Origin of the sequence: Salipiger sp. D13 (assembly GCF_003703915.1) — a bacterium.
Taxonomy (GTDB): Bacteria; Pseudomonadota; Alphaproteobacteria; order Rhodobacterales; family Rhodobacteraceae; genus Salipiger; species Salipiger profundus.
Genome location: NZ_RAPJ01000008.1, coordinates 1 through 114,632 on the forward strand (window position 1 = coordinate 1; position 114,632 = coordinate 114,632).

102 protein-coding genes (1 of these 102 running past the window's edge) are annotated in these 114,632 nt (G+C 68.2%); 40 read left to right on the forward strand and 62 right to left on the reverse strand.

From position 1 onward, the window contains the following. Positions 1-91 precede the first annotated feature (91 nt). The 4 genes from dapE (at position 92) to D6860_RS17910 (ending at position 6,652) form a co-directional block, all read left to right on the forward strand. Positions 92-1,240, forward strand: a complete 1,149-nt coding sequence (gene dapE, locus D6860_RS17895; RefSeq protein WP_076622818.1) for a succinyl-diaminopimelate desuccinylase — start codon at positions 92-94, stop codon at positions 1,238-1,240. 136 nt (positions 1,241-1,376) lie between these two features. Then, complete coding sequence (locus D6860_RS17900) at positions 1,377-2,777, forward strand: dihydrolipoyl dehydrogenase (RefSeq protein ID WP_076622819.1); 1,401 nt, start codon at positions 1,377-1,379, stop codon at positions 2,775-2,777. A gap of 157 nt (positions 2,778-2,934) precedes the next feature. Beyond that, complete coding sequence (gene rnr, locus D6860_RS17905) at positions 2,935-5,247, forward strand: ribonuclease R (RefSeq protein WP_076622820.1); 2,313 nt, start codon at positions 2,935-2,937, stop codon at positions 5,245-5,247. Positions 5,248-5,374: 127 nt separating this feature from the next. Next, the gene (locus D6860_RS17910; protein ID WP_017467220.1) at positions 5,375-6,652 is read left to right on the forward strand and encodes a lytic murein transglycosylase; all 1,278 of its coding nucleotides are present in this window, start codon (positions 5,375-5,377) and stop codon (positions 6,650-6,652) included. A gap of 230 nt (positions 6,653-6,882) precedes the next feature. On the opposite strand, the gene D6860_RS17915 is transcribed toward D6860_RS17910, so the two are convergent. From D6860_RS17915 to D6860_RS17940, 6 genes are all read right to left on the reverse strand, one after another. Continuing rightward, entirely contained in the window at positions 6,883-7,365 is a 483-nt protein-coding gene (locus D6860_RS17915; protein WP_076625286.1) for an RNA pyrophosphohydrolase, read from the reverse strand. A gap of 95 nt (positions 7,366-7,460) precedes the next feature. Then, positions 7,461-8,804: a S41 family peptidase gene (locus D6860_RS17920; protein ID WP_076625287.1), complete on the reverse strand. Its 1,344-nt coding sequence runs from the start codon at positions 8,802-8,804 to the stop codon at positions 7,461-7,463. A 7-nt stretch (positions 8,805-8,811) separates the two neighbouring features. Further along, positions 8,812-9,936 carry a murein hydrolase activator EnvC family protein gene (locus tag D6860_RS17925; protein ID WP_076622821.1) on the reverse strand — a complete coding sequence of 375 codons (1,125 nt, stop codon included), beginning with the start codon at positions 9,934-9,936 and terminating at the stop codon, positions 8,812-8,814. Continuing rightward, positions 9,933-11,453 carry a 2,3-bisphosphoglycerate-independent phosphoglycerate mutase gene (gene gpmI, locus D6860_RS17930; RefSeq protein ID WP_076622822.1) on the reverse strand — a complete coding sequence of 507 codons (1,521 nt, stop codon included), beginning with the start codon at positions 11,451-11,453 and terminating at the stop codon, positions 9,933-9,935. Before gpmI ends, D6860_RS17925 begins: the two co-directional genes overlap by 4 nt. A gap of 257 nt (positions 11,454-11,710) precedes the next feature. Next, positions 11,711-15,043 carry a carbamoyl-phosphate synthase large subunit gene (carB, locus tag D6860_RS17935; RefSeq protein ID WP_076622823.1) on the reverse strand — a complete coding sequence of 1,111 codons (3,333 nt, stop codon included), beginning with the start codon at positions 15,041-15,043 and terminating at the stop codon, positions 11,711-11,713. Positions 15,044-15,286: 243 nt separating this feature from the next. Then, on the reverse strand, positions 15,287-16,519 hold the full coding sequence (locus D6860_RS17940) for an SAM-dependent methyltransferase (RefSeq protein WP_076622824.1): 1,233 nt from the start codon (positions 16,517-16,519) through the stop codon (positions 15,287-15,289). A gap of 183 nt (positions 16,520-16,702) precedes the next feature. Between D6860_RS17940 and aspS the strand changes: the two genes are divergently transcribed. Beyond that, on the forward strand, positions 16,703-18,484 hold the full coding sequence (gene aspS / locus D6860_RS17945; protein WP_076622825.1) for an aspartate--tRNA ligase: 1,782 nt from the start codon (positions 16,703-16,705) through the stop codon (positions 18,482-18,484). A 151-nt stretch (positions 18,485-18,635) separates the two neighbouring features. On the opposite strand, the gene cueR is transcribed toward aspS, so the two are convergent. The 10 genes from cueR to argH form a co-directional block, all read right to left on the reverse strand. Continuing rightward, positions 18,636-19,025, reverse strand: coding sequence for a Cu(I)-responsive transcriptional regulator (cueR, locus tag D6860_RS17950; RefSeq protein WP_076622826.1), 390 nt, complete (start codon positions 19,023-19,025; stop codon positions 18,636-18,638). Further along, entirely contained in the window at positions 19,022-21,514 is a 2,493-nt protein-coding gene (locus D6860_RS17955; RefSeq protein WP_076622827.1) for a heavy metal translocating P-type ATPase, read from the reverse strand. The genes cueR and D6860_RS17955 overlap by 4 nt, the downstream gene beginning before the upstream one ends. 46 nt (positions 21,515-21,560) lie before the next feature. Beyond that, on the reverse strand, positions 21,561-21,992 hold the full coding sequence (locus D6860_RS17960) for a hypothetical protein (protein WP_229743278.1): 432 nt from the start codon (positions 21,990-21,992) through the stop codon (positions 21,561-21,563). Between the two features lie 95 nt (positions 21,993-22,087). Beyond that, positions 22,088-23,284: a dual-specificity RNA methyltransferase RlmN gene (rlmN, locus tag D6860_RS17965; protein ID WP_076622828.1), complete on the reverse strand. Its 1,197-nt coding sequence runs from the start codon at positions 23,282-23,284 to the stop codon at positions 22,088-22,090. Between the two features lie 91 nt (positions 23,285-23,375). Continuing rightward, positions 23,376-24,275 (reverse strand): bifunctional helix-turn-helix transcriptional regulator/GNAT family N-acetyltransferase, encoded by a 900-nt coding sequence (locus D6860_RS17970; RefSeq protein ID WP_076622829.1) that lies wholly within the window; start codon positions 24,273-24,275, stop codon positions 23,376-23,378. Between the two features lie 58 nt (positions 24,276-24,333). After that, positions 24,334-26,937, reverse strand: coding sequence for a TIGR02302 family protein (locus D6860_RS17975; RefSeq protein WP_076622830.1), 2,604 nt, complete (start codon positions 26,935-26,937; stop codon positions 24,334-24,336). A gap of 37 nt (positions 26,938-26,974) precedes the next feature. Next, complete coding sequence (gene lysA / locus D6860_RS17980) at positions 26,975-28,240, reverse strand: diaminopimelate decarboxylase (protein ID WP_076625289.1); 1,266 nt, start codon at positions 28,238-28,240, stop codon at positions 26,975-26,977. Between the two features lie 212 nt (positions 28,241-28,452). Then, positions 28,453-28,764 carry a DUF2834 domain-containing protein gene (locus tag D6860_RS17985; protein WP_308420245.1) on the reverse strand — a complete coding sequence of 104 codons (312 nt, stop codon included), beginning with the start codon at positions 28,762-28,764 and terminating at the stop codon, positions 28,453-28,455. Between the two features lie 5 nt (positions 28,765-28,769). After that, the gene (locus tag D6860_RS17990) at positions 28,770-28,919 is read right to left on the reverse strand and encodes an argininosuccinate lyase (RefSeq protein WP_076622831.1); all 150 of its coding nucleotides are present in this window, start codon (positions 28,917-28,919) and stop codon (positions 28,770-28,772) included. Next, positions 28,916-30,307, reverse strand: coding sequence for an argininosuccinate lyase (argH, locus tag D6860_RS17995; protein WP_076622832.1), 1,392 nt, complete (start codon positions 30,305-30,307; stop codon positions 28,916-28,918). Before argH ends, D6860_RS17990 begins: the two co-directional genes overlap by 4 nt. A 22-nt stretch (positions 30,308-30,329) precedes the next feature. Between argH and D6860_RS18000 the strand changes: the two genes are divergently transcribed. After that, a complete protein-coding gene (locus tag D6860_RS18000; RefSeq protein WP_076622833.1) occupies positions 30,330-30,890 on the forward strand; it encodes a TlpA disulfide reductase family protein in 561 nt (186 codons plus the stop codon). A 325-nt stretch (positions 30,891-31,215) separates the two neighbouring features. On the opposite strand, the gene D6860_RS18005 is transcribed toward D6860_RS18000, so the two are convergent. From D6860_RS18005 to pncA, 8 genes are all read right to left on the reverse strand, one after another. After that, positions 31,216-32,268 (reverse strand): cytochrome-c peroxidase, encoded by a 1,053-nt coding sequence (locus tag D6860_RS18005; RefSeq protein ID WP_076622834.1) that lies wholly within the window; start codon positions 32,266-32,268, stop codon positions 31,216-31,218. A gap of 199 nt (positions 32,269-32,467) precedes the next feature. Beyond that, positions 32,468-32,875 carry a VOC family protein gene (locus tag D6860_RS18010; RefSeq protein ID WP_076622835.1) on the reverse strand — a complete coding sequence of 136 codons (408 nt, stop codon included), beginning with the start codon at positions 32,873-32,875 and terminating at the stop codon, positions 32,468-32,470. 56 nt (positions 32,876-32,931) lie between these two features. Then, the gene (locus tag D6860_RS18015) at positions 32,932-33,873 is read right to left on the reverse strand and encodes an extensin-like domain-containing protein (protein WP_076622836.1); all 942 of its coding nucleotides are present in this window, start codon (positions 33,871-33,873) and stop codon (positions 32,932-32,934) included. Between the two features lie 2 nt (positions 33,874-33,875). After that, positions 33,876-34,784, reverse strand: a complete 909-nt coding sequence (locus D6860_RS18020) for a prephenate/arogenate dehydrogenase family protein (RefSeq protein WP_017468719.1) — start codon at positions 34,782-34,784, stop codon at positions 33,876-33,878. Further along, positions 34,781-35,866 carry a histidinol-phosphate transaminase gene (gene hisC / locus D6860_RS18025; protein WP_076622837.1) on the reverse strand — a complete coding sequence of 362 codons (1,086 nt, stop codon included), beginning with the start codon at positions 35,864-35,866 and terminating at the stop codon, positions 34,781-34,783. Before hisC ends, D6860_RS18020 begins: the two co-directional genes overlap by 4 nt. A gap of 183 nt (positions 35,867-36,049) precedes the next feature. Next, the gene (gene pncB, locus D6860_RS18030) at positions 36,050-37,339 is read right to left on the reverse strand and encodes a nicotinate phosphoribosyltransferase (protein WP_076622838.1); all 1,290 of its coding nucleotides are present in this window, start codon (positions 37,337-37,339) and stop codon (positions 36,050-36,052) included. After that, positions 37,276-39,615 (reverse strand): response regulator, encoded by a 2,340-nt coding sequence (locus D6860_RS18035; protein WP_229743277.1) that lies wholly within the window; start codon positions 39,613-39,615, stop codon positions 37,276-37,278. The genes pncB and D6860_RS18035 overlap by 64 nt, the downstream gene beginning before the upstream one ends. Before the next feature lie 80 nt (positions 39,616-39,695). After that, positions 39,696-40,289 carry a bifunctional nicotinamidase/pyrazinamidase gene (gene pncA, locus D6860_RS18040; RefSeq protein ID WP_076622840.1) on the reverse strand — a complete coding sequence of 198 codons (594 nt, stop codon included), beginning with the start codon at positions 40,287-40,289 and terminating at the stop codon, positions 39,696-39,698. 87 nt (positions 40,290-40,376) lie between these two features. On the opposite strand from pncA, the gene D6860_RS18045 reads away from it, so the two are divergent. Next, the gene (locus D6860_RS18045) at positions 40,377-41,312 is read left to right on the forward strand and encodes an oxygen-dependent tRNA uridine(34) hydroxylase TrhO (protein ID WP_076622841.1); all 936 of its coding nucleotides are present in this window, start codon (positions 40,377-40,379) and stop codon (positions 41,310-41,312) included. Between the two features lie 27 nt (positions 41,313-41,339). On the opposite strand, the gene fliP is transcribed toward D6860_RS18045, so the two are convergent. Genes fliP through fliF form a run of 4 tightly spaced genes read right to left on the reverse strand, consistent with a single transcriptional unit; the run spans position 41,340 to position 44,579 of the window. Beyond that, positions 41,340-42,068 carry a flagellar type III secretion system pore protein FliP gene (gene fliP / locus D6860_RS18050; RefSeq protein ID WP_076622842.1) on the reverse strand — a complete coding sequence of 243 codons (729 nt, stop codon included), beginning with the start codon at positions 42,066-42,068 and terminating at the stop codon, positions 41,340-41,342. A 3-nt stretch (positions 42,069-42,071) separates the two neighbouring features. Beyond that, complete coding sequence (locus tag D6860_RS18055) at positions 42,072-42,359, reverse strand: FliM/FliN family flagellar motor switch protein (RefSeq protein ID WP_076622843.1); 288 nt, start codon at positions 42,357-42,359, stop codon at positions 42,072-42,074. After that, on the reverse strand, positions 42,352-42,957 hold the full coding sequence (locus D6860_RS18060) for a FliH/SctL family protein (protein ID WP_076622844.1): 606 nt from the start codon (positions 42,955-42,957) through the stop codon (positions 42,352-42,354). Before D6860_RS18060 ends, D6860_RS18055 begins: the two co-directional genes overlap by 8 nt. Next, positions 42,954-44,579, reverse strand: a complete 1,626-nt coding sequence (fliF, locus tag D6860_RS18065; RefSeq protein ID WP_076622845.1) for a flagellar basal-body MS-ring/collar protein FliF — start codon at positions 44,577-44,579, stop codon at positions 42,954-42,956. Before fliF ends, D6860_RS18060 begins: the two co-directional genes overlap by 4 nt. Before the next feature lie 116 nt (positions 44,580-44,695). Here fliF and fliL point away from each other — a divergent pair, with 116 nt between their 5' ends. The 3 genes from fliL to D6860_RS18080 are packed head-to-tail and all read left to right on the forward strand — an operon-like array spanning position 44,696 to position 46,262. Continuing rightward, complete coding sequence (gene fliL / locus D6860_RS18070) at positions 44,696-45,247, forward strand: flagellar basal body-associated FliL family protein (RefSeq protein WP_076622846.1); 552 nt, start codon at positions 44,696-44,698, stop codon at positions 45,245-45,247. Positions 45,248-45,258: 11 nt separating this feature from the next. Continuing rightward, on the forward strand, positions 45,259-45,618 hold the full coding sequence (locus D6860_RS18075) for a hypothetical protein (RefSeq protein ID WP_017467967.1): 360 nt from the start codon (positions 45,259-45,261) through the stop codon (positions 45,616-45,618). Then, positions 45,618-46,262 carry a MotE family protein gene (locus tag D6860_RS18080; RefSeq protein WP_076622847.1) on the forward strand — a complete coding sequence of 215 codons (645 nt, stop codon included), beginning with the start codon at positions 45,618-45,620 and terminating at the stop codon, positions 46,260-46,262. The genes D6860_RS18075 and D6860_RS18080 overlap by 1 nt, the downstream gene beginning before the upstream one ends. Before the next feature lie 16 nt (positions 46,263-46,278). Here the strand turns inward: D6860_RS18080 and trxC are convergent, their stop codons facing one another. Continuing rightward, positions 46,279-46,704: a thioredoxin TrxC gene (trxC, locus tag D6860_RS18085; protein WP_179949486.1), complete on the reverse strand. Its 426-nt coding sequence runs from the start codon at positions 46,702-46,704 to the stop codon at positions 46,279-46,281. Positions 46,705-46,848: 144 nt separating this feature from the next. Between trxC and D6860_RS18090 the strand changes: the two genes are divergently transcribed. Both D6860_RS18090 and D6860_RS18095 read left to right on the forward strand, forming a co-directional pair. After that, positions 46,849-47,409: a L,D-transpeptidase gene (locus tag D6860_RS18090; protein ID WP_076622849.1), complete on the forward strand. Its 561-nt coding sequence runs from the start codon at positions 46,849-46,851 to the stop codon at positions 47,407-47,409. A gap of 178 nt (positions 47,410-47,587) precedes the next feature. Further along, entirely contained in the window at positions 47,588-47,791 is a 204-nt protein-coding gene (locus tag D6860_RS18095) for a hypothetical protein (protein WP_017468627.1), read from the forward strand. Between the two features lie 20 nt (positions 47,792-47,811). On the opposite strand, the gene D6860_RS18100 is transcribed toward D6860_RS18095, so the two are convergent. Beyond that, positions 47,812-48,498 (reverse strand): arylesterase, encoded by a 687-nt coding sequence (locus tag D6860_RS18100; protein ID WP_076625291.1) that lies wholly within the window; start codon positions 48,496-48,498, stop codon positions 47,812-47,814. A 16-nt stretch (positions 48,499-48,514) separates the two neighbouring features. On the opposite strand from D6860_RS18100, the gene D6860_RS18105 reads away from it, so the two are divergent. The 3 genes from D6860_RS18105 (at position 48,515) to D6860_RS18115 (ending at position 52,739) form a co-directional block, all read left to right on the forward strand. After that, positions 48,515-49,207 carry an ABC transporter ATP-binding protein gene (locus D6860_RS18105; protein WP_076622850.1) on the forward strand — a complete coding sequence of 231 codons (693 nt, stop codon included), beginning with the start codon at positions 48,515-48,517 and terminating at the stop codon, positions 49,205-49,207. Next, complete coding sequence (locus D6860_RS18110) at positions 49,204-51,729, forward strand: ABC transporter permease (protein ID WP_076622851.1); 2,526 nt, start codon at positions 49,204-49,206, stop codon at positions 51,727-51,729. Before D6860_RS18105 ends, D6860_RS18110 begins: the two co-directional genes overlap by 4 nt. 71 nt (positions 51,730-51,800) lie before the next feature. Beyond that, on the forward strand, positions 51,801-52,739 hold the full coding sequence (locus tag D6860_RS18115; protein WP_083697765.1) for an inositol monophosphatase family protein: 939 nt from the start codon (positions 51,801-51,803) through the stop codon (positions 52,737-52,739). 40 nt (positions 52,740-52,779) lie between these two features. On the opposite strand, the gene pqqE is transcribed toward D6860_RS18115, so the two are convergent. The 8 genes from pqqE to D6860_RS18155 all read right to left on the reverse strand — a co-directional run bounded on the left by pqqE (position 52,780) and on the right by D6860_RS18155 (position 59,082). Beyond that, positions 52,780-53,892: a pyrroloquinoline quinone biosynthesis protein PqqE gene (gene pqqE, locus D6860_RS18120; protein WP_076622852.1), complete on the reverse strand. Its 1,113-nt coding sequence runs from the start codon at positions 53,890-53,892 to the stop codon at positions 52,780-52,782. 214 nt (positions 53,893-54,106) lie between these two features. Then, positions 54,107-54,379 carry a pyrroloquinoline quinone biosynthesis peptide chaperone PqqD gene (gene pqqD / locus D6860_RS18125; protein ID WP_076622853.1) on the reverse strand — a complete coding sequence of 91 codons (273 nt, stop codon included), beginning with the start codon at positions 54,377-54,379 and terminating at the stop codon, positions 54,107-54,109. Beyond that, a complete protein-coding gene (gene pqqC / locus D6860_RS18130; RefSeq protein ID WP_076622854.1) occupies positions 54,379-55,128 on the reverse strand; it encodes a pyrroloquinoline-quinone synthase PqqC in 750 nt (249 codons plus the stop codon). Before pqqC ends, pqqD begins: the two co-directional genes overlap by 1 nt. Then, positions 55,125-56,021 carry a pyrroloquinoline quinone biosynthesis protein PqqB gene (gene pqqB, locus D6860_RS18135; protein WP_076622855.1) on the reverse strand — a complete coding sequence of 299 codons (897 nt, stop codon included), beginning with the start codon at positions 56,019-56,021 and terminating at the stop codon, positions 55,125-55,127. The genes pqqC and pqqB overlap by 4 nt, the downstream gene beginning before the upstream one ends. Positions 56,022-56,045: 24 nt before the next feature. Beyond that, the gene (pqqA, locus tag D6860_RS18140; RefSeq protein WP_007802657.1) at positions 56,046-56,138 is read right to left on the reverse strand and encodes a pyrroloquinoline quinone precursor peptide PqqA; all 93 of its coding nucleotides are present in this window, start codon (positions 56,136-56,138) and stop codon (positions 56,046-56,048) included. A 114-nt stretch (positions 56,139-56,252) separates the two neighbouring features. Continuing rightward, entirely contained in the window at positions 56,253-56,735 is a 483-nt protein-coding gene (locus D6860_RS18145; RefSeq protein ID WP_076622856.1) for an acyl-CoA thioesterase, read from the reverse strand. Positions 56,736-56,817: 82 nt separating this feature from the next. After that, the gene (locus D6860_RS18150) at positions 56,818-57,498 is read right to left on the reverse strand and encodes a response regulator transcription factor (protein WP_076622857.1); all 681 of its coding nucleotides are present in this window, start codon (positions 57,496-57,498) and stop codon (positions 56,818-56,820) included. Between the two features lie 9 nt (positions 57,499-57,507). After that, positions 57,508-59,082, reverse strand: a complete 1,575-nt coding sequence (locus D6860_RS18155) for a sensor histidine kinase (protein WP_076622858.1) — start codon at positions 59,080-59,082, stop codon at positions 57,508-57,510. Positions 59,083-59,650: 568 nt separating this feature from the next. On the opposite strand from D6860_RS18155, the gene D6860_RS18165 reads away from it, so the two are divergent. The 10 genes from D6860_RS18165 (at position 59,651) to D6860_RS18210 (ending at position 72,113) form a co-directional block, all read left to right on the forward strand. Next, positions 59,651-60,451, forward strand: coding sequence for an ABC transporter permease (locus D6860_RS18165; RefSeq protein ID WP_076622859.1), 801 nt, complete (start codon positions 59,651-59,653; stop codon positions 60,449-60,451). 43 nt (positions 60,452-60,494) lie between these two features. Continuing rightward, positions 60,495-61,220, forward strand: a complete 726-nt coding sequence (locus D6860_RS18170; protein ID WP_076622860.1) for an ABC transporter ATP-binding protein — start codon at positions 60,495-60,497, stop codon at positions 61,218-61,220. A gap of 17 nt (positions 61,221-61,237) precedes the next feature. Further along, positions 61,238-62,014: an ABC transporter permease gene (locus D6860_RS18175; RefSeq protein ID WP_371683203.1), complete on the forward strand. Its 777-nt coding sequence runs from the start codon at positions 61,238-61,240 to the stop codon at positions 62,012-62,014. 381 nt (positions 62,015-62,395) lie between these two features. Further along, the gene (locus tag D6860_RS18180; protein ID WP_076622862.1) at positions 62,396-64,600 is read left to right on the forward strand and encodes an NADP-dependent isocitrate dehydrogenase; all 2,205 of its coding nucleotides are present in this window, start codon (positions 62,396-62,398) and stop codon (positions 64,598-64,600) included. Positions 64,601-65,031: 431 nt separating this feature from the next. Continuing rightward, a complete protein-coding gene (locus tag D6860_RS18185; RefSeq protein ID WP_076622863.1) occupies positions 65,032-66,627 on the forward strand; it encodes a cbb3-type cytochrome c oxidase subunit I in 1,596 nt (531 codons plus the stop codon). A 10-nt stretch (positions 66,628-66,637) separates the two neighbouring features. Then, positions 66,638-67,264: a cbb3-type cytochrome c oxidase subunit II gene (locus D6860_RS18190; RefSeq protein WP_017468637.1), complete on the forward strand. Its 627-nt coding sequence runs from the start codon at positions 66,638-66,640 to the stop codon at positions 67,262-67,264. Further along, positions 67,261-68,004, forward strand: coding sequence for a c-type cytochrome (locus D6860_RS18195; protein ID WP_076622864.1), 744 nt, complete (start codon positions 67,261-67,263; stop codon positions 68,002-68,004). Before D6860_RS18190 ends, D6860_RS18195 begins: the two co-directional genes overlap by 4 nt. Continuing rightward, positions 68,001-68,762 (forward strand): c-type cytochrome, encoded by a 762-nt coding sequence (locus D6860_RS18200; RefSeq protein ID WP_128549307.1) that lies wholly within the window; start codon positions 68,001-68,003, stop codon positions 68,760-68,762. The genes D6860_RS18195 and D6860_RS18200 overlap by 4 nt, the downstream gene beginning before the upstream one ends. Beyond that, positions 68,755-69,903: a c-type cytochrome gene (locus D6860_RS18205; RefSeq protein WP_093411838.1), complete on the forward strand. Its 1,149-nt coding sequence runs from the start codon at positions 68,755-68,757 to the stop codon at positions 69,901-69,903. The genes D6860_RS18200 and D6860_RS18205 overlap by 8 nt, the downstream gene beginning before the upstream one ends. Beyond that, positions 69,900-72,113, forward strand: a complete 2,214-nt coding sequence (locus D6860_RS18210; RefSeq protein WP_076622865.1) for a heavy metal translocating P-type ATPase — start codon at positions 69,900-69,902, stop codon at positions 72,111-72,113. Before D6860_RS18205 ends, D6860_RS18210 begins: the two co-directional genes overlap by 4 nt. A 16-nt stretch (positions 72,114-72,129) precedes the next feature. Here D6860_RS18210 and D6860_RS18215 read toward each other — a convergent pair whose 3' ends face one another. The 5 genes from D6860_RS18215 to D6860_RS18235 form a co-directional block, all read right to left on the reverse strand. Beyond that, on the reverse strand, positions 72,130-72,558 hold the full coding sequence (locus D6860_RS18215) for a cupredoxin domain-containing protein (RefSeq protein WP_076622866.1): 429 nt from the start codon (positions 72,556-72,558) through the stop codon (positions 72,130-72,132). Positions 72,559-72,571: 13 nt separating this feature from the next. Further along, positions 72,572-73,243, reverse strand: a complete 672-nt coding sequence (locus D6860_RS18220; protein WP_017467487.1) for an ABC transporter ATP-binding protein — start codon at positions 73,241-73,243, stop codon at positions 72,572-72,574. Further along, positions 73,240-74,205, reverse strand: a complete 966-nt coding sequence (locus D6860_RS18225) for an ABC transporter substrate-binding protein (protein WP_017467486.1) — start codon at positions 74,203-74,205, stop codon at positions 73,240-73,242. The genes D6860_RS18220 and D6860_RS18225 overlap by 4 nt, the downstream gene beginning before the upstream one ends. Positions 74,206-74,300: 95 nt before the next feature. Next, the gene (locus tag D6860_RS18230) at positions 74,301-75,272 is read right to left on the reverse strand and encodes a YVTN family beta-propeller repeat protein (RefSeq protein WP_017467485.1); all 972 of its coding nucleotides are present in this window, start codon (positions 75,270-75,272) and stop codon (positions 74,301-74,303) included. An 8-nt stretch (positions 75,273-75,280) separates the two neighbouring features. After that, positions 75,281-76,468, reverse strand: coding sequence for an ABC transporter substrate-binding protein (locus tag D6860_RS18235; RefSeq protein WP_093411837.1), 1,188 nt, complete (start codon positions 76,466-76,468; stop codon positions 75,281-75,283). A gap of 156 nt (positions 76,469-76,624) precedes the next feature. Here D6860_RS18235 and D6860_RS18240 point away from each other — a divergent pair, with 156 nt between their 5' ends. The 4 genes from D6860_RS18240 to D6860_RS18255 are packed head-to-tail and all read left to right on the forward strand — an operon-like array spanning position 76,625 to position 79,404. Then, positions 76,625-77,116 carry a DUF3280 domain-containing protein gene (locus tag D6860_RS18240; protein ID WP_017467467.1) on the forward strand — a complete coding sequence of 164 codons (492 nt, stop codon included), beginning with the start codon at positions 76,625-76,627 and terminating at the stop codon, positions 77,114-77,116. Next, complete coding sequence (locus D6860_RS18245; RefSeq protein ID WP_076622867.1) at positions 77,113-77,664, forward strand: SRPBCC family protein; 552 nt, start codon at positions 77,113-77,115, stop codon at positions 77,662-77,664. The genes D6860_RS18240 and D6860_RS18245 overlap by 4 nt, the downstream gene beginning before the upstream one ends. 19 nt (positions 77,665-77,683) lie before the next feature. Then, positions 77,684-78,601 carry a YncE family protein gene (locus D6860_RS18250; RefSeq protein ID WP_076622868.1) on the forward strand — a complete coding sequence of 306 codons (918 nt, stop codon included), beginning with the start codon at positions 77,684-77,686 and terminating at the stop codon, positions 78,599-78,601. Continuing rightward, positions 78,598-79,404: a quinoprotein dehydrogenase-associated SoxYZ-like carrier gene (locus D6860_RS18255; RefSeq protein ID WP_076622869.1), complete on the forward strand. Its 807-nt coding sequence runs from the start codon at positions 78,598-78,600 to the stop codon at positions 79,402-79,404. The genes D6860_RS18250 and D6860_RS18255 overlap by 4 nt, the downstream gene beginning before the upstream one ends. An 8-nt stretch (positions 79,405-79,412) precedes the next feature. On the opposite strand, the gene ppsA is transcribed toward D6860_RS18255, so the two are convergent. From ppsA to D6860_RS18295, 8 genes are all read right to left on the reverse strand, one after another. Then, entirely contained in the window at positions 79,413-81,812 is a 2,400-nt protein-coding gene (ppsA, locus tag D6860_RS18260; protein WP_076622870.1) for a phosphoenolpyruvate synthase, read from the reverse strand. 75 nt (positions 81,813-81,887) lie between these two features. After that, entirely contained in the window at positions 81,888-82,430 is a 543-nt protein-coding gene (locus tag D6860_RS18265; protein ID WP_017468678.1) for a PQQ-dependent catabolism-associated CXXCW motif protein, read from the reverse strand. Continuing rightward, on the reverse strand, positions 82,427-83,245 hold the full coding sequence (locus D6860_RS18270; RefSeq protein ID WP_229743281.1) for a substrate-binding domain-containing protein: 819 nt from the start codon (positions 83,243-83,245) through the stop codon (positions 82,427-82,429). The genes D6860_RS18265 and D6860_RS18270 overlap by 4 nt, the downstream gene beginning before the upstream one ends. Before the next feature lie 13 nt (positions 83,246-83,258). Further along, entirely contained in the window at positions 83,259-83,789 is a 531-nt protein-coding gene (locus D6860_RS18275; RefSeq protein WP_093411835.1) for a c-type cytochrome, methanol metabolism-related, read from the reverse strand. 78 nt (positions 83,790-83,867) lie between these two features. After that, positions 83,868-85,673: a methanol/ethanol family PQQ-dependent dehydrogenase gene (locus D6860_RS18280; RefSeq protein WP_076622872.1), complete on the reverse strand. Its 1,806-nt coding sequence runs from the start codon at positions 85,671-85,673 to the stop codon at positions 83,868-83,870. A 197-nt stretch (positions 85,674-85,870) separates the two neighbouring features. Next, positions 85,871-86,272, reverse strand: a complete 402-nt coding sequence (locus D6860_RS18285; RefSeq protein WP_017467670.1) for a c-type cytochrome — start codon at positions 86,270-86,272, stop codon at positions 85,871-85,873. 32 nt (positions 86,273-86,304) lie between these two features. Then, on the reverse strand, positions 86,305-87,129 hold the full coding sequence (gene fghA, locus D6860_RS18290) for an S-formylglutathione hydrolase (RefSeq protein ID WP_076622873.1): 825 nt from the start codon (positions 87,127-87,129) through the stop codon (positions 86,305-86,307). Beyond that, entirely contained in the window at positions 87,129-88,256 is a 1,128-nt protein-coding gene (locus D6860_RS18295) for an S-(hydroxymethyl)glutathione dehydrogenase/class III alcohol dehydrogenase (RefSeq protein ID WP_076622874.1), read from the reverse strand. The genes fghA and D6860_RS18295 overlap by 1 nt, the downstream gene beginning before the upstream one ends. Before the next feature lie 256 nt (positions 88,257-88,512). Between D6860_RS18295 and D6860_RS18300 the strand changes: the two genes are divergently transcribed. From D6860_RS18300 to D6860_RS18325, 6 genes are all read left to right on the forward strand, one after another. Continuing rightward, a complete protein-coding gene (locus tag D6860_RS18300) occupies positions 88,513-89,034 on the forward strand; it encodes a hypothetical protein (protein ID WP_308420242.1) in 522 nt (173 codons plus the stop codon). A gap of 144 nt (positions 89,035-89,178) precedes the next feature. Then, positions 89,179-90,138, forward strand: a complete 960-nt coding sequence (gene coxB / locus D6860_RS18305; RefSeq protein WP_076622876.1) for a cytochrome c oxidase subunit II — start codon at positions 89,179-89,181, stop codon at positions 90,136-90,138. 5 nt (positions 90,139-90,143) lie between these two features. Next, on the forward strand, positions 90,144-92,699 hold the full coding sequence (gene ctaD / locus D6860_RS18310) for a cytochrome c oxidase subunit I (protein WP_076622877.1): 2,556 nt from the start codon (positions 90,144-90,146) through the stop codon (positions 92,697-92,699). Next, positions 92,699-93,115, forward strand: a complete 417-nt coding sequence (locus tag D6860_RS18315; RefSeq protein WP_017467835.1) for a hypothetical protein — start codon at positions 92,699-92,701, stop codon at positions 93,113-93,115. The genes ctaD and D6860_RS18315 overlap by 1 nt, the downstream gene beginning before the upstream one ends. Beyond that, positions 93,109-93,696: a cytochrome c oxidase assembly protein gene (locus D6860_RS18320; RefSeq protein ID WP_017467836.1), complete on the forward strand. Its 588-nt coding sequence runs from the start codon at positions 93,109-93,111 to the stop codon at positions 93,694-93,696. Before D6860_RS18315 ends, D6860_RS18320 begins: the two co-directional genes overlap by 7 nt. After that, positions 93,693-94,787, forward strand: coding sequence for a c-type cytochrome (locus D6860_RS18325; RefSeq protein WP_017467837.1), 1,095 nt, complete (start codon positions 93,693-93,695; stop codon positions 94,785-94,787). Before D6860_RS18320 ends, D6860_RS18325 begins: the two co-directional genes overlap by 4 nt. A gap of 51 nt (positions 94,788-94,838) precedes the next feature. Here D6860_RS18325 and D6860_RS18330 read toward each other — a convergent pair whose 3' ends face one another. The 4 genes from D6860_RS18330 to dsbD are packed head-to-tail and all read right to left on the reverse strand — an operon-like array spanning position 94,839 to position 99,004. Beyond that, positions 94,839-95,456, reverse strand: a complete 618-nt coding sequence (locus D6860_RS18330; RefSeq protein WP_076622878.1) for a DsbA family protein — start codon at positions 95,454-95,456, stop codon at positions 94,839-94,841. A gap of 34 nt (positions 95,457-95,490) precedes the next feature. Then, positions 95,491-96,390 carry a L,D-transpeptidase gene (locus tag D6860_RS18335; RefSeq protein WP_076622879.1) on the reverse strand — a complete coding sequence of 300 codons (900 nt, stop codon included), beginning with the start codon at positions 96,388-96,390 and terminating at the stop codon, positions 95,491-95,493. Next, on the reverse strand, positions 96,387-97,205 hold the full coding sequence (locus D6860_RS18340; RefSeq protein ID WP_076622880.1) for a TlpA family protein disulfide reductase: 819 nt from the start codon (positions 97,203-97,205) through the stop codon (positions 96,387-96,389). The genes D6860_RS18335 and D6860_RS18340 overlap by 4 nt, the downstream gene beginning before the upstream one ends. Then, a complete protein-coding gene (dsbD, locus tag D6860_RS18345) occupies positions 97,202-99,004 on the reverse strand; it encodes a protein-disulfide reductase DsbD (protein WP_229743275.1) in 1,803 nt (600 codons plus the stop codon). The genes D6860_RS18340 and dsbD overlap by 4 nt, the downstream gene beginning before the upstream one ends. 178 nt (positions 99,005-99,182) lie before the next feature. Between dsbD and D6860_RS18350 the strand changes: the two genes are divergently transcribed. Next, entirely contained in the window at positions 99,183-101,744 is a 2,562-nt protein-coding gene (locus D6860_RS18350; RefSeq protein WP_076625300.1) for a GcvT family protein, read from the forward strand. A 73-nt stretch (positions 101,745-101,817) separates the two neighbouring features. Here D6860_RS18350 and D6860_RS18355 read toward each other — a convergent pair whose 3' ends face one another. Then, complete coding sequence (locus D6860_RS18355) at positions 101,818-102,693, reverse strand: LysR substrate-binding domain-containing protein (RefSeq protein ID WP_076622881.1); 876 nt, start codon at positions 102,691-102,693, stop codon at positions 101,818-101,820. A gap of 153 nt (positions 102,694-102,846) precedes the next feature. Here D6860_RS18355 and D6860_RS18360 point away from each other — a divergent pair, with 153 nt between their 5' ends. Continuing rightward, positions 102,847-104,085, forward strand: coding sequence for an aromatic ring-hydroxylating oxygenase subunit alpha (locus D6860_RS18360; RefSeq protein ID WP_076622882.1), 1,239 nt, complete (start codon positions 102,847-102,849; stop codon positions 104,083-104,085). Between the two features lie 6 nt (positions 104,086-104,091). Further along, the gene (locus D6860_RS18365; RefSeq protein ID WP_076622883.1) at positions 104,092-105,168 is read left to right on the forward strand and encodes an FAD-binding oxidoreductase; all 1,077 of its coding nucleotides are present in this window, start codon (positions 104,092-104,094) and stop codon (positions 105,166-105,168) included. A gap of 469 nt (positions 105,169-105,637) precedes the next feature. Here D6860_RS18365 and D6860_RS18370 read toward each other — a convergent pair whose 3' ends face one another. Together D6860_RS18370 and D6860_RS18375 are read right to left on the reverse strand one after the other, a co-directional pair. After that, positions 105,638-106,891 (reverse strand): saccharopine dehydrogenase family protein, encoded by a 1,254-nt coding sequence (locus D6860_RS18370; protein ID WP_076622884.1) that lies wholly within the window; start codon positions 106,889-106,891, stop codon positions 105,638-105,640. Positions 106,892-106,936: 45 nt separating this feature from the next. Then, positions 106,937-108,028 carry a carboxynorspermidine decarboxylase gene (locus D6860_RS18375; protein ID WP_076622885.1) on the reverse strand — a complete coding sequence of 364 codons (1,092 nt, stop codon included), beginning with the start codon at positions 108,026-108,028 and terminating at the stop codon, positions 106,937-106,939. Positions 108,029-108,244: 216 nt separating this feature from the next. On the opposite strand from D6860_RS18375, the gene D6860_RS18380 reads away from it, so the two are divergent. Beyond that, positions 108,245-110,536 carry an FdhF/YdeP family oxidoreductase gene (locus D6860_RS18380; RefSeq protein WP_076622886.1) on the forward strand — a complete coding sequence of 764 codons (2,292 nt, stop codon included), beginning with the start codon at positions 108,245-108,247 and terminating at the stop codon, positions 110,534-110,536. A gap of 25 nt (positions 110,537-110,561) precedes the next feature. On the opposite strand, the gene D6860_RS18385 is transcribed toward D6860_RS18380, so the two are convergent. Next, on the reverse strand, positions 110,562-111,569 hold the full coding sequence (locus tag D6860_RS18385; RefSeq protein WP_076622887.1) for a quinoprotein relay system zinc metallohydrolase 2: 1,008 nt from the start codon (positions 111,567-111,569) through the stop codon (positions 110,562-110,564). A 127-nt stretch (positions 111,570-111,696) separates the two neighbouring features. Between D6860_RS18385 and D6860_RS18390 the strand changes: the two genes are divergently transcribed. Further along, positions 111,697-112,521, forward strand: a complete 825-nt coding sequence (locus D6860_RS18390; protein ID WP_076622888.1) for a quinoprotein dehydrogenase-associated SoxYZ-like carrier — start codon at positions 111,697-111,699, stop codon at positions 112,519-112,521. A gap of 45 nt (positions 112,522-112,566) precedes the next feature. Here D6860_RS18390 and D6860_RS18395 read toward each other — a convergent pair whose 3' ends face one another. The 3 genes from D6860_RS18395 to D6860_RS18405 form a co-directional block, all read right to left on the reverse strand. Then, positions 112,567-112,920, reverse strand: coding sequence for a hypothetical protein (locus D6860_RS18395; protein WP_076622889.1), 354 nt, complete (start codon positions 112,918-112,920; stop codon positions 112,567-112,569). Next, positions 112,917-113,585, reverse strand: coding sequence for a hypothetical protein (locus tag D6860_RS18400; protein WP_076622890.1), 669 nt, complete (start codon positions 113,583-113,585; stop codon positions 112,917-112,919). Before D6860_RS18400 ends, D6860_RS18395 begins: the two co-directional genes overlap by 4 nt. A gap of 162 nt (positions 113,586-113,747) precedes the next feature. Next, on the reverse strand, positions 113,748-114,632 hold the 3' portion of the coding sequence (locus D6860_RS18405; RefSeq protein WP_076622891.1) for an ATP-binding response regulator. 1,353 nt of this gene lie beyond the right edge of the window; the window shows 885 of its 2,238 coding nt (coding positions 1,354-2,238); the start codon falls outside the window, past its right edge; the stop codon is at positions 113,748-113,750.

The following is a 114,632-nucleotide window of genomic DNA, read 5'->3' on the forward strand; positions in this document are numbered from 1 at the left end:
CTTGCAGCCCCGGGGGCGTCCATACACGGGACATTTGCCCTTCGCCGCGCCGCGCGGTAGCGATGGCTCCGCAACAAACGGAGCCGCCACGATGTCCCAGACCGATCCCGCCGACCTCACCGCCGCGCTGATCCGCTGCCCCTCGGTCACTCCCGACGAGGGCGGCGCGCTGGTGCTGCTAAAGGGCCTCCTTGAAGAGGCGGGCTTCACCTGCACCCGCGTCGACAAGGGCGGCATCGCCAACCTCTACGCCCGCTGGGGCGAGAAGCGGCACGCGAAGACCTTCGGCTTCAACGGCCACACCGACGTGGTGCCGATCGGCAACCCCGATGACTGGAGCGCCGACCCCTTCGGCGCCGAGATCCGCGACGGCGTGATGTTCGGCCGCGGCGCCACCGACATGAAGTCGGGCGTCGCCGCCTTTGCCGCCGCGGCGGTGGACTTCGTCCGCGACACGCCCCCCGACGGCGCCATCGTGCTGGCCATCACCGGCGACGAGGAAGGCGACGCGCAGGACGGCACCATCGCGCTCCTCGACTGGATGGCCGCCGAGGACGAGCGCATGTCGGTCTGTCTTGTCGGGGAACCCACCTGCCCCACCGAGATGGGCGAGATGATCAAGATCGGCCGGCGCGGCTCGATGTCGGCGTGGTTCACCGTGACCGGACGGCAGGGGCATTCCGCCTATCCGCACCGCGCGCTCAACCCGCTGCCCGCGATGGCGCGGCTGATGGACCGGCTCGCCTCGCACGAACTCGACCAGGGGACCGAGCATTTCGACGCCTCGACGCTGGCGGTCGTGACAATCGACACCGGCAACCCGGCGACGAACGTCATTCCCGCGCAGACCCGCGCCACGGTGAACATCCGCTTCAACGACAGCCACAGCGGCGCGGCCCTGGGCGACTGGCTGCGCGAAGAGGCCGCCGCCGTCGACGCCGCCTTCGGCACGTCGACCGAGTTAACGGTGAAGATCTCGGGCGAAAGCTTCCTGACCCCGCCGGGGCCGCTCTCCGACCTCGTGAGCCAGGCGGTCGAGGCCGAGACCGGGCGCACGCCGGAGCTGTCGACCACCGGCGGCACCTCGGACGCGCGCTTCGTCAAGGACCACTGCCCGGTGGTCGAGTTCGGTCTCGTCGGCAAGACCATGCACCAGGTCGACGAATGCGTGCCGGTCGAACAGATCCACCAGCTCAAGGCGATCTACGCCCGCATCCTGCGCGACTATTTCTCCGGCTGAGTTTCCGGCTGACCGATACAGGCGGGCCCCCCGCGCGACAGGATGACGCCTGCCCCGCGGGCCCGGGAACCCTCATCATTGCGAGGGGGTTAGTCCCGAACTCATGCGCCGGGCGCCGCCCCGGGGAAAGGACATCATGGCCGACCTGACCTGTGACGTGGCGGTGATCGGTGGAGGCACCGCCGGCCTCGCCGCTGAACGCAACGCCCGCAAGCACGGCGCGACGACCCTGCTGATCGACCCGGAGTTCGCCGGGACGACCTGCGCCACCGTCGGCTGCATGCCCTCGAAGCTGCTGATCGCGGCCGCCCGGGCCGCCCATGACGTCCGCGACGCCGCCACCTTCGGCATCCACTGCGACGGCCTCCGCATCGACGGCCCCGCCGTCATGGCCCGCGTGCGCGAAATGCGCGACGACTTCGCGGGCAGCACCCGCGAGGGGATCGCGAAGCTGCCCGACGGCATTCTCGTCCGGGCCCGCGCGCGCTTCACCTCCGCCAACAGGCTCGAACTCGACGACGGCCGCGCGGTCGAGGCCCGCTCGGTCGTGATCGCCACCGGCTCGTCACCCATGGTGCCGCCGCCCTTCCGCGAGCTGGGCGATCTGCTGCTCACCAACGAGACGATCTTCGAGCTGCCCGACCTGCCCGAAAGCCTCGCGGTGATCGGCGGCGGGGTCATCGGGCTGGAGCTGGCGCAGGCGATGGCGCGGCTCGGCGTGCGCGTGGCGCTCTTCGACCAGAAGGAGACATTGGCCGGCGTGCGGTGCGAAGCGGTGCACGAGACGCTGAAGTCGGCCATGGCCCGCGACATGGCGCTGCATCTCGGCACCTCGCCCGAGCCGTCGCTCGAAGACGGCCGCGTCCGCATCGACTGGGACGGGCAGACCGACCGCTTCCACAAGGTGCTGGTCGCCACCGGCCGGCCGCCGAACGTCCGCGGCCTCAACCTCGAGGCAACCGGCCTCGCGCTCGACGATCACGGCATGCCCGAGGTCAACCCGAACACCATGCAATGCGGCGATGCCGCGATCTTCATGGCCGGCGATGCCAACGGCGACCGCCCGCTGCTGCACGAGGCCAGCGACGAAGGCGCCATCGCCGGGCGCAACGCGATCGCCTACCCGGCGCTTGTCGCCTCCGAACGCGTCGTGCCCTTCGCGATCACCTTCACCGAACCGCCGCTGGTCACCATAGGCGCCGATGTCTGCGAGGGCGCCAAGACCGGCACCTCTGACTACAGCCGTCAGGGCCGGGCCCGCGTCGATGCGCGGAACGTGGGCACCGTGCGGCTGCACGCAGCCGCGCCCGACGGGCACCTCATCGGGGCCGACCTCTTCTGCCCCGGCGCCGACCACATGGGCCACATGCTCGCGCTGGCGATCCAGAACGGCATGACGGCCGGCGACCTGCTCGAGATGCCCTTCTACCATCCGACCCTTGAGGAAGGCCTGAAATCCGCCCTGCGCGAGATCTGCCACGCGGTGCCGCTGCGGATGCCCGGCGACCGCGATCCGGGCAACCCGCCGGGCACCTGAGAGGCCTTCTTCTGGCCGGAAATATCCCGGGGGTGAGCAGGCCCCGGCCTGCGAAGGGGGCAGCGCCCCCTCGCATTCCCGAGATTGGCCCCGAATGGCCCTGCGCGCCTGCGAGATTGCCCATGACGCGGCCCCCTCCGCGTGCTAGCTGAAGGCCATGAGCAAGCTGCCGACCAAGACGGACATCCTCGACTGGATCGCCGCGAACCCGACCCTCACCTCGAAGCGCGACATCGCGAAGGCCTTCGGGATCAAGGGGGCTGCGCGGATCGACCTCAAGCGCATCCTCAAGGAACTCGAATCCGAAGGCCATCTCGAGAAGCGCAAGAAGACCTACCGCGACCCCGACCGCCTGCCGCCGGTAACGGTGCTGCAGATGAAGGCGCCGGACGAGAACGGCGACCTCTTCGCGCAGCCGCTGGAATGGCACGGCGAGGGCATCGAACCTACCGTCCTGTTCCTGCCGCGCGCCACCGACCCCGCGCTCGGCGAAGGCGACCGCATCCTCGCCCGTCTGCAGGTCGTCCACGAGGCCGACCATAACTACGAGGCGCGCCTCATCCGCCGCATCGGCGCGAGCCCGCGCAAGGTCGTGGGCATCTTCCGCAAGGGCCACGAGGGCGGCCGCATCCTGCCCATCGACAAGGGGTCGGACAAGGAATGGACCGTCGCCCCCGACGCCACCCACGGCGCGAAGGACGGCGAGCTGGTCGAGGCCGAGCAGGCCGGGCCCCGCGCCACCCGCATGGGACTGCCTAAGGCGCGCATCGTCGAGCGGCTGGGCGACCCCTCCGAGCCCAAGGCGGTTTCGCTGATCGCCATCCACCAGCACGGCATCCCCGACGACTTCCCGCCGAAGGTGCTGGAGGAGGCCGACTCGATGAAGCCCGCCGGTCTCAAGGGCCGCACCGACCTGCGCGAGCTGCCGCTGGTCACCATCGACCCCTCCGACGCGCGCGACCACGACGATGCCGTCTTCGCCGAACCCGACGACGATCCGAAGAACGAGGGCGGCCACATCCTCTGGGTCGCAATCGCCGACGTGGCGCATTACGTCCGCCCGAACTCCGAGCTCGACCGCGAGGCGAAGCGTCGCGGCAATTCCAGCTATTTCCCCGACCGCGTCGTGCCGATGCTGCCCGACCGCCTGTCCGGCGATCTCTGCTCGCTGCACGAGGGCGTGCCGCGCGCCTGCATCGCGGTGCGCATGGTGCTCGATGCCGAGGGCAACAAGAAGAGCCACAGGTTCTACCGTGGCCTCATGCGCTCGCCCGCCTCGCTGACCTACCAGCAGGTGCAGGCGGCGCATGACGGCGCGCCTGACGACCAGTGCGGCCCGCTGCTCGAGACGGTGATCGAGCCGCTCTACGCCGCCTACGAGGCGCTCCGGGCCGCCCGCGCCCGCCGCGAACCGCTCGATCTCGACCTGCCCGAGCGCAAGGTGGTGCTGACCGAGGACGGCAAGGTCGAGTCGGTGAACTTCGTCGAGCGGCTCGACGCGCACAAGCTGATCGAGGAGTTCATGGTGCTGGCCAACGTCGCCGCCGCCGAGACCCTCATCGCCAAGAAGACGCCGCTGCTGTTCCGCGTCCACGAGGAGCCGCCGCAGGACAAGCTCGACAACCTGCGCGAGACCGCCGACGCGGCGGGCCTCACCCTCGCCAAGGGGCAGGTGCTGAAGACCGCGCATCTCAACAAGCTGCTGCATGATGCCGCCGGGCGCGACGAGGCCGACCTCATCAATCTCGCCACCCTGCGCAGCATGACGCAGGCCTACTACGGGCCGAAGAACTTCGGCCATTTCGGCCTCGCCCTGCAGAACTACGCGCATTTCACCTCGCCGATCCGGCGCTACTCCGACCTCATCGTGCACCGCGGGCTGATCTCGGCCCACGGCTGGGGCGACGACGGGCTCACCGAGCAGGAGATCGAGCGGCTGGAACAGACCGGCCAGCACATCTCGGACACCGAGCGGCGCTCGATGATGGCCGAGCGCGACACCAACGACCGCTACCTCGCGGCCTATCTCTCGGACCGCATCGGTGCCGAGTTCGGCGGGCGGATCAGCGGCATCGCCAAGTTCGGCGTCTTCGTGAAGCTCGACGAGACCGGCGCCGACGGCCTGGTGCCGATGCGCAACCTCGGGCGCGAGTATTTCCACTTCGACCGCGAGGCCGGCACGCTGATGGGCGCCGATACCGGCACCATCATCTCGCTGGGCCAGCGGGTGAAGGTGAAGCTCACCGACGCGGCACCGGTCACCGGCGGCATCGGGCTCGAACTGCTCGAACTCGAAGACGCCGAGATGCCGCAGGGCCGCGGCACCGGGCGCCCCTCGCGCGGGCGCAAGTCCGGCGGACCGCGCCGGGGCAAGCCCTCGGGCCCAGCGCGCCGCAAGGAGGCCAAGGCCAAGCGCAAGGACGCCAAGACGAAACGCAAGGTCACGCGGCAGCGCTCGCAGAAGCGCTGAGGCCCGGCCGCCTGGACGGCTCGGCCTTCGCGCATGGGCAGGAACCCGCGCGCCCTGTGCGCGGGTGCTTCGCAGAATCGCGCTCCGACGGTAGGATTGCCCCCGAGCAGCACAAGGAGCAGCCGCCATGAGAACGCGGATCCTGACCGTCATGCTGAGCCTCGTGGCCGCCGGCGCCACGGCCCAGCCCACACCCGTCGCCCCGCAGGAATCGCTGCGCCCGAGCGCCCGGCCGTTTCTGTCGACCCAAGGCGCCGCCACTGCCGTCGCGCCCGACGTGCTCGGCCCCGCGGGGTTCCGCGACTGGGTGGCCGAGTTCCGCGACCGCGCGCTCGACCAGGGCATTTCCACCAGCGTCTTCGACGCCGCCTTCCGGGGCGTCCGCTATGATCCCGCCGTCATCAAGCGCGACCGCAACCAGAACGAGTTCACGAAGACCGTCTGGGTCTACCTCGACAGCGCCGCCTCCGACGCCCGCATCGCCGCCGGCCGCAAGGCGCTGGAAGCGAACCGCGCCCTGCTCGACCGGATCGAGGCGAAATACGGCGTCGACAAGCAGGCGGTGCTGGCGATCTGGGGGCTGGAAAGCGCCTATGGCACCTTCCGGGGCTCCGACCCGGTGATCCAGTCTCTGGCGACGCTGGCCTACGACACCCGGCGCGCGGACTTCTTCGAGGGCCAGCTGGTTGACGCCCTGACCATCCTGCAGAGCGGCGACACCAGCGTCGCGCACATGCGCGGCTCCTGGGCCGGGGCGATGGGGCACACGCAGTTCATGCCGTCCTCCTTCCTCGAACTCGCCGAGGACTGGAACGGCGACGGCAAGCGCGACATCTGGAGCGACGACCCTGCCGACGCGTTGGCCTCGGCGGCGCACTACCTTGCCGAGAACGGCTGGACGCACGGCCAGCCGTGGGGCGTCGAGGTCACCCTGCCGGACGATTTCGACTACACCCTCGCGGCACGCGAGATCGAGAAATCCGCCGCCGACTGGGCGGCGCTCGGCGTGCGCGGCACAGACGGCGCGCCCGTGGCAGACCACGGCCCCGCGTCGATCCTGCTGCCGGGCGGGCACGAGGGCGCGGCCTTCATGATCTTCGGAAACTTCTCGGTCATCGAGAGCTACAACACCGCCGACGCCTACGTGATCGGCGTCGGCCACCTCGGCGACCGCATCATGGGCGCGGGACCGATCCGGCACGGCTGGCCGCGCGAGGACCGCGCGCTCACCCTGCCCGAGCGCAAGGAGCTCCAGACCCGCCTGCGCAGCGCCGGCTTCGACCCCGAGAAGATCGATGGCCGCATCGGCCCACTCACCATCAACGCGGTGCGCGACTACCAGCAGAGCGCCGGCATGGTGCCGGACGGCTACGCGTCGCTGCTGGTGCTCGACGCGCTGCGCTGAGCCGCGCCCGGCGTTTCTTCTGGCTGGAAATATCCCGGGGGTGCGGGGGCTGGCCCCCGCAATTCCTGTGTGCGGGGGCTGGCCCCCGCAATTCCTGTGTGCGGGGGCTGGCCCCCGCAATTCCTGCGTGCGGGGGCTGGCCCCCGCCATTCCTGCGTGCGGGGGCTGCCTTCAGATCGATGCGCCCCGCCACACCGTACCGTCAGCGGAACGCTGGCCCGGCAGGAATTTCAGAAGTGACTGGCGAACGCCTTCAGCACCCGCTCGTAGACATCGCGCTTGAACGGCACGATCTGATCGACGACCGAATCCGGCGCAAGCCAGCGCCACGTCGAGAACTCGGGGTGCTCGGTGCGGATGTTCACCTGTGCGTCCGTGCCGTGGAAGCGCAGCAGGAACCACTTCTGCTCCTGCCCCTTGTAGCGGCCCTTCCAGATGCGCGGCACGATGTGGTGCGGCAGCTCGTAGGGATACCACTCCGGGCTCTCGGCCTCGACCGAGACAAGGTCCGAGGTCACACCGGTCTCTTCCCAAAGCTCGCGCAGCGCCGCGTCGCGGGGTGCCTCGCCCTCGTCAACGCCGCCCTGCGGCATCTGCCAGGCAGGCTGCTCGCTGTCGATGCGCTGGCCCACGAAGACCTCGTTCGCGGGGTTCACGAGCATCACGCCGACGCAGGGCCGGTAGGGCAGTTTCTCGATCTCTTCGGGGGTCATGGTCCTGGTCTTCATGCGGGCTCCGGTGGCCCGCATCGGCGCGGACCGTCTCGGCGGAAAGAAAACGGGCGGGAAGATCCCGCCCGGTCCGTCCGTCAGTCCTGCTGTTCCTTCTCGAGCACGGTCAGGCCCTTGAGGATGTCGATGGCATAGGCCAGCTGGTAGTCTTCCTCGCGCAGGGCCGCGGCGGCTTCCGCCTTGGCGCGGTCTTCCTCGATCTGGCGGATTTCCTCTTCCGAGAGGCTGTCGTTGTCGAGACGGCCCCGGAGATCGGCTTCCGACCGCGAGAAGGGGCTGCGGCCCTGCTCTTCCTCGTCATCCTCGGCACGCGGGCTGGGCTGCTCCACGACGATGTCGGGCGACACGCCAAGCGCCTGGATCGAGCGACCGGATGGCGTGTAGTAGCGCGCCGTGGTCAGTCGCATCGCGCCATCGCCGCGCACCGGCATCACCGTCTGCACCGACCCCTTGCCGAAGGACTTGGTGCCCACGACCACCGCGCGGCGATGATCCTGCAGCGCGCCCGCGACGATTTCCGAGGCCGAGGCCGAGCCACCGTTGATCAGAACGACCATCGGCTTGCCGTCGGTCAGATCGCCCTCGGTCGCGTTGTAGCGATCGCCATCCTGCGGATCCCGGCCGCGGGTCGAGACGATCTCGCCCTTGTCGAGGAACGCGTCCGACACCTTGATCGCCTGCGTCAGCAGGCCGCCGGGGTTGTTGCGCAGGTCGAGCACCACGCCGTTGACCGCGTCCGGGCCACCGGCTTCCTCGATCCGCTCCGCGAGCCCCTCGGAGAGGTTCGGGAAGGTCTGGTCGTTGAAGGTGGTGACGCGCAGCACCACGGTATCGCCCTCGAGACGGGTCCGCACCGCGGTGAGCGTGATCGTGTCGCGCACGATGGTCACGTCGAAGGGCTCTTCCTCGCCCTCGCGCACCACGGTGACGACGATCTCGGAGCCGACCGGGCCGCGCATCAGGTCGACCGCGTCGTCGAGCGTCAGACCCAGCACGGATTCACCGTCGACATGGGTGATGAAATCTCCGGCCTCGATGCCGGCCTCGTCGGCGGGCGTGCCGTCGATGGGCGAGACCACCTTCACGAAGCCGTCTTCCTGCGTCACCTCGATGCCGAGACCGCCGAACTCGCCGCGCGTCTGCACGCGCATGTCCTCGGCATCATCGGGGGCGAGGTAGCTCGAATGCGGGTCGAGCGACGTGAGCATGCCGTTGATCGCGGCCTCGATCAGGTCGCCCTCGTCGACTTCTTCCACATACTGCGCGCGGATGCGCTCGAAGATGTCGCCGAACAGGTCGAGCTGCTCGTAGACGCTGGCGGATCTGTCGGTTTCCTGGGCCAGCAGCGGGCCGACGAATTGCGTGGTCGCCAGAACACCGGCGACCGTGCCGCCCACCGCGGCCATCAGAAACTTGTTCATGCCCATATCATCCCTTGTCGCTTGTGAACCACGTGAGCGGGTCCACGGGTCTGTCGCCCTGTCTGACCTCTATATAGAGCGTTTCCGTGCGTCCAGCGCCACCCCCATCAACAGATGGTGACGGATTGTCCCCCTCGAAACTGCCGCCCATCATCCCGACCGGGCTGCCTTCGGGCAGAACCTGCCCGGCCCGGCCGTAGGCGGCGTCGAGCCCCGCGAGAACGAACAGCAGGTCGGGCTCGGGCTCGAGAATCGTCACCAGCCCGTAGTCGAGCAGCGGCCCGCTGTAGCGCACCGTCGCGGCCACCGGCGTGGTGACCAGCGCCTCGGGCTGGGTCGCCACGAGGATGCCGGGCCGGGTCACGCCCGCCGCGTCGGCCTCTCCGGCGCGGCGCAGGACCTGTCCCTGCACCGGCAGCGGCAGCGCGCCCTTGCGGTCCGCGATCGGCGGCAGCCCCGCGGGCCGTTCGTTGTCGGCGATCTGAGACAGGCCGCTGGCAAAGCCGTCGAGCGTTTCCGTCGAGGAGATCAGGATCGCGGTCTTGATCGGATCCTCGGTGAAGCGTGTCGGCAGGTCGGTGCGGTCGGCCACCGCCTGGCTGAGCGCGGTGCGCGCCTGCTGCACCCCGGCCAGCCCCTCCTTCAGGGTTTCGGCGGCGCTTTCCTGCAGGCTGCGCAGGGCGGTGACCTCTTCGAGATCGGCCCGGACGCGCTGCGCCTCGGCGGCGAGCCCCGGTGTCACCGAGGCCAGCATCATGCCGGAGCGCGCGGCGCCCACCGGCCCCTGCGGGTGCAGCATGGCGACCGGAGCGGCGCGCTCTCCCATCCGAGACATGCCCGACAGCACCCCCAGGAGCTGCGCGATCTCGCCCTCCTGCCGGGAAAGGCGGCGGCTGAGCTCGGTCTCGCGGATGGCGGCCTCGCGCAGGCCCTCGCGCATGGCGGCGAGGCCCGACTCGTAGGCCTGCACCGTGCCGGTCAGGGCCCGCACCCGGTCACGGGCGCTCTCGGCCTCGTCGAGCCGCACCGAGGCCTGCTCGAGCGCCCGGGCCGCCGCGCGGGCGGCCTCTGCCGGGTCCTGCGCGAGCGCCGGCGCCGCCAGCAGCGAGAGGATCAGCGCCAGCCGTCTCACGCGTCGATCAGGCTCTTCCCGGTCATTTCCTCGGGCTGCGGCAGGTTCATCAGCTGCAGCAGCGTCGGCGCCACGTCGGCGAGCCGGCCGTCGTGCACCGTCGCCCCCTCGGGGCCGCCGAACAGGATCACCGGCACGAGGTTCGTGGTATGCGCCGTGTGCGGGCCGTCGGTCGCGTCGTCCCACATGGTCTCGCAGTTGCCGTGGTCGGCGATCACCACCATCGCGCCACCGGCCTTCTCGAGCGCGTCGACCACCTTGCCGAGACCCTCGTCCACCGCCTCGCAGGCCTTGATGGCCGCATCGAGGTCGCCGGTGTGGCCGACCATGTCGGGGTTCGCGAAATTGGTGACGATCAGGTCGTACTTGCCGCTCTCGATGGCCGCGACGAAGCGGTCGGCCACCTCCGGCTCGGACATCTCGGGCTGCAGGTCGTAGGTCGCCACGGCGGGCGATTTCGGCATGAAGCGGTCCTCGCCGTCCTCGGGCACTTCCTTGCCGCCGTTCAGGAAGAAGGTGACATGCGGGTATTTCTCGGTCTCGGCGAGGCGGAATTGCTTCAGCCCCTGCTTCGCGACCCATTCGCCCAGCGTGTTGACGATCACCCGCTTGGGGTAGGCGGTGGTCATGTAGGCGTTGTGGTCGTCGGAATACTCGACCATGCCCAGCAGCGCACTCAGCTCGGGCTTGTCACGCTCGAAGCCGTCGAAGTCCGGCGCGCCGACCGCCTTCAGGATCTCGCGCGCCCGGTCGGCGCGGAAGTTCATGCAGAAGAAACCGTCGTCCGCGGACAGCCCCTCGTAGCCGTCGATCAAGGTGGCCGGGATGAACTCGTCGGTCTTGTCGTTGGCGTAGCTCTGGCTGACGGCGCTCACCGGGTCGGGCGCGCGCTCGCCCGTGCCGAGGATCATCGCGTTGTAGGCCTGCTCCACCCGCTCCCAGCGGTTGTCGCGGTCCATGGCGTAGTAGCGGCCGATCACCGTGCCGATCGAGGCGCCCTCGGGCAGGCTTTCGGCAAGGTCCTTCACGAAGGCCTCGCCCGACTTGGGCGCCACGTCGCGGCCGTCGGTGATGGCGTGAATGACGACCTTGCAGCCAAGGTCGGTGATCATCTTCACCGCCGCCTTGATGTGCGCGATGTGGCCATGCACCCCGCCGTCCGAGACCACGCCCATGATGTGCGCCGTGCCGCCGGCCGCCTTCACCTTCGCGGCGAAGTCCTTGATGGCGTCGTTCTCGAAGAACGAGCCGTCCTCGATCGCAAGGTCGATCTGCCCGAGGTCCATCGCCACCACCCGGCCTGCGCCGATGTTGGTGTGGCCGACCTCCGAGTTGCCCATCTGCCCGCTCGGCAGTCCGACATCGGGACCGAAGGTCACCAGCGTCGCTTGCGGGCAGGTCGCGTTGAGCTTGTCCATCGTGGGCGTATTGGCGAGCTTCGGCGCGTTGTAGGCGCTCTCTTCGCGAAGGCCCCAGCCGTCGAGAATGGTCAGGACAACGGGTTTCGGCGTGGTCATGTGAGGAGCCCTCCTGCTGCGGTCACGCGAGGCTTAGCAGGCTTGCGGGGGGATGTGGAAGGGGATGCGCTGTCGCGCGCCGCCGGTCGGCGGCGATTGCCGCACGACAGGGCAGGCGCTGGCGGCGAAGGGGGGGGTTCAACCCACCACTCCCAGCGGTCGAGCCGCGCAGGCGCCGGACCGCGGGGGCGAGGTGACCGGGAACCCCTCAAGAGGGTGAACGCGGTTCGCTTGCACGAACCGCGTCCAGAAGTGCCTCAGCCCTGCAGCGACTTGACCACCAGTTCCCCTTCCTCGCGGGACTTCATCGCCATCACCGCGGCGTGGGCGCCGGCGGCGGTGGTGAAGTAGGGGATCTTGTCGTAGAGCGCGACGGAGCGGATCTCGCGGGAGTCCTCCACGGCGGCCGAGCCCTCGGTGGTGTTCAGCACCAGCTGGATGCCGCCGTCCTTCATCAGGTCGACCACGTTCGGACGGCCCTCGTAGACCTTCTTGACCCGCTCGCAGGAGATGCCGGCCGCTTCGAGGAAGCCCGCCGTGCCGCCGGTGGCGATGATGCGGAAGCCGAGGTCGTTGAGAACCCGCGCTGCCTCGAGCATGTCGTCGCCCTTGTCCGCGTCCTTGATCGAGAAGAACACCGCGCCCTCGGTGGGCAGGTTGTTGCCCGCGCCCATCTGCGCCTTGAGGAAGGCGCGCGGGAAGCTGCGGTCCCAGCCCATGACCTCGCCGGTCGAGCGCATCTCGGGGCCGAGGATGGTGTCGACGCCCGGGAAACGGGCGAAGGGCAGAACCGCCTCCTTCACCGAGTACCAGGGCATGTCCGGATCGGCGAGGGTCATCGGGTCGGCCATCGGCACGTCGGTGTCGTAGTCGGTGTCCGCGGCGTGACCTTCGCGCAGCGGGAAGGCCGAGAGCTTCTCGCCGGCCATGATCCGCGCGGCGATCGAGGCGATGGCCGAGTCGGTCGCCTTGGCGACGAAGGGCACCGTGCGCGAGGCGCGCGGGTTCACCTCGATCAGGTAGATCTCGCCGCCCTTGACCGCGAACTGCACGTTCATCAGGCCGACCACGTGCAGCGCCTTGGCCAGCGCCTCGGTCTGCGTCTTGATCTCGTCGATGACATCCGCCGAGAGCGAGTAGGGTGGCAGCGAGCAGGCGCTGTCGCCGGAATGCACACCGGCTTCCTCGATGTGCTGCATGATGCCCGCAACGTGCACGGATTCGCCGTCGCAGAGCGCATCCACGTCAAGCTCGACCGCGCCGTCGAGGTAGTTGTCGAGCAGCACCGGGCTGTCGCCAGACACCACCACGGCTTCCTTGATGTAGCGTTCGAGGTGGCCCATGTCGCGCACGATCTCCATCGCGCGGCCGCCCAGCACGTAGGACGGGCGGATCACCAGCGGGAAGCCGATTTCCTCGGCGATGGCCAGCGCCTGCGCGTCGGTCGAGGCGATGCCGTTCTTCGGCTGCTTCAGGCCAAGCTGGTTGACCAGCGCCTGGAAGCGCTCGCGGTCCTCGGCGAGGTCGATGGCATCGGGGGTGGTGCCGAGGATCGGGATGCCCTCGGCCTCGAGCGCGTTGGCGAGCTTCAGCGGGGTCTGGCCGCCGAACTGGACGATGACGCCGTGCAGCGTGCCGTTCGACTGCTCGACACGCAGGATCTCCATGACGTGCTCGAAGGTCAGCGGCTCGAAATACAGCCGGTCCGAGGTGTCATAGTCGGTCGACACGGTCTCGGGGTTGCAGTTGACCATGATGGTCTCGTAGCCGGCATCGGTCAGCGCGAAGCAGGCGTGGCAGCAGCAGTAGTCGAACTCGATCCCCTGCCCGATCCGGTTCGGACCGCCGCCGAGGATGACCACCTTCTTGCGGTCGCTCGGGCGGGATTCGCACTCGACCTCGCCCATCATGGGCTCTTCGTAGGTCGAATACATGTAGGGCGTCTGGGCCTCGAACTCGGCGGCGCAGGTGTCGATGCGCTTGAACACGGCAGTCACGCCAAGACCCGTGCGGCGCTTGCGCACGTCCTTTTCCGAGAAGCCGGTGAGCTTGGCGAGCCGGGCGTCGGTGAAGCCCATCATCTTGAGCGCGCGCATGCCGTCGGCGTCCTGCGGCAGACCGCCGGCGCGGATCTCTTCCTCGGCCTCGACGATCTCGCGGATGCGGGCAAGGAACCACGGGTCGAACATCGTCACGCCGTGGATCTCGTCATCCGACAGGCCGTGGCGCATCGCCTGCGCGACGGTGCGCAGCCGGTCCGGGGTCTGGGCGCTGATCGCCTTGATGACGGCGGATTTCTCCGGCGCGCCCTCGATCTCGATCTCGTCGAAGCCGGTCAGGCCGGATTCCATCGACGTGAGCGCCTTCTGCAGCGACTCGTGGATGGTGCGGCCGATGGACATGGCCTCGCCCACCGACTTCATCGCGGTGGTGAGATAGGGTTCGGAGCCGGGGAACTTCTCGAAGGCGAACTTCGGGATCTTGGTGACGACGTAGTCGATGGTCGGCTCGAAGCTCGCCGGGGTCACCTTGGTGATGTCGTTGTCGAGCTCGTCGAGCGTGTAACCGACGGCGAGCTTGGCGGCGATCTTGGCGATCGGGAAGCCGGTCGCCTTCGACGCCAGCGCCGAGGAACGCGACACGCGCGGGTTCATCTCGATCACGACCATGCGGCCATTCTCGGGGTTCACCGCCCACTGCACGTTCGAGCCGCCGGTCTCGACGCCGATCTCGCGCAGAACGGCGATCGAGCCGTTGCGCATGATCTGGTATTCCTTGTCGGTCAGCGTCAGCGCCGGGGCCACGGTGATCGAGTCTCCGGTGTGCACGCCCATCGGGTCGACGTTCTCGATGGCGCAGACGATGATCGCGTTGTCCGCCTTGTCGCGGACGACCTCCATCTCGTATTCCTTCCAGCCCAGCAGGCTTTCGTCCACGAGGATCTGGTTCACCGGCGAGGCATCCATGCCCGACCGGCAGTAGTACATGTAGTCTTCGCGGTTGTAGGCCACGCCGCCGCCGGTGCCGCCGAGCGTGTAGGCGGGGCGGATGATCGCCGGCAGGCCGATGTGCTCGAGCGCCTCGAGCGCGGTCTGCACACCGGCGTCGAGATCGACCTTGCCCTTTTCGTCCTTGGGCGCGGTCACGATGGTCGCGGCCGGGTTCTCGAGGCCGATGCGGTCCATCGCCTCGCGGAAGAGCGCGCGGTCCTCGGCCATCTCGATGGCCTCGCGCTTGGCGCCGATCATCTCGACGCCGAACTTCTCGAGCACGCCCATTTCCTCGAGCTTGAGCGAGGTGTTGAGGCCGGTCTGCCCGCCCATCGTCGGCAGCAGCGCGTCGGGGCGCTCCTTCTCGATGATCTTGGCGACGACCTCGGGGGTGATCGGCTCGATGTAGGTGGCATCGGCGAGACCGGGGTCGGTCATGATCGTCGCCGGGTTCGAGTTCACGAGGATGACCCGGTAGCCCTCTTCGCGCAGCGCCTTGCAGGCCTGTGCGCCGGAGTAGTCGAATTCGCAGGCCTGGCCGATGATGATGGGCCCTGCGCCGATGATCATGATGGACTTGATATCGGTTCTCTTGGGCATGGTTCGACCTCTGGTTTGTCGCGCGTTCGTGCAGGCAGGGGGCAGCGTGCGGGGGAGTCGCCACTGCCCGCAAATTGTCGTGCGTTATAGACAAGCGCGAAGGCCGTGCAACCCCATTCCGGCGAAGGAATGCACACGGAGAGGCCCGGGACTCTTCCTTCGAAAAATCCCGGGACCGAGGCATTGGCGCGCGGTCAGAATGATCGAACGCGGAGTCCGTCGGCCCCGACCGTGGGCGGACCGTTACTGCGCCGCGTGCAGCATCCGGTCGCGCTCGCCGGGCTGGTAGAGGTAATCCCGCGTGGTCGGCACCGCGTACTGCTTGTGCGCGAGCTGAAGGTGGAACACCCCCTGGAACATCTCCTCGAAGGCCGCTTCACAGGCCACGAGGTAGAACCGCCACATCCGCACGAAGGTCTCGTCATACATCTCGCGGACCTTCGGCAGCGCGGCCTCGAAACGGTCGCGCCAGTGGTGCAGGGTCGGGCCGTAGTGACCGCGCAGGACCTCGACGTCGGCGGCCCACATCCTGGTCTTCTCCACCGCCGCCGACACCTCGGACAGCGACGGGATGTAGCCGCCGGGGAATATGTACTTGTCGATCCAGGTCGAGGTGGGCGAAGGCACGTCGACGTGGCCGATGGTGTGGATCAGCGCGATCCCGTCATCGGTGAGCAGCTCGTCGACCTTGCGGAAGTATTCCTCGAGGTGCGGGTAGCCCACGTGTTCGAGCATTCCCACGCTGACGATGCGGTCGAACTGCTCGTCGACCTTGCGGTAGTCGAGCAGCCGGAAGTCGATCCGGTCGGCGACGCCGGCCTCCTCGGCGCGCTTCTTCGCCGTGGCAAGCTGGTTGTCCGACAGCGTCACGCCGGTGACCCGCGCGCCGTAGTCCTTAGCCAGTGTCAGCGCCATGCCACCCCAGCCGCAGCCGATGTCGAGCACGCGCATGCCCGGCTCGATCCGGAGCTTGCGGGCGATGTGGTCCTTCTTCGCCTGCTGAGCCTCGTCGAGGGTCATGTCCGGCCGCGCGAAATAGGCGCAGGAATACTGCATGTCCGCGTCGAGGAAGAGCCGGTAGAGCTCGTCGGAGATGTCGTAGTGGTGCTGCACGTTCTTCTGCGACCGCAGCGGGTTGTTGCGCTGCTCGATGCCGCGGGTCCAGCCCCGGAGCGCCTGCACCGCGTCGAACCATCTTGGCATCTCGCCGTGTTGCTGGCAGCGGATCAGCAGCGCGACGAACGGGTAGAGCTGATCGGGCTCCACGGCGATCCGCCCGTCCATGTAGCCTTCCCCAAGCGCCAGCACCGGTCGCTGGCCGAGTTCGCGGACGATACTGTCCTCGGTGAGCGTGACATCCGCTTCCAGCTCGCCGCCAGGTCCGTATGAGCCTGCCGTTCCGTCCGGCCATGTGATGTTGAGGCGGCCTGTGACCACCAGTTTCGACAGCATCTTGTCGAGCACGGTCTTCCACATTTCGAGACCCCTTTGTGCAGTGAATTCAATAAAGGCCCTAGGCGGCAAACGGCGCACGGGTCATTAAACAGGTTAATACATGACTCAAATTCGGCAAGTTCACCCCCCCATTCCCTTGACTTCCGCGCCCCCGCGCGGTGTATCGGCGCCTAACTTTCCAGCAGCTTCCAAAGGGCTCCCGACATGCACGCCTACCGCACGCACACCTGCGCCGCGTTGACCAAGGACAACGTGGGCGAGACCGTCCGCCTCTCCGGCTGGGTCCATCGCATCCGCGACCACGGCGGCATCCTGTTCATCGACCTGCGCGATCACTACGGCGTCACGCAGGTGCTCTGCGACCCCGACAGCCCGGCCTTTGCCGAGGTCGAGAAGGTCCGCTCCGAGTGGTGCATCCGCATCGACGGCACCGTGAAGGCGCGCGACGAAAGCCTCGTGAATTCCAAGCTGCCGACCGGCGAGATCGAGGTATTCGTGCGCGACATCGAGGTACTCGGCGCCGCCAAGGAGCTGCCGCTCATCGTCTTCGGCGATCAGGAATATCCCGAGGAAACCCGCCTCCGCTACCGCTACCTCGACCTGCGCCGCGAGGAGATGCAGCGCGCGATGACCCTGCGCTCCGACGTGGTGGCCTCGATGCGCAAGCGCATGTGGGACCTGAACTTCCGCGAGTACCAGACGCCGATCATCACCGCGTCGAGCCCCGAGGGCGCGCGCGACTTCCTCGTGCCGTCGCGCCTGCACCCGGGCAAGTTCTACGCGCTGCCGCAGGCGCCGCAGCTGTTCAAGCAGCTGATCATGGTGTCGGGTTACGACAAGTATTTCCAGATCGCGCCCTGCTTCCGCGACGAGGATCCGCGCGCCGACCGGTCGCCCACCGACTTCTACCAGCTCGACATGGAGATGTCGTTTGCCACCCAGCAGGACGTGTTCGACACGATCTCGCCGGTGATCGCGGGGGTCTTCGAGGAATTCGGCGAGGGGGCCAAGGTCGACGACCCGGCATCGTGGCCGCAGATCCCCTACAAGGAAGCCGCGCTGAAATACGGCACCGACAAGCCGGACCTGCGCAACCCGATCGAGATGCAGGACGTCTCCGAGCACTTCCGCGGCTCGGGATTCGCGATCTTCGCCAAGCTGCTCGAGCAGGAGGGCACCGAGATCCGCGCCATCCCCGCGCCCACCGGCGGCTCGCGCAAGTTCTGCGACCGGATGAATGCCTTCGCCCAGAAAGAGGGTCTGCCCGGCATGGGCTACATCTTCTGGCGCGACAAGGACGGCGAAGTCGAGGCGGCGGGCCCGCTCGCCAAGAACATCGGCCCCGAGCGCACCGAGGCGATCCGCCAGCAGCTGGGTCTCGGCGTCGGCGACGCGGCGTTCTTCCTCGGCGGCAAGCCGGCGAGCTTCCAGCGCGTCGCGGGCAAGGCGCGTGACGTGATCGGCGAAGAACTGAAGCTGACCGACGAGAACCGGTTCGCCTTTGCCTGGATCGTCGACTTCCCGATCTACGAGAAGGACGAGGAAACCGGCGCAATCGACTTCGAGCACAACCCGTTCTCGATGCCGCAGGGCGGAATCGAGGCGCTCGAGAGCGACCCTCTCGCCGTGAAGGGCTTCCAGTACGACCTTGCCTGCAACGGCTACGAGCTGGTGTCCGGCGCGATCCGGAACCACAAGCCCGAGCTGATGCTCAAGGCCTTCGAGATCGCGGGCTACGGCGAGGACGAGGTGAAGAAGCGCTTCTCGGGCCTCTACAACGCGTTCCAGTACGGCGCCCCGCCGCACGGTGGCTGCGCTGCCGGCATCGACCGCATCGTCATGCTGCTCGCCGGCACCTCGAACATCCGCGAGGTCATCATGTTCCCGATGAACCAGCGCGCCGAGGACCTGATGATGGGCGCCCCGAACGAGCCCAGCTCGGACCAGCTCATGGAGCTGTCGCTGCGGGTCATTCCGCAGGAGTGAGGCCGACCATCGGTTCGGACATGAAAAAGGGCGCCCCGCGGGGCGCCCTTTCTGCTTGAGAGCGATGTTGTGGATCGGGGAGGCCCGATCCCTTCCGAACACCCGGGGACGCAGGCCACGCCGTAGGGTGGGTTTTCAACCCACCCCCCGCTTACTCTTCCTCGGCCAGCCCCATGAGGATCGGGCAATCGGGCCGGTTGTCGCCGTGGCAGGCCTCGACGAGCCGGGCGAGCGTGTCGTGCATCTCGCGGAGCTGGGCGATCTTCTCCTCGATCTGATGCAGGTGCTCGGTCGCCAGCGCCTTCACGTCGGCACTCTCGCGCTCTTCGTCCTCGTAGAGACCGAGCAGGGTCCGGCAGTCCTCGATGGTGAACCCCAGCGCCCGGGCGCGGGCGAGAAAGGCCAGCTTGTGCAGGTCCTGCTCGCTGAAGTCCCGGTAGCCATTGGCGCTGCGCGCCGGCGTCACGAGGCCGATGTCCTCGTAGTAGCGGATGGTCTTGGCCGGCAGACCCGCGCGGTCGGCGACATCTCCGATGTTCATGCGTGGCTCTCCTTCTCGTACGGGGCCGCCGCGCCGGCGGCCGTCTCCGTTTCGGTCCCGAGCACCGGTGCCAACCGCCGCAGGCGCAGCGCGTTCGACAGCACGAAGACCGACGACAGCGCCATCGCCCCCGCCGCCAGCATCGGCGACAGCAGCAGCCCGAAGGCCGGATACAGCACACCGGCCGCGACCGGGATCAGCGCGACGTTGTAGCCGAATGCCCAGAACAGGTTCTGGCGGATGTTGCGCAGCACGGCACCGCTGACGTGCACCGCCTCGACCACGCCCGAGACCGCGCCCGAGACCAGCACCACGTCGGCGCTCTCGATGGCGACATCGGTGCCGGTGCCGATGCCGATGCCCACCTCGGCCTCGGCCAGCGCGGGGGCGTCGTTGATACCGTCGCCGACGAAGGCCACGGCCCCGAAACGCTCGCGCAGCGTCTTCACGGCGGCAAGCTTGCCTTCGGGCAAGACCTCTGCCTCGACGTGGTCGATGCCCAGCTCCGCCGCGATGGCCTGCGCCGTGGCGGTGGTGTCACCGGTGATCATCGCCACCTTCACGCCGCGCGCGTGCAGCGCGTCGATCGCCGCGCGGGCGCCCGGCTTCACCCGATCCGCCACCGCGAAGACCCCGGCGATCTCGCCGTCGACAGCCACCAGAACCGGCGTCTGTCCGGCCGAGGCGATCTCGTCATGTGCCGTCTCGAGCGCCCCCAGCGCGATGCCCTCGCGGTCCATCAGCCGCTTCGCGCCGACCAGCAGCGCATGATCCTCGACCGTGGCGCGCAGGCCGTGGCCGGCGATGGCCGCACTGTCAACGGGCTGGCTCAGCACGCCCTCGGCCGCCTGCTCGAGCGCCCGGGCGATGGGATGCTCCGAGCCCTGCTCGGCGCTCGCCGCGAGGCGCAGCACCTCGGCGGCCTCCCGGCCCGGCGCGGCCTCCGAGCGCACCAGCGCGGGCTTGCCCTCGGTCAGCGTGCCGGTCTTGTCGAAGGCAACGACCTCGCAGCCGTCGAGTGCCTGCAGCGCATCGCCCTTGCGGAACAGCACCCCAAGCTCGGCGGCCCGCCCCGTGCCAACCATGATCGAGGTCGGCGTGGCGAGCCCCATGGCGCAGGGGCAGGCAATGATGAGCACCGAAACAGTGGCCACAAGCGCGTAGGTCAGCGCGGGCGACGGGCCGAACACCATCCATGCGACGAAGGTCAGCGCCGCCGCTGCCATCACCGCGGGCACGAACCAGATCACCACCCGGTCGGCCAGCGCCTGGATCGGCAGCCGGGCGCCCTGCGCCTCTTCCACCATCGAGATGATCCGGGCGAGCATCGTGTCCTTGCCCACCGCCGTGGCGCGGAAGCTCAGCGCCCCCTGCCCGTTCACGGTGCCGCCGACGACGGTGTCGCCGGGGCCCTTGCCCACGGGAACCGGCTCGCCGGTGATCATGCTCTCGTCGATGTAGCTCTGGCCGGTCAGCAATTCGCCGTCCACTGCGATGCGCTCACCGGGGCGCACGTGCAGCACGTCGCCAAGCTGCACCTCCTCGATGGCAAGCTCGATGATCTCGCCGTCACGCTCGACCCGCGCAGTGGCCGGGCGCAGCCCCACCAACCGCCGGATCGCGGCGCCGGTGCGCCCCTTGGCGCGGGCCTCGAGGAAGCGGCCGAGCAGGATCAGCGTGACGATGACACCCGCTGCCTCGAAATAGACGGCGCGGGTGCCCTCGGGCAGAAGCCCGGGGAGGAACAGCGCCACGGTGGAATAGGCCCAGGCCGCGAAGGTGCCGAGCGCCACGAGCGCGTTCATGTCCGGTGCGCCCTTGAACAGCAGCGGCACGCCGACCTCGTAGAAGCGACGGCCGGGGAAGACCAGCACGGCGGTGACGAGGACGAACTGCAACAGCCACGAGGCGGACTGGCCGATGCTGCCCATGATCATCTCGTGGAAGCCGGGGATCAGGTGCCCGCCCATCTCGATGATGAACACCGGCAGGGTGAGCGCCGCGGCGAGAATCAGGTCGCGCTTCAGCGCCTTGTGCTCCTCGGCCTTGCGGGCATCCCGCTCGGCACTGTCGTCGCCCGCGAGATGGGCCTTGTAGCCCGCCTCGGACACCGCCCGTGCGAGATCGGCACCATCCGCGCTGCCGGCCAGAAGCCGCACCTCGGCGGTTTCGCTGGCAAGGTTCACATGCGCCGAGATCACCCCGTGCACCGCAAGCAGCGCCTTTTCCACGCGGTTCACGCAGGAGGCGCAGCTCATGCCCTCGATGGTGAGCTTGATCGTCTCCTCGCCGGCCGGGTAGCCCGCGCTGGCAAGGGCGTCGCGGAGGGCCTGAACGCCCGCCGAGCCCTCGACCTGCGCCATGCGGTTGGCGAAGTTGACACTGGCCTCGTCGACTCCGGGCACCCCTGCAAGGGCCCGCTGCGCGCGGCCCGCGCAGCCGCCGCAGTTCAGCTTGGTCACTTCGAAGCGAATGGTGTCGTCGGCCATGTCGGACCTCCAGATTCTGAGTGCCCGACGGATATAGGGCCTCCAGCTACTGGAAGGTCAAGGGGCAGCGCAGACGCTTTCTGCAATCCTCGCAAAGCAGTGGCAGACCCATGCGTTCTCCGGCCGAGACCAGTGGCACGATGGCCTGCGGCGTCACCATCATCATGGCTTCGGCCATCGCCTCGTCGCGCTGCTGCTCGGCGCAAAGCAGGATGAACCGCGCGAGGCTGCGCTCGTCTTCGCTGACGCTGGTCGCGCCCGGACGCAGGAAAAGAGGCATGTGCCAGCTGTGCCGGCGCAGCAGGATCAGCAACTCGGTCATGCCGCCGATGCAGTATCCCGTGCGCGCACTGCCGAGGATCGGCAGCAGGTCGGCGCGCAGCCCGTCGGGATCATGCGATTTACGCAGCAGCTTCACCGCGCGCCATTCCGGCGCGCGCAGACCCGGTTCAGCCGGGGCGAATTTTTCGTGTTTCAAGAGGCCCTCCGTCCGCCGCACCCGTAAACGCCGGGCTCGCCCGAAAGTTCCGGGCTCGCTGGACAAATTTATCCTGACTTAAATAGTCGGATAAATCAAGCGGGGCTGCCCTGCGCCGTTTCCGCCGCGATCTGGGCGCGGGATTTCCGGGCCCGCTCGGTGGCGGATTTCAACTGACCGCAGGCAGCCATGATGTCCTCGCCGCGCGGCGTGCGGATCGGCGAGGCGTAGCCCGCCTTGTGGACGATGTCGGCGAACCGCTCGATCCGATCCCAGTCCGAACGCTCGTAAGGCGCACCGGGCCACTCGTTGAACGGGATGAGGTTGATCTTGGCCGGGATGCCCTTGATCAGGTTCACGAGACGGCGCGCGTCGGCGTCGCTGTCGTTCACGTCCTTGAGCATGACGTACTCGAAGGTGATCCGCTCGGAGTTCGACAGCCGCGGGTATTCGCGCAGGGCGTTCAGCAGCGTCTCGATGTTCCAGCGCTTGTTGATCGGCACCAGCTTGTTGCGCACCTCGTCGGTGGTGGCGTGGAAGCTCACCGCCATCAGGCAGCCGATCTCCTCGGCGCACTTGGCGATCTCGGGCACGACACCGCTTGTCGACAGCGTGATGCGGCGGCGCGACAGGGCGATGCCCTCACCGTCCATCACGATCTTCATGGCATCACGCACGTTGTCGAAGTTGTAGAGCGGCTCGCCCATGCCCATCAGGACGATGTTCGACAGCAGGCGCGGCCCGTTGTCGCCGGTGCCGGTGCCCGGCGCGGGCCATTCGTCGAGATCGTCACGCGCCAGCATCACCTGCCCGACGATCTCGCCGGGGGTGAGGTTGCGCACCAGCTTCTGGGTGCCGGTGTGGCAGAACGTGCAGGTCAGCGTGCATCCCACCTGGCTCGAGATGCAGAGCGTGCCACGGCCCTCCTCGGGGATGTAGACCGTCTCGACCTCGTGGCCGCCGGCGATCCGCACCAGATACTTGCGTGTGCCATCCGCCGAGACCGTCTTGCTGACGATCTCGGGCAGCGAGATCACGAAGTTCGCGTCAAGCTTCGCCCGGTAGTCCTTGGCGAGGTTGGTCATCGACGCGAAGTCGCGCACGCCCCAGTGATACAGCCACTGCCAGATCTGGTTGACCCGCATCTTGGCCTGCTTCTCGGGCGTGCCGATCTCGATCAGCGCGTCGCGCAGGGCGTCGCGGGTGAGACCGATCAGGTTCACCTTGCCGCCCTCGGGCAGCTTGCGGGGAATGGTCACCAGGTCCTGGGTGATGGGCGCGTCTGCGGCCATGGCGTCGATCCTTTGGCTGAGGAAGCCGTTCCCATACAGGATTCGGGCGCGAAAACAAAGGGGGCTGTCACGCGGATGTCAATGGCAGGGCTCAGAGATGCCGTTCGAAGAAGTGGTCCGGGTAGGGGTCGTCGTTGAAGCGGTCGATCTCGGTCCAGCCCAGACGGCGATACATGGCGATGGCCTCGGGCAGCGCACTGTTGCTGTCGAGCCGCAGCAGCCCGATCCCGAGCGCCCGGGCGCGGGCCTCGAGCCGCTCCATCAGCCGTTTCGCCAGCCCCATGCCGCGCGCCGAGGGCGCGGTCCACAGCCGCTTCACCTCGGCGTAGCCCTTGTCGGTGCCCTTGAGTCCGACGCAGCCGATGGGCATGCCATCGCTGACCGCCACCAGAAAGGCGCCGCGCGGGGCCATCATGTCGCCGGCCTCGGGGTCCGCCGAAAGCGACACGTCGAAGCCGGTCTTCAGGCGCCGGCCCAGCTCGGCGTAATAGGCCTGCAGGCAGGCGACCGCCCGGGGATCGGTCGGCGCGGTCTCGACGATCTCGGTCCGGTCGAAACCGAGCGCGGTGGCGACCACGTCCATCGCCGCGAGCAGCGTTTCCGGGCGCGGATAGCGCGACAGGATGGCCTCGGCCTGCGCATCGGAGAGCGCCTCGTAGGCGGCGAATTCCTCGGCCCCCTTTTCGGTCAGCGTCGCAAGGCGGCGGCGGGCGTCGCCCGCGTCGCGGGTGACTATGACAAGGCCCTCGTCCTCGAGCTGCCGCAGGAGGCGGCTCATCAGCCCGGAATCGAGCCGCAGGTAGGCGCGGATCTCGGCCACGTCGCTGCGGCCGTGACCGATGGCATTGAGCACCCGCGCCGGTCCCAGCGGTCGGCCCCGCCCAAGGAAGGAGGCGTCGAGCGCCCCGGTCTCGGTTGTCACGGCGCGGTGAAACCGGCGGGTCCGTGCGACGGGATCGGCAAGCAGGTCATCGGGACGGTCTGAGGGCATCGAAAACACTCCGGCAAAACTGCCTGACTTTTGTCAGACAGTTTTGCCGAACGCAACCTCAGAACCGTTCGAGCAGCCGCTCGAGGTATTCGAGCTCTTCATCCGGGCGCTCGCCCTCGCCGCTGCGGCGGCGGATCTCGTCGAGCAGCTCACGGGCGCGGCGGTAGACATCCTCGTCCTGCACCATGTTCTCGTCGGTGCCGATGTTGCCATTGGCGCCCGAGTTGCGGCCCAGCGGGTCGCGTTGCTGGCCGGGGTTGCCGCCCTGCGCCTGCCCCTGCTGGCCCTGGTTCTGCTGTTGCTGCTGCGCCATCGCCTCGCCCAGGTTGCGCATTCCCTCGCGGAGCGCCTCCATCGCCTGGCTCTGTTCGTCGATCGCGCCGGCAAGGTCGTCATTGCGCAGCGCTTCCTCGGCACCGTCCATCGCCTCCTCGGCCCGGCGGAGCGCATCACGGGCGGCCTCGCCCGGCTCGGTGCCGGCGCCGGGCAGGTTCTGGCTCTGCCGGTTCAGCTCGTCGCGCAGCTGGCGCTGGCGCTCGGCAAGACTGTCCTCGAGCGACTGCTGGCCGCCCTGTCCCTGCTGACCCTGCTGGTCACCCTGGCCCTGCCCCTGTTGCTGACCTTGGCCGTCGCGCCCCTGCTGACCGTCGCGGCCCTGACCCGACTGGCCCTGCTGCTGGCCTTGCTGACCCTGTTGGCCCTGCTGGCCTTGAGGCCCCTGCTGCCCGGGATTGAACTGGTCCTGCAACTCACGGAACGCCTCGTCCGACAGGCCCTGCTGCTCGCGCAGCGTCTCGCCGAGGCCTTCCATCGCCTGCTCGCCGGGCGACTGGCCCTGCTGGCCCTCGGTGACCTGCATGTTCTCCATGAGCTGCTGAAGCTGTTCGAGCGCTTCCTGCGCCTCGGCCATGCGGCCCTCTTCCATGAGCTCCTGAATGCGGTCCATCATCCGCTGCAGGTCGTTCTGGCTCATCTCCATCGTTTCCTGAGACTGCGCCATGTCCGGGTTCTGCTCGGCGTTCTGCTGCGCCTGGCGCGACAGCTGCCGCAGGTAGTCGTCGGTGGCCTCGCGCAGCTCCTGCATCAGTTCGGCGATCTCCTGGTCCGAGGCGCCGTTCTTCATCGCCTCCGACAGGCGCTCCTGCGCCCGCTGAAGCCGTTCCATGGCCGAGGCAAGGTCGCCCTCTTCCAGCGTGATCGCGAGATCCCACATCGCCTTTGCCACCTCGGCCTGCCGGTCGTCGCTCATGCCGGTGCCGACACCCTCGATGTCGCGCAGGATCTGACGCAGGCGCAGGTAGGGCACCGCCGAGCGGAACAGGTCGTCGGGCCGGTGACTGATCGCGCGCAGCAGCTGGCCGATCTCGGGGACGTTGTCGCGGGTCCAGAGCAGCGCACGACGTTCTTCGATCACGGCCGCGGCCAGCGGGTCGAAGAAGCGGCGCCCCGGCAGGGTGATGACCTCGGGGTCGCTGGTGCCGGTCTGGCCGGCCTCGTCCTGCACCGAGATGGTCAGCGTGACCGGCAGGTTCGCCCAGGGGTGCTGCGAAAAGTTCTCGACCAGCGTTTCGGTGAAGTCCGAGCGATCACCGGCAATGGGCATCGGCAGCGGCACCTCGATGGGGTCGCGCGGCTCGGGGTCGGCGGCAAGAAGGTAGCGCCGGTCGACGGCATCCAGCGCAAGCTCGATCCGCGCGGTCCCGGCGACGACGCCATAGTCGTCGCTGGCGGAGAACGGAATCTGCGCGTCGCCCTCGTAGCTCGATTCGATCTCGCCACCGCGGGTCACCGTGGGCGCCGCGTCGGGCTTCATGCTCACGTCCCATGCGCGGCCGCCCGGCCCCTCGATGGCCAGCGTGCCCGAGCGCACCACCGCGAAATCCTGCGCGGTGTCCTGCGCCTGCTCCGGCACCGGTGCGCGATCCGAGATGCTTTCGTCGACGCTGAGCTGCCCGACCTCGCCATACATGCGCAGGGTGATCTGCGCGCCCTCCGGCACCTCGATGCCCGGCGCGGTGATGTCGTTGAGATAGACCGAGGGCAGGCGCGTGTAGCCCGGCGGCTCCATCCAGCCTTCCCACGCGGGCCCGGCGGCAAGGTCGACGCCGGTGGGCCCCATCGCGGTGACCGAGGACACCCGCAGGAACGAACCGAAGACCAGCGCCGCCGCGAAGGCGAGCAGCGCCACGTAGCGCAGCGCGAAGGGGTCGGCCTTGGCGACCCGCAGGTCGGGCTCGACCGCCTTTGCCCGCGCCAGCCGCTCGCGCATGCGCTGCTGGTGCGCCTGCCAGATCGCCTGCGAGCCCACGTCCGCCGCCCCGATCGCCTGGTCGTCGAGCGCCGCCTGAATGGGATTGCCGCGAAGGGTGGAATCGAGGCGGGCCACCGCCTCGGCACGACGCGGCAGCCGCAGCATCCGCGCGCCGCGCCACAGCGCCCAGAGCAGCGCCGCCGCGAAACCCGCGCCGGCGGCCCAGACCCATTCGACCGCGACCATGTCCTGCACCCCGAGCATCAACAGCGCGAGCGCGGTGATGACCAGCGACCACAGGGGCCAGAAGGCACGCGTGATCCGTTCCGCCGTCATGCCCCAGAGGGTCAGGCGGAGCGGCCACTTGATCGGTTTCAGAATGTCCGTCGGCGGTGTTCCCGTCTCGGGCATCGGGGTCTCCTGCAGCCTGGGCCGCAGGACAGATGCCCTACAGCCACTCGGGAAGGCTATCGCGGTTTATGATGTCGTCAAAGCTTGGTCTCGGGCGAATGACGGCGAATTGATCGTCTTTCACCAGAACCTCGGGGATCAGTGCCCGCGTATTGTACTCGCTCGCCATCACCGCGCCGTAGGCGCCGGCGGACCGGAAGGCGACGAGATCGTCCGGCGCGAGCGGCGCGAGATCGCGCGCCCTGGCGAAGGTGTCGCCGCTTTCGCAGACCGGCCCGACCACGTCGAAGGGCTGCTGCTCGACGCCGGGCGCGGCCTCGGACACCGGCACGATGTCGTGGTGCGCCTCGTACATCGCCGGGCGGATGAGGTCGTTCATCGCCGCGTCGAGGATGAGGAAATTGCGGCCCTCGCCCTCTTTCAGGTAGATCACCCGGCTGACGAGGATGCCCGCGTTGCCGGCGATGAGCCGCCCCGGCTCGATCTCGATCTCGCAGCCGAGATGGCCCAGCTCGCGCTCGATCATCGCGCCGTATTCCAGCGGCAGCGGCGGCGCCTCGTTGCTGCGGGTGTAGGGGATGCCGAGGCCGCCGCCGAGGTCGAGCCGCGAGATCTCGTGGCCGTCGCCGCGCAAGGTCTCGGTCAGCTCCGCCACCTTGCGGTAGGCCATGGCAAAGGGCTCGAGGTCGGTGAGTTGCGAACCGATGTGCACGTCGATGCCGATCACCTTGAGACCCGGCAGCCGGGCCGCCTCGGCGTAGACCTCGCGGGCGCGGGCGATCGGGATGCCGAACTTGTTCTCGCTCTTGCCGGTGGCAATCTTGGCGTGGGTCTTCGCGTCGACGTCAGGGTTCACCCGGACGGTCACCGGAGCGATGACGCCCATCGACGCGGCGACCTCGGAGATCACCCGCATCTCGGGCTCGCTCTCGATGTTGAACTGGCGGATGCCGCCCTCGAGCGCGGTGCGGATCTCCTCGCGGGTCTTGCCGACGCCGGAGAAAACGATCCTTTCACCGGGCACGCCCGCCGCCTTCGCACGCGCGTATTCGCCGCCCGAAACCACGTCCATGCCGGCGCCGGCCTCGGCCAGCGTCTTGAGGATCGCCTGGTTCGAGGCGGCCTTCATCGCGTAGCAGACCAGATGCGGCCCCCAGCTCAGCGCCTCGTCGAAGAGCCGGTAGTGCCGCAGGAGCGTCGCGGTGGAATAGATGTAGACCGGCGTGCCGACGGCGGCGGCGATCTCGGCCACCGGCACGTCCTCGGCAAAGAGCTGCCCGTCACGATAGAGAAAATGGTCCAAAACGGCCTCCAGCACTGCTCGCGCCGCCATAGCGCAAGGCGGGCGTCCGCGCCAGCCCCCGGCGGCGGTCGGGGTGGTCGGCGTCGCGGGGGCTCTGCCCCCTCTGCGGCTGCGCCGCATTCACCCCCGAGGGTATTTGGAAAGAGAAGAAGCGGCGGGCGTGGCGCTGTGGGGCTTCCGCCTTGCGGAGGTCGCCGGGGAGCGGCTTTCGGTCAGACCGGGCGGGAGCGGAACCAGAGGTAGAGCGGCAGGCCGCAGCTTACGCCGATCAACAGGGTGGCAGGGATGGCCAGCAGGGCCGCCCAGTTGCGGCGCACCGCGACCTCGGCGAGGACCCAGAGGGTGAGGACGGTGGCGGCGATCGCCAGGTCCCAGGTGAGACCGGTGGTGGCGGCGTTGGCGTGCCACGCCGCGACCATGCCGGGCAGCGACCAGCCATTGCCCGACAGCCATGTCACGAAATGCACCATCGGGTGCAGCGCGCCCCAGAGCGCCAGCGCCAGCCAGAGGTGCCGGAGGCGCAGGCGCCTCACCGGCTCGCGATCCCCATCTCGGCGCTGCCGGTGATCGTCAGGCCCGGCTCGGGCGCGGGGTCGGGCTTGGGCGGGACCGGGTCGCCGTCGGCGCCGCAGGCGGCGACGAGGGCGAAGAAGGCGAAGGCGGCGAGGCGGCGTGTCATCCGAGGATCTCCTTCCAGCGGGCCACCTGCTCGCGGACGCGCTCGGGGGCCGTGCCGCCGTAGCTCAGGCGGCTTGCCACGGAATTATGCACACCGAGCACGTCATAGATACCCTCGGTGATCGCGCCGCTGACCGACCGCATGTCCTGGAGTGACAGGTCCGGCAGGTCGCAGCCCTGTTTCTCGGCCATGGCGACGAGGCTGCCGGTCACGTGGTGCGCCTCGCGGAACGGCAGGCCGGTCTCGCGCACCAGCCAGTCGGCGAGGTCGGTGGCGGTCGAGAAGCCGGCCGAGGCGGCGGCCTCGAGCGCGTCGCGGTTGCCCTGCATGTCGCGGACCATGCCCTCCATCGCTGCAAGCGCCAGCATCAGGTTGTCGGCGGCGTCGAAGACCTGCTCCTTGTCCTCCTGCATGTCCTTGGAATAGGCCAGCGGCAGCCCCTTCATCACCGTCATCAGCGCCACGTTCGCCCCGAAGATGCGGCCGATCTTGGCGCGGATCAGCTCGGCGGCGTCGGGGTTCTTCTTCTGCGGCATGATCGAGGAGCCGGTCGAGAAGCGGTCGGACAGCGCCACGAAGCGGAACTGCGCCGACGACCAGATCACCAGCTCTTCGGCGAAGCGCGACAGGTGCATGGCGCAGATGCTCGCGGTGCCGAGGAACTCCAGCGCGAAGTCGCGGTCGGACACCGCGTCGAGCGAGTTCGCCGCCGGCCGGTCGAAGCCGAGCGTCTCGGCGGTCATGTGGCGGTCGATGGCGAAGCCGGTGCCGGCGAGCGCCGCCGCGCCGAGCGGGCATTCGTTCATGCGCTTGCGACCGTCGCGGACCCGGGAGAGATCGCGGGCGAACATCTCGACGTAGGCGAGCATGTGATGGCCCCAGGTCACCGGCTGCGCGGTCTGCAGGTGGGTGAAGCCCGGCATCACCCAGTCGGCGCCGGTCTCGGCCTGCGTCACGAGCGCGCGGATCAGCGCCAGCAGGCCGCTCTCGAAGGCGTCGAACTGGTCGCGCACCCAGAGTTTGAAGTCGGTCGCGACCTGGTCGTTGCGCGAGCGGGCCGTGTGCAGGCGGCCGGCGGGCTCGCCGACGATCTGCTTCAGGCGCGCCTCGACGTTCATGTGGATGTCTTCCAGCGCGGTGGAGAATTCGAAGGTGCCGCCCTCGATCTCTGACAGAACCGTGAGCAGACCTTCCCGAATGACCTCGGCGTCGCTATCACTGATGATGCCTTGTGCCGCCAGCATGGCGGCATGGGCCCTCGAGCCGGCGATATCCTGCGCCGCAAGCCGCTTGTCGAACCCGATCGAGGCGTTGATCGCCTCCATGATCGCATCCGGCCCTGCGGCGAAGCGGCCGCCCCACATCTGGTTCGAGGTTTTGTCCGACATGTTCGACACTCCGGGAGGGACAATGAGAAAACTGGCGCTCGCGCTCCTCTATACCGCCACCACGGCGCTTGCAAATCCGGCGATGGCCGATGTGCAGGCGGCCGAGGCGCTTCGCGACGGCGACATGAAGAAGCTGAACTTCCACTCCGAGCCGCAGGACGCCGGCACGGCGGAGTTCATCACCTTCGACGGCGACCCGCTGTCGCTGTCCGACTGGAACGGCAAATGGGTGCTGGTCAACTTCTGGGCCACCTGGTGCGCCCCCTGCCGCGAGGAGATGCCGGCGCTCGCCGAGTTGCAGAAGACGCTGGGCGGCGACCGCTTCGAGGTCGTGACCATCGCCACCGGACGCAATCCGCCGCCGGCGATGAAGGAGTTCTTCTCGGAGATCGGCGTCGACAACCTGCCGCTGCACCGCGACCCGGGCTCGAAGCTCGCCCGCGAGATGGGCGTGCTCGGGCTTCCGATCACGGTGATCCTGAACCCCGAGGGGCAGGAGGTGGCGCGACTGCAGGGCGATGCGGCATGGGATTCCGAGCCGGCGAAGGCAGTGATCTCGGCACTGCTCGGGGCCGAAGGCTGACAGGGCAGTTACAGGAACAGGCGGGGCAGGCCTCCCTGCCCCGCGCACTCGTTACCATGCGAACCCCATCGAGGGCGCAGCGCGCCTGCGAGGCGGCAGCATGAGCCGCCGCGAGCGGTTATCCCCGCCGCTCCGGCAATGTCCCTGCCGCTTGACAAGCGACACTCATGACACGTCCACCAAGGCCGCGTGTCCATTCATGCCGGGCCCGCTGCGATCGGTCGGCGAACCATGTCGCCGACCCCTGGCATCACAGGCCATCTGGCCGGGCATCCCTTCTGGCCTCGCTGCGGCGTCGATGCGACCCGGTCCGGACCGCGTGGGTTCAGTCGGGCAGGACGGCACCCGAGGGGCGTGGCGTCTCAGCCGTCTCGGCCGGCAGGATCGGGTAGACCACCTCCGGCACCTCGCCGGTCAGCGCACCGAGAAAGGCCACGATGTCGGTCACCTCGCCTTCGGAGAGCTCCGCCCCCAGCTGAGAGCTGGCCATGATTTCGACGGCAGTGGTCAGATCCCAGACCTTGCCCGAGTGGAAATAGGGCGCGGTCACCGCGATGTTGCGCAGCGGCGCGGCCCGGAACACGTACTCGTCGTCCACCGTGTCGGTCACCGCGAAGCGGCCCTTGTCACCCGCCGGCAGCACGTCGGCGCCCGGCTTCTCGATGAGGCCGAAGGGATAATAGCCGTTGCCACCAAGATTGATCCCGTTGTGGCAGGAGGCGCATCCGGCATCCATGAAGGTCTGAAGCCCGGCAACCTGCTGGCCGGTCATGGCGTCGTCGTTGCCGTTGAGCCAGGCATCGAACGGCGAGGGCGTCAGCAGGGTCGCTTCGTAGGCCTCGATCGCCTTGGCGAAGTTGTCGAAGGTGACGGGCTCTGTCTGCTCGGGGAAGGACGCGCCGAACCAGTCGACGTATTGCGGCATCGAGGTCAGCGTGGCGATGACGTTGTCCGGCGTATTGGCCATCTCGACCCCGGCCTGCACCGGTCCCTTGGCCTGTTCGGCGAGGTCGGCGGCACGCCCGTCCCAGAACTGGGCGTCGTTGAAGACCGCGTTCAGGACCGTCGGCGCATTGCGCGGCCCTTTCTGCCAGCCGTGGCCGATCGAGGTCTCGAGGTTGTCATCCCCGCCGGTGGCGAGGTTGTGGCAGGAGTTGCAGGAAAAGACCCCCGACGCGGACATGCGGGGATCGAAGAACAGCGCCTTTCCGAGCGCGATCTTCTCGGGGGTGATCGGGTTGTCGTGGACTGCCGGGGTGGTCGAGGGCAGCGCCGAGAAGTAGTCGAGCGCATCAGCGCGCAAATCCTGCGCGGTGGCGCCCTGGGCGGTCAGGCCGAGGGCGAGAGCTGTGAGTGTCGGGGCGTATATGCGTTGCATGCCAGTCTCCGTAAGGGCCGGGTGAGTGCCGCGCGTCTCCGCTTAGAACGGTTATAAGTTCTGACAGGCCAGTCCTTGATCCATGACAAATCCGCTCGCCTGACCTGCGGTCGGATCTCGAAAAGTCTCCATCAACGCCTTGTAAAGAATAGTCTTTGTTTAACCTTTCCGCCAGCGCGCCCGGCGCGCGCCCTCGGATTCAGTCGACCACCTCGTGGACCTCGACGATGTTGCCGTCGGGATCGTAGAAGAAGATCTGCCGCCAGCCCTTCACCGCCGCGTGGGCCCAGTCGGAATAGGGCACGCCCTGCGCGTCGAGATGGGCCTTGAAGGCATCGAGGTCGTCGGTGCGATAGGCGATGTGGCCGCGCACCAGCGGGTTGACGATCTGGCCGGTCTTGAAGCCTGCCATCACGTCCTTTTCGGCAAGGTGGACCTGCACCGCGCCATCCCAGACGAAGCCCACCTCGCCGGAATAGCCCTTGTCCTTTTCCAGCACCGGGATGTCTTCCTCGGTGTCCTGCAGGCACAGGACGCGGCGATAGAAGTCGGTCATCTCGCCGACCTTCTCGGTCGACAGGTTGATGTGGTGCAACGTGAGCTTCATGAACGGTTCCTCCCGCGCGACAGGGTGCGGCGGCGCGCGGCGCAAGGCAAGCGCGCTCAGCGGCAGTAGGAGCCGCTACGGTAGCGCGCCGTGTCGAAATGCAGGTGATCGCGGTGATACCCGTCCGACCCGGGGCCGAGCACCGTGCCGAACGGACCGCAGGCGGTGCTGTGCATCTGGCGCAGCGCGCGCCCCTTGCGACCGCCGCCCCAGTCGCGCAGCACGCTGATCTCGCTGCCGTCGCGCAGGACGACCCCCGAGATGTCGATGGCCCGGCCCTTGCCGTGCTCGCTGACCTTGCCACCCGGCTGGTTGTTGCGCGTCCGGCAGGCGTAATGCGCTGCCACCCGCAGCCCGGACACGCCGCCGCCCTGGCCGCCCACGGCAGGCTTGAGGCCGCGCTCGACCCAGTGCTTCAGCGTCTTCGCGGTGGTGCAATCCATCAGCGCGGACTGGCTGAGGGCAACGCCGGAGACCGCGCGCAGTTCGACCGCGTCGCGGATACCGCAGGCCGAGATGCGACCCGGCACGAAGCCGACGCTTTCACCCTGCAGGTCGATGTCGCCGCAGACGGCCCCCCTCGCCCGCATCCGGCGCTTGGCCATGACCCGCTCGACCATCGCCTTCGGGCGCAGAAGCGGACGCAGCGACAGCGCGATGGCCTGCGGCGAGCGGGCGGCGAAGGCCTGCGCCCGCGCGATACCCAGCGCCGCTGCCTCGGGAACGAAGCCCGGCACACCGGCTGCCTCGAGTTCACGCGCAAGGCTGTCGTGGAACAGCGCCGCCAGTCCAGCCGGGCGCGACTGCGGTCGGATCTGCGCGGTCACGGGATCGGCTTCGAGGGATACGGCGCGCGCAGCGGCCGGAAGGACGGCGACCACGGCGCCACGGGGTAGCGGATCGGCCGTCATCGGCGGACGCGGCGAGGTTTCGGGCGGAGCGGCGAGAGCCTGTGTCGCGAGGACTGCCAGCACTGCCGAAACCCGAAACATCCGCATCGTCACTCTTTCCTGATCCGCCCGAAGTCCGGGGCCTCGGTGTCCTGCCCCGCCTGGAGGATACCACGACGGATCTCGCGTGTATGGGTGAAATAGTCGAAAAGCGTGTCGCCATCGCCGGTCCGGATCGCCCGCTGCAACGCGAAGAGCTCTTCGGTGAAGCGCCCGAGGATCTCGAGGGTCGCCTCCTTGTTGGTCAGGAAGACGTCGCGCCACATGGTCGGGTCGCTCGCCGCGATCCGGGTGAAATCGCGGAAGCCCGCCGCCGAGAACTTGATGACCTCCTGATCCGAGACGCGCCGCAGGTCATCGGCCACGCCGACCATCGTGTAGGCGATCAGGTGCGGGATGTGGCTCACCACCGCGCAGACGAGATCGTGATGCTGCACGTCCATGCGCTCGGTGTTGGCGCCGAGTGCATGCCAGAAGTCCTCGAGCGCCGCGGTGGCCGCGTCCGGGGCACCGTCGGGCACGATCAGGCACCAGCGGTTGTCGAAGAGCGAGGCAAAGCCCGAATCGGGGCCGGAATGCTCGGTCCCGGCCATTGGGTGGGCCGGCACGAAGTGCACGCCCTCGGGGATGTGCGGACGCACCGCCTCGATCACCGCGCGCTTGACCGAGCCCACGTCGGTCACCGTGGCGCCAGGCTTGAGGTGAGGCGCGATGGTCTCGGCGATGCCGCCCATGGCGCCCACCGGCACCGCCAGCACCACGAGGTCGGCGTCCTTCACGACCTCTTCGAGGCTGTCGCAGACCACGTCGCAGAGGCCGAGCCGGCGGGCGGTCTCGCGCGTCTTCTCGCTGCGCGCGTAGCCCGAGACATGGGTCTCCATCCCGGCCCGCTTCATCGCCCAGTACATCGACGAGGCGATCAGCCCGAGACCGATCAGGGCAACCTTGCGGTAGGTCATCGCTCGCCCGCCTTGAACAGGCCGATGCAATGCGCGACCCGGCGGCACGACGCCTCGTCGCCCACGGTGATGCGCAGCGCGGCGGGCAGCTTGTAGCCGGTGACACGGCGGACGAGGATGCCCTGCGTCTGGAGGTAGGCATCGCAGGCCGCGGCCTCGTCGGCGTCGGCGAAACGCGCCAGCACGAAATTCGCGGTCGAGGAATCCGAGGGCACGCCATGCTCCGCCAGCGCCTCGGCAAGCCAGGCGCGCAGGCGGGTGTTCTCCTCGCGGCTCTTCTCGACGTAGGAGGTGTCGCGGATCGCCGCCTCGGCGGCGGCGATGGCCACGGTCGAGAGGTTGAACGGCTGCCGGATGCGGTTCAGCACGTCGATGATCGCCTGCGGCGCGTAGCCCCAGCCGACCCTCATGCCGCCCAGCCCGTAGAGCTTCGAGAAGGTCCGCGTCATTACCACGTTGTCGCGCGCCTCGACCAGGCGGGCGCCGCCGTCGTAGCCCTCGACGTATTCGGCATAGGCCCCGTCGAGCACCAGGATCGCCTGCGGCGGCAGGTTGTCGGCCAGCCGCTCGATCTCGGCCAGCCCGATCATCGTGCCCGTGGGGTTGTTCGGGTTGGCGATGAACACGAGCTTCGTGCGGTCGTTGCAGGCCGCGAGGATGTTGTCGACGCAGACCACGCGCTCGCGCTCGGCCACCTCGACCGGGGTGGCGCCGACCGCATGCGCGAGGATGCGATACATCGCGAAGCCGTGCTCGGTGTGGATCACCTCGTCGCCTTCGCCGGCATAGCCGTGGCAGAGGAACTGCAGCACCTCGTCCGAGCCCACGCCGCAGATGATCCGTGCGGCGTCCAGCCCGTGCGCCTCGGCGATGGCGCCGCGCAGCGAGGCGTGGTCGGTCGACGGGTAGCGATGCATCTCGTGCACCACGCGGCGCACCGCTTCCTGCGCGGCCGGCGACGGTCCGAAGGGGTTCTCGTTGGAGCTGAGCTTGACGACGTTGGACACGCCCTCGACGCTCGACTTGCCGCCCTGGTAGAGCGCGATCTCCATGATGCCGGGCTGCGGTTCGATGCCAGCCATTGTGCGTCCTCAGAGTTGATGCCGCGCCCTTCTAGCCCGCGTGCCCGGACAAGACCACCCTCGACCACGCCGCCCCCTGCCGGAAAAAAGTTCGTCCGAACTTTTTTGCGCCATCCCCCAAGTGTCGAAGATTTTTCGGACGAAAAATCTTTGCCCCGTCTCAGCGGCAGCGCGGCGGCTTGATCAGACCACGACCTCGCGGCGCTCCTGCTTGCCGACGTGGAACACCCGCTTGTAGCGCGCGATCTCATCGGCCGGGCCCATCGCCTTGTTCGGATTGTCCGAGAGCTTGACCGTCGGGCGGCCGTTGGCGCTGACTGCCTTGCAGACAAGGCTGAACGGGGCGAGCGCATCGTCGGGCGCGAGCCCGCGGAAATCGTTGGTGAGCAGCGTCCCCCAGCCGAAGGAGACCCGGACACGGCGATGGAACATCTCGTAGAGCTCGAGGATCTTGTCCTCGTCGAGCCCGTCGGAAAAGATCACCAGCTTCTGCATCGGGTCCTCGCCACGCGCCTTCCACCAGGCGATGGCATTCTCGGCACCGCGCACCGGATCACCGCTGTCGATGCGGATGCCGGTCCAGCCGGCCAGCCAGTCCGGCGCATGCTCGAGGAAGCCCTCGGTGCCGTAGGTGTCGGGCAGGATGATCCTCAGGTTGCCCTCGTGCTCCTCGTGCCAGTCCGCCAGCACGTCGTAGGGGGCCCGCGCGAGCGTCTCGTCGTCCTCGGCGAGCGCGGCATAGACCATGGGCAGCTCGTGCGCGTTGGTCCCGATCGCCTCGAGGTCGCGGTTCTTGGCGATCAGGCAGTTCGACGTGCCGGTGAACCCCGCACCCAGCCCCTCGACCATCGCCTGAACGCACCAGTCCTGCCACAGGAAGCTGTGCCGGCGGCGGGTGCCGAAATCGGCGATGCGCAGGCCCGGGACCTCGCGCAGGCGTTCGACCTTTTCCCAGAGTTTCGTGGCCGCGCGGGCATAGAGAACCTGCAGCTCGAAGCGCTTCATGTCGTCGAGCACGGCGCGGCTGCGCAGCTCCATCAGCACCGCGAGCGCCGGGATCTCCCAGAGCATGACCTCGGGCCAGGAGCCTTCGAAGGTCAGCTCGTACTGGTCGCCGACGCGCTCGAGGAAATAGGGTGGCAGCTGCAGGTTCTCGAACCACTCCATGAAGTCGGGGCGGAACATCTGGCGCTTGCCGTAGAAGGTGTTGCCGCGCAGCCAGGTGCTTTCCCCCCGGGTCAGCGACAGCGAGCGGATGTGGTCGAGCTGCTCGCGCAGTTCTCCCTCGTCGATGAGCCGCGCGAGCGGCACCTGCGACGAGCGGTTGATGAGGCTGAAGGTCACCTTCACGTCGGGCCGGTTGTGGAACACCGACTGGCACATGAGGAGCTTGTAGAAATCGGTGTCGATCAGCGAGCGGACGATCGGGTCGATCTTCCACTTGTGGTTCCAGACTCTTGTCGCGATTTCCAAGTCGGGGCCTCATCCGATGACGTCGGGGCCCCTGATACGCCATCCGGCGCCGAAGAGCCAAGTGCTTTCTCCCCCTCGCCTTGGCGCGGAATATGCGCAAGTGCCGTCAGAAGCGCGGTTTTTCGAAGCGGCTTGGCGAGGAAGTCGTCCATTCCGGCGGCAAGGCAGGCTTCCCGGTCGCTGTCGAAGGCGTTCGCCGTAAGCGCGATGATCCACGGCCGCGGCCCCCCGGCCGCGCGGATCCGCCGGGTCGCCTCGAGCCCGTCGAGCACCGGCATCGACATGTCCATCAGGATGACGTCGGGCGCGAGGCGCTGCGCGAGGTCGACCGCCACCCCGCCGTCCTCGGCCTCGGTCACCTCGATCCCCTCGCCCTCGAGATAGCGCTGCACGAGCAACCGGTTGGTGGCATTGTCCTCGACCAGAAGCAGGCGCATCGGCCCGACGCTCTCGGCCTCCTGCACCGACGGCTCGGGTGCCTCTTCGGCCCCGACATCGACGCGCGCAAGCCGCAGCGTCAGCTCGAAGGCGGCGCCGGGCCCGTCGGGCGGCAGAAGACGCAGGTCTCCACCCATCCGCCGGGCAAGCTGGCGCGAGATCGCCAGCCCCAGCCCGGTGCCGCCATGTTCGCGGGTGGTTTCGGCATCCGCCTGTTCGAAGCGCTCGAAAATCCGGCCGGCCCCTTCCGGAGCCACCCCGATGCCGGTGTCCGCGACCTTAACCGCGATATCGACGAACGCGTCTCCCGGTGTCACGCGGCTGGTCACCGTCACCCCGCCCGAGGACGTGAACTTGATGGCATTGGCCAGCAGGTTGATCAGGATCTGCCGCAACCGCCCGCTGTCGCCGATGACCAGCGCCGGCAAAGGCGTTTCGTGGCAGATATCGAGAAAAAGCCCCTTTTCCCGGGCCTGCGGTTTCAGGATGCCAGCCGCGTCGCGGATGCAGTCGGCCAGCGAAAACGGCTCGGCGACGATCGGCAGCTTGTCGGCCTCGAGCTTCGAGTAGTCGAGGATGTCGTTGATGATCTTCAACAGCGCTTCGGCCGAGTTGCGCATGGTGCGGGCATAGAGCTTCTGCTGGTCGCTCAGCGGCTCCTCCGCCAGCAGGTCGGACATGCCGATGATCCCGTTCATGGGGGTCCGGATCTCGTGGCTCATCGTGGCGAGAAATGCCGCCTTGGCTCGCGCCCCCGCCTCGGCGCGGTCTCTCGCTTCGGCCAGTTCCTGCGCTCGGAGCTTGGCTTCAGTGATGTCCCGCTCGATGACGATCACCTTCTCGACCCCGCCGTCCGGCGTGAGGATCGGCGCAAAGGCGGCCTCGACCCAGATTTCGCGCCCGTCCTTGGTCCGGTTCAGGATCTCGTAGCGGACAGACTGTCCCGCGATGGTCGTGCGGGCGACATCCTCCAGCTGGCCCCGGTCGCTTCCGGGCGCAGCCAGGACCTCGGTCGGTGTCTGGCCCAGAACCTCTTCCGGTGTGTAGCCCTTCATCCGCGTGAACCCTTCGTTCACCCAGAGAATGCGATGATCCGAGTCCAGCAGCATGACCGCGTCATTGGCGTGACGCGCGACAAGCGCGAGCTGCCGCGCCTCCGCCTGCGACACGCGCAGCTCCTCGATGGCCCTCTCGAGCGCTTCCTGCCCGACCAGAAGGTTGCGGCTATCCTCGAACCTGCGGCGGTCGGCTCCGTCGACGAAACGCAGGAAGACGTAGGCGATGAACGCGAGCATCGCCAGCCCGAAGGCATTGTAGACAAGCCCCTCGCCGCTTTCCCCGTTCAGCATCTCGACCCCGAATCCGGCGATGGCGGTCAGGCCGTAGATCGTGTTGCGGATGTTGGTGGCAAGCGGGTGATACCGCTGGACGACGCCTGCGTTCAGCACCGCCGCCGCGAGAAAGGCGAAACTGAACAGGGACGCCTCGCCGGTCAGAGCCGTCCACTGTGCAATCAGGACCGTCGCGGCGATGGTGATGGCCTGAAACCCGGCGGTCAGCGCGCTCAACAGGTAGAGGCGCCGCATCGGCACCTTCCGGTCGAGCAGCGCCGGCACGCGGTAGAGGACCGCGCAATCGATGAACTCGCCAAGCAGTGCAAGGCCGGCGGCCAGAAAGGCCACGTCCAGGGAAACCAGCAGGGCGAGCGCCAGCGACCCCGCAACCGTTGCGATCTGACGGGGCACGAAATGGCGCACACGCCCCCGCGCATAGCGCCGCAGAAGACCCTCCGGGCTGTTCTCGGCCTCGAACCGGGCGAGGGACTGTCGTTCCGTCATCGTCATTTCGTCATGTCAGGAGCTGCAGATCCTCTTTGTCACAGACGCCGAGCGGCACAAGGCAAAAAGCTGCACACGTGTCAGGCCAGGACGACACCGGCCGCCGCCATGCTGTCGCGCGCCGCCGCGAGCGAGCCATCGAGATCGATCCCACGGCAGGCGCCTTCGGCGACGGTGACCTCGAACCCGAGCCGCGCGGCGTCGATGGCGGAGAAGGCCACGCAGAAATCGGTCGCGAGGCCCACGAGGGTGAGGCGCTCGATGCCGCGCGTACGCAGGTAGCCTTCCAACCCGGTCGGCGTGACGTGATCGTTCTCGAAAAACGCCGAATAGCTGTCGATGGCGGGGCGGAACCCCTTGCGGATGATGAGCTCGGCCCGGTCGGTCTCGAGCTCCGGATGAAAGGCCGCGCCCGCTCCGCCCTGCACGCAATGCTCGGGCCAGAGCACCTGCGTGCCGTAGTCCATCTCGACCGTGTCGAACGGGGCCTTGCCGGGGTGACCGGTCGCGAAAGAGGAATGCCCGGCAGGGTGCCAGTCCTGTGTCAGGACGACGGCGTCGAACTCGGCCATCATTGCGTTGATGGGCGCGATGATCTCGTCTCCGCCGGTGACGGCCAGCGCGCCGCCCGGGCAGAAGTCATTCTGGACATCGATCACGACAAGCGCATGCATGGGCGATCCTTTCGCTGTGGCAACACGTTATGGATGCGGCGATCCTCACGCTTGCCCCGCGACGATGCAAGGCGTATCTCGTCGCGCATGTTCACGGTCTGCGCCCTTTACCATTTCACCCGGTTCGACGACCCCGCTGCCCTGCGGGAGCCGCTTCTGGCCCTTTGCCGCGCCGAAGAAGTCACCGGAACGCTGCTGCTCGCCCACGAAGGTCTCAACGGAACCGTCGCGGGGCCACGTGCCGGGATCGACGCGGTGCTGGCGCATCTGCGGGCGCTGCCGGGCTGCGAGGGGCTCGAGTGGAAGCTCTCGACCGCCAGCGAACGGCCCTTTGCCCGCATGAAGGTGCGGCTGAAGCGCGAGATCGTCACCATGGGCCAGCCCGACGTGGACCCCCGCGCCCGCGTCGGCCATTACGTCGAGCCCTCCGAGTGGAACGAGCTGATCCGCTCGCCGGACGTGGCGGTGATCGACACGCGCAACGACTACGAGGTCGCCATTGGCACCTTCGAGGGGGCCGTCGACCCGCAGACCGAAAGCTTTCGCGACTTCCCGCAGTGGTGGGAAGAGAACAAGGCGCGCTTCCACAACAAGCGCATCGCCATGTTCTGCACCGGCGGCATCCGGTGCGAGAAATCCACGAACTGGCTGCTCGGCCAGGGCGTCGAGGAGGTCTACCATCTCAAGGGCGGCATCCTGAAATACCTCGAGGAAGTGCCGGAGGACCGGAGCGCCTGGCAGGGCAGCTGCTTCGTTTTCGACGGCCGCGTCTCGGTCGAGCACGGGCTTCGCGAGGGGCCGCATCTGCTCTGCCATGCCTGCCGCCGCCCGATCCTGCCCGAAGACCGCGACCGCCCCGAGTACGAGCATGGCGTGTCCTGCCACCAGTGCATCGACGAGACCTCGGAGGAGGACAAGGCCCGGTTCCGCGAGCGCCAGAAGCAGATCGCGCTGGCCCGCGCCCGGGGTGAACGTCACCTCCATGCCGACGTTCCCGACGACCTGGGCCCTGACCGGGGCTGACATCTTGCCCCCCGTGGACATGGCTGCTCAGAAGTAGCTGCGGACCAGCGCGCCCGCGAGCAGCGACCAGCCGTCGGCGACCACGAAGAACGCCAGCTTGAACGGTAGCGACACGATCGCCGGCGGCACCATCATCATGCCCATCGACATCAGCACCGCCGCGACCACGAGGTCGATGATCAGGAACGGCAGGAAGATGAGAAAACCGACCTGGAAGGCACGGGCGATCTCGGACAGCATGAAGCTGGGGATGAGCACCGAGAGCGGGGCTTCGGGCGCGAGCGCCATCCCCGATGCGTCCGGTCTCAGCTCGGCCATCGCAGCGAATGTGTCGGGATCGACGCGCGCGGCCATGAAGCCGCGAAACGGGGCAAGGGTCCGATCGAAGGCCTCGTCGATCTCGATCTGCTCGTCGACGAGCGGTTGCAGGCCGTCGGTCCAGGCCGCGGTAAAGGTCGGCTCCATCACGAAATAGGTGAGGAAGAGCGCGAGGCTCACGATGAGCATGTTCGGCGGCGACTGCTGCAGCCCGATCGCCTGCCGCAGGATCGCGAGCACCGTGACCAGGAACGGAAAGCAGGTCACCATGATGGCGATGCCGGGCGCGAGGCTCAGGAGCGTGATCAGCGCGATCAGCTGAATGCTGGCTGCCGTCACCGAGCCGCCCTCGCCCAGGTCGAGGGATATGCCCTGCGCCGCGGCCGGACCCGGCCAGGCGAGCGACACGGCGAGCAGGATCGGCAGCACCGCACGCATCGGTCAGGAGGGGCTCTTGAGATCGACGACTTCGGTCAGACGCACCGCGAGCTGGCCGTTGTCGCCCCCCTCGACGACCTCGAGTGCACCGATCCCGATCAGGCGATCCCCGACGTAAAGCTCGACCGGATCCTCGAGACGCTTGTCGAGCGTTAGTACCGACCCTTCCCCGAGCTTCAGCAGGTCGCGCACCAGCGGCCGGGCTCGCCCCACCGAGACGGTGATCTCGATGGGCACGCTGGTAAAGGGGGTCGCGCCCTCGGCGCGCGCGGTCTCGGCCTGGTCATCCATGGGCGATGCTCCTGCGATTGTCGTGCATGAACCCGCGCACCGCCTGTGCGACGTCGTTCACGAGGCTGGAAAGGTCGATCTGCTTTTCGGTCCCCGCGAAGCGGATGTCGGCCTGCCCCTCGGCGAGCGTCTCGTCCTCGACCAGACGAAGGGGAAAGCCGACGTCGGCCTCGAGCAGCGGGGCGACCGCCTCGGTGCAACCGGGGGCCACCGCGATCTCGACCTCGAGCGCACCGATCTCGCGGGCCATCCGCGAGAGCTGTTCGGCCACATGCAGCCCGAGCGTTTCGCGCAGCATGGCGGGCAACAGCTTGCCGACCACCTCCTCGAGCAGGGGCGAGATACCGTTGAGCACCTGCGCGCAGGCTTCGTGGTAGGTGAAGGAGAGATCCTGCAGGTTCTGTGCGAAATCGCTGGAGATTCGCGTTTGGTCCTCCGACTGCGCCTTCAGCGCATCGTCCCAACCGGCGCGGTAGCCGGTGTCGAAGCTCTCGAGCCGGGCAGCCTCTAACTCGTCCTCGTCCCGCGGCGCAGGCGGCGGTTCCGCGTAGGTCGAGGGAACGCCGAAATCCTCGAGCACGTCGCCCAGCCGGGTCATTGCACTTCTTCCTTTTCATCCAGCCAGCTGCGCAGAATCTCGACGGTTTCGTCCTTGCGTGCCTCGATGAGGGTGCGCAGCCGGTCGACCGGGTCCTCTTCCACAGGCGCATCGAAATCCACCATTCCCATGCCCCCGAAGCCCTCGCCACCTGCCAGCGGCGCGAGCGGGGCAAAGTCGGCGTCGCCATCGAGCTCCCCGTCAAGCGCGGGCGAGGCGCCGTTCTCATAGGGCGGAAGGGCGAGCGCACCGCCAGCTGCATCAGATGCGTCCAGACGCGCCGGGCCCGAAAGGATCGGGCGCACCACGAAGAGCCCCAGCACCAGCGCCACCACCGCCAGGATCGCCATCTGGATGAGCAGCATCGGATCGAGGGGCATCGAGAACCAGCCCGGCTCGATGGGGCCCGTCCCGAGCCCCTCGGGGCGCTCGAACGGCAGCGAGCGGATCGTGATCTCGTCACCTCGTTCCTCGTCGAAGCCGACCGCCGAGGCCACGAGATCACGCAGCGCCGCGAGCTGCGGCTCGGGCAGCGGCACGAAGGTCTGCGTGCCGTCCGCGGCCGCGTCGTAGCTGCCGTTGACCAGGACGGCGACCGTCAGCCGCTTGATCGCGCCCGGCACGCGCGTGACCTCGCGCATCGTCTCGGAGACCTCGTAGTTCACCCGCTCACGGGTTTCGCTGCTCTGGCTCGAGGAGCTGTCGCCGCCACCTCCGGCCTGCCCGGCCGGCAGGTTCGAGGCCACCGTCACGTCGCCACCACCGCTGTCCTGCGAGGTGCTTGTATCCTCGGACGTATCGGTCGAGATCACCACCCGGCCTTCCGGATCGAACTGCCGCTGCCGGATCGTCTCGCTCTCGGTAACGGTGTCGAGACTGAGCTCGACGACCGCATTGCCCTGGCCGACCCGCGCCTCGACCAGGCGCTGCACCCGGTCGCGCATCTGCGCGGCCTTGTCCTCGGTGGTCGGACCACTGCCCCGCTCGTCCTCGGCCCCGATGAGCCCGCCCTTGCCGTCGATCACCGCGACATTCTCGGGCACGAGACCGGGCACCGCCGAGGCGACAAGATACTTCAGGGCCCGCGCCTGCGCCGCGGACAGCACCTCGCCCGCACTCGTCACCGACACCGAGGCGGTCGGCGTGACATCGCGCTGGAAAGGATTCGCACTGGAATTCGCGATGTGCACCCGCGCGGTGGCGATGTAGGGGCTCGCCACGATGGTGCGCGCAAGCTCGCCCTCCTTGGCGCGCCAGTAGGCGGCATCGAACATCTGCGAGGTGGTTCCGAAGCCCGACAGGCCGTCGAGCAGCTCATACCCTTTCGTCGAATTCGCCGGCAGCCCCTCGCTCGCCAACGTCATTCGCAGGGCATCCCGCTGCAGTTCGGGCACGAAGATCGCCCCGCCGCGCACCTCGTAGGGCACCCCGCGCTGTTCCAGCGCCTCGACGACCTCGCCCGCGGCGCCATTCTCAAGCCCGGCGTAGAGCAGGGCAAGCGTAGGCGAGCCGGTCATCCGTGCCATAGCCAGCACCGAGATCATCATGGCCGCCGTGGCTACCATGACGATCACCCTGCGGCGCGCGCCGAGACGCTCCCAGATTTGCGCGAGTTGTTGCAAGACCAACCTCCGTTCCGACCGTTCTGCCCGGTGCCGCATCTTTGGAGCATCAGACTTAACAATCGGTTAGTTCCTGCGTGGCTATAACGCCGACGTCGGAAACAAGAGGTCTGCCCATGTCGGATGCCACCGCAGACGCTCCGGTCGATGAGACCGCGGAGCCGAAGAAAGCGTCGAAACTGCCGCTGCTGATCGGGCTCGTTCTCGCGCTCGCAGGGGGCGGCGGTGGCTTCTACGCGGCATGGTCCGGGCTGCTTCCATTCGGCGGCTCCGCCGCCAGCAAAGAGGCCGACCATGGTGCGCCGGCCGAAGCGGACGGAGGTTCGCATGCCAACGCGCATGACAGCGACGCACCAATGCCGGACGCCCGTGTCGCATTCGTCGAACTGCCGCAGCTTATCATCTCGATGGGGCGCACATCCGACATGCATCATCTGCGGTTTCAGGCCAGCCTCGAGGTCGCGCCGGACCATGCCGGTGAGGTCGAAACCCTGAAACCGAGGGTCATCGACGTGCTCAACAGCTACCTCCGCGCGCTGCGGCCTGCAGACATAGAGGCACCGGGCGCCCTGATCCGGATTCGCGGGCAGATGCTCCGCCGCATCCAGCTCGTCGCGGGCGAGGACCGGGTGCGCGATCTCCTGGTCATGGAATTCGTGCTGAACTGAGGGAGAAAAATATGGAAGTCATTGCCGATATCCTGCTTGTGGCCGGCGCCCTCGGGGCGGGCTTCTACTGCTTCGTGCTGTCGCGCCGCCTGTCGAAGTTCACTGACCTCGAGAAAGGGGTCGGCGGCGCCGTCGCTGTCCTGTCCGCCCAGGTCGACGATCTCACACGCACCCTCGACACGGCACGAACCGCAGCGGGCGCCTCGTCATCGTCGCTTGAAGAGCTGACGGAACGATCGGAAGAGGTGGCCAAGCGGCTCGAGCTTCTGCTCGCCTCCATGCACGATCTTCCCGAATCCGGCGCGACGCCATCCACCGCGGAAGAGCCGGAACCGATGTTCTTCCGTCACCCCAAGCGCGGAGCATCGTGATGAGATCGCTTTTCCGGAAACCGCCCGCGCCCTCTCGACGCCCCAAGCGACGCGGGCGCAGCGTGCTCGCGGTCATCGGCGCACTGATGATCAGCTCGGCGGTGGCGCGGGTCGCCGTGCAGGCCGGCGCGGCGCTCGCAGTGGAGCCCGACACACCGCCCGCACCGGTGCCTGTCGTCGCAGAGGCAGAGCATTCCCCGGCGGACACCTCCGCACTGCCGACCTGCGCGACCGAGGAGGACATTGCCCCCATCCTCGACGCCCTGCGCGGCCGCGAGGAGCGCGTCGCGAAGCGCGAGTCAGCCCTTCAGAAACGGTTGCAGGCGCTCTCGATCGCCGAGCAGGAGATCGAACGGCGCATGACGGCGATGCAGGAGACCGAAGAGAAACTGCGCGCCACCCTCGCGATGGCCGAGACCGCTGCCGAAGACGATGTCTCGCGACTCACCCAGGTCTACGCCACCATGAAGCCGAAACAGGCGGCCGCGCTCTTTCAGGAGATGGACGCCGAGTTCGCGGCCGGTTTCCTTGGCCGGATGCGGCCCGATGCAGCGGCGGCCATCATGGCCGGGCTCGACCCGCAGACGGCCTATACCATCAGCGTTATGCTCGCCGGCCGCAACGCCGCCGCACCGAAGCAATGATAAATGGAGCCGCCGCTCAGACCGTCTGTCCGGCGAACGCCTCGATCTGCGCTGCCGGGAGGGCCCCCGACTGGCGGCCCGTTTCCCGCCCGCCGCGGAAGGCAATCATGGTGGGAATACCGCGGATGCCGAACCGGCGCGCGGCATCCGGGTGCGCTTCGGTGTTCAGCTTCACCAGGCGCGCACGCCCCTTGAGGCTTGCGGCAGCCTTCGAGAACTCGGGAGCCATCATGCGACAGGGGCCACACCAGGGCGCCCAGAAGTCGACCACGAGCGGCAGATCATCGGTGCGAATTGCCTTCGAGAGGGTGTCCGGATCGATGTCGCGGGCCTTTCCCTCCAGCAGCCGCGCGCCGCAGGTGCCGCACTTCGGCCCGGCCGCCAGACGCTCTTCGGGAACGCGGTTTGCCTGACCGCATTCGAAACATATCAATTTTGCCATAATCCCGCCTCCAGGTTACATTCCACTATAAAAATGTGTGTCGTGCACGCCATCGTTACAACGGGGTTGGGAAACTCTGCATTGATTTCGCGTTATGTCCGATCAGAATGATTGAAACGTCACAGGGGAAATCGAGTCTTGTCCATGATCACCCGCCGCAAATTCGTCTCCACCGCTGCCGCCGGGGCCACGCTTGCCGCCACGGCTCCGGCCTATGCTTTCGAGGTCGAGCCGAGGTATCGGCCGCAAGAGGTACGGATCAAGAGCGAGCTTCAGCCCCAGCAGATCCTGATCCTGCCGCGTGCGCATTTTCTCTATTACATCACGGCCCCGGGCCGCGCGATCCGTTACGGTGTCGGCGTCGGCCGCGCCGGGCTCGAATTCACCGGCGACGCCATCATCCAGGTCAAGAAGGAATGGCCGACCTGGCGGCCGACGCAGGAGATGATCGAGCGCGATCCCGGCGCCTACGGCAAGTTCAAGGATACGGACTACGTTCAGCCGGGCGGTCCGACGAACCCGCTCGGAGCACGTGCGCTGTATCTTTTCCAGAACGGCCGTGACACCTTCTACCGGATCCATGGCACTACCGCCCCGGAATCCATCGGTCGATCCGTTTCGAACGGTTGTATCCGGATGCTGAACGAGCATGTCATCGATCTGTACAATCGCGTGCCGATCGGCACCCCGGTGACGGTACTCTGAGGCAAGCAGGACCATGGCGCGCGGCATGCACGCCGCGCGCGGTCTGTTAACCACGGCTCCCCTTTCAGGCTCAGTGCCGCCGGGTCGTCGCGCAATTGCCGAAATCGAGCCCCAATCTTCCGCGATTAATAATTCAGTAAGACACGCGACCTAGAAGACTACTGGATTGGAGACTCGCATGGCACTGATTGGCTTTCTCTTCGGCAGCATCCTCGGCCTGTTCACCGCGACAACGGTCTGGGCCTTATTCGGACTGTCGCTGGCCACTGCCATCAGTCTTTACTTCATCATCGCTTTCGCAACTTTCGCGCTGCCGTATTTCGCCTGCGGGGTGCGGACTTACCTACTGCCCCTGACCCTGACGGCACGGGCCGTGCGCTGACGCTTCCTCTGGCACACGCGTCATTCTTCGTCCGCGCCGACGCGCGCGATAAGCTCTTCGACCGCCGGTCCCATTGCCTCAACGATCCGCGACACGCCTTCGGCATTCGGATGGATGCCATCGGCCTGCATCAGCCCAGCAGCGCTGGCAGGCGCCTCACCCTCACTCACGATTCCCTCGAAGAAGCTTGGGTAGTAGAGCGTCCCATACGCTTCGGACAGCTCGGGATACATCGCGTCGAAAGTCGCCTTGAAGTCGGGTCCATAGTTCCCAGGCGCGCGCATCCCGACAAGCAGTACCTCGACCTCCTGCGCCTCGGCCACCTCGAGAATCCCCTCGAGGTTGGCGCGGCTGCTTTCGGGCGGCAGACCGCGCAGCAGGTCGTTGCCGCCAAGCGCCACGATCATGCCGTCGATCTCCGGCGTCAGCGACCACTCGACCCGCGAGAGCCCGCCCGCCGTCGTGTCGCCCGAGACACCGGCGTTCACGATCCTGACATCATGCCCGTGATCTGCCAGCCAGCTGCGAAGCTGCGGCACGAATCCATCCTGCTCGATCAGCCCGTATCCCTGTGTCAGGCTGTCCCCCAGCGCCAGAAGATGCACCGTTTCGGCCTTCAGCGGCGCCGCCACACCGCAGAGCAGGAACCCCGCCAGCGTGACCTTGCTGCGCAGGCCCATGGCCCCATATGTAAGCGAACGCATCATTTCCGGACGCTCCTTCATGCCTGATCCCGTGATCGCCCTCAAAGATGTCACGCTCAGCCTTCGCGGCAATGCCGGAATGGTGGAAATCCTGCATGGCATCTCTCTCGACGTGGCGAAAGGGGAAACGCTCGGGCTGATCGGGCCGTCCGGAAGCGGCAAGTCCTCGCTGCTGATGATCATGGGCGGGCTCGAACGGGCGACAAGCGGCCGGGTCGATGCGCTAGGGCACGATCTCACCGCCCTGGACGAGGACCAGCTCGCGCGGTTTCGCCGCGACCACATGGGCGTGGTCTTCCAGAGCTTCAACCTGATCCCCACCATGACCGCGCTCGAGAACGTGGCCACCCCGCTCGAACTGGCAGGCGCATCCGACGCCTTCGAGCGCGCGCAGGCCGAGCTCGAGGCGGTTGGTCTCGCCCACCGGGCCGATCACTACCCCGCGCAGATGTCGGGCGGCGAACAGCAGCGGGTGGCGCTGGCACGGGCCGCGGCGCCACGGCCGGACATCCTTCTGGCCGACGAGCCCACGGGCAATCTCGACGGCAAGAACGGCGACGCGATCATGGAGATGCTGTTCGGCCTGCGCGACCGCCACGGCGCGACGCTGGTGCTGGTCACCCACGCGCATGCGCTCGCACAGCGCTGTGACCGGGTCGTGCGGCTCACCGACGGGCGCGTCGACGATGCCCGGATGAGGGCCGCGGAATGAGCCTTGGCACGGCGGCGCGCTTTGCCCGGCGCGAGTTGCGCGGCGGCCTGCGCGGCTTCCGCATCTTCCTCGCCTGCCTTGCGCTCGGGGTCGCCGCCATCGCCGGGGTCGGCTCGGTGCGCTCGGCCATTCAGGCGGGGCTGACCGACCAGGGGGCAATCCTGCTTGGAGGCGACGCGCAGGCGGAATTCACCTATCGCTTCGCCTCGGACGAAGAGCGCGCCTGGCTCGAGAGCGTCTCGACAGCGCTCTCCGAGATCACCGACTTCCGCTCGATGGCCGTGGTCGACGGACCGGACGGCCCCGAACGCGGCCTGACACAGGTGAAATCGGTCGACGACGCCTACCCGCTGCTGGGCGAGATGCGGCTCGACCCGCCGATGCCGCTGGCGCAGGCGCTCGACGGCGATACGCAGCCGGGCGCAGTGATGGCGCCGGTGCTTGCCGACCGGCTGGGCCTGTCTCCCGGCGACAGCTTCCGGCTGGGCACCCAGAGCTTCACGCTTTCCGCGATCATCGAGACCGAACCCGACGACGCCGGCGACGGCTTCGGGCTGGGTCCGCGGACGCTGGTGCGGACCTCCGACCTCGCCTCCTCCGGCCTGCTGGCGCCCGGCTCGCTCTACGAGAGCGAATACCGCTTGCTGGTGCCTGACGGCACCGACATGGACGCGCTGCGCGCCGAGGCCGAGGCGCGCTTCCAGGACACCGGCATCCGCTGGCGCGACGCCCGCAACGGCGCCCCCGGCATCGCCCGCTTCGTCGACCGGCTCGCAAGCTTCCTCGTGCTGGTCGGGCTCTCGGGGCTCGCCGTCGGCGGCATCGGCGTCTCGGCGGCGGTGCGCGCCTACCTCGCGCGCAAGACCGGCGTCATCGCGACACTGCGGACCCTGGGCGCCAGTCGGCGTGTCATCTTCCTGACCTACTTCCTCCAGATAGGGGCCCTCGGCCTGCTCGGCATCGCCATCGGGCTGGTGCTGGGCGCGGTGATCCCGCTGCTGTTCGCCCCGATCATCGCGGCGTCGCTGCCGATCCCGGTGATGTTCACCCTCTATCCCGGCCCGCTGGCCGAGGCGGCGGTCTACGGCGTGCTGACCGCGCTGCTCTTCACCCTGTGGCCGCTCGCCCGTACCGAGGAAGTGCGCGCCGCCGCGCTCTTCCGTGACGCGCTCGACAGCGCCCGCGCCCTGCCCGCCCGGCGCTACGTGGTGGCGACGGCGGCGCTGCTGGCGCTGCTCGTGGGCGTGGCGATGGTGTTCTCGGGCGATCCGCGCATCACGCTCTGGACGGCCGGCGGCATCCTCGGCGCGCTGGTCATCCTTGCCGTGGCGGCGACGGGCATCCGCGCGCTCGCGCACCGTGCCACGCCTGCGATGCGGGGGCGCCCCGTGTGGCGGTGGGCGCTCGGCGCCATCGGCGGCCCGCGCGAGACCGCCGCCTCGGTGGTGCTGTCGCTCGGGCTCGGGCTGTCGGTGCTCGCGGCCATCGGACAGATCGACGGAAACCTGCGCAACGCCATCCAGCGCGACCTGCCGGACGTGGCGCCGTCGTATTTCTTCGTCGACATCCAGCCCAACCAGATCGATGGCTACCTCGAGCGGCTCGAAAGCGACCCGGCGGTCGGCCGCGTCGACACCGCGCCGATGCTGCGGGGCGTGATCACCCGGATCAACGGACAGAATGCGCAGGAGGTCGCCGGCGATCACTGGGTGGTGCGCGGCGACCGGGGCATCACCTATGCCGCGCAACCCGACAGCCGCACCACCGTCACCGCCGGGGAGTGGTGGCCCGAGGATTACGACGGCCCGCCCCAGATCAGCTTCGCCGCCGAAGAGGCCGAGGAGATCGGCCTGAACCTCGGTGACGAGATCACCTTCAACGTGCTCGGTCGCGACATCACCGCGACGATCACCAGCTTCCGCGACGTGGATTTCTCGACCGCCGGCATCGGCTTCGTGATGACGCTGAACCCGACGGCCCTTCAGGGTGCGCCGCATACCTTCATCTCGACCGTCTACGCCGAGCCCGAGGCCGAGGCACAGATCCTGCGCGATCTCGCCGACGCCTATCCGAACATCACAGCGATCCGGGTGCGTGACGCCATCGACCGGGTGGCCGAGCTGCTCGAGGGCATCGGCGCGGCGATCCGCTGGGGGGCTGCCGCGACCCTGCTCACCGGCTTTCTCGTGCTGATCGGCGCGGCGGCGGCGGGTGAAGGCGCCCGAACCTACGAGGCGGCGGTGCTGAAAACCCTCGGCGCATCGCGCGCCCGCATCCTGCAAAGCTTCGCCCTGCGCTCGGCGCTGCTGGGCGCGGCGGCAGGCGTGGTGGCGCTGGGGGCCGGCATCCTCGGGGGCTGGGCCGTGAGCCACTACATCATGGAGACGGATTTCACCGTCGTCTGGTCCTCGGCCATCGGCATCATCGCCGGGGGCGTGCTGGCGACACTGCTCGCCGGGATCGGCTTCGCGTGGCGGCCACTTGCCGCGCGTCCCGCGCAGGTCCTGCGCGCCCGCGAATAGGAGCCTTGAACCCTCGGGGACCGACTGGCAAAGCCTGTAGGCGACCGCAGGCTGACAAGGACGACCCTCCCATGAGCGATTCCCTTCCCATGCCGATCTCGACGCTGACCCGGGCGCAGCGCAGTTCGATCATGAACCTCGTGCGCCGTGCCGCGCGCACCGAGATCATGCCCCGCTTCCGCAGGCTCGACGCCAGCGACATCGCCCAGAAGACCAGCAGGCAGGATCTCGTGACCGAGGCCGACCACGCCTCGGAGGCGATGATCGCGCGCGGGCTCGTGGGGCTCTTCCCGAACGCGCTGATCGTCGGCGAAGAGGATGTCGCGAAGAACCCCGAGGTCCGTGACCGGATCGCCGACGCCGAGCTTGCCTTTACCATCGACCCGGTCGACGGCACCTGGAACTACGCGCACGGGCTGTCGACCTTCGGGGTGATCATCTCGGCGCTGCGCTTCGGCGTACCGATCTTCGGGCTGATCTACGACCCGGTGATGGACGATTTCGTCATCGGCGACAGCGGCGGCGCGGCCGAGATGGTGGTGCCCAAGCGCCGTAGCACAAGGGCGCTGTCGGTCTCGGCGGGTGGAGCACTCGCGGACCTGCAGGGCTACCTGCCGCTCTACATGCTGCCCAAGGACAAGCAGGGCGAGATGGCCGCGCTGCTGCCGCGCTTCGAGCGGGTGCTCTCGCTGCGCTGCTCGGCGCACGAGATGCGGATGCTGGCACAGGGTCACGTGGATTTCGTGCTGTCCGCCGGGCTGACGCCCTGGGACCACGCGGCCGGTGCGCTGCTCTGCCAGTGCGCGGGCGGCCATGTCGCGATGCTCGACGGCTCCGACTACAACGCCGCCAAGCGCGAGGGCTACCTGCTCTGCGCCGCCAACCTCGAGACGTGGGAGCGCATCCGGGACGCGATGTCCTTCCTGCTCGACACGCCCGCCGCGACCGCCGTGACGGACGATGAGCCTGACGAGGGCCCCTCGGAGGCACCCGAGAGCGGCGAAGGCTGAGCGGTCCGGCACGGGTGGGCTCTCGCCCACCCTACCGGGCTCATTCGGCGGGTTCGATCACCGGCTTGCCGGGCTGGCCGCGATAGACCAGGGCCGCGTCCTCGGCGGCGGCGTGGGCCTCGGCCCGCGCCTGCAGGTCGACGTGATGCGGAGACTTCACGCAGACCGGGTCGGTCGCGGCAGGGTCGCCCGCCAGCGCCATCGCCTGACAGCGGCACCCGCCGAAATCGACGGTCTTGCGCTCGCAGCTGGCGCATGGCTCGGGCATCCAGTCGGTGCCGCGATAGGCATTGAAGGCGGCGCCGTCGTACCAGATCTCGGACAGCGCCCTGTCCCGCACATTGTCGAAGGTCAGATGCGGGATCGTCTGCGCCGCATGACACGGCAGCACCTGCCCGTCGGGCGCGACGTTGAGCCCGGTCGAACCCCAGCCGCCCATGCAGCGCTTGGGGTAGTCCGAGTGGTAGTCCGCCGGCACGTAGTCGATCACCAGCGTGCCCTTCAGCCGCAGCCGCGCCTCCTGCACGATGCGCGTGGCCTCGTCGGCCTGCGCCTTCGTCGGCATCAGCGCGTCGCGGTTCTTGAGCGCCCAGCCGTGGAACTGCACAGTGGCCACCTCGATGCGCCGCGCCCCCATCTCGACGGCCATCTCCAGAGCACGCGGCAGCTGGTGCAGGTTGCGCCGGTGCAGCACGGCGTTGAGCGTCAGCGGGAACCCGATGGCGCCGATCCACTCGGCAACCTGCATCTTGCGCTTGAAACCGCCCCGGTAGCCGCCGATCTCGTCGGCCATCTCGGGCGTCGTGCCCTGCAGGCTGAGCTGCACGTGGTCTAGCCCTGCCGCGTCGAGCGCCCGAAGCCGCTTCTCGGTCAGTCCGATACCCGAGGTGATGAGGTTGGTATAAAGCCCCGCGTCGCGCGCCGCCTGCACCAGCTCCTCGAGGTCGCGGCGCGTGGCCGGCTCGCCGCCCGACAGGTGCAGCTGCAGCACGCCGAGATCGGCGGCCTGCGCGAAGACGTCCTTCCACTGGTCAGTCGACAGCTCGCGATCCTGCCGCGCCATTTCGATGGGGTTCGAGCAGTAGGGACAGGACAGCGGGCAGCGGTGCGTGAGTTCGGCCAGCATGGCGATGGGCGGGCGCGCGGTGGTCATGTCGGAAGCTCCCCGCGCCGGGGACGGGCGCGTCGTTCGATCCTTGTCAGCCAGGCCGGAAGCCGGGTCAGGCCCGCCCCTCCCCAAGGGCGGGCGTCTGGCGGCCGTCCCGAGACGGGCGCCGGTAATTGAAAGGCGATTGCCTCGTGTTGTCCTTGCGCGACAGGCGCCCGACCGGAGGCGGCCCTGCCAATCGCGACGAGGCCGCGCACCCTCATGCCACCTCGAGGAAGCGCCGCTCGCGCAGTGCGCCGAGGAAACCGGCGCTGTCCTTGGCGATCTGCTCCTGCGGGGCATCGTATTTGGCCGCCAGATCGGCGGTGATCTCGCCGAAACTGCGCAGTCCGTCCACCTCGGAGAGGATGGCGTGGCCGACCTGGTCGAGGGTGATGGCGCGTTCGGGCGCCAGCAGCACCCATGTGTCGCGCACGCGGTCGCGGTGCAGCCGCACACCGCGCGGCAGGACGGGGATCTCTTCCGGGGCCATCAGGCCGCCCGCGCGTCGGCCAGCCCCTCGCCCGGCACCCAGGCGCCCGGCGGAACGAGGCCGGGTTCGACGTAGGCCGCCCAGAGCGCATCGAGCTGCGACCACAGGACATCCGTCTTGAAGATCAGAGCGTTGGCCGCCATGTCCTGCTTTTCCTGCGTGTCGGCGTGGTCGAGCACCCACTTCAGTCCGAAAGCCACGTCCTTGGGCGCCTCTGTCAGCCGGTTGCGGAAGTAGGACAGCGACGAGTCGTCGGCGAAGTCGTAGTTCTTCAGCAGCCCCTCGATCCGGTTGGCGTGGATTGCCGGCGCGAAGAGCTCGGTGAGCGATGCAGCCACCGCCTCGAGCAGGGACTTGTCGCGCACGAAGCGGACATAGGCGTCGACGGCGAATTTCGTGGCCGGCATCACCCCCTCGCGCGAGGCGACGTAGTCGGGATCGAGCCCCACCGCCTCGGCCAGGCGCAGCCAGCGGCGGATGCCGCCCTCCTTCGTGTCGGTGCCGTCGTGATCCTCGATCCGCGAGCGCCAGGCACGGCGCAGGTCGGGATCTTCGACGCGCGACATGAAGGCCGCGTCCTTCATCGGGATCGAATGCTGGTAGTAGTAGCGGTTGATGACCCACGCCCGCACCTGGTCGGGCGTGCAGTCGCCGCCATGCAGCCGGTGATGGAACGGGTGCCGGTCATGGTAGCGCTCGGCGCCGATCTGGCGCAGCCGGGCCTCGAAGGCCTCGCGTGTCTGGGTCATGCCGATACCTCCATTCCGTCCTGACCGATGGTCCATCCCGCCTTCTCCGCTGCCCGGCGCTCTTCCGAGTCGGGCCGCAGAACGGGGTTCGTGTTGTTCATGTGGACAAAGACCTTGCGGCCGATGTCCATCTCGCCGAATGCGGCGATCGAGCCGTCATCGCCGCTCATCGACATGTGGCCCATGCGCTTGCCGGTCTTGTTGCCGAGCCCCGCCTGCACCATCTCGTCATCACGCCAGAGCGTGCCATCGAAGAACAGCAGCGACGCACCGGCGAGGCGCGCGCGCAGGGCATCGTTCAGAAGCGCGCAGCCGGGGATGTAATAGGCCGTCTGGCCCCCCGCCTTCAGTTCGACACCGACAGTCTGCTCGCCGACGAGATCGGTCTCGACTGTCTCGCCCTCCATGTAGAGCGGCACCTTGCCCGGCACGGGGAACAGCGTGGCCGTAAGACCGGGCGCGATTTCGGCGGGTTTTTCCAGAGCCACCGTCTCGCGGGTCACCACCGACGGGTTCAGTGCTGAAAAAATCGGGTTTTCGGCCAGCACGTCATGGATGCCGGCGGTCGCGTAAAGCGTGAAGGGCTGCATCTCGCGTAGCGTCAGCAGCCCCGCGACGTGGTCGATGTCGCCGTTGGTCAACAGCACCGAGCGCAGCGGCATGTCCCGCAGCCCGGTCGGATGCAACTCGGGTGTGCGGGCCAGTTGGTCGCGGATGTCGGGCGAAGCATTCAGGATGGCCCAGTCGGTGCCGTTCGCCGATACGGCGAGAGAGCTCTGCGTCTGGGCCGGGATGGTGCCGGCCCGTGCGAGCCGGCAGTTCTCGCAGCCGCAGTTCCACTGGGGCAGTCCGCCCCCGGCAGCGGCTCCGAGAATGCGCGCGCGGAATGTCATTGGTCGTCTCCCGCGCGCGTCAGATCAGAACAGGACGCCGTCGTCGTGCTCGGGTCCGTACATGTTGATTTCCATACCGCACTCGATCTCGCGGATCACGGGTTTGTTCCAGGCCATGATGGCTCCTCCTTTGAAAGCGGGTTCCTCTTCCCAACAACAGCATGCCGCATCGGTTCCAACCCGCGCGAGTCTTAATTTCTGAGAGCGGCCTAGACCTTGGTCTCAGTCGGCTCAGGTATGCGGCCCTTCGGCGGCCTTCTTCTGCTCTTCCTGGAACTCGAGGCGCAGGCGTTTGCGTATGCCTGCAGCGCGATTGCGCTTTGCTTCGACCTCGGTGAGGATCTTCAGCTCGGGCACCTCGGCGGGTTTTCCGTCGTCGTTCACCGCCACCATGGTGAAGTAACACGAATTCGTGTGCCGACGGGTGCCCTTGCGGATATCCTCGGCCTCGACCCGGATGCCGATCTCCATCGAGGTGCGCCCGGCGTGGTTCACCGCCGCGCGAAATGTGACCAACTCGCCCACGTTGATCGGCTGCTTGAAGGTCACCTGATCCACCGACAGCGTCACCGCGTAGCGCCCCGAGAAGCGCGAGGCGCAGGAGAAGGCCACGCGGTCGAGCAGGTTCAGCAGCGCGCCACCGTGCACCTTGCCGCTGAAATTGGCCATGTCGGGGGTCATCAGAACGGTCATTTCCAGCTGGCGGGGGTCCATCGCTTGCTCCTGTGTCGTGCGCGGGGTCGGCCCAAGATGTCGCAACGGTGCTTGGGTGCAAGCGCCTTCGCGCCGCTCGCCCTCATCGGATCGGAGGTGTGCCTTCGAGACAGAAGCCGCGATGCCGGACCGTGCTGATCTCGAAGCCGAAGTCCGAGGCCGGTTTCAGTTTCTTGCGCAGGTAGCCGATGTAGACGTCGACCACATTCTCGGTGCTCGACTCGCCCGACCAGAGCGTCTCGAGGATCTCGCTGCGCGGCATCGGCGTGCCGGCGTGGTCGGCGAGCAGCGACAGCAGCGCGTATTCCCGGTCGGTGAGCTGCACCTCGCGCGCCTCGGTCCGCAGGGTGTGCGCGTTGTCCGACAGCCGCGCCGGGGCGGGTCGCAGGCTGGCGACGCGCCGTTCCTGAACCTTCAGCCGTGCGACCAGCTCGTCGAACGAGAACGGCTTGACCACGTAGTCGTCGGCCCCCGCCTCGAGGCCGGCGGTGCGGTGCTCGACCTCGGACAGCGCCGAGAGCATGACGATGGGCAGTTGCGCCCCGGCGTCACGGGCCGCCCGCACCAGCGCAAGGCCGCTGTCGGCGCCGAGCATCACGTCGACCACGGCGCCGGCGAAGCCGGGATCGCGAAGCTGCGCCAGCGCCGCGTCGGCCCGGTTCTGGGTCTCGACCGCATAGCCGTGCAGCGACAACCCGCGCGCAAGGGCAGAGCAGATCTCGGGGTCGTCATCGACGACCAGAAGACGGGGCGGAGTTTCCATGCGGCGAGGTTAGCCCCTGTGCCGGGGCAAGCGAACCGAGATTTTCGTTCCGGGCGCCTCGCCCAAGGCCTCGGTGCGCGGAAGTGGGCTGAGAATGGCAATGGTGCCACCCTGCGCCTCGATCACCCAACGCGCGAGCGCGAGGCCAAGCCCGAAGCCCTGCGCGTTCTCGCCCCCGCCCTGCGTGAAGCGGTCGAAGAGCCGCGACTGGTCCTCGGGCGGGATACCGGGGCCGTTGTCGGTCACGATGATCTCGGCTTCACCCTCCCGCTCCCGCGCCGCAAGCTGCAGGGCACCGCCCGCGCGCGCATGGCGGATGGCGTTGCGGACCAGCCCGACGATCACCTGCCGAAGCCAGTTGCGATCGGCGCTCACCGAGAGCCCGTCGGGCACGTCGAGCGTCAGCTCCATGCCGGCATTGGACAGCTCGGCAGCGGTTTCACCCTGCACCTCGGACAGCAGCTCGGCGAGATCGACCCCTTCCGTGTCCAGCGCAAGCTGCCCGGTCTCCGACCTTGCGATGCGCAGCAGGTCGTCGATCCGCCGGTTGAGCCGCGCCGCCCGGGCCTCGATGGTGGCAAAGGCACCCTCGGCGTCGGGCGCCCCCTGCCGGCCGAGCTGCGCCTCCATCAGGATGACCGTCAGCGGGGTGCGCAGCTCGTGGCTGATGTCGGCGAAGAAGCGGCGGCGGTCCTCGTCGGTGCGCTCGAGCCGCGCGTTGGCGGCGCGCAGGGCCTCGGTCCGCTCGTGGATGATCTCGCCAAGCCGCGCGCGGTCCTGCGCGACCGTCTCGGCACGGGCCGAGAGCGCCTGCGCCATGCGTTCGGTCTCGGTGAAAAGCTGGCCGATCTCGTCGCGGCGCGGGCCCGGCAGGGCGATGGCGAAATCCTCGGCCCCGATGCGCCGTGCCGCCCGGCGCAGCGCGTCGAGCCGGTGGAACTGGGGGCGCACCAGCCCGAGGTAGAACCCCGCGACCAGCGCCACCACCACCGCGCCGATGCCCAGCGCCGCCCATGTCACGCGCCGCCGCAGGTCGTCGATGCCGGCGAGGATCTCGTTGCGCAGGCGCTTTTCCTCGTTCACCGCCTCGGCCAGCAGCGGCTCGAAACCCGAGGCGAAGGTGTCGAGATATGCCCGCAGCCGGTCGCGGTCGTCGGTGTCCGAGACCAGCCCGGCGTGGGCCGAGCGAAACAGCGCCTCCATTCGGGCGATGACCAGCGACTGCGTCGCACGGCGCGTGCGGGCATCAAGCCCGCGGGCCTCGGAAACCTCTGCCTCAAGGCCACGGCGCAGTGACGCGAAAGTCCGGTCGAGCGTGGCGGCAAGGGTCTCGGTGCGTTCGGCCCGTGTCCCGGCGGGCACGCCGCGCTGGATGAGCTCGGCCGCGACGACGATGAAGGTCGAGACCTGCGTCGAAAGCGCCGCGTAATGCTCGAGCCGGGTCTCGGCGGCCAGCGCCGCGTCGAGCCTGTCGGACACGCGCGCCATGCCGATGACAAGCATCGCGGCGGTCAGCAGGGCCGCAAGGCCGATGAGCCCGGCGCCGAGCCCGAGACGGGCCTTTAGAGAAACTCCGCGCCTCATTGGTCAGCAGCGCTCACGTATATTTTCTGCACATCTTTTGATACCCTACCTCCATTAACTGCAAGAATTTTGCCGGAATGCTGCAATGCAGCATGATTGACACAACTCGATTCACCCCCAGCTGGTGACCTGTCTGAGACAGTGGCAGGGCATCACGTTCACATAGTCGAGGCAATTATGATTGAACTCCTGTTCGTAACCTGTCTGGCCACGGCCCCCGACCAGTGCCAGGAACGCAGTCTTCTCTATACCGACATCTCTCCCATGACGTGCATGATAGGTGCGCAACCCGAACTGGCGAAATGGACCGCGGCGCACCCCGCCTTCGAAATCGCGGGCTGGAGATGTCGGACGCTAAAACCGGGTGAGCTCGACATCTGAGCAGGTCGCAAAAGACCCTGCCGGGCAATCGCCCGCAAATCCTGCGAGATGACCGCACGGTCCGTCTCCTGCACAGGGCGCCGCGTCGAGGCGTGACCAAGACACGGGCACGCTTTCCTCCCTTCGGATGAGTTGACCTTTCCCCGCGGATGGCGGCAGCATCGCCAGCGGAGGAAGGGAGGATCCCGTGCAGGGAAACCAAACGGCAGATCGCTGGCGCGAGGGGCCCGCCGAGGCGCGCGCGCCCGGGCGTCTGGGCGTCACGCTGGTGTCGCTCGCGGCGCTGGGCGTGCTGTGGATCGTCGCGGCGACGCTCACCGCCGATGCCGACGTGCTGCCCCAGCCATGGGATCTTGTCGCGCCCTTCCTGCAGGCGCTGCGTTCCGGCGAGCTGCTGTTTCACCTTGGCTGGACCCTGTCCCGCGTGGCCTGGGCCTTCGTTCTCGCGATGGGGCTCGGCATCGCGCTGGGGCTCGTCATGGGGCGCTTTCCACGTGTCGACCGCTGGCTCGATCCGTGGCTGGTGATCTTCCTGAACCTGCCGGCGCTGGTGCTGATCGTTCTGTGCTATCTCTGGATCGGCCTGACCGAGACCGCCGCCATCGCCGCCGTCACCCTCAACAAGATCCCGAACGTCGCCACCGTCATCCGCGAAGGCGCGCGCGCGCTCGACCCCGGGCTCGACGCCATGGCCGGGGTCTACCGGATGCCGCGCATGGCACGCCTGCGCCATGTCGTGCTGCCGCAGCTCGCGCCCTTCATCACCGCCGCCGCGCGCTCGGGCGTGGCGGTGATCTGGAAGATCGTGCTGGTGGTCGAGTTCCTCGGGCGCTCGAACGGCGTGGGCTTCCAGATCCATCTCTATTTCCAGCTGTTCGACGTGGCCATGGTGCTGGTCTACGCCTTTTCCTTCATCGCGGTGATGCTGGCGGTGGAATGGCTGGTGCTGCAACCATGGGAGCGCCGCGTGCGCCGGTGGCGCGGATGACCGGCCGCCCTTCCCTACAGACCACAGGACACCTCTGCCCGCCATGACCGCACTCGACGTCTCCGATCTCGGCTACAGCTACGGCGCGAAACGCGCGCTCGACGGGGTGAGCTTCACGCTCGCACCGGGCCGGTTCACCGCGCTGCTCGGGCCGAACGGCGCCGGCAAGACGACGCTCTTCTCGCTGCTCACCCGGCTCTTCGTCACCCGCGAGGGCCGCATCACCGTGGCCGGTCACGACATTGCCCGCGAACCGCGCGCCGCGCTGTCGAAGATCGGCGTGGTGTTCCAGCAGCCGACGCTCGACCTCGACATGAGCGTGGCGATGAACATGCGCTACTTCGCGGCGCTGCACGGAATCTCGGGCCGTGAGGCGCGTGACCGCTCCGAGCGCGCGCTGGCACAGCTCGGCATGGCGGAACGCGCGAAGGAACGGGTGCGCGACCTCAACGGCGGCCACCGCCGGCGCATGGAGATCGCCCGCGCGCTGATCCACGACCCCGAGGTGCTGCTGCTCGACGAGCCGACCGTGGGGCTCGACTTCAAGAGCCGGCAGGCGATCGTCGACCACGTGCACGGGCTTGCCGAGGCGGGCCTCACCGTGCTCTGGGCGACGCATCTCGTGGACGAGATCCGCGACGAGGACGACGTGGTCGTGCTGCACCGGGGCCGGGTGCTGGCGCATGACCGCGCCGCCAGGCTGCACGCCGGGCGGCCGCTCGCGGACGTGTTCATCGAGATGACCGGCGGTGCCGAGGTGGCCGCGTGAAGATCTACCTCGTCGCCATGATCGCCATCATCCGCCGCGAGTCGCTGCGGTTCATCCATCAGCGGTCGCGGTTCCTTGCGGCGCTGGTGCGGCCGCTGGTCTGGCTGGTGGTCTTCGCCGCCGGCTTCCGCGCCGCGCTGGGGCTGTCGATCATCCCGCCCTACCAGACCTACATCACCTACGAGGTCTACATCGTCCCCGGGCTCTGCGGCATGATCCAGCTTTTCAACGGGATGCAGTCCTCGCTCAGCCTTGTCTACGATCAGGAGATGGGCTCCATGCGGCTGCTGCTGACCTCGCCGCTGCCGCGCTGGTGGCTGCTGCTGTCGAAGCTGCTGGCCGGCGTCGCGGTGTCGATCCTGCAGGTCTACGTCTTCCTCGCCATCGCCGCCGGTTTCGGGATCACCTTGCCGCCGCTCGGCTATGTCTACGTGCTGCCGGCGCTGCTGCTCTCGGGGCTGATGCTCGGGGCGCTGGGGTTGCTGATCTCCTCGACGATCAAGCAGCTCGAGAACTTCGCGGGCGTGATGAACTTCGTGATCTTCCCGATGTTCTTCCTGTCCACGGCGCTCTACCCGCTGTGGAAGATGGCCGAGAGCTCCGCCGTGCTGCGCGACATCTGCGCGTGGAACCCCTTCACCCATGCGGTCGAGCTGATCCGTTTCGCGCTTTACGAAAGCCTCAACGGCTGGGCGCTACTCTGGGTCTGCCTTGCCTTCGCAGTGTTCTTCGGGCTGGCGCTGGTGGGCTACGATCCGGCGCACGGGATGACCCGCCGTCGCAAGGGCGGATAGGGCTCCAGGCTCCCTTGTCCCAAGGTCGGTGCGGCACCCCGCGCGGAGTCAAGCCGCAGGCGCCGCGCATCGCCGGTCCGCCCCCCGGGCCGGCGATCGGTCGACGCCAGCATTCCGTGTCGAGGTCCTCCGACAGTTCGCAGGATAAATCGAGAGGATCGTGCGTGGGCTCGCCACCCTGCGGACCGGCGACGCGCGGCTTCCGCTTCACATGACCGGCGGCCCTCCCCCGCGACCTTTCCCTCCTGCCAGCGCAAACACCCCGCCGGGCCGCCGATAGGCGCTTTAAGCCGCGCCCGCCTGATGCTAAGCCGTTGCCCGTAATCCGCTGCCGGGACCGTGCCGGCGTTTTCCCATGACCTTGGAGGGGCTCTGACCAACATGGCTGACCAAAACACTCCCGATATTGTGTATACAAAGGTAGACGAAGCGCCCGAGCTGGCCTCGGCCTCGCTTCTTCCGATCATCCGGAGCTTCGCCTCGGCGGCGGGAATCACCGTCGGCACCAAGGACATCTCGCTTGCCGGCCGCATCATCGCGACCTTCCCCGAGGTGCTGACCGACGCGCAGAAACAGTCCGACGACCTTGCGTGGCTCGGCGAGTGGGTGAAGAAGCCCGAGGCCAACGTCATCAAGCTGCCGAACATCTCGGCCTCCGAGCCGCAGCTCGTGGCCGCCGTGAAGGAGCTTCAGGCGCAGGGCTACGCGCTGCCCGACTACCCCTACTCTCCGTCCACCGACGAGGAGAAGGCCGCGCGCGCCAAGTATGACACCATCAAGGGCTCGGCCGTGAACCCGGTCCTGCGCGAGGGCAACTCCGACCGCCGCGCCGCCGCCGCGGTCAAGAAGTTCGCGCAGAACAACCCGCACCGCATGGGCGAGTGGACCGCCGAGAGCAAGACCCGCGTGGCCTCGATGTCGGGCGGCGACTTCTTCTCGAACGAGGTCTCCGCCACCCTGCCCAAGGCCGCGACCGCCAAGATCGTGCTCGAGACCGCCGACGGCGAGACCGTGCTCAAGGACGGCGTGAGCTACCCCGAGGGCACCGTGGTCGATGCGACCTACATGTCGGCCAGCGCGCTCGACGCGTTCCTCGCCGACGAGATCGAGAAGACCAAGGCCGAGGGCACGCTGTTCTCGCTGCACATGAAGGCGACGATGATGAAGGTCTCGGACCCGATCATCTTCGGCCACGCGGTCAAGGCATGGCTCGCCCCGGTCTTCGAGAAATACGGCGACCGGATGGAAGAGCTGGGCGTGAACCCCAACGGCGGCCTCGGCGCGCTGCTCGAGCGCGTCAAGGACGAGCCCGAGATCCTCAAGGCCATCGAAGACGTCCGCTCCGAGCGGCCACCGATGTACATGGTGAACTCGGACAAGGGCATCACCAACCTGCACGTGCCGTCTGACGTCATCATCGACGCCTCGATGCCGGCGCTGATCCGCGACGGCGGCAAGGGCTGGGGCCCGGACAATGCGCAGCACGACACCAACTGCGTGATCCCCGACAGCTCCTACGCACCGGTCTACGACGCGACGATCGAGTACTTCAAAGCCAACGGCAAGCTCGACCCGGCGACTGCCGGCACCGTGCAGAACATCGGCCTGATGGCGCAGAAGGCCGAGGAATACGGTAGCCACCCGACCACCTTCGAGATCCCCTCGGCGGGCACCGTCAAGATGATCCTCGACGACGGCACCGTGCTGCACTCGCACAAGGTCGACGCCGGCGACATCTGGCGCTCGGCCTCGGCCCGCAAGGCGCCGATCGAGGACTGGGTGAACCTGGCGATCGACCGCCAGAAGGCCACCGGCTACCGGGCGATCTTCTGGCTCGACGAGAACCGCGCCCATGACGCGGAGCTCATCAAGTTCGTGAAGCCGATCCTCGAGGCCAAGGGCGTTGCCGACAAGTTCGAGATCATGGCCCCGCGCGAGGCGACCGTTGCCTCGCTCGAGACCATCACGAAGGGCGAGAACACCATCGCGATCACCGGCAACGTGCTGCGCGACTACCTCACCGACCTGTTCCCGATCCTCGAGCTGGCCACCTCGGCCAAGATGCTGTCGATCGTGAAGCTGATGAACGGCGGCGGCCTGTTCGAGACCGGTGCCGGCGGCTCGGCACCGAAGCACGTGCAGCAGCTGATGGAGCAGAACCACCTGCGCTGGGACAGCCTTGGCGAGTTCTGCGCGCTTGGGGAAAGCCTCACCTTCTTCGCCGACCAGACCGGCAACGAGAAGGCGCGGGTGCTGGGTGAAGCGGTCGACGCCGCGACGCAGGGCATTCTCGACCACGGCCGCAGCCCGTCGCGCAAGGTCGGCGAGCCCGACAACCGCGACAGCCACTACTGGTTCGCCCGCTACTGGGCCGAGGCACTGGCCGCGCAGTCCAAGGACGCCGACATGGCGGCGCATTTCGCGCCCGTCGCCAAGGCGCTGGCCGAGGGCGAGGACGCCATCACCGGCGAGCTTGCGGCAGCACAGGGCAAGGCCGTCGACCTCGGGGGCTACTACCACGGCGACGCCGACAAGACCGCCTCGGTGATGCGCCCCTCGGCCACGCTGAACGACATCATCGGCTGATACCGGCGGCGCGGCGGCTCCGGCCCCGCGCCCGTTCGAGACCACGAAGACGCCCCCGTCCGGACCTCCGGACGGGGGCGTTTTTCATGCAGCGCCCCGTGCTCCGGGGCCGTCGCGCCACCGGTTCGCAGGGGCGTCGACATGAAAACTCAAAAAAATTTCGATATGTCTATATTTCCGCTGCGCGTCCGCGCCGGCGACCGCCAAACCCTGCGTGCGCAGGAAAAAATCCTCCTTCTTCTACCGTGGGTTGCGGTCATTTCCGGGCCATCGCCGGCGACGCCGCCGTGGACCTTAAGGCTGCCTTAAGCTGCCGGGCGTGGAGGGCCTCAACCCTCGCCGCGCGGCCAGCCCCGGCTTGTCGCCCCGGCGGGTCGCAATAGTTGCGATTTTCAGAATTTGTTCCCCAATGACCGCCCGGAGGTATCTTCGTGTCATTCACCATTGGCTCACTGGTCCTTGTCAGCTTCCTCGTGTCGATCGTCGCGCTCGGGGTGCTGATCTGGGCGATCTCCCATTCGCAGGTCAGTTTCGACCAGGCGGATGCGCGCACGATCTTCGATGCGGACGGCGCGCGCGAGACCGGGCCCGATGATCCCAGCGTCACCCCCGAACGCGCCAGCGAGACGCTGACGCCCTCGGGGCATCCCTCGGTGCCGCCCGGCACGCGGCGGCTGCTCCTGACCATCTTCGCCATCGCCACGCTGTTCATGGTCGTGGGCTCCGGCTTCGGCCTGATCGCCTCGCACAAGCTGCACATGCCCGACTGGCTCACCGGCTCGGCGCCGCTGACCTTCGGCCGGATGCGCGCGATGCACCTCAACGCGGTCGTCTACGGCTGGCTCTCGCTCGGCGGTGTCGGTATGGCGCTGTGGATGATCCCGGCGATCTTCGGCACGCACCTGCGGTTGCCCGGCCTCGCGGCGCTCGGTGCGGCGCTCTGGACCGTCGGCGCGGCCGCCGGGGTCTGGGCCATCGGCATCGGCTGGACCGACGGGCTCGAGTGGCTCGAGATCCCGTGGCAGATCGACATCCTGCTGGCCGCCGGCGGCGCCTGCCTTGCGCTGCCGCTGGTGGTGACCGCCACCAAGCGCGAGGTGCACCACATCTACGTGACCGGCTGGTATTACCTCGGCGCGCTGATCTGGTTCCCGGTGCTGTTCCTCGTCGCCAACATCCCGGGACTTCACGTGGGCGCGCAGCAGGCCACGGTGAACTGGTGGTTCGCGCACAACGTGCTGGGCCTCTGGCTCACGCCGCTCGGCGTCGGCGCGGCCTATTACTTCATCCCGCGGATCATCGGCAAGCCGATCTACTCCTATCGCCTGTCGCTGGTGGGCTTCTGGGCGCTGGCCCTGTTCTACAGCCAGGTCGGCATCCACCACCTGATCGGCGGCCCGGTGCCCACGTGGGTCGTGACCCTGTCGGTCGTGCAGTCGGTGATGATGTTCGTGCCGGTGATCGCGGTGGCGATCAACCAGCACACGCTGACCTTCGGCAACTGGGCGGTGGTCAAGGCGTCGATTCCGCTGCGCTTCGTGGCGCTCGGGGCGCTGCTCTACACCGCCGCGTCCTTCCAGGGCTCGCTCGAGGCGCTGCGCAGCGTCAACACCGTCACCCACTTCACCCATTACACCGTCGCCCACGCCCACCTCGGCGCCTATGGCTTCGTGACCTTCGTGCTGTTCGGCGGCCTCTACTACATGATCCCGCGCCTCGTGCAGCGGGTCTGGCCGAGCGCCGCGCTGATGCGCTGGCACTTCTGGCTCGTGGCGGGCGGCTTCGCGGTCTACTTCGTGTCGCTGACCATCGGCGGCTGGCTGCAGGGGCTCGCCATGCTCGATGCCTCGCGCGATTTCCTCGAAAGCATGGAGGTCACCATCCCCTACCTCACCGGCCGCTCGGTCGGCGGCGCGCTGATGACGCTCGGCCACCTGCTGTTCGCCGTGAACCTCGCGCTGATGCTGGCCGGCAAGGGCCGCAAGCGCGAGATGCCGCGCGACGCGCAACTGCAACCCGGGGAATGAGGAGACCGTCATGAACCGCCTGACACCCCTGATCCTGATCGCCGCGGGCATCCTTGCCTTTGCGACGGTGTTCCTCGTGATCCTGCCCGCGGACGAGATCCGCACCGCCGACGCACCCGAGGGGCTCGCGCCCTACACCGAGGCCGAGCTGCGCGGCCGCGCGCATTACATCGACCTTGGCTGCGTCTACTGCCACTCGCAGCAGCCGCGCAGCCCCGACCAGGCGCCGGACGGCGCGCGCGGCTGGGGCCGCCCCTCGACCGCCTCGGACTACGTCTACGACAGCCCGCACCTGCTGGGCACGATGCGCACCGGGCCCGACCTGCTGAACGTGGGCGCGCGCCTGCCGAGCCAGGCATGGCACCTGACCCATCTCTACCAGCCGCGCGCGATCTTCCCGACCTCGATCATGCCCGCCTTCCCCTTCCTCTTCGAGGAAAAGGCACAGGCGGAGGCCGGCGACGTGGTCGTCGACCTGCCGCCCGGGCAGCGTCCCGCAGACGGGGTCGTGGTGGCGAAACAGGGCGCGCTCGATCTGGTGGACTACCTGCTGTCGCTCGACCGGACCTACCCGGCGGCCAACCCCGAGCTGCGCGACAACGGCTTCGCGGATGACGACGTGGAGGTGAACGGATGAGCCATCTGCCAAAGGATTTCAGCGAACGCGCGGACGACCGCGACCCTGGCTTCGAACCCTACGAGAGCGGCAACCCGATCCCCTGGCCGCTGCTGGCCGTGGTGCTTGCCCTCGTCGTCTGGGGCGGGTTGACCATCTGGCGCGACGCGACCCTTACGCCCAAGGGCGAGAGCGCGCAGGTCGACACGAACGTCAGCGCCTCGGAAGCGCCGGGCAGCGAGGCCGCAGGGCAGCGCAACGATCCGGCGCTGGCGGAACGGGTCTCGGCGGCGCAGGCCGACGGCGGCACGCTCTTCGGCGAATACTGCGCGACCTGCCACCAGTCCAACGGCTCGGGCGTGCGAGCGGCGATCCCGCCGCTGCAGGATACGCGCTACGTGCTGGCCGACGCCGCGGTGCCGGCCACAATCCTGCTGCGCGGGATCTCCGGTCCGATCGAGGTGCAGGGCGCGGTCTACAATGGCCGGATGCCCACCTTCGGCCCCACGCTGTCGGACGGGCAGATCGCCCGCATCCTGACCTACGTGCGCGGCGCATGGGGCAACGACGCGGCGGCGATCACCCCCGACGCGGTGGCCTCGCTGCGCGCGGAGCTGCCGCAGGATGGACTTGTGCCACTCTCGGGCGGGGCCGAGCTCGAGGCGCTCTTCGGCATCCCGGTGACCGCCCCGGCGAACGCCCCGTCGACCACCGCCGCCGACAGACCAGACGACGACCAGACGAGCGGAGACACGCGATGACCAGACCCAACGCACGCCCTGCCCTGCTGGCGCTCGCGCTCGGCGCGGCCGCAGCGGGCCCCGTCGCGACGCAGGAGGCCCCGGGTGCCGCACAGGCCGCCGAGCATTATGCCGGCATCGCCGCGGACGCCGACGTCTCGCTTGCGGAGCCGCTGGTGCAGGGCACCTCAGAGTCCGGCGACAATCCATGGGCTTGCGCCTCGTGCCACGGCGCACAAGGAGAAGGCGCGGAGACCGTGCCACGGCTCGCCGGCCTGCCGGCTGGCTACATCGTCAAGCAGCTGCACGACTACGCCAGCGGCGCCCGCAAGAACGAGAACATGCAATACGTCGTCGCCCGGCTGGACGATAACGAGATGGCCGCGCTCGGCGCCTACTACAGCGAGCTTGTGGCCCCGGCCTCGGCGGCGCCTTCGCTTGGCGGCGACATGGCGCTCGGTCGCAAGCTGGCGCTCGAAGGCGCCTGGGGCGTCGACATGCCCTCGTGCTTCTCGTGCCACGGCCCGGCGGGCTGGGGCGTCGAGCAGGCGTTCCCGCCGATCGCGGGACAGCACGCCGCCTATATCAACACCCAGCTCGCCAACTGGAAATCCGGGCGGCGGGCCAATGCGCCGGTCAGGCTGATGCACGCCGTGGCGGCCGTCATGTCCTCGGACGACATGGCGGCCGTATCCGACTATCTCGCCTCGCTGCCGCCGGTGCAGCCCGCGGGCGAGCAGGCCATTCCCGTGAGCGCGAGGGAGACGGAAGATGAGTGAAGACCAGACCCACATGCCATTCGTGAAACGCGCCCTCCTGGGCGTGCTCGGCGCCATCGTGCTGGTGCTGGCGGGCAGCTACCTGTTCCGGGTCGAGGCCATCGCCCGGCTGGTCGGCACCGCCGAGGAGCCCGGCCAGCGCGCCGCCGTGGAGCAAACCGCGCAGGATTCGCGCGAAAGCTTCCGGTCCGAGGTCGCCGCGCTGTCGGCCAGCGACGGCGCGCCGCATGCCCCGCAGGTCCCGCTGGATGCAAATGGCTACTTCCAGCCGCCCGAGCCCGACGAGATCCCCGACGGTCCCTTCGGCGAGTCGATCCGGCGCGGGCGCGAGATCTTCCTCAACCCGGCGGCCAACGCGACCGATTACGTCGGCAACTCCATGGCCTGCGCGAACTGTCACCTCGATGCCGGCCGCCGCGCCAACGCCGCACCGATGTGGGCGGCCTCGGTCCGCTACCCGACCTACCGGGGCAAGAACGAGATGATCAACACCATGGAGGACCGGGTGAAGGGCTGCTTCACCTACTCCATGAACGCCCCGGCCTCGCCCGCCGGCGGGCCGCCGCCCTCCGGTGACCAGATCTACAAGGATCTCGAAAGCTACTTCTACTGGCTGGCCAAGGGCGCGCCGCAGGGCGTGACGCTGCCCGGGCAGGGCTACCCCGTCCCGGACGAACCCGCACAGGGCTACGACCGCGCGCGCGGCCTGAAGGTCTTCGAGGAGAACTGCGCGGTCTGCCACGGCGACGATGGCCACGGCCGGCAGGACGTGAACGGGCGCTACGTCTTCCCGCCGCTCTGGGGGCCCGACGCATACAACTGGGGCGCGGGCATGCACCGCGTGAACACCGCTGCGGGGTTCATCTACGCCAACATGCCGCTCGGCAAACCCTACTCGCTGAGCCCGCAGGAGGCCTGGGACGTGGCCGCCTACATCAACAGCCACCCGCGGCCCTCCGACCCGCGCCAGCCCGGGCAGATGTCGGTGCAGGAGGCCCATGACGCCTTCCACGGCAAGCACAAGGGCTACTACAACGAAGAGGTCGACGGTCGCGTGATCGGCGAAGGCGTCGAGGCCGAGCCCACCGGCACGCCGGCGGCCACCGGCACGGTCACCCCGGAGCCCGCGGCGCTTCGATGACCGGAACCGCCGCCTTTCCCCCCGAGGACTACGCCGGCACCGACCGCGCGGTGTTCTCCATCCAAGGGCTCTACTGCCCGAGCTGCGCGGCGGCGGTCGAACGCTCGCTGCGGGGCGCCCCGGGGGTGGAGGCGGCACAGGTGTCTTACGCCAGCGCGTCGGCGGCGGTGCGCTGGCAGCCGGGCACCGACCTCGGCACGCTGGCCGCGCGGGTCGGCAGGCTTGGCTTCGAGATGCGCCCGCTGATGCAGAACGCCGAGAGCGACCGCCGTATCGGCAAGGAGATGCGCCGCTTCGCGATCCGCCTCGCGGTGGCGACGGTCTTCGGCATCTGGACCATGATGATCGCCGTGGCGGTCTACCTCGGCCCGCCCGAGATGGGCGACCCGGCGCTTGCCCGGGCGTTGGCCTATGCGTCGGGGGCGACGGCGCTGCCGGTGATCGGCTACGCCGGGCTTCCCCTTTACCTGTCCGGCTGGCGCACGCTGCGCGCCGGGGCGCCCGGCATGGACACGCTGGTGTCGCTCGGCGTGCTCGGCGCCACGGCGGGCTCGCTGCTGTCGCTGGCACTCGGCCGGGGCGAGGTGTGGTTCGACACCGCCGTCATGCTGGTGACGCTGCTGCTGGTGGCGCGGCTGGTCGAGATGGCGACGCTGCGCCGCTCGGCACGGGCCCTCGCCTCGGTCGAGGCCGCCCTGCCCGACCGCGCGCTCGTCCTGCGCGAGGGCAAGCGGCGCGAGGTGCTCGCGGGCGAGGTCGCCGCCGGAGAGCAGGTGCTGGTCGCGCCCGGCATGGCGGTGACGCTCGACGGCGTGATCGCCGAGGGCGAAAGCGCCTTCGATACCTCGAGCCTCACCGGAGAGAGCCTGCCGCGCACCAAGCGCGCCGGCGACCGGATCGAGGCCGGCTGGATCAACCTCGACGCCCCCGTGACGCTGGCGGTCGAGGCCCCAGTGGGCGCACGCCGCATCGACCGGCTTGGCGCCGATGTCGAGGTGATGCTGCACGACCGTCCCGAGATTCACGCCCTTGCCGACCGCATCGCCGGGATGATCGTGCCCGTGGCACTGAGCCTCGTGGCGCTCACCGCGCTGGTCTGGGGGCTGGCAGGCCTGCCCGCCGAGGACGTGGCGCTGCGGGCGCTCTCGGTGCTGGTCATTGCCTGCCCCTGCGCGATCTCGCTGGCCGCGCCGGTGTCGCATCTCGCGGCGGTCTCGCGGGCCTCGGGCGACGGGCTGCTGCTGCGTCGGCAGTCGGCCACCGAAACGCTCGGGGCGCTGCGCACGCTGGTGGTCGACAAGACCGGCACGCTGACCGAAGGCCGCCCGCGCGTGACCGACGTGGCGCTTGCCCCCGGCGAAACCCGCGCCGGGGTGCTGGCGCTCGCGGCGGCGGCCGAGGGTGCCCTGCCCCACCCGCTTGCCACGGCGATCCGAGACGCGGCCCCCGACACGTTGCCCGAGGCGCAGGCGCAGTACCGCGAGGCCGACGGCGTGTCGGCCACGGTCGGCGGCGAACAGGTGCGCGTGGGCTCGGCGGGCCACCTGCGCCGCGCGGGCATCGCGCCGCTGGAGACCGGCATGAGCGGCACAGTCGTGCATGTCGCACGCGACGGGCGCGCCATCGCCGCACTGCGGATCGCCGACCGGCTGCGGCCTGACGCCGCCGCCACCATGGCGACGCTGCGCGAGACGGGTATCCGCATCGTCATGGCGACCGGCGATGACCGTGGCGCCGCGCTGGACGTGGCCCGCGCGCTCGGGTTGCCCGAGCGCGACGTGCACGCGGGCCTCGCGCCCGAGGACAAGGTCGCGCTGCTGCGCGACCTGCCCCGCCCGCTGGGGTTCCTCGGGGACGGGCTCAACGACACCGGCGCGCTGGTCGCGGCGGACGTGGGGATCGCGGTGAGCGAGGCCAACAGCGCCAGCGTCGCCGTGGCCGACGTGGTGCTGACGCGCGGCGGTCTCACCGGGGTGCTGCGGGCCTGCACGCTCTCGCGACGGGCGCGCGCGGTGCTGCGTCAGAACCTCGGGTTCGCGCTGGTCTACAATCTTGCGGCGCTGGTGCTGGCCTTCGAGGGCGCGGTGCCGCCCGCCGCCGCCGCGCTGGCGATGACGGCAAGCTCGCTGACGGTGCTCGCCAATGCCTCGCGGCTGGCGCGCAACGGCTCCCGCCCCAAGCCCGCGCCCACGGCAAGAACCACCGCCTGACCCGCGCGACCGCGTCCTACTGGATCGTGATATCGACTCGCTGGCTCTCGCCGGTGGAGCCGGGGATCTTCAGGTAATACTGTCCCGGCTTGATCGCGAGGAACTCGATCTCCATGGTGCCTTCCTCGTCGAACTCGACGCTTTCCACGCCGTAGGGCCGGATCTCGAGCCCGTTCACCACGACCTCGTTGACCCAGATCGCCCGGAAGAAGCCCGGCCCCTCCAGCCCCAGTTCGCCCGAGCCGTCTGCCTCGATCTCGAGCTCGTAGAGCATCCCCGATTTCAGCGTGATCGGCCCGTCGGCAAGCGGCTTGCCGACCGAGAGGGTGATCTCGGGCATCTCGCCCGTGTTGGTGTTCGACAGGACGCCGGCGAAGCCGAAGTCATGCGCGGCGACGGGACAGGCGGCAATCACGAGGGCCGCGGCAAGGGCGAAAGGTTTCATGTGGAACATTCCTTCAGATCAGGTGGGGACAAAGCGTGGCAGGCGTGCCGCGCAACTCGAGAACCCGGCTGGCAAGGCGGTCCGCCTCGGCTCTGGCATGGGTGACGAAGATCGTCGCCGGGCAGGCCTCGGCGATCAGGGTTTCGGTCAGGGCAAGCATCGCCTCGGCAAGCTCGGGATCGAGCGAGACGAAGGGCTCGTCCATGATCAGCATCTCGGGCTTGCCGGCAAAGGCCCGCGCCAGCGCCAGCCGCCGCTGCTGGCCAAGCGACAGGCTGCGCGGAAAGGCATCCTCGCGATCCTTGAGACCGACGCGGGCAAGAGCCGCGCGGGCGGCGCGCTCGGTCAGATCGGGGTGCACCAGCGTGAGGTTCTGCAGCGCAGTGCGCCACGGCAGCAGCGTCGGCTCCTGGAACACCATCGCGATGCGTCGGGGGCGCTGCACCTCGCCGTCGAAGTCGGGATCTAGCCCGGCGACGATGCGCAACACGGTCGACTTGCCGATCCCCGATGGCCCGAGCAGCGCCACCGTTTCGCCGCGCGCGACCGAGAAATGCACATCGCGCAGCACCTCGGTCGGGCCGAACCGCTTCGAGTGGATGGCGACGCGGATCGCGGCGGCCTCGGGCGGCGTGGGATGCAGCGGCACGATGCGCCGGTCCTCGGGTCCGCTCCGCGGGATCATTGCACCTCGGCGAAAAGCCCGTCGGGCAGGCTGTCCGCCTTGCCGACAAGCTCTTCCCCTCCGAGTTCCGCCATCAGCGAGAGCAGCTTCCCCGCGGCCTCCGCATCGACCGGTCCACGCGCCGGAACGCCCCCCAGCCAGTCGTCGCGAAGCTGCTCGAACTCCGCGTCGCTTTTCGCGTTCATCTGCGGGCGCAGCGTCTCCCATGCGGCCATGTCGTCGGCGAGCATCGCCTTGGCCTCGCGGCTGGCCTCGTAGAACGCTTGAGCGAGCCCCTCGTGCGCGTCGAGGAAATCGCCCTTGAAGTAGTAACTGAGCAGCGGCACGTCCGGATCGAGCCCAAGCCCCTCGGCCGCCGCCTCGACCGAGATCAGCTCGCGCATGCCGCCGGCCTTCATCTTCGCAAGGAAGTGCCAGAAGTTGATCGCCCCGGCGTAGTCGCCCGAAAGCCCCGACTTGAAGATCAGCGGCGGCGCACCGAAGACCTGCTCGGTCCCGGCCTTGAGGTCCATTTCGTATTCCTGCTGCGCGTAGGCCCGCAGGATCAGCCAGGACTTGTCGAGCGGACCGCCCGCGATGCCGATCTTGCCGCCGGCGAGATCCCGGAGGCTCTCGGCCTCCGACTCCCCGGGCACCACGACACCGCCCACGGCGCGCGAATAGGGCACGGCGACGTAGTCCTTGCCGTCCGCCCGCTGGCGGGCGATCCAGATCCAGTCGGCCACCGCCATGTCGGCCTCGCCGCCCTCGACGGCGATGCGGGTGGCCCCGTTGTCGGCATAGGGCATGACCTCGAGCCGAAAGCCGTGCTTCTCGTCGAGCCCGTTCTCGCTGATGGTGCTCAGCTCCCAGTTCACGGTGCCGATCTTGAGCACCGCCGCGCGGATCACCGGCAGATCCTGCGCCATGGCGCTACCGGCAAGGCAGAACGCGGCAAGGGTCGTGGCGATACGTGTCAGCATGTTGTCTCCTCCCCCGGGGCCGAACGGGCCCGTCTCCGGTTGTGGCGCCGCCGGCCGCGCGCTGTCCACACGACCAAAGGCGCAGGCGCGCGGCCTCAGTCGGGCGTGATCGCCACGCCCCAGGGCTGCTGGCCCACCTGCACCGACTTGATGGCCTTCTCGGCCGCCACGTCGATCACTGTGATGTCGTTGGAATTGCCGTTGGTCGTGACGAGGTATTCCTCGCCCGGCGTGAAGGCCATCTGCCAGACGCGCTGCCCGACCATGATGTAGTCGAGCACCTCGAGCGAGGCGCCGTCGATCACCGCCACGCGGTTCGCCGGCCCCAGCGCGACGAAGATGCGGCTTCCGTCCTGCGTTGCCTTGACGCCCACGGGCTGCAACCACTCGGGCAGCACGCCCGGCACCTCGAAGCCGATCTTCTGCGACAGTGTCGGCGTACCGTCCTCGGCGATGTCGATGACGCTCACGGTGCCGCCGATCTCGGCGCTGACGAAGAGCCGCGAGCCGTCCGAGAGATACTCGGCGTAGCGCGGCCGCTGGTCGACCAGCACGTTGTGCTTGATCTCATAGTCCTCCGTCGAGATGAAATGCGCCATGTTGGTGGTCTCGGAAGTGTTCACCACCCACTTCTCGTCGGGGGAAATGGCCATCCCCTCGGGCTCGACGCCCACCGGCACCTCGGCAAGGATCTTCCGGCTCTCGGTGTCGGTCACGGTGACGAGGTTGTCGTCCTCGTTGGCGATGTAGAGCGGCGAGCCTTCCGGATCGAGCACGAAGAGCTCGGGATCGGGGCCGGACGGCAGGGTGTAAAGCTCCTGATAGGTGTCGGTGTCGAAGACCCGCACGGTGTCGTCGTCCGACGCGCAGACGTAGAGCAGCTTGCCGTCCGGCGAGAGCGTGATGCCGCGCGGGCGGTTGCCTCCGTCGAACTCGGTCAGCACCTCCCAGCTGTCGGTATCGACCACGGTGATGGTGTTGCCACGTTCGTTCGAGACAAAGGCCTTGCCGGCGAAGGCGCCGGAAGCGGCGAGACAGAGCGCGGCGGTGAGCAGGGGTCGGATCATCGGCATCCTCATTCGAAGGCGGAACATTGCGACTCGGGCTCGTCGAGCCCCAGCGTGTCGAGCGGCGAGCGCTGGTGCAGGAAACCTTCCTGCGGGCTCACGCTCACGGTGATGCGGTCGTCGTAGAGCAGGATCGGCTGGCGCAGCTGGCCGTTCCAGCCGCGAAACGTCACCTTCTGGCCCTTGAAGGCCGCCAGTTCGAAGGCGTCGGAGAGGATGTAGTCCTCGATCGTCTCCGGGTCGGTTGAAGAGGTGCGGGTCACCGCCTCGCCCAGCACCCGCAGCGCGAGCCAAGTGTTGTAGTCCTCTTCCCGGATATGGCGTCGGGTCAACTCCTCGAAGCGGTTCTGGAACTGCGTCGCACCCCAGGCCTCGTGGGCGCCGTGCATGGTGACCGGACGCAGGCCGGCGCTGCCCATCACCGGCCGCGGGGTCCAGAGGTGATACGGCAGGTAGGCGGCGAAATAGTCGGTGGCATCGGCGGCGATCACCACGTCGTGCGGTTCGGTCCGCTGCATGAAGGTCGGCAGCTGGCGCTGCACGAGCACGTGGCCGCTGTCGGTGCGACGGCTGCCGCCGGTATCCTCGAACTCGCGCTCCTCGACGATTTGCGCCCCGAACTTGCGCGCGGCCCGGCGGTAGGCCTCGGCCAGCGCGCGATCCTCGGGGTTCGAGCCCGTCACCAGCACCCAGCGCTTCCACTGCTTCCATATGGCGAACTGCGCCACCGCATCGGCCTTCATCGCGTAGGACGGCGCGATCTGCAGGAGGTTCGGCCGGCAGTCCTCGCTGCGCAGCGAGATCGCCTCGGCGCGGCTGCTGAAGACCAGCGCGCCTGCCTCGGCCGCCTGTTCGGTCAGCGCCAGGAGCTCGGGCGCCTTCGCATCGACGACGATGTAACGGATGCCGTCCCCGAGAAAGCCCTCAAGCGCCTCGGCGGCGTCCTCCGGCGAGGCGCTCGCGGTGACCGTCTCGTAGGTGTGGCCCATGAAGCGGCCGGTGGTGCCATTGTCCTCGTCGGCAAGCTGCGCCCCGGCAAAGGCGAGGTCGTCGGGCCGCAGGTCGTAGCGCGAGATCGGCAGCAGCGTCGGGTAGTCCACCCGCAGCACCGCGGCGCGCACATCGAGCGCCTGCGCGGCGACCGCGGAGACGGCCAGACAGGCCGCCGCCAGCAGCGGCAGAAGCGGTTTCGGCAATCTATCCTCCCATTCCGCCCGGTCCGGGCGGCTCCTCCGGGTCTCACTCTGCCTTTTGGGGGCGGATGCGAGAAACCGATACTTTTGGTGCGGTTGCGGGATCGAGGGTAGCGGGAGCAGCATGGAGCGCGACTCTTAATTTCTAAGAAGGCAGCGATGCTGACACGCGCGATCATCCTGGCGCTCATGTTTTGCGGCACGGCGCAAGCCGGCGAGACCGTGGCCTTTTTCGGGATCACCTTCCTCGACTCCTCGCTGCAGACGGCCGAGCTCGGGCAGGACCCGGACGAGATCGCTCGGATTGCCATGCTGGAAGAGATGGTGCGCGACCGGTTCACCGAGGAGGGCTACGAGCTGCTGGACCTTGCCCCCGTGGCCGAGGATCTAGACCGCATCGTGAACCCCGCGAAATGCTACGGCTGCGACACCCGCATGGCGACCAGGCTGGGCGCGGATTACGCGCTGGTGGGCGAGGTGCAGAAGACCTCGAACCTGATCCTGTCGATGAACCTGCAGATGCGCGACGCCGCGAGCGGCGACATGGTCAAGGGCCGCGTCGTCGACATCCGCTCGAACACCGACGAAAGCTGGCAGCGCGGCATGCGCTACATCTTGAAAACCACGTTCTTCAGGGAGGAGGAAGAATGAATAGACGCAGGTTCGTCATGGCCGCCACGGCGCTCGCGCTGATGCCCGCCATGGCGCTGGCCCATGGCCCGACACGCCAGAAGGTGACCGTCACCACCGAGGTCGCCGCAGAGCCGGCCGAGGTCTGGGAGGCCATCGGCGATTTCCAGGATCTCACGTGGCACCCGGCGGTGGTTTCGCAGAGCGGCGAGGGCGGCAACGAGATCGACGCCACGCGCGAGCTCTACCTCAGCGACCAGGGCGCCGACGGGCCGATGATCTCGGAAGTGCTCTACAAGTACTCCGACGAGAAGATGTCCTACAGCTACCGCATCACGGATGTGGCGGTCGAGGTGCTGCCGGTCACCAACTACTCGTCGCACCTCACGGTGATGCCGCGCGACGGCGGCGGCTCCGTCGTGGAATGGCGGGGCGCCTTCTACCGGGGCTATCCCAACAACGACCCGCCCCCCGAGCTGAACGACGAGGCCGCCATCGCGGCAGTAACCGCCGTCTACGAGGCGGGGCTCGAGGCGCTGGTCGAGCGGTTCGGTGCGCCCTCTTCGTAACCCGGCCCTCGGGCTGGCCATGATCCTTGCCCTCGCCGCGCTGCCCGCGGCGGGGGACGTCGCCTTTGTCACCTGCCAGAACGGTGACGCAGTAAGCGTTCTCGACTTGTCCACCGGCGAAGAGACCGCCCGCTGGTCCGTTCCGGGGAAGCCGGCGGGGGTCGCGGTGGGCACGGGCGGCACGGCGGTGTTCACCGTGTCGCCCGACAGCAAGACGGTACGGCGCCTCTCGCTCGACGGCGCGGTGCGGGCCGAGGTCACGCTCGACGGCGGCCCCGTCGGCGTGGCGCATGACGGCCGCCACAGGCGGCTCTTCGTGTCCGACTGGTACAATGCGAGGCTCTGGGTGCTCGACGCCGAGACCCTCGTGCCGCAGGCCGAGCTGAGCGCTGGCGCAGCCCCTGCGGGGCTGGCCATCTCGCCCGACGGGCGCATCCTCGCCGCCGCCGTGCGCGATGCCGACCAGGTAACGCTCTACGATACGGAAACGCTGGCGCCCCTGCATGAGGTGAGCGTCGGAACCCGCCCCTTCGGTCTTGGCTTCGCCCCCGACGGGCGGCTCTTCGCAGGCAATGTCGGCAGCAACGACGTGACGGTGATCGATCCGGCCTCGGGCGAGGTGCTGGCGACGGTCCCGGTTGGCAAACGCCCCTACGGCGTGGCCTTCGCGGCGGGGCGGGCGTTCGTGACGAACCAGTATGCGAACACCGTCAGCGTTCTGTCGCTCGACGACCTCTCGACCGTCGCCACGGTCGAGGTCGGCGAATACCCCGAGGGCGTCGCCGCGACCTCGGACGGCCGCATCGCGGTGGCCAACTGGTTCGACAACACTCTGAGCCTGATCGACGCCGAGACGCTCGAGGTCACCGCCTCGCTCGATACCGCCGACGGGCCGCGCGCCTTCGGTGCCTTCATCCTCACGGGGGATCTGCCATGACACGCCTGCCCGTCCTGTTCGCGCTTGCGCTCTTTGCCCTGCCCGCGTGGGCCGGCGAGTCCTGGGAGACCGTCCGCGCCCAGCTCTACGGCGAACGACCGATGCTCGAGGGCACGGACGTGATCGCGGTCGACGCGCCCTACCGCACCGACAACGACGCCCGCACCCGCATCTCCGCGCAGGTGGCGGCGCCACCGGGCGGCGAGATCGCCGAGGTGTCGGTGATCCTCGACGAGAACCCGATGCCGGTCTCCGCCGTCTTCGCGCTGAAGCAACCCCAGCCGCGCTTCTTCTTCGAGACCACGCTGCGGATCAACGGCCCGACGCCGCTGCACGTGGTGGCCGAGATGACCGACGGGCGGCTGTTCGTCACCGAAGGCTTCGTCAAGACCTCTGGACAGGGCGCCTGCGCCGCGCCGCCGGGCACCGACCCGGAGGAGGCGCTGGCCACGCTGGGCGAGATGGTGCTGTCGGTCGCGGACGAGGTGCCGGGCGACGCGGCCCGGCGGCTGGCCGAACTTGCCGCCCGGCTGAAGCGGCTCGACGTGGATATCTCGCACCCGTCGCACTCGGGGATGCAGATGGACCAGATCACCCTGCTCTTCATCCCCATGCGCTACGTCGAACAGGTCGAGATCGACACCGACGGCGGCGGCTACGTCGAGATGACGGGAAGCATCTCGCTGTCGGAGAACCCGCAGGTGAGCCTCTCGGTGCCCGGCACCACGCGCCGCGTGGGCGTGACGATGACCGACACCGACGGCACGGTGACCACAGCCGAGAAGGACCTCGCGGGGTTCTGAGCCCCGGCTCAGCCTTCCTTTTCGGCCGCCGCCACGTGGCGCTTCACCGCAAGGAAGCTGTCGGGCGTGACCGAGATGCTGTCGATCCCCGCCCGCACGAGGAAGCGCGCGAAATCGGGGTGGTTGCTGGGCGCCTGTCCGCAGAGCCCGATCTTGCGGCCCGCCTTGCGCGCCTTGGCGATGACCGTCTCGATCATCCACATCACCGCCGGATCGCGCTCGGAGAAGAGCTCTGCCAGCGCCTCGGAATCGCGGTCGATGCCGAGCGTGAGCTGGGTCAGGTCGTTCGAGCCGATCGAGAAGCCGTCGAACCGCTGGGCAAAGGCCTCGGCCTCGATGACGTTCGAGGGGATCTCGCACATCACGTAGACCTCGAGCCCGTTCTCGCCGCGCCGCAGGCCGTTGTCGGCCATGACGTCGAGTACCCGGTCGGCCTCGATCACGCTGCGGCAGAAGGGGATCATCACCACCACGTTGTCGAATCCCATGGTCTCGCGCAGGTGGCGGATCGCACGGCATTCCAGTGCGAAACCGTCGCGGTAGGCGTCGGAATAGTAGCGCGAGGCCCCCCGGAAGCCGATCATCGGGTTCTCTTCGGCGGGCTCGAAGGCACGGCCACCGAGCAGGTCGGCGTATTCGTTGGTCTTGAAGTCGCTCATGCGGATGATCGCCGGGTTCGGATACCATGTCGCCGCGATGCGCGAGAGCCCTCGGGCCAGCGTCTCGACGAAATACGCCTCGCGGCTGTCGAAGCCACGGGTCAACGCGTCGATGGCGTCGCGCTCGGGGCCAGGCTCGAGCTGGTCGTAGCGGGTAAGCGCCAGCGGATGCACCCTTACCTCGTTGCTGATGACGAACTCCATCCGCGCCAGCCCCACGCCGTCCGCCGGAAGCTGCCACCAGCGCATGGCGGCGGCCGGGTTGGCCATGTTGAGCATTACCTCGGTGCGCGTCTCGGGCACCTCGTCGAGGCGGGTCTCGTCGACGCTGAAGGCGGCCTTGCCGGCGTAGATCACCCCCTCGTCGCCACCGGCGCAGGAAACGGTGATCTCCTGCCCGTGGTGCAGCAGGTGGGTGGCATTGCCGGTGCCGACGATGGCCGGCACGCCCAGCTCGCGGCTGATGATCGCCGCATGCGAGGTACGTCCGCCGTGGTCGGTGACGATGGCCGCCGCGCGCTTCATGATCGGCACCCAGTCGGGGTCGGTGGTCGGGGTCACGAGGATCGCGCCGTCGACGAACCGGTCGATCTCTGAGGCGTGTTCGATCAGGCAGACCTCGCCGGTGGCCACCGCGCCGCCGACGCTGAGCCCGGTGAGCAGCCGTTCGCCGGTGGCGCCCAGCCGGTAGCTGCGGAAGGCGCCCGCGTTGCGCCGGGACTGCACCGTCTCGGGCCGGGCCTGCACGATGTAGATCGCGCCGGTCTCGCCGTCGCGCGCCCATTCCATGTCCATCGGCTGGCCGTAATGCTCCTCGATCACCACCGCGCTACGGGCGAGATCGAGGATCTCGTCGTCGGACAGCACGAAGCGGGCGCGCTCGGCCTTCGAGGTCGGCACGTTGCGGGTGGGCGTCTCGGGGGTGCTGCCATGGATCATCTTGACCGCCTTGGCGCCGAGCCCCTTGTGCAGGATCGGTACGCAGCCGGGGCGTTCGAGAAAGGGCTTGTAGACCTGGTATTCGTCCGGGCTCACCGCGCCCTGCACCACGTTCTCGCCCAGCCCCCAGGCAGCGTTGATGAGCACGATCCGGTCGAAGCCGCTTTCGGTGTCGAGCGAGAACATCACCCCGGCGCCACCGGTGTCGGCCCGGACCATGAGCTGCACGCCGATCGACAACGCGATCTCGAGGTGGTCGAACCCCTTGAGCCGCCGGTAGGTGATGGCCCGGTCGGTAAAGAGCGAGGCATAGCAGTGCCGGCAGGCGGCAAGCAGCGCGTCCTCGCCGCGGATGTTGAGGAACGTCTCCTGCTGGCCGGCGAAGCTGGCATCGGGCAGATCCTCGGCGGTGGCCGAGGAGCGCACGGCGACGGCGGGCTCATCCTGCCCGGCACGTGTTCCGAGTGTGCGGTAGGCCGCGCGGATGGCGGTCTCGATCTCCGGCGGCCAGTGCCCGGTGGCGATGTCGGCGCGGATCGCGCGTCCGACCTCGGCCAGCGTGCCGCGACCGTCCTCGAGCGCCGCGAGCCGCTCGGCCAGCCGGTCCTGCAGGTTGTTGGCGGAGATGAAGCGGCGGTAGGCCCCTGCGGTGGTGGCGAAGCCGGGAGGCACGCGGATGCCCTTGTCGCCCAGCGTCCGCACCATTTCGCCGAGCGAGGCATTCTTGCCGCCCACGCGGGGCACGTCCTCTCGCGACAGGGTCTCGAACCAGACGAGATCCTCGCGGTCGTCCTGCGGCTGCATGTCCATGGCTCCCTCCTCCCGGCGGTGGAGCGAGTCTAGGGCGCGACCGGACCCGTTGCGTTGATGATGGTCAAGAGCGCTTCAGCGCGGCTGCGGCTCGCGCGGCGTGATCTCTTCGGTGGGGAAGTCGTAGAACGTCCAGCCGTCGGTGCCCTCGGGCAGCCAGTAAACTGTCTCGTAGCCCAGTCCGAGCGCACGTTTGGCGGCGTTCCAGCTCATCCAGCAATCCTGCAGGCAGAAGAACAGCACCGGCTGGCCCATGTCGCCGCCGGTGGCCTCGGCCAGACCGTCACGGAAGTAGGCCTCGGCGACATCGGCAAGCGCGCCGTAGCCGGTGTTGGGCAGCCACATGGCGCCGGGAATGCTGTCGCGCGGCTGCTCGTGCCAGATCGTGCCCTCGGGCAGCTTCGCGGGCTTCGGAGGGCGCGGCAGCACGTCGATGAACACGGTCTCGCCGGCCTCCCAAAGCGCGTGCGCCTCTTCCGGGCCGACGACCGTGCCCCCCGGCAGCTCCGAGGGCACCGGCGCCCGGTAATGGTCCATCCGGTAGCCGTCAGGCACCGCCACCTCGGCCAGCGCGAGCGCGGGCAGAAGCGCCACCGCGACCGCCAGCGCCCGGATCACTGGGTGACCTCGAGCATGCCATCCCCCATGTCGGTGACCAGCGGCACACCGGCCTCGGTGAGGATCGCGTTGATCTCGTCCTGGTTGCGGCGGATCAGCGAGTTGAGCTTGCGCTCCCAGACCTTCTCGCCCTGCCGCACGCCCATGGTGATGCGGTAGAAGAGCTTGGGAAAGCCTTCCTCCTTCAGCAGCGGCACGACCTTCATGTCGGTGCCGCGCCGCTTGACCAGCGGGCCGGCGATCGGCCCCCACATCACGGCGGCGTCTATGGTGCCGGCCTCGAGATCGTCGAGCATGTCGACCGACGGGCTTTCATGGCGACGATCGACCACGAGGTGATAGGGCTTGGCGCGCCCGATCAGGCCGTTCTTGGCCATGTGGTTCGCCGGCGGCGAACCCGCGATGATGCCGATGGCGCGGCCCTGCAGCTTCGGATCGGCAAGGCTTTCCACCTCAGCCAGCGGGCCGTCCGAGGGCACCACCAGAACGAAGGCCGAGGTCATGTAGTGGTTAGTGTTCTGCACCAGCTCGTGGCCCTGCGCGTAGCCCATCACCACGTCGCATTTGCCTGCCTTCAGCGTGTTGCGGATGAAGCCCGTCGCCATGGGATACCAGGTGTAGCTCACCGGCAGGTCGAGCTTCGCGGCGAAGAGCTCGGCGAGCCTGTTCTCGTAGCCCGAGCCGTCCTCCACGGACATCGGATCGTTGGCCGGATCGGCGCAAACCCTGAACGCTGTCCGGGAAACAAGGTCAGAGGTCTGCGCCGCGCCCGGTCCTGCGTGGGAGACGAGCAGGACCGCCAGCGCCGCCGCCATCAGGCGGCGCATGTCACGAGCCCATGCAGGCATCTTCCATCTCTGCGAAGGTGTCACTCTTGGGCTCCTTCTTGGCCGGGCGGCCGCGCGCGATCGCGCCGGACCCGTGCGCCTTGAGGTAGGTGTAGATGTCGTCGAGGTAGCACATCACGTTGGGATTGGTGCCGAACGCGGGCATCACGGAATTCTCGGAGGCGCCGACCTTCTGGCGGCCGTTCACCACCACGTCGACGAAATCGTAGTAATCCATGTCGAGCGCGGAGTTCTTCAGCGCCGGGGCATAGGTGGATCCCTCGCCGTCCGGGCCGTGGCAGACGTGGCACTCGGCGTGGTAGCGGCGGAACCCCGAGAAGGTCGGCCAGTCGACGGTGCCGTCTTCCTTCACGTTGAAGGTCGGAATGCCGTCCTCGGTGTAGTACCGCCCGCCTTCCTCGTAGCCGACCGCGATGTTCGGGTCATCCATCGAGACATTGTCCGCCGCGAAGGCGCTGGAGGCCGAAAGGATGCCGGCGGCGGCCGCAAGGGGGGTAAGGTGTCGGATCATTGTCAGCTATCCTGAAACTCTGGGAAAGGTGGACCGGCAGGGTCACGGAGTCCTGCCGGCCCGGTTGATGGCTGCGGATCAGTCGGGAAGGGCGAAGACCGTCAGCTGGCCACCAAGCGCGGTGTAGTCGGACAGGGCGGAGTAGCCGCCGACCGCCCCGAGACCGTCGTTCGGGTTGGTGAGACCGGCCGCGAGACCGATGCCGGCCCAGCCGCCGACGCCCGAGAGGATGCCGACATACTGCTTGCCGTCATGCTCGTAGGTCATCACGTTGCCGATGATGCCCGAGGGGGTCTTGAAGCGGTAGAGCTCGTCGCCCGTCTCCGAGTCCACGGCCTTGAGGTAGCCCTCGAGCGTGCCGTAGAAGACCACGTCACCCGCGGTGGCAAGCGCGCCGGACCAGACCGAGAACTGCTCGGGGATCGACCACTTGATCTCGCCGTTGATGTTGTCCCAGGCGATGAAGTTGCCCATGCCGCCATGGCTGTCGGGCGCCGGATACATCGCCAGCGTCGCACCCACGTAGGGCTGACCGGCGGTGTAGCTCACCCGGAACGGCTCGTAGTCCATGCAGACGTGGTTGGTCGGCACGTAGAAGAGCTCGGTCTTGGGCGAGTAGGACGCGGGCTGCTGGTCCTTGGTGCCAAGCGCCGCCGGGCAGATGCCGGTCGAGTTCACGTCTTCGCCGTTCTGCTCGGTCGAATACTCGGCAACGACCTGCGGACGCCCGTAGGTGTCCGATTCCGGGTCCATGTCGACGCCGCTGGTCCAGTTCACCGCCGGGTCGTATTTCTCGGCCGAGATGAGTTCGCCCGAGATCCGGTCCATGGTGTAGGCGATGCCGTTCCGGTCGAAGTGGGTCAGCAGCTTGCGCTCCTCGCCGTCGATCTCCTGGTCGGTAAGGATCACCTCGTTGACGCCGTCGTAGTCCCATTCGTCGTGGGGCGTCATCTGGTAGACCCATTTCGCCATGCCATCGTCGGGATCGCGGGCCATCAGGGTCATCGACCAGCGGTTGTCACCGGGGCGCTGCGACGGGTTCCAGGTCGAGGGGTTGCCGGTGCCGTAGTAGATCAGGTCGGCCTCGGGATCATAGGAATACCAGCCCCAGGTGGTGCCGCCGCCGATCATCCACTGGTCGCCTTCCCAGGTGTTGGTGCCCGAGTTCTCGCCCACCGGCTCGCCGAGATGCGTGGTGTTCTCGGGGTCCATCAGGATGTCTTCGTCGGGACCCATGGAATAGGCGCGCCACTCCTGCTCGCCGGTTTCCATGTTGTAGGCCGTGACATGGCCACGGACGCCGAATTCGCCGCCCGAGATACCGACGATCACCTTGTCCTTGACCGGCATCACGGTCGCGGTGTTGGTCTCGCCCTTGGAGGGGTCGCCGTTCACCGCTTCCCACATCACCTCGCCGGTCTCCGCGTCGAGCGCGACGACCTTGGTGTCGGCCTGGTGCAGGAAGACCTTGCCGTCGGCATAGGCGACGCCACGGTTCACCGTGTCGCAGCACATCACCGGGATCACGTTGGGATCCTGCTTCGGCTCGTACTTCCACTTGATCTTGCCCTGCTCGTTCAGGTCGAGCGCGTAGACGATGTTCGGGAACGGCGTGTGCACGAACATCGTGTCGCCCACCACGAGCGGCGAACCCTCGTGACCGCGCAGCACGCCGGTCGAGAACGTCCACGCGACCTGCAGGTCGCCCACGTTTTCCTTGTTGATGGAATCGAGTTCCGAATAACGCTGGTTCGCGTAATCGCCGGTCTGGATCGCCCATTGCGAGGGATTGTCCATCTGCGACATCAGGTCGTCATTCGCCAACGCCATGGATGCGGCACAAAGCGCCACCCCCGACGTCATCAGAAACGTCAGCTTCTTCATTTCCTACTCCCTTGGGTAAAACGGCGGTGCGCCCGCCTGTTTGCCCTCCATGACCCGCGGCTCCTCAGTCGCGACATCGCTTCGGGCGATCCGGAAACGGCACCTCGGTTCCTCCCGCCGTTTCCGGAAATCCGTATCTCCTAGGTCAGTCTCTCCCTTTCCTGTCCTGTCTGTCGGTGCATCCGTTCGAGTTCAGATCACTCGTTGAAGGTCGCCAGGTAGGCGATCACGTCAGCGCGCTCGTCTTCCTTGCGCAGACCGGCAAAGGACATCTTGGTGCCCTTGGCATAGTCGCGCGGCTTCTCGAGGAACGCCGCGAGTTCTTCCGGAGTCCAGTCGCCCTTTTCCTCGGCGATGCTGTTGAGCGCGTCGGAATAGTCGAAGTCGGGCTCCCCGGCGATGCCGCGGGTGAACAGGTTGTTCAGCTCGGGGCCGACCTTGTTCTTCGCGTCTTCGCCCACTGCATGGCAGGCTGCGCACTTGCGGAACACGCGCTCGCCCTTTTCGGGGTCGCCGCTCATGTCGCCGTGATTGTCGGCAAGGGCCGCGCCCGCCGTCAGGGTCATCATGCACGCCGTCGCTAGCAGTTTCTGGATCATTCTTGTTCTCCTTCCCTTGGGATGACCCGGCTTCACAGAAGCCGGGCCGCGTGCCAGGCGACGTGGTCGCCCGCAAACGTGTTCACGAAGAAATACGAGTGGTCGTACCCCTCCTGCATACGGAACGTAGCGGGTTGACGGCGTTTCGCAATCGCCTCTGCAAGCGCCTCGGGCTTCAGCAGGTCGAGGAACTGGTCGCTTGCCCCCTGGTCGATGAGAATATCATCCTTCCAGCCGTGCTCCTGCAGCAGCAGCGTCGAGTCGTGCGAGGCCCAGCAGCCCTCGTCATCCCCGAGATATGCCGAGAGCTGCTTGCGCCCCCAGTCCGACTGCGTGGGATGCGCGATCGGCGCAAAGGCCGACAGGCTGTCGTACATCTCGGGGTTGCGCATCGCGATGGTCAGCGCGCCGTGGCCGCCCATGGAATGCCCGGTGATGCCGTGCTTCGTGCCGATGCCGTCCATGCCCTCGACGATGCCGCGCAGCTCCTTCGTGATGTAATCGTACATCTGGAAGTGCGGCTTCCACGGATCGCGCTTGGCGTTCACGTAGAACCCCGCGCCCTGCCCGAGATCGTAGGCTTCGTCGTTGGCCACGCCCTCGCCACGCGGCGAGGTGTCGGGAAACACGACCGCAAGGCCGTGTTTCGCCGCGTGTTCCTGGAAGCCGCCCTTGGTCATGGCGTTCTCGTGCGTGCAGGTCAGGCCCGAGAGATACCACAGAACCGGAACGGGCCGCTCCTTGGCCTGCGGCGGCATGTAGACCGCAAAGGTCATGTCGCAGCCGCAGGTCTCGGAGGCGTGGGTGTAGACGCCCTGCGTTCCGCCGAAGCTTCGGTTTTCCGCAACGGTTTCCATCAGTACTCCACCACTGCCCGGATCGACTTGCCTTCGTGCATCAGCTCGAAGCCGTGGTTGATCTCGTCCAGCGTCAGCTTGTGGGTGATCATCGGGTCGATCTCGATCTTGCCGTCCATGTACCACTCGACGAACTTCGGAACGTCGGTGCGGCCCTTGGCGCCACCGAAGGCGGTGCCCTTCCAGACGCGGCCGGTGACCAGCTGGAACGGACGGGTGCTGATTTCCGCGCCCGCCGGAGCCACGCCGATGATGACCGACACGCCCCAGCCGCGATGCGAGCATTCCAGCGCGTCGCGCATCACCTTGACGTTGCCGGTCGCGTCGAACGAGTAGTCCACGCCGCCCATCGGGTCGAAGTCGGTCTTGGTCAGGTTGATGATCTCGGCCTTCACGTCGTCGACCTTGGAGGGGTTCACGAAGTGCGTCATGCCGAACTTGCGTGCCATCTCCTGCTTGTCGTCGTTCAGGTCCACACCGATGATCTTGTCGCAGCCCGCCATGCGCAGGCCCTGGATCACGTTGAGGCCGATGCCGCCAAGGCCGAAGACCGCGGCGGTCGAGCCGATCTCGACGCCGGCGGTGTTGATCACCGCGCCGATGCCGGTGGTGACGCCGCAGCCGATGTAGCAGATCTTGTCGAAGGGCGCGTCGTCGCGGACCTTGGCCAGCGCGATCTCGGGCATCACCGTGTGGTTCGCGAAGGTCGAGCAGCCCATGTAGTGGTAGATCGGGGTGCCATCGAGCATCGAGAATCGCGTGGTGCCGTCGGGCATGAGGCCCTGGCCCTGGGTGTTGCGGATCGCGGTGCAGAGGTTGGTCTTGCCGCTCAGGCAGGACGCGCACTCGCGGCACTCGGGGGTGTAGAGCGGGATCACGTGGTCGCCCGGCTTCAGCGTGGTGACGCCTTCGCCGACTTCCAGCACGACGCCAGCGCCCTCGTGGCCGAGGATCGAGGGAAACAGGCCCTCGGGATCGGCGCCCGAACGGGTGAATTCATCGGTGTGGCAAAGCCCGGTGGCCTTGATCTCGACCAGAACCTCGCCGGCCTTCGGCCCTTCGAGGTTCACTTCCATGATTTCCAAAGGTTTGCCGGCCTCCAAGGCCACGGCTGCACGGGTACGCATGCAGTCTCCCTCCACAGTGGTGTGTTGTCCTTACGCTCTGGGCGCTTGGCTCGAGTATGGGTGCGCGATCGCATACCGAACAATACAGCCAATGGTGGGTATTTCCCGAGATGGACCGCGCGCGCACCCTGTTTCATAGTCGCTTGAGGGAGGGAAGCGTACGATGATTCATAAATGCTATGCACTGTGTGCAGTGCTCATATTCGCTGCAACCACAGCCCCGGCCGCCGATTTCTCGGACCCGACGTGGCCCTGCGTGCAACGAAAGGTCGAGCGCCTCTCGATCGGCCTCATGTGGCCCGAAGCCCTGCCCGAGAGTCCGCCCGAAGACGCGAAGGCCGAGGCCGTGGAAGAACTTGCCGAGACGCTGGCGCTGCGCCGGGTCGATCTCGAGGAGGCCCGCGACAGGGTCCGGGCCTTCGCCGAATCGCATGGCCATGACACCGACCTCATGGGAGCCGTCTTCGCCGAGGTCTTCGACACGCTCGCGTCGCGCCGAACCCGCATCATCGACGGGATCGGGGATTTCTCGCTGGGCCAGATCGCGCTGTCCGAGAAGATCGACGCAGGCCGTGCCGAGATGGACGCCCAGATGGCGAAGGACGACCCCGATTTCGACCGGGTCGACGCGCTCGAGGAACAGGTCGACTGGGACCAGCGCATCTTCAGCGACCGGCAGCAGACGATCACCTACCTCTGCGAGACACCGACGCTGCTCGAAAAGCGGCTCTACGCGATTTCCCAGATGCTGCAGGAGGCCGGCCAGGGCGGCGGCTGACCCGCTCCCGGCAGGCTGACGTGACCCGGTGCCGCGCGCGGTTCCGATCATCGCATCGCGAGAAAGCCTCACTTTTTCGGGAACCGTATGTGAGGCTCACCTGTTGCACCGGGAGTGGACCGGAAGACAGGGGCGGAACGGCCGGTGCGGCGCAGCTTATTTCTCATCATTCTCGCGGTGCTCTCCGGCTGTGCGGGGCGACACAACTGGCTGGCCTCGGCAGGCGAAGAGGCCCACCGGGTCGAAGAGCTCTTCTGGGTTCTCCTTGTGGGGGCCGCGATCATCTGGACCGGGGTGATCGGCGCTGCCGTCTACGCCCAGCGCCGGCAGATCGACCCGTCTCTCGAAAAGCAGGCCCGTCGCTTCATCGTCTGGGGCGGCGCGGTATTACCGACCGTCCTCGTGGGCGGCCTCCTGATCTGGGGACTGGTCATCCTGCGCGACATCACCAGTGACGAGGGTGACCTGACCATCCGGGTGGACGGCGAACGCTGGTGGTGGCGGGTGATCTACGAAACGCCCGAAGGCGACGTGGTCACCGCCAACGAGATCCGGCTTCCGGTCGGACAGACGGCGCTGTTCCGGCTCACCGCCGACGACGTGATCCACAGTTTCTGGGTGCCCGCGCTTGGCGGCAAGATGGACATGATCCCCGGCCGCGAAACCCAGCTTGCGCTCACGCCGCGCAAGACCGGCAACTGGGGCGGGCTCTGCGCCGAATTCTGCGGCGGCGCCCACGCACTGATGCGCTTCGATGCCATCGTCATGGAGGAGGCCGACTTCGAGGCCTGGCTCGCGCATGAGGCCGAACCCGCCGAGGTCGCCGAAAGCGACCCCGGCTACACGGTCTTCGACGAGGAAGGCTGCGGCGCCTGCCACACAATCCGCGGCACCGAGGCCGAGGGCCCCGTCGGTCCCGACCTCACCCACCTGGCCGCCCGCGAGAAGCTCGGCGCCGGCATCTACGAGATGACGCCCGACAACATGGCGCGCTGGATCACTGACACGCACGAGATGAAGCCCGACATCGACATGCCCCCCTACCCCGACCTCTCCGGCGCGCGGCTCGACCAGCTCGTCGCCTTCCTGATGAGCCTGGACTGACGCGCATGACCAAAGAGATCGACCTGTCGAAACTCCCGCCGCCCGAGCCCTACGACGAGGCGCGCAACCAGGCCCAGCGCAAGCGCCTCATGGACGTCTGGCGCGAACCGCCCGGCTGGAAAGTCATCTCGGCGGTCAACAACGATCACATCGGCAAGTGGTACCTGCTGACCTCCTTCGGCTTCTTCACCTTCGCCGGCATCCTCGCGCTGCTGATCCGGGTGCAGCTCGCGGTTCCGAACAACGAGCTGTTCAGCCAGAGTCTCTACAACCAGCTGTTCACGCTGCACGGCACGGCGATGATGTTCCTCTTCGCGGTGCCGATCTTCGAGGCGGTGGCGATCCTCGTGCTGCCCGAGATCCTCGGCGCGCGCGACCTGCCGTTCCCGCGCCTGTCGGCCTTCGGCTTCTGGTGCTTCGTCATCGGCGGCGTCTTCGTCTGCGTCTCGATCTTCTTCGGCGTCGCGCCAGACGGCGGCTGGTTCATGTATACGCCGCTGTCGTCCGACCCGGACTACTCGGGCCTCGGCACCGACATCTGGCTTCTGGGCCTGTCGTTCATCGAGGTCAGCTCGATCGCCGCCGCCGTCGAGCTGATCGTCGGCGTGCTGAAGTCGCGTCCCCCGGGGATGCGGCTGAACCTCATGCCGCTCTACTGCTGGTACGTGCTGGTCGTCGCGGGGATGATCCTCTTCGCCTTCCCGCCGCTGATCGCCGGCGACCTGCTTCTCGAGATGGAGCGCGCCTTTGGCTGGGCCTTCTTCGACGTGGACCGGGGCGGCGACCCGCTGCTGTGGCAGCACCTGTTCTGGATCTTCGGCCACCCCGAGGTCTACATCATCTTCCTGCCCTCGATCGCGCTCATCGCGACCATGCTGCCGACCTTCGCCGGCCGGCCCATGGTGGGCCATTCATGGATCGTGCTGAGCGCGGTGGGCGTGGCCTTCCTGAGCTTCGGGCTCTGGGTGCACCACATGTTCACCACCGGCCTGCCAGAGATATCGCTGAGCTTCTTCTCGGCCGCGTCCGAGGCCGTGGCGGTGCCCACCGGCATCCAGATCTTCTGCTTCATCGCGACGATGCTCGTCTCGAAGGTCCGCCATTCGGTGCCGATGCTCTTTGCCGGCGGCGCGTTGGCGATCTTCGTCTTCGGCGGGCTGACCGGCGTCATGGTCGCGCTGGTGCCCTTCGACTGGCAGGCGCACGACAGCTACTTCGTCGTGGCGCACCTGCATTACACGCTGATCGGCGGCATGCTGTTCCCGCTCTTCGCCGGCATCCACTACTGGTATCCCTTCGTCACCCAGCGAAAGATGAACGACCGCGCCGGCACCTGGAGCTTCTGGCTGATGTTCGGCGGCTTCAACCTTGCCTTCCTGCCGATGCACTGGACCGGCATCATGGGCATGCCGCGCCGGGTCTGGACCTATGACCTCAGCGATGGCTGGGCGGTGCTCAACATGGTCTCGACCGTGGGCGCCTTCGTCTTCGCGGCGGGCTTCGCGGTGCTGGCGGTCAACGTGCTCTGGCCGCGCGGCAAGCAGCCGCCCACGACGCGCAACCTCTGGAACGCCGGCACCATGGAGTGGGGCCAGGAAGTGCCGGACAAGCCTTGGGGCATCCGCTCGATTCCCTATATCCACACCCGCTACCCGCTGTGGGAACAGCCCGACATCCTCGGCCAGATCGACCGGGGCGAGTGGTTCCTCCCCGACGCCGAGGAAGGCAAGCGCGAGCTGATCGTCACCGACATCCTCGACGCGCGCCCGCTCTTCGTGCAGCGCGTCGGCGGCCCCAGCTTCCTGACAATCGGGTCGGCGGTCTGTCTCGGGCTGGTGTTCATCCTCGCGACCTTCCACCTCTGGGCGCTGACCCTGCTGTTCGGCGCGGGCTTCGTCGGCTTCACCCTGTGGTGGCTCTGGACCGGCACCTCGCAGATCCCGGAGAAGCCCGAGAAATATGCGGGCCGCGGGCTGACGCTGCCGACCTACGCGCAGGGCAACCGCTCGCCCGGCTGGTGGGCTGTCTTCATCACCATGACCGGCGACATGACCGCCTTCATGGGTCTGGTGTTCAGCTACTTCTTCTACTGGACGGCGCTCGACGACTTCTTCCCAACGGCCGGGCAGCTTCCGGACTTCGGCTGGCTGCTGCTCGGCCTTGCCCTGATGCTCGGCTCGTGGCTGATGACCGTCACCGCGCGCAACCGGCTGGGCGCATGGGAGCGCGGGCAGGCGATGGCACTGCTGCTCGGCGCGCTGCCGGTGGGGCTGGCGGGAATCGGCGCATGGGCATGGGCGGCGTGGACGAAGGGGCTCGACCCCACCGCCAACAGCTTCGACGCGATGGTCTGGATGCTGATCCTGTGGCTGGGCCTGCACCTGCTGCTGAGCTGGGTCATGCACCTTTATACGACGGCCCGCATCTGGCGACGGATCTGCACCGGCGACTATCGCGCGGACCTGATGAACCTCACGCTCTTCACCCACTTCCTCGCGCTGACGGCGGTGGTCACCTTCGCTCTGCTCGCGCTATTCCCGATGCTGATGGGGGTGATGTGATGCGGCACGAGTCCGACAAGCAGCCCGGAGACTTCCGCCCGCCCGGAGATGCCCCCCGCGTCATCGACCAGGGCTCGGTCTGGATTCTCGTCGCCGCGCCGACGATCTGGGCGGTGCATTTCGTCGCGAGCTACGTCATCGCGGCGGTCTGGTGCGCCAAGGTCGGCCCCTCGCTGGTCGAGCCGCGCTGGATCATCGCGTTGCTCGGGCTGATCGGCATCGCGCTCATCGTCTGGCTGGGCCGCATCGCCATGCGCCGTTACGGCGGCATCTTCCTCGTCTTCGAGGAGATCACCGACAGCTCGGAACGCGGCCGCGACCGCTTCATCGGCCACGTCTCGCTGCTGCTCTGCGTGCTGTCGGCAGCGGCGATCCTGTTCACCGTCATTCCCGGCATGGTGTTCTCGACATGCTAGGCAGGCTGCCTCCCCGCCGTATCGCGGCGCTGGCGCTGCTCGCGGCGCTGTGGCTCGGACCGCTGCCGGCGCTCGCCACCGGCTCGATGGTGCTGCACATGGTGCTGCATCTCGGCGTCACGGCGGTGGTGCCGGCGCTCTGGGCGCCGCGCCTGCGGCTGCCCTCGGGAGCCATGGCCCTGACGCTGGGCGCGGTGGCCGAGATGGTCGTGGTCTGGGCGTGGCACCTGCCGGGCCCGCATCTCTGGGCACGCTTCACTTCCACCGGCTTCGCGCTGGAGCAGCTGTCGTTCCTCGGCGCGGGGCTGCTGCTCTGGGGCAGCGTCCGCGCGGCCGGAGGCTTCGGCGGCGCGGTGGTGCTGCTGGCCACGACGATGCACATGACGCTGCTCGGCGCGCTGATCGGGCTCAGCCCGCGCGATCTCTACGGCGGCATCTGCGCCGGCCACCTCGGCCTCAGCGCCCTGCAGGAGCAGCAGCTCGCCGGGGCGCTGATGGCAGGTGGCGGCGGCGCGATCTACCTCGTCGCGGCGCTGCGCCGGCTCGGCAGCGCGCTCGACCTGACGGAGGCACGGACATGAAACGCTGGATCTGGGGCGGGCTCGCCGCGCTCGTCGTCGCGGGCAACGCCTTCTACTGGCTCGCGCCCTACAACATCGCGGCCTCGGTCCCGCATCTGCCCGGCGTGAGCCAGGTGCTGCATCAGTACATGCGCAACGCCGTCGCCGTCCGGGCCATGGGCAAGGAGATCCCGCGCCAGGTGGATCTCGACGACCCCGGGCTGATCCGCCTGGGCGCCGGGCATTTTGCCACCGGCTGCATGACCTGCCACGGCGCGCCCGGCATCCCGCGCAACCCGGTGGTCGAGGGCATGCGCCCCGCCCCGCCGACGCTCACCTCCGAGGATTTCGACCGGCGCGAGTTCTGGTGGATCGCCCGCCATGGCTTCAAGTATACCGGCATGCCCGCCTGGCCCGGCGAGGGCCGCAACGACGAGCCCTGGGCGATGGCGGCCTTCCTGTCGCGCTACGATGATTTCGACCGGGCGGGGTTCGAGGAAGCGGCCCTTGGCAGGGCCGGCGCCTATGACAGCGCCGGCGTGCGCTTCGGCGGCCTGCCCGGCGCGATCCCGCAGGAAGTGGGCTGCGCCCGCTGCCACGGCGAGGACGGGCTCGGCCGCGACGGCACCGCACCCAAGCTCGCGGGACAGTCCGAAGGCTGGCTGACGCTGGTGCTGGGCGCCTATGCCGCGGGCCACCGCGAAAGCGGCTTCATGGAGCCCATGGCCGCGCCCCTGTCGGACGAGACCATCGCCGGCATCTCGCAACGCTACGCCGGGATGGACGCCGCCTGGAAGGGCGATCCGCTGCCCTTCGGCGATGCGGCGCGCGGCGCCGAGATCGCCCGGCGCGGAGACGAGCACGAAGACATCGCGAGCTGCGCCTCCTGCCACGAGGGCGGCGAGACGGACGGGCTGTCGCCGGAACGCGCCGACACGCCGCGCATTGCCGGGCAGGATGGTTACTGGATCGTCAACTGGCTTGAGATGTATCGCGACGGGCCGGTGCCCGAGACTCCGCGCGCGCACCTGATGCAGGCCGCCGCCGAGCGGCTCAGCGACGACAACATCGCCGACCTCGCGGCCTACTACGCCTCGCTCGGCGCCGAGTGACCCGTTGCGGTGCGCCCGGTGGGGCGCACCGATGGAACTGCCGGCACAGGCTCAGGCCGAACGGGCCTTGGCGATCGCGCCGGTCAGCGTCTCGCGGTCGAGCACACCGCCGTAGAGTGTGGTGCCGATGGCAAAGGCCGGCGTCCCCCGGAAGCCAAGGGCCACCGCCTGCCTGTCGTTGCGCTGCAACAGCGCATTCCATTTGTCGGCGTTCTCGCGGTAGCTCGCCTGGGCCTCCTCGAGGGTGACAACGGCCCCCACCACCTCTTCGACCTGCTCCTGCGTGAGCCGGGCCTCGGTGTCCATCAGCGCCGCGTTGACCGCCGCGTAGCGGTCGAGCCCGACCGCGCCCAGCGCCAGCCGCGTGGCATAGGTCGAGGGCGGCCCGAAAATCGGCCAGTCCTTCATCACCAGCCGTACGTTGCCGTCGGCCTCCACCACGTCCCGCAGCAGCGGGTGCATGGCTTTGCAGTAGGGGCACTGGTAGTCGAAATACTCGACGATGGTGACGTCGCCCTCTGGGTTGCCCTGCTCGGGCGCCACCGGATCGTTCAGCACCTCGTCGATGCTCGGCGACTGCGCGCGGGCGAGATGCGGCAGCCCGACGACGCTGCCCAGCGCGCCGGCGGTCAGCCCGGCGCCGATGAGCGCCCTGCGGTTGATGGTCATGTCATTCTCCTCTCTGGGGTCGGTTCGATGTGGCTCAGCCCGGCTCCGGCGGCAGCGCGTCGAGCGTCTGTTCCGCCATGCCGGCAATATCGGGCGTGCCCGAGGCCGGAGACGCGGCGGGGCTCTGCCCCCCGTCCGCGATGTCCGACGGCGGGCGGGTGTACTTGCCGGTTTCCGCCGCGCTCAGCACGATCACGCGCGTGCCAGAGCTCACCTGGTCGGCAAGATGGATGACGTCCTGGTTGAACAGCCGGATGCAGCCCGAGGACACCGCCTTGCCGATGGACCACGGGCTGCGGGTGCCGTGGATGCGGTAGAGCGTGTCCTCGCCGCCCTGGTGCAGGTAGAGCGCGCGGGCGCCGAGCGGGTTGTCGAGCCCGCCCTCCATGCCGTCCTCGAACTGCGTGTAGACGTCGGGTTCGCGCTCGATCATGCTCTGCGTCGGCGTCCACGTCGGCCAGTCGCGCTGGTAGGGGATCCTGGCCTCGCCCGAGAACTCGCGCCCCGCCGCGCCCACGGCCACCGTGTAGCGCATCGCCGTGTCGTCGCCCTGCAGGTGGTAGAGCCGCTTGGCGCCGGGATCGACGATGATCGTGCCCGGCTCGAACGGCGCGTAGTAATCGACGAGCTGGCGCTTCTTGTCCTCGCTGAGATACTTGTCTTCGATCGCCGGCACCTGCAGCCCGTTATCCTCGGTGGCCGCGTACATGGCGCGCGTCTCGGGGCTGAGCGGCTGCTTGCGCGGCGGCTCCGGCGGCACCTCGACCACCTCCTGCAGGTTGCCGGTGTCGGACATCACGGTGTCGGGGGTGGGTTGGGGTTGCGGCGCGGTCACCTGCGCCGGGGAGGTGGAGGCCGGTGGCTGCGTGCAGGCGGCGAGCAGCGCCGCGACGGTCAGCCCCGCCGCTGCCCTGATGCGGGAAGAGGGTGTCATGTCGTGCCTTTCGAAAGTGTGGTCATGCGCCGGAGCAGTTCGGCGCGGGAGATCTCGCCCGTGTGGGTCCCGACGAGCCGCCCCTCGGCATCGAGGAACAGCGTCGCGGGCAGGCCCCTTGCGCCATAGGTCGCCATCAGGGCCCTCGCCGGGTCGAGGTAGATGCCCTCGCGGGCCAGACCAGCCTGCTCGAGAAAGCGTGTAATCTGCGGCGGCTGCTCGCCCTGGTTCACGAAGAGGATCGGCAGATCACCGCCGTCGGCGACCTCCATCATCATCGGCATCTCGCGGCGGCACGGAGGGCACCACGACGCCCACAGGTTGACGACGGCGGGACCATCAAGCGCGGTGAGGGTCAACGGCGCGCCGCCGAGCGCATGCAGCGGCACGTCGGGGGCCGGTCGGCCGCGCGGATCGGGAAACGCCGCCAGAAGGCCGAAGCCCAGCGCGACCGCGGCGAGCGCGAGCCCGCCAAGCGGCAGCGCGCCGCGGAGATCCCGCAGGGCCGTGACGGCCAGCGCGGCGCCAAGCCCGGCCAGCCCGAAGCCCACCGAGAAACCACCCTGCCAGACCTTGAGCACGTCCAGCGGGGCCTCGGCGAAGACCGCGAGGTTCTGCGCCACGTAGCCCGCGCGCGCCGCGATCAGCCCGGTGACGACAAGGCGCATCGCCTGCACCGCATGGCGCGCCGGGGCACCGCGCCGGCGGGCACGGATGTCGGCCAGCTCGGCGCCGCCAAGCAGCACGGCGCAGCCGAGGATGGCCGCGAGCCGGGCGGCGTCGAAGACCAGCGGCCCGAGCGCGACCGAGCTCATCGCGCGGCCTCGCGGAGGGCGGCGAGCAGCGCTTCCTCGTGAACATCGCCCACGAGCCGCGTGCCGGGCACCTCGGCGCGGGCGGCGTCGAGAAAGACCATGGTCGGCGGCCCCGCCGCGCCCAGCAGGTCGAGCGCGCGTTGCGCTTCGTCATCGAAGTCGGAGACGTCGACCTTGATCGGGGTCACGCCTTCCAGCGCCGCAAGCACCTGCGGGTCCGACAGCGGTCCGCGTTCGATGCTGCGGCAGGTGGTGCACCAGTCGGCGGTGACATAGACCAGCGCGGGTGCTTCCGATGCCGCGAGCGCGCTCTCGAGCCCATCGGTGCCGGTGACGGTGGCGAAGGGGTCGGCTTGCGCAGCGGAGGCATCGCGCGCGGCCAGCGGGGCGAGCGGCTTCAGCGGGTCGACCGCGCCCATCGCGGCACCGACGCCCTGCAGCGCCCCGGCAAAACCGAGGATCACCGCGAGCGCGGCGACCAGCGGCGCGGGGGCTTCGCGCGGAAACAGCGCCGCGCCCGCGCCGATCAGCAGCGCCGACCAGAGCGCCAGCGTGACCGGCCCCGGCAGGATACGGCCCAGCATCCAGACCGCGAGCCCGAGGAACACGAGCCCGAACAGCTGCCGGATGCGCTCCATCCACGCGCCCGAGCGCGGCAGCACCTGCGGACCGAAGGCCGCGACGGCCACCAGCGGCAGCCCCTGCCCCAGCCCCAGCGCGAACAGCGCCACGGCCCCGAGCAGCAGGTCGCCGCTCTGCGCGATGTAGAGCAGCGCCCCGGCCAGCGGCGCGGTCACGCAAGGCCCCACGATCAGCGCCGAGGTCACGCCCAACAATGCCGCCCCGGGCAGCGAGCCGCGACGCCCCTCGACCCGGTTCAGCCGGGCCGTCACGGCGGCGGGCATCCGCAACTCGAAGAGACCGAAGGCCGCGACGGCGAGCAGCACGAAGAGCCCGGCGGTCAGGATCACGGCAGGCGGCGACTGCAGCGCGATCTGCAGGTTCTCCCCGGACCACGCTGCCGCCGCGCCGATCAGTGCAAAGGCCCCGGCCATGCCCAGCACGTAGGCGCCGCCCAGAAGCGCTCCGCGCCGCGCCGAGGGTCGCTGGCTGCCACCTGCGACCATGCCCGCCACGATCGGGATCATCGGGAAAACACAAGGCGTGAGCGACAGCAGCAGCCCGAGCCCGAAGAAGCCGGCCACGACCATCAGCGTGCCGCCCGTCGAGAATCGTTCGATAAGCCCGTCGGTCTTCGCAAGCACGAGGCCGCCGTCGGCTGTCTGCTCGGGTTCAACCTCGGCCCCGGTGCCCGTGGAAGCGCCGTCACCCACCCGCGTGAAGCCGGAGCCCTGAAAGCCCTGCGTCGATTCCGCCGGTGACGCGCCGGGCGTGGACATCCCACCGTCCGCGCCAGCCTCGATGGTGCGGGTCTGTGGCGGATAGCAGATGCTATCCTCTTCGCAGCCCTGCCAGCGCAGCGTAACCGGCCCATCGGCGCCTTCGATACGGGCCTGCACGCCCTCGTGGAAGATCTCGACCTCGCCGAAGTTCGGATCGTCCTTCATCTCGCCGTCTGGCAGCGCCATCGGCAGGGCCGCTCCCGAACCATCCTCGGCACCCATGAAATCGCGATAGAGATAGTAACCTTCGGCGATCTCCCAGGTCGCGACCAGCGTGTCGCCCTCGCGCGCAACCTCGAGCCGGAACGCCTCGTCGGCCGGCAGCGGAGACTGTGCCGCGAGCGGCGCCGCAAGCGTTGTCAGGAAGACCATCAGGCAGAATCGGAGCATCATCATGCTGCCGGAGTTCGCCCGCCTAGCTTAACCCAATCTTAAGCCCATCCGGCGGCGTGCCAGCCTGCCGCCGCACCGCGGCGTCCGTCGTTTTCGGAATGGCGAATGCCGGTCGAGATATAGCGGGCGGGGGCACGGCATTGGATGGTCCCCTCGAACCTGAGCACAATTGGAACGCATCATGTCCTCGTTTCCCGAACGCGCAAATGTCGTCATCGTCGGTCTCGGCGGCATCGTCGGCGCCTCCGTCGCGCATCACCTGATAGAGCGCGGCTGGACCGACATCGTCGGCATCGACAAGTCCGCCATCCCCACCGACATCGGCTCGACCGGCCATGCCTCGGACTTCTGCTACTGCACCAGCCACGACCTGCTGAGCACGTGGTGCACGATGTATTCCGTCGATTTCTACGAGAAGATGGGCCACTACAGCCGCATCGGCGGTCTCGAGGTCGCGCGCGTCGGCGACGATGCCCGGATGCAGGAGCTCAAGCGCCGCTGCGATTCCGGCCGCGCCTTCGGCACCAACGTCAGGATGATCTCGGCCGCCGAGGCCAAGGAGAAGTTCCCGCTTCTGGAAGAGGACCAGATCCAGGGCGCCATGTGGGACCCGGACGCGGGCCTTGTCGTGCCGCGCTCGCAGACCGTCGCGGGCAAGCTGGTGGATGCCGCCGAGAAAAGCGGCAACCTGCGGGCCTTTGCCAACACCCCGGCGCTGGAGCTTCTGCAGGAAAACGGTCGGATCACCGGCGTGAAGACCCATCGCGGCACCATCATGGCCGATCACGTCGTGGTCTGCGCCGGCCTCTGGGGCCGCCTCATCGCCGAGATGGCGGGCGAGGATCTGCCGGTGATGCCGGTCGACCACCCGCTGACCTTCTTCGGCCCCTACGACGAGTTCGCCGGCACCGGGCTCGAGATCGGCCGTCCGCTGCTGCGCGACCAGGGCAACTCGGCCTACATGCGTGACACCGGCGACCCGCTGACCACCGAGGGCGGCCAGATGGAGTGGGGCTACTACTACGAGAAGGACGTGCGGATGGTGCATCCGCGCGACATTCTCGAAAAGGGCCAGGCCCGTCTCGGGCCGTCCATGCGCGATCTCGAGCTGGAAGACGTGATCGAGCCGCTCGAGCGCGCGATGGAGCTGACCCCGATCCTCGCCGAGCTGGGCTTCAACGAAAGCCACTCGTTCAACGGCCTGCTGCAGACCACCACCGACGGCGGCCCCTCGATGGGCGAAAGCCGCAAGCTGCGTGGCCTGTGGTACGCGGTGGCGGTCTGGGTCAAGGACGGCCCCGGCATGGGCAAGCTCATCGCCGACTGGATGACCGACGGCCGCACCGAGATCGACCATCACGCCATCGACTACGCACGCTTCCAGGACTTCCAGCTCGAGGAAGACTTCATCTGGGGCCGCTGCGAAGAGACAGCCGCCAAGATCTACAACCCGCCGGTTCACCCGCGCGAGCCCTTCGGCAACGGGCGCGGCATCCGCCGCTCGCCGTTCCATGAGCGCGAAGTCGAGCTGGGTGGCTACTTCATGGAACTCGGCGGCTGGGAGCGGGCGCACGGCTACGCGGCCAACGAGCACCTGCTCGAGAAATACGCCGACCAGGTGCCGGTCCGCGAGAACGAGTGGGACAACCGCCACTTCTGGCGCGTGTCCAACGCCGAACAACTCGAGATGAGCGCCGATTGCGGCATCATCAACCTGTCGCACTTCCACATGACCGACATCAGCGGCCCCGACCACGTGGCGCTGATGGAATGGCTCTGTGCCGCGAAGATCGGCGGCGGCACCATGGTCGGCAAGGGCATCTACACCCACATGCTCGATGACGAGGGCAACGTGCGGGCCGACTTCACCGTCTTCCGCATGGCCGACAAGTGCCGGCTCGTGAACGGTGCCGACGCCGGCCCGCGCGATCTGGAATACATGAAGCGGATGGCGCAGGACAAAGGCTTCGACGTCACCATCACAGACGTGACCGAGGCGTATACCACCATTGGCATCTGGGGGCCCAACGCCCGCGAGACGCTGAAGAAGGTGGTGGCCGATCCGGAAGCGCTGAACGTCGAGAACTTCCCCTTCGCGGCGATCAAGCCGATCGAGATCGCGGGCAAGACCGTCACCGCCTTCCGGATTTCCTATGTCGGCGAGCAGGGCTGGGAGCTTCACATGCCCTACGACGACGGGCTTGCCGTCTGGGATGCGCTCCGCGAAACCGGCGTGCTGGCAGTGGGTGTCGAGACCTATGCGAACTCGCGCCGGCTCGAGAAGTCGCTGCGGCTGCAGAACGCGGACCTTCACACGCAATACAACCTCTACGAAGCCGACCTCGCGCGGCCCAAGGTCAAGGAGGCCGACTTCCGCGGCAAGGAGAAGCATCTCGAGTATCGCGCCCGCGCGCACCAGCCGGCGATGCTCTGCACGCTGGTGATGACCGACAACGTCGATTCGAACGGGGTGGCCCGCTACCCGGTGAACACCATGCCGGTGATGGATCCCGAGACCGGCGCCGTGCTGGTCGACGCGCTTGGCCGTCGCTCCTACACCACGTCGCAGGCGTTCGGGCCGAGCGTCGGGCGGAACATCATGCTGGCCTACCTCCCGTGGGACTACTGCGAGGTGGGCCGGAAGCTGCAGGTGACCTATTTCGACGAGCCCTTCCCGGTCGAGGTCGCGGGCGTCGGCTACGCACCGCTCTACGACCCGGAAAACCTCAAGCCCCGCAGCTGAGCGGCTCCGGAACGAAACGAGGGCCGGCGTGCGAAAGCGCGCCGGTCCTTGCCTTGCGGGGTCCTGCCCGACGCTATCCCCGCTCCGCCAGCCAGTCCGCGAAGAGCCGGGCGTTGGCCGAGGCGCGGGCATGGATGCGCAGGTAGAACGGCCAGGGCGACGCCATCGCCTCGGGCACCAGCTGCACAAGCCGGCCGCTTTCCAGCGAATTGCCCAGAAGACCTTCCCAGCCCAGCACCGCGCCGACGTGATCCTCGGCCGCCTGCAGGGAGATCAGGTAGTTGTTCAGGAAGAAGCCCGGCCCGGTCGGCGCCGGCCGGTCCATTGCCGCGAACCAGTCATGCCACTCGGTATGGGCGTTGGCCCCCGACTGGGTATGGATGAGCGGCGCCTCTGCCAGGTCCCCGAGCCCGTCAATCCCGTAGCTCGCGGCGAACTGCGGCGAGCCGAGCGCCAGGATGCGATCGTGGAAGAGCACGCGGGTCTCGTCCTCTTCCCGCGCCGGATCGCCGTAATGGATGCTGAGATCCGCCCCCGTGACCTTCCCGCTGTCCTGGATGATCTGGGATATCGCGACCCCGGGATGCGCCTTCCAGAACGCGGCGAGCCGGGGCGTCAGCCAAAGCCCGCTCATCGCCGTGGTCGCCGCGATGGCAACGCCGCTGCGATCATGGTGATGACGGATTCGCGCCACGCTGTCCGAGATCGTCTCGAATCCCCGCTGCAGCGCGACGAACAGCAGCGCACCCGCCTCGGTCAGCTCGACTCCGCGGTAATGACGGTTGAAGAGCGGCTGACCCAAGGCCTGTTCCAGCGCCTTGATCCGGTGGCTGACGGCCGCCGGGGTTACGTTGAGTTCGGATGAGGCCACCTTGAAGCTCAAATTGCGGGCAGCCGCCTCGAAGCAGGCAAGGTCTCCGAGAGAGGGTAAATCATAGGGCTTGGGCACGTGGAAGTCGCTTTCGGACCGGGGATGTCGCCTTTGGCACGAGGCGCGAGTGACATTAGACAGACTAAACCCAGATGAGTTTTTTGCCAATTGTCAAGCGGCCCGACCGATGGCTTCGTGCGCCACATGCCCCGTCCGCGACAGGAGTCCGCCATGGCAGCCCAGACGCCCCCGCTTTCCGAACTGCTGCTGCAGCACCGCCCCGGTCACGCGCTTCCGCAGCCGTTCTACAACGACCCCGCCATCTTCGAGGCCGACCTCGAGGCGTTCTTCTACCGCGACTGGCTCTATGCCTTCCCGGCCTGCCTGCTCGAGAAGACCGGCAGCTACCAGCGGCTGAAGATCGGCGCCTACGACGTGATCGTGCTGCGGGACGGCAAGGGCGAGATCGCCGCCTTCCACAACACCTGCCGCCATCGCGGCTCGGTGATCTGTGCGGCGGCGCAGGGCCGCGTGGCCAAGCTGACCTGCCCCTACCACCAGTGGACCTACGATCTTGACGGACGCCTGCTCTGGGCCCGCGACATGGGCCCGGACTTCGACCCGTCGAAGCATGGCCTCAAGCCGGTGCACTGCCGCACGATGGCAGGGCTGGTCTACATCTGCCTTGCCGACGAGGCGCCCGATTTCGACACCTTCGCCGAGACAGTCGCCCCCTATCTCGCGGTGCACGACCTGTCGAACGCCAAGGTTGCCCACCAGTCGACGATCATCGAAAAGGGCAACTGGAAGCTGGTCTGGGAGAACAACCGCGAGTGCTACCACTGCGCGGGCAACCACCCCGATCTGTGCCGGACCTACCCCGAGGACCCGACCATCAGCGGCGTGAGCCAGGACGGCGTGTTCCCGGACACCGTCGAGAAGCACTTCAACCGCCTCGAGCAGGCCGGGGCACCCTCGCGCTTCCGGCTGTCGGAGAGCGGCGAGTTCCGCGTCGCGCGGATGCCCCTGCTCGACGGTGCCGAAAGCTACACCATCAACGGCAAGATCGCCGTGCAGAAGAAGCTCGGCCGCATCCCTATGAACGACGCAGGCACGCTTCTGCTGTTCCACTACCCGACGACCTGGAACCACTTCCTGTCGGATCACTCCATCACCTTCCGCGTGACCCCGATCGGGCCGCAGGAAACCGAGGTGCAGACCACCTGGCTGGTCAACAAGGACGCGGTCGAGGGCGTGGATTACGACCTCAAGAACCTCACCACCGTCTGGGAGCACACCAACGACGAGGACCGTCGCGTCGTCGAGGACAACCAGCAGGGCATCAACTCGCCCGCCTACGAGCCCGGCCCCTACTCGGCCAGCCACGAGGACGGCGTGATCCAGTTCGTGAGCTGGTACCTCGACCGGATGCGCGCGTCACACCTCCCCGACGCCATGGCGGCAGAGTAAGTTCCGATGGCCGCAAGCAAGACCGCCGCCGTCTGGACCGACGACGAGCCGCTGGAGTGCGTCTCGATCCTGCCGGAGACCCCGAACGTCATCACCGTGTGCTTCCAGGCGCCGTCCGGGCGCCCGTTCGGCTTCCGCGCCGGGCAGTTCGTCACGCTCGAGCTGCCGGTGCCCGGAGGGCCGCTCTACCGCACCTACACGATCTCTTCGTCGCCCTCGCGCCCGCTGTCGCTGACGATCACCATGAAGGCGCAGGCCGACAGCATCGGCACACGCTGGATCATGGACAACCTGCGCCCCGGCATGACCCTCAAGGCGCTGGGGCCGGCGGGCCGCTTCACGGCGACCGAACACCCGGCGAAGAAGCACCTCTTCATCTCGGCGGGCTCCGGCATCACCCCGATGATGTCGATGACCACCGATTTCTACGATCGCGGCCGGGCCTGCGACATCGTCTTCGTGAACTGTGCCCGGCGCCCGTCAGAGATCATCTTCCGCGAGCGGCTGGAACATATCGCCTCGCGGATGGAGGGAATCGAGCTGCGCTGGGTGGTCGAGGCGCCCGACAAGTACCAGCCCTGGACCGGCTACCAGGGCCAGTTCAACCAGCTGATGCTTGGCCTCATGGCGCCCGACTACCTCGAGCGCGAGGTTTTCTGCTGCGGCCCCGAGCCCTTCATGCAGGCGGTGCGCGAGGCGCTGGCGGGTCTCGGCTTCGACATGGAGCACTACCACCAGGAAAGCTTCACCGCGCCGGGCACCCCTGGGCCCGAGCTGGTCGAGGCCCCCGTCCCCGAGGACGACCTGCCGGAAGAGAACGTGCAGGCCGAGATCGCCTTCGAGATTTCCGGCGTCACGGCCACCTGCCCCGAGACAGACACCGTCCTCGCGGCGGCGCGCTCTGCCGGGGTCGCGATCCCCTCGGGCTGCACGTTCGGCGTCTGCGGCACCTGCAAGGTGAAGAAGACCGGCGGCGATGTGCACATGGTGCACAACGGCGGCATCACCGAGGACGAGATCGAAGAGGGCTACATCCTCGCCTGCTGCTCGAACCCGCGCGGCAAGGTCTCGCTCGACCTTTAATCCCTTCGGCAGCGCGCATTTTGCAGCGCTGCCGAAGCCGCTGCCCCAAGCCGGACCATTTGCGCTCAAATGATAAGCGCCGGATATGCCATTTGGTCGCACCCGCGTGGCTTTCGGCAATTTCTGCGGTGCCGCGTCTTGTTTCGGTCCTGACCGATATTACTCTCGGAACAGAAGCCCGATGACATGCGTATGTCGCGCAGACAATCGGTGAATGAGCGGATGGCCTTCTCCCTTATGGCACCATCCGTATCTCAGGTCGGTCCGCCCCTCCTCCTCCCGGCGGACCGACCACCCTTGCCACTCCACCGCTGACCTCCCGGACGCACCAGGCCGCTGCGCGAGGGCTGCCCGGGAACCGAAAACGCCCCCGCAGTTCCCTGCGAGAGCGTTTCCCGTAGCATCAGCAAATCATGGAGGCGTCCCGTTCGCCCGCCGGAGACCTCCGCCGGGCGAAAGCGCCCGCGGCTCAGGCGCCGAGTTCGGTCCAGGCCATGTCCTCGCCGCCAAGACCGCCCTTCTGCACGCGGGTCGGCAGGCCGATCCGGTCAAGGATGGTGAAGAACGGCTTGGGGTCCATCTCCTCGACGTTCTTCATGGTCTTCGCGTCCCACTCGCCCGAGGCGATCAGCATCGCGGCGGCGACCGGCGGCACACCCGCGGTGTAGGAGATGCCCTGGCTGCCCACTTCCTCGTAGGCTTCCTTGTGATCCGCGACGTTGTAGACGAAGAGCTCGACCGGCTCGCCGTCCTTGGTCCCCGTCACGAGATCGCCGATGCAGGTCTTGCCGGTGTAGTCCGGCGCCAGCGAGGCGGGATCGGGCAGGCAGGCCTTCACCACCTTGAGCGGCACGACCTCCTGGCCTTCGGCGGTGGTCACCGGCTGCTCGGACAGCAGTCCGATGTTCTTCAGCACGGTGAACACGTTGATGTAGTGGTCACCGAAACCCATCCAGAACCGCACGTCGGCCTCGGGGTAGTTGGTCGCCAGCGAGTGCACCTCGTCATGGCCCGACTGGTAGGCCTTGGACGGGCCGACCACCGGCAGATCCCATGTCTTGCCGCTCTCGAACATCGACAGCTCTTTCCACGTCTGGTCTTCCCAGTAGTAGACGGTGCCGGTGAACTCGCGGAAGTTGATCTCGGGGTCGAAGTTCGTCGCGAAATACTTGCCGTGCGAGCCCGCGTTGATGTCGACGATGTCGATGCTCTTCACCTCGTCCATCTGGTCGATGGCAAAGCGCGCATAGGCGTTCACCACGCCCGGGTCGAAGCCCGCGCCGAGGATCGCCGTCACGCCCTTTTCGGCGCAGAGGTCGCGTTTCTTCCACTCGTAGTTGGCATACCACGGCGGCGTCTCGCAGATCTTGTCGGGCTCTTCGTGGATCGCGGTGTCGATGTAGGCGGCGCCGGTCTCGATGCAGGCGTCGAGCACGTGCATGTTCACGAAGGCGGTGCCCACGTTGATGACGATTTCGGCGCCGGTCTCGCGGATGACGCGGGCGACCTCTTCGGACTTCGTGGCGTCGACCGCATGGGCCTCGAACACGCCGTCGACCTTCATCGCCCCCTTGTCACGGACGCTGGCGATGATCTCGTCGCACTTGGATTTCGTCCGGCTGGCGATGTGGAGATCCCCCAGCACGTCGTTGTTCTGGGCACACTTGTGCGCCACCACTTGCGCGACGCCACCGGCGCCGATGATGAGAACGTTCTTCTTCAAGTCAGAACCCCCTTTGATGGTGATGCCCGTTGCGGGGCGGTCAGCTCACGACAGGGCAGCCGCGAAATCGTCGTAGGTGAAGGCTTTCACAAGCCGCTCGGTGCCGTCCAGCTCCCGGATCGCGATGGAGGGCATCTGGACGCCGTTGAACCAGTTCTTCTTGACCATCGTGTAACCGGCGGCATCCTCGATGCTCAGCCGGTCGCCGGCAGCCAGCGCCTTGGGGAAGCGGAACTCGCCGAAGATATCCCCGGCCAGGCAGGACTTGCCGCAGATCATCCACTCCTGGTCACCGCTCTCGGCCATCTTCGCGCTCTCGCGGTAGATCAGCAGGTCGAGCATGTGCGCCTCGATCGAGCTGTCGACGATGGCGAGGTTCTTGCCGTTGAACAGCGTATCCAGGACCGTGACCTCGAGCGTGGTCGACCTGGTGATCGCCGCCTCGCCGGGCTCGAGGTAGACCTGCACCTCGTTTTCGCCCGCGAAGCGCTTGAGCCGCTCGGCGAGCTTGTCGAGCGGGTAACCCTCGCCGGTGAAATGGATGCCGCCACCGAGCGAGATCCAGTTCATCCGCTTGATGAGAGACCCGAAGCGCGCCTCGATCTGACCCAGCATCTCGTCGAACCGCTCGAAGCTGTCGTTCTCGCAGTTGTTGTGGAACATGAAGCCGCTGATGAGCTCGGCCACGGGCTCGATATCCTCGGGCGCGTGCTCGCCCAGCCGCGAGAAGGGGCGCGCCGGGTCGGCAAGGTCGAAGCCGGAGGTCGAGACGCCGGGGTTTACCCGCAGGCCACGGGTGTGGTCGCGGCTGACCTCCTCGAAGCGCGCAAGCTGCTGCGCGGTGTTGAAGATCACCTTGTCGGACGAGGCGAGCACCTCGTCGATCTCGTGCGGGGCCCAGGCGACGGAATAGGCGTGCGTCTCGCCCGGGAATTTCTCGCGCCCCAGCTTCACCTCGAACAGCGACGACGAGGTCGTGCCATCCATGTATTCGCTCATCATGTCGAAGACCGACCACGTCGCGAAACACTTCAGCGCCAGCAGCGCCTTGGCGCCGGACTGTTCGCGCAGCCAGGCGATCTTTTCCATGTTCGGCAGAAGGCGGGACTTGTCGATGAGGTAGTAGGGCGTCTGCATTCGCGTCGGAACCTTGTCTCGGGGGAAAACCGGGAGGATGCATGGGCGGGGCGGGCGTCGCCTTGGGCACATAGAGCGTGACGCCCCCTGTCGCAATGGTCAACCTCCGCGACCTGCCCGGTATCGCGCTTCAGGCGGCGCAAGATGTGAACATCCCCCGAGGAACACTTGCTCCGCTGGCCGGTTGAGACTCGTTCTTTGCCAGAGGAGACCCCCATGGAGGACCATCCGTACAACGCCACGCAGCAGGATCCCGACACCCCGTTCGACGGCGCGCCGGCCGGTGGCTGGGGATCGCTCAAGGGGGTCGCGCGCATCACCGGTGAAGCGAAACCCTCGGCGGTGGCAATGAAGATCCTTGGCGGCCTCAACAAACCCGGCGGCGTCATGTGTTCATCCTGCGCATGGGCGAAGCCTGCCAAGCCCAACACCTTCGAGTTCTGCGAGAACGGCGCCAAGGCGACGCTGTGGGAACTCGACCGCCGCCGCGTCGGTGCAGAGTTCTTCGCCGAGCACAGCGTGGAGACGCTGCGCGGCTGGCACGACCATGACCTCGAAAGCTCGGGCCGGCTGACCGAACCGATGCGCTACGATCCCGGGAGCGGCCATTACAAGCCGGTCTCCTGGGACGAGGCCTTTGCCGAGATCGGCCGCGAGCTGGCGGCGATGTCCCCGAAGGAGGCGGTGTTCTATGCCTCCGGCCACGCCGGGCTCGAGGCATCGTATCTCTACGCGCTCTTCGCCCGCGCCATGGGGCACCAGAACCTGCCGCAATCGTCGAACATGTGCCACGAGACCACGAGCGTGAACCTCAAGGCGGCGATCGGCACGCCGGTCGGCACCTGCACGCTCGAGGATTTCGACCACTGCGACACGATCTTCTTCTTCGGTCAGAACACCGGCAGCAACTCACCACGCTTCCTGCACGTGCTGAAGGAGGCCGTGGACCGGGGCTGCAAGATCGTCACCTTCAACCCGGTGCGCGAGCGCGGGCTGATCGAGTTCGCCGACCCGCAGAGCCCGGCGCAGATGACGGTAAGCGGCCCCACGACCATCTCGGACCATTACTACCAGGTGAAGCCGGGCGGTGACATCGCGGCGATGGCGGGCCTGATGAAATGCGTGCTTGCCGCCGAGGACGCGGCGCCCGGCACCGTGCTCGACCAGGACTTCATCGCCGCCGAGACCACCGGCTTCGACGAGACCGCCGCCCGCATCCGCGCCACCGACTGGACCGAGATCGAGGCGGAGTCGGGTCTCACCCGCGCGATGATCGAAGAGGCCGCCGAGGTCTACCTGTCGGCCGACCGTGCCATCGGCATTTACGGCATGGGGCTGACCCAGCACGTCAATGGCTGGCTCAACCTCGGGATGCTGGTGAACCTGCTGCTCATGCGCGGCAACATCGGCAAGCTCGGCGCCGGCATCTCGCCGGTGCGCGGACACTCCAACGTGCAGGGCCAGCGCACCGTGGGCGTGGGCGAGAAATCCGCGCACATGCCCGCCGACAAGCTCAAGGAGCTGTTCGGCATCGACGCCCCCACCGAGGAAGGCCTGAACGCGGTGCACGCCTGCGAGGGCATCCTCGACGGCCGGGTGAAGGCGATGATCTCGCTCGGCGGCAACCTCGTGCGCGCCCTGCCCGACCGCGAGCGGATGGAGGCTGCCTGGCCCAAGCTGCGGCTCTCGGTGCATGTGGCCACAAAGCTCAACCGCTCGCATCTCGCGCCCGGGAAGGTCAGCTACATTCTGCCCTGCCTCGGCCGCACCGACCGCGACATCCAGGCGGGCGGCGAACAGGCAGTGTCGATGGAAGACACCTTCAGCCACATCTACGGCTCCATCGGGCAGGCCGAGCCGCCGTCCGATCAGGTGAAATCCGAGCTGGCCGTCGTCGCCGGCATCGCCAAGGCAACGCCGCCGCCGAACCCCGCGCTCCGCTGGGACGAGTGGACGGCGAACTACGACCTCGTGCGCGCGCTCATCGCCAGGACGTTTCCCGATGACTTCGCGGAGATGAACGAGAAGCTGATGCAGCCCGGCGGCTTCTACCGCGGCAACCCGGCGCGCGAACGCAACTGGCAGACCGACAGCGGCAAGGCGCAGTTCACCACGCCGACGACGCTGTCTGCACTCGGCGGGAAGCCTGCCGGCAAGGACGGCATGACACTGGTGACGCTGCGCTCGAACGACCAGTTCAACACCACGATCTACGGCTTCTCCGACCGGCTCCGCGGCCTGTCCGGTGGCCGCGAGGTGGTGCTGATCCACCCCGCCGAAATCGAGCGCCTGGGCCTCGAAGAGGGTCAGCGCGTCGCGTTGGAAACGCTGATCGACGACGGTGTCAACCGCCGGGTCGAAGGGCTCACCGTGACCTCCTACGATCTGCCGCCGGGCTGCGTCGCGGGCTACTACCCCGAGCTCAACCCGCTGGTGCCGCTCAGCTACCACGAGAAAAACTCGCAGACCCCGGCATACAAGGGCACCCCGGTGCGCATCGTGGCCTAGGTGCCAAGGGCGGCCGTGCGCCGCCCTACTCCCACTCGAGTTCGGTAAAGGCCACCGTGGCGTTGCGCGGGTTGTAGGCCTCGAACAGTGACCAGTCGTCGGCTTCCTCCGCCGCGATGCGTCCCACCGCCTCCGACAGGCGCGCGCCCTCGTCCAGCGCCTTGCGCGTATCGCGCGCCAGCGTGTCGAGGTAGCGCTTGAGCGGCGCCGCACCCTCGGGCCAGCCCATCACAGGCCCCCCGTGTCCCGGAATCATCCGGTCCGCCTCGATCTTCGCCATGTCGTCCAGAACCGCCTGCCATCCGCGCAGCGAGCCGTCCAGCGCTGGCGCATGGCGGTCGAACACCAGATCACCGGCGAACAGCGTGCCGGTTTGCGCGTCGAACACGGTCAGGTCTGTGCCGGTGTGCGCCAGCGGCCAGGCGCGCAGCCGCAGCGCCCGCCCCCCAAGATCGATCTCGGCCACGTCCTCGATGCCTCGATCCACCTGCGGCACGTCGCTGCCGAGAAACGCCCCGGGCCCGATGAGCCGCGAGAAGCTCTCGAGGTAGCTCTCCCGCCGCTCCGCCAGCGCCCGCTGCAGCCCCGCATGACCGACGACCTCGGCCCCCGCGAAGACACCGGCCCCGAAGACGTGGTCCGGGTGCATGTGCGTCAGGATGACATGTGTCACCGGCAGGTCGCTGCGGACGCGGATCGCCCGCCACAGCGCTTCCCCGACCTGCGCCGAGCCGCCGCTGTCGATCACCGCGATGGCGGTCTCGCCCACCACGAAGCCAAGGTTCGACACGTCGCCGTGGTTCGCGGCATCCGGCTCGGCGATGGCGCCCGTGTGCACGTAGACCCCCGGCGCCGCCTCGATCACCGGCAGCACCGGCCCGGCCTGCGCGCAGGCTGCCCCCTCGACCGGGCGCGCGCGCAGGCCCGCCTCGCAGGCCGCGCGGGTCCCGGTGGCGTAGCCCGGCACCAGCGCCTCGCGACAGGCCTCGCCCTCCGCCAACGTCGCGCACAGCATCATCACCGCTTCGAACATGTCGGGCCCTCCTCTCCAGCAGCCTCCTCCCGCGCGGAAAGCTGATCCACACCGACGATGGGCGCGGTATCGCGCGGCACCCGTCTCTGGCATACTAAAGCCCTCAGACCATGCGAGGAGGAGGAGCATGGACCATCGATCCCTGACCGCGGCCCTGCTGGCAGCGGCGCTTCTGGCGTCGCCGCTCAAGGCCGCCGACACCCCCAACCCGCTGACCGACAGCCCGACGTGGGACAGCCTGCGCGCCGACGTCACCGGGCAGGACACGCCGATACCCGCCGCCGACGGGCTGTTCACGCTCGACGCCCCCTACCGCGCCGAGGACGCCGCCACGGTGCCGCTGCGGATCGTGCAGGCCGATCCGTCGGTGCCGATCCGCGCCGCGACGGTGGTGATCGACGAGAACCCCGCGCCGGTGGCCGGCACCTTCACCTTTTCCGAGGCGATGGCGCCGCTCGACTTCGAGTTTCGGGTGCGGGTGAACCAGTATTCCAACGTGCGCGTCATCGCCGACACGCCGGGGGGGCTGCGGATGGACGGGCGCTTCGTGAAGGCCTCGGGCGGCTGCTCGGCGCCGGCCACGAAGGACCCGGAGCAGGCGCTCGCGGGCATGGGACAGATGAGGCTGCGCCTCTTCGGCCAGGAGCCTGCCGCGGAACCGGCCATGTCGACACCCCGGCGCGAGGCGCAGATCATGGTCCGCCACCCGAACTACTCGGGTCTGCAGCGCGACCAGATCACCCAGCTCTTCATCCCCGCGCATTTCATCGATCACCTCGAGGTCTGGCAGGGCGAGGAGCAGCTCTTCGCCATGGATGGCGGGATCTCGATCAGCGAGAACCCGGCCTTCCGCTTTTCCTACGACGACAACGGCGCCCCGGCGCTGACGGTCCGGGCCACCGACACCGAGGGCAACCGCTTCGAGACGGTCCTGCCCAAGGCCGGCGGTTGACCCAGGTAGGGTGGGCACTCCCTGCCCACCCGTCCCGGCATCGGCTCAGAAGAAACAGACCACCTCGGCCTCGGCCTGCGCCCGGCGCAGCGCCACGACAAGATCGTTCGCCGCCACGGCGCTGTTGAACACCGCCATGCGCTCGCCGCCGGTGAGCCGCATCGACAGCACGGTCTCCGCCTCGACGTAGGCCTCGTAGGGCAGGATCGAGGCGATCTCGTCGATCGAGCAGGAACACTGCCGCAGCGCCTGGCGGCTCTGGCCGTTGGCCGCCATGCAGCCGAAGACGTAGTCGGCCCGCGCCTCGGTCGGGTAGTCGTTGAGCCGCTCGGCCACGCTCTGCGCCGCGGCCATCCCCGGCGCGAGCGTCGCGGCGCAGACAAGCAGCGCGCGGATCATTCCGCCGCCACCGTGTCGAAACGCAGCTCCGAAACGTAGCCCTCCGGATCGCCACCGACCTTCGGCGCCTCGGCCACGAGGCTCACGTACCAGCCGGGCACCGCCTCGGACATCGTGACACGCATCTCGAGATCACCGAACCCCTGCATCCGGTCGCGGTTCGGATCGTCGGAAAACGGACGCAGCGTGACCGTGCGCACCGGGCGCATCTCGCCACCGATCCGGGCCTCACCCTCCTCGATGTCGGCGGGACGGACCAGCGCCTCCTTCACCCGGTTGCGGATGTAGAAGGGAGAGCCCCCGGCGGTCTCGGCCATGTCGCGGATCACGCTCTCGTAGAAGTACATGATCATCGGGTTGCCGACGCTCGCCGGAAAGCTGCCGAGGTTGCGGTGCTTGCCGTCCTGCAGGAACTGCAGGTTGGCGAGCACGGCCTCGCCCTCGGTGAACGACAGCGCGATCTCGCCGGTGTCGCGTTCCGCGGCTTCGGGCTTGGCGGCATTGGTCACGGTGCGGGTATAGTGCAGCACCTCGTCGCGCCGAACGTCGTCGAGCGTGCCCTCCTTGAACAGCAGGTCGTAGGTCTGCGTGGCCTCCGTCGTCGCCGCCGCCGCGGGCAGGGCGAGACAGGCCACCGCCGCCATCAAAGCCAATGTCTTGCGCATGTGTAGAATCCTCCCTGACGCCAGCCTATTCCCCCCACCACGGCTGTCATTGCCGACTTTTGTCGGTGCCCGCCAGACGCGCCGCGCCCGGCGTTTCTTCTGGCCGGAAATATCCCGGGGGGTCCGGGGGGCTGGCCCCCCGGCCCGACGCGCGAGGGGGTCTCACTCCGCCGCCGCCTCTTCCGGCGCCTGCCAGCGGATCTTCCACTCGATGAGCGGGCGCAGCCGCGACAGCTGCACCGGTTTCGTCAGCACCGAGAACCCCTCGCGCGCGCCGGTCTTCAGAAGCTCGTTGCTGCGGTCGGCGGTGATCATGATCGCCGGCACCCGCACCCCCGACAGCGCGCGCACCGCCGCGATGGCGCGGTCGCCGGTGTCGCCGTCGTCGAGCTGGTAGTCGGCGAGGATGATGTCGGGCGGCATCCCCATGTCGCGGACGTGGCGCAGCGCCTCGGCGGTCGAGCCCGCCGCCAGCACGCTCGCACCCCATTGCTCGAGCTTGCCGGTGAAGGCGAAGAGCACGTCTGGATCGTTCTCGATCAGCAGCACGATGTGCGACATCTCGTAGTCCTCGACAGGCGTCCGGTCGCAGCCCTCCTGCGCACCCGGGGGCCGACCGGCGGCAATCTCCATCTCGATCGAGAACACCGAGCCGCTGCCCGGTTTCGAGCGCACCCGGACCTTGTGCCCGAGATGCCGGCAGGTGCGGTCGACGATCGACAGCCCCAGACCGACGCCAGAGCCCAGCGGCACGTTCTCGGCGCGGGCGAACTCCTCGAAGATCCGCTTCTGGTCCTTGCGCGAGATGCCGACGCCGGTGTCCCAGACCTGCAGCTCGACCCGGTCACCCCGGCGCCTGCAGCCGACCAGCACGCGCCCGCCGGCGGGGGTGTACTGGATCGCGTTCACCATCAGGTTCTGGATCGAGCGCAACAGGTAGACCGGGTCCGAGCGCACGAAGACCATGCTTGGCACCACGTCGAGCTGCACCCCCTTGCGCTGCGCCAGCGGTGTCTGGTCCTCCCAGACGCTGCGCATCAGCGTGCC

Coding starts and splice junctions, on each gene's coding strand:
- D6860_RS18250 (WP_076622868.1), top strand. CDS start 77,684: ATGATCCTTGCCCTCGCCGCGCTGCCCGCGGCGGGGGACGTCGCCTTT.
- rnr (WP_076622820.1), top strand. CDS start 2,935: ATGAGCAAGCTGCCGACCAAGACGGACATCCTCGACTGGATCGCCGCG.
- D6860_RS18330 (WP_076622878.1), bottom strand. CDS start 95,456: ATGACCATCAACCGCAGGGCGCTCATCGGCGCCGGGCTGACCGCCGGC.
- pqqA (WP_007802657.1), bottom strand. CDS start 56,138: ATGGCCTGGAACAAACCCGTGATCCGCGAGATCGAGTGCGGTATGGAA.
- D6860_RS18055 (WP_076622843.1), bottom strand. CDS start 42,359: ATGGATGACCAGGCCGAGACCGCGCGCGCCGAGGGCGCGACCCCCTTT.
- pqqE (WP_076622852.1), bottom strand. CDS start 53,892: ATGACCACCGCGCGCCCGCCCATCGCCATGCTGGCCGAACTCACGCAC.
- cueR (WP_076622826.1), bottom strand. CDS start 19,025: ATGAACATCGGAGATGTCGCCGACCGCGCGGGTCTGCCGGCCAAGACC.
- D6860_RS18200 (WP_128549307.1), top strand. CDS start 68,001: ATGACCAGACCCAACGCACGCCCTGCCCTGCTGGCGCTCGCGCTCGGC.
- D6860_RS18255 (WP_076622869.1), top strand. CDS start 78,598: ATGACACGCCTGCCCGTCCTGTTCGCGCTTGCGCTCTTTGCCCTGCCC.
- hisC (WP_076622837.1), bottom strand. CDS start 35,866: ATGGCTGGCATCGAACCGCAGCCCGGCATCATGGAGATCGCGCTCTAC.
- D6860_RS18175 (WP_371683203.1), top strand. CDS start 61,238: ATGATCGCCATCATCCGCCGCGAGTCGCTGCGGTTCATCCATCAGCGG.
- D6860_RS18110 (WP_076622851.1), top strand. CDS start 49,204: ATGAGCCTTGGCACGGCGGCGCGCTTTGCCCGGCGCGAGTTGCGCGGC.
- D6860_RS18395 (WP_076622889.1), bottom strand. CDS start 112,920: ATGATCCGCGCGCTGCTTGTCTGCGCCGCGACGCTCGCGCCGGGGATG.
- D6860_RS18005 (WP_076622834.1), bottom strand. CDS start 32,268: ATGCAACGCATATACGCCCCGACACTCACAGCTCTCGCCCTCGGCCTG.
- D6860_RS17970 (WP_076622829.1), bottom strand. CDS start 24,275: ATGCCCTCAGACCGTCCCGATGACCTGCTTGCCGATCCCGTCGCACGG.
- D6860_RS17910 (WP_017467220.1), top strand. CDS start 5,375: ATGAGAACGCGGATCCTGACCGTCATGCTGAGCCTCGTGGCCGCCGGC.
- D6860_RS18285 (WP_017467670.1), bottom strand. CDS start 86,272: ATGATCCAGAAACTGCTAGCGACGGCGTGCATGATGACCCTGACGGCG.
- D6860_RS18150 (WP_076622857.1), bottom strand. CDS start 57,498: ATGGAAACTCCGCCCCGTCTTCTGGTCGTCGATGACGACCCCGAGATC.
- D6860_RS18275 (WP_093411835.1), bottom strand. CDS start 83,789: ATGATCCGACACCTTACCCCCCTTGCGGCCGCCGCCGGCATCCTTTCG.
- D6860_RS18035 (WP_229743277.1), bottom strand. CDS start 39,615: ATGACGGAACGACAGTCCCTCGCCCGGTTCGAGGCCGAGAACAGCCCG.
- ctaD (WP_076622877.1), top strand. CDS start 90,144: ATGACCAAAGAGATCGACCTGTCGAAACTCCCGCCGCCCGAGCCCTAC.
- aspS (WP_076622825.1), top strand. CDS start 16,703: ATGCACGCCTACCGCACGCACACCTGCGCCGCGTTGACCAAGGACAAC.
- D6860_RS18100 (WP_076625291.1), bottom strand. CDS start 48,498: ATGATGCGTTCGCTTACATATGGGGCCATGGGCCTGCGCAGCAAGGTC.
- fliP (WP_076622842.1), bottom strand. CDS start 42,068: ATGCGTGCGGTGCTGCCGATCCTGCTCGCCGTGTCGCTCGCCTGGCCG.
- D6860_RS17975 (WP_076622830.1), bottom strand. CDS start 26,937: ATGCCCGAGACGGGAACACCGCCGACGGACATTCTGAAACCGATCAAG.
- D6860_RS18015 (WP_076622836.1), bottom strand. CDS start 33,873: ATGCGGATGTTTCGGGTTTCGGCAGTGCTGGCAGTCCTCGCGACACAG.
- trxC (WP_179949486.1), bottom strand. CDS start 46,704: ATGGCAAAATTGATATGTTTCGAATGCGGTCAGGCAAACCGCGTTCCC.
- dsbD (WP_229743275.1), bottom strand. CDS start 99,004: ATGATGATGCTCCGATTCTGCCTGATGGTCTTCCTGACAACGCTTGCG.
- D6860_RS18000 (WP_076622833.1), top strand. CDS start 30,330: ATGAGAAAACTGGCGCTCGCGCTCCTCTATACCGCCACCACGGCGCTT.
- D6860_RS18195 (WP_076622864.1), top strand. CDS start 67,261: ATGAGCCATCTGCCAAAGGATTTCAGCGAACGCGCGGACGACCGCGAC.
- D6860_RS18220 (WP_017467487.1), bottom strand. CDS start 73,243: ATGATCCCGCGGAGCGGACCCGAGGACCGGCGCATCGTGCCGCTGCAT.
- D6860_RS18280 (WP_076622872.1), bottom strand. CDS start 85,673: ATGAAGAAGCTGACGTTTCTGATGACGTCGGGGGTGGCGCTTTGTGCC.
- rlmN (WP_076622828.1), bottom strand. CDS start 23,284: ATGGCCGCAGACGCGCCCATCACCCAGGACCTGGTGACCATTCCCCGC.
- D6860_RS18075 (WP_017467967.1), top strand. CDS start 45,259: ATGGAAGTCATTGCCGATATCCTGCTTGTGGCCGGCGCCCTCGGGGCG.
- D6860_RS17920 (WP_076625287.1), bottom strand. CDS start 8,804: ATGAACAAGTTTCTGATGGCCGCGGTGGGCGGCACGGTCGCCGGTGTT.
- D6860_RS18180 (WP_076622862.1), top strand. CDS start 62,396: ATGGCTGACCAAAACACTCCCGATATTGTGTATACAAAGGTAGACGAA.
- D6860_RS18350 (WP_076625300.1), top strand. CDS start 99,183: ATGTCCTCGTTTCCCGAACGCGCAAATGTCGTCATCGTCGGTCTCGGC.
- D6860_RS18215 (WP_076622866.1), bottom strand. CDS start 72,558: ATGAAACCTTTCGCCCTTGCCGCGGCCCTCGTGATTGCCGCCTGTCCC.
- D6860_RS18380 (WP_076622886.1), top strand. CDS start 108,245: ATGGAGGACCATCCGTACAACGCCACGCAGCAGGATCCCGACACCCCG.
- D6860_RS18385 (WP_076622887.1), bottom strand. CDS start 111,569: ATGTTCGAAGCGGTGATGATGCTGTGCGCGACGTTGGCGGAGGGCGAG.
- D6860_RS18365 (WP_076622883.1), top strand. CDS start 104,092: ATGGCCGCAAGCAAGACCGCCGCCGTCTGGACCGACGACGAGCCGCTG.
- D6860_RS18020 (WP_017468719.1), bottom strand. CDS start 34,784: ATGACCTACCGCAAGGTTGCCCTGATCGGTCTCGGGCTGATCGCCTCG.
- carB (WP_076622823.1), bottom strand. CDS start 15,043: ATGCCCAAGAGAACCGATATCAAGTCCATCATGATCATCGGCGCAGGG.
- ppsA (WP_076622870.1), bottom strand. CDS start 81,812: ATGGACATGCAGCCGCAGGACGACCGCGAGGATCTCGTCTGGTTCGAG.
- D6860_RS18010 (WP_076622835.1), bottom strand. CDS start 32,875: ATGAAGCTCACGTTGCACCACATCAACCTGTCGACCGAGAAGGTCGGC.
- D6860_RS18060 (WP_076622844.1), bottom strand. CDS start 42,957: ATGACCCGGCTGGGCGACGTGCTCGAGGATTTCGGCGTTCCCTCGACC.
- D6860_RS18145 (WP_076622856.1), bottom strand. CDS start 56,735: ATGGACCCCCGCCAGCTGGAAATGACCGTTCTGATGACCCCCGACATG.
- D6860_RS18335 (WP_076622879.1), bottom strand. CDS start 96,390: ATGACACCCTCTTCCCGCATCAGGGCAGCGGCGGGGCTGACCGTCGCG.
- pqqB (WP_076622855.1), bottom strand. CDS start 56,021: ATGACATTCCGCGCGCGCATTCTCGGAGCCGCTGCCGGGGGCGGACTG.
- fliL (WP_076622846.1), top strand. CDS start 44,696: ATGTCGGATGCCACCGCAGACGCTCCGGTCGATGAGACCGCGGAGCCG.
- pqqD (WP_076622853.1), bottom strand. CDS start 54,379: ATGGCCCCGGAAGAGATCCCCGTCCTGCCGCGCGGTGTGCGGCTGCAC.
- pncA (WP_076622840.1), bottom strand. CDS start 40,289: ATGCATGCGCTTGTCGTGATCGATGTCCAGAATGACTTCTGCCCGGGC.
- pqqC (WP_076622854.1), bottom strand. CDS start 55,128: ATGACCCAGACACGCGAGGCCTTCGAGGCCCGGCTGCGCCAGATCGGC.
- D6860_RS18155 (WP_076622858.1), bottom strand. CDS start 59,082: ATGAGGCGCGGAGTTTCTCTAAAGGCCCGTCTCGGGCTCGGCGCCGGG.
- D6860_RS18315 (WP_017467835.1), top strand. CDS start 92,699: ATGCGGCACGAGTCCGACAAGCAGCCCGGAGACTTCCGCCCGCCCGGA.
- D6860_RS18390 (WP_076622888.1), top strand. CDS start 111,697: ATGGACCATCGATCCCTGACCGCGGCCCTGCTGGCAGCGGCGCTTCTG.
- D6860_RS18095 (WP_017468627.1), top strand. CDS start 47,588: ATGGCACTGATTGGCTTTCTCTTCGGCAGCATCCTCGGCCTGTTCACC.
- D6860_RS18045 (WP_076622841.1), top strand. CDS start 40,377: ATGTTCACGGTCTGCGCCCTTTACCATTTCACCCGGTTCGACGACCCC.
- D6860_RS18320 (WP_017467836.1), top strand. CDS start 93,109: ATGCTAGGCAGGCTGCCTCCCCGCCGTATCGCGGCGCTGGCGCTGCTC.
- D6860_RS18225 (WP_017467486.1), bottom strand. CDS start 74,205: ATGCTGACACGTATCGCCACGACCCTTGCCGCGTTCTGCCTTGCCGGT.
- D6860_RS17915 (WP_076625286.1), bottom strand. CDS start 7,365: ATGACCCCCGAAGAGATCGAGAAACTGCCCTACCGGCCCTGCGTCGGC.
- D6860_RS18205 (WP_093411838.1), top strand. CDS start 68,755: ATGAGTGAAGACCAGACCCACATGCCATTCGTGAAACGCGCCCTCCTG.
- D6860_RS18375 (WP_076622885.1), bottom strand. CDS start 108,028: ATGCAGACGCCCTACTACCTCATCGACAAGTCCCGCCTTCTGCCGAAC.
- D6860_RS18230 (WP_017467485.1), bottom strand. CDS start 75,272: ATGATCCGACCCCTGCTCACCGCCGCGCTCTGTCTCGCCGCTTCCGGC.
- D6860_RS18295 (WP_076622874.1), bottom strand. CDS start 88,256: ATGCGTACCCGTGCAGCCGTGGCCTTGGAGGCCGGCAAACCTTTGGAA.
- D6860_RS18115 (WP_083697765.1), top strand. CDS start 51,801: ATGAGCGATTCCCTTCCCATGCCGATCTCGACGCTGACCCGGGCGCAG.
- fghA (WP_076622873.1), bottom strand. CDS start 87,129: ATGGAAACCGTTGCGGAAAACCGAAGCTTCGGCGGAACGCAGGGCGTC.
- D6860_RS18190 (WP_017468637.1), top strand. CDS start 66,638: ATGAACCGCCTGACACCCCTGATCCTGATCGCCGCGGGCATCCTTGCC.
- D6860_RS17990 (WP_076622831.1), bottom strand. CDS start 28,919: ATGACACGCCGCCTCGCCGCCTTCGCCTTCTTCGCCCTCGTCGCCGCC.
- gpmI (WP_076622822.1), bottom strand. CDS start 11,453: ATGACCACGCCGAAACCCGTTGTCCTGACCATTCTCGACGGCTGGGGC.
- D6860_RS18325 (WP_017467837.1), top strand. CDS start 93,693: ATGAAACGCTGGATCTGGGGCGGGCTCGCCGCGCTCGTCGTCGCGGGC.
- D6860_RS17900 (WP_076622819.1), top strand. CDS start 1,377: ATGGCCGACCTGACCTGTGACGTGGCGGTGATCGGTGGAGGCACCGCC.
- D6860_RS18245 (WP_076622867.1), top strand. CDS start 77,113: ATGAATAGACGCAGGTTCGTCATGGCCGCCACGGCGCTCGCGCTGATG.
- D6860_RS18240 (WP_017467467.1), top strand. CDS start 76,625: ATGCTGACACGCGCGATCATCCTGGCGCTCATGTTTTGCGGCACGGCG.
- dapE (WP_076622818.1), top strand. CDS start 92: ATGTCCCAGACCGATCCCGCCGACCTCACCGCCGCGCTGATCCGCTGC.
- D6860_RS18090 (WP_076622849.1), top strand. CDS start 46,849: ATGATCACCCGCCGCAAATTCGTCTCCACCGCTGCCGCCGGGGCCACG.
- D6860_RS18340 (WP_076622880.1), bottom strand. CDS start 97,205: ATGAGCTCGGTCGCGCTCGGGCCGCTGGTCTTCGACGCCGCCCGGCTC.
- D6860_RS17955 (WP_076622827.1), bottom strand. CDS start 21,514: ATGGCCGACGACACCATTCGCTTCGAAGTGACCAAGCTGAACTGCGGC.
- D6860_RS17940 (WP_076622824.1), bottom strand. CDS start 16,519: ATGTGGAAGACCGTGCTCGACAAGATGCTGTCGAAACTGGTGGTCACA.
- D6860_RS18270 (WP_229743281.1), bottom strand. CDS start 83,245: ATGGCGGCGGCGCTGGCGGTCCTGCTCGTCTCCCACGCAGGACCGGGC.
- D6860_RS18170 (WP_076622860.1), top strand. CDS start 60,495: ATGACCGCACTCGACGTCTCCGATCTCGGCTACAGCTACGGCGCGAAA.
- argH (WP_076622832.1), bottom strand. CDS start 30,307: ATGTCGGACAAAACCTCGAACCAGATGTGGGGCGGCCGCTTCGCCGCA.
- D6860_RS18210 (WP_076622865.1), top strand. CDS start 69,900: ATGACCGGAACCGCCGCCTTTCCCCCCGAGGACTACGCCGGCACCGAC.
- D6860_RS18360 (WP_076622882.1), top strand. CDS start 102,847: ATGGCAGCCCAGACGCCCCCGCTTTCCGAACTGCTGCTGCAGCACCGC.
- D6860_RS18400 (WP_076622890.1), bottom strand. CDS start 113,585: ATGCGCAAGACATTGGCTTTGATGGCGGCGGTGGCCTGTCTCGCCCTG.
- D6860_RS18080 (WP_076622847.1), top strand. CDS start 45,618: ATGAGATCGCTTTTCCGGAAACCGCCCGCGCCCTCTCGACGCCCCAAG.
- D6860_RS18105 (WP_076622850.1), top strand. CDS start 48,515: ATGCCTGATCCCGTGATCGCCCTCAAAGATGTCACGCTCAGCCTTCGC.